Consider the following 115055-nt stretch of genomic DNA (forward strand, 5'->3'; position numbering starts at 1 on the left):
TCCCCATAACTGCGTCATGCGCGCGAGGTCGACGGGCACGAACGGTTCGGCACCGGCACGTTGGGTGACCTGCGGCTCGCCGGCCGACGCGGTCGAAACGCGATCGGTTGTTTCCGCCGGGGCGGGGTGCCACTCGACCTCAGTGCCAAACCAGCGGCTCAGGTGGTCGCGCAACGTGGCGAGCCGGGTCGGCTTGATCAGACTGTCGTCCATGCCGGCTTCGCGGCACAGACTCAGGTCGTCGGGCGCGGTATTGGCCGTGATGCCGAGTATCGGCAGACGCCGCGCGCCGCCGTGCAGTGCCTCCGCTTGGCGGATACGACGGGTCAGTTCATAGCCGGACAGGTTCGGCATATGGCAGTCCGTAATCAGGCAGCCATAGCTCGTGCGCTCTAGCGCGGTGAGCGCTTCGGCGCCGTCGTTGGTGACGTCGCACGCGAACCCCAGCAGGGCGAGCTGATGACGGATCAACTCCTGATTGACTGGATGATCTTCCGCGACAAGAATCAGCCGCCCGTTCGCGAGCGCGCGTTCGCGATCGGGCGGCGGCGCGATGCCATCGGTCGTGAACGGCACGCCTACCACGCTCGATGCCATCCGGGCGATCGACGGCAGCTCCGTCATCGCGGCCGCACAAGCGGCGCCGAGGCCGCGCCACGAAATCGGATTGATGCTGACGCGCACCTTGTCGTCGAGGATGCGGTAACCCGTTGGCTTCGGTTTTTCGGTCAGCGTGACGATGCACGCATTTGTGCCGATATGTGCCGGCAACGTGACGTCCTCGCCGACGAACAGCAGATCCGCGCAGCTCAGTACGTCGCTTTTGGCAAGCGTCGCCGCATCGCCCGAGAGGCTGTGCAGTTCGAGCCCCAGCGCCTCGCCGAAGTGTGCGAGAGCCCGGCCGATGCGTCGATCTCGCGTGATTACTACGCCGAGCTTGCCGTGCAGACCATTGATCGAATAACGCTGTTCGACGATCGGCATCGTCAGCCGCACGATCATGCTCGTGCCGCGGCCGGGTTCGCTGTGCAGCGTGAGCGTGCCGTTCATCAGGTCGATCAGCTTGCGACAGATCGTCAGCCCGAGGCCTGTGCCGCCGAAGCGCCGCGTGGTGGACGACTCGGCCTGCACGAACGGCTCGAACAGCCCCGCCTGCAGATCCGGCGCGATGCCGATGCCGGTGTCCCGAACGGTCAGCTCCAGCGTCTGCGAACCCGCGCGGTCTTCGACGACCGCTACGCTGACACCCACCTCGCCCTTCGGCGTGAACTTGATTGCATTGCCGAGCAGGTTGAACAGGATCTGGCGCAGACGCACGCTGTCGCCACGGAGCGTCGCAGCGGCGTCGCTCGCGATGTCGACACGCACTTTCAGCCCCTTTTCGTGGGCGCGCCCGGCGAGCAGGCCGACCGCGTTATCGACGAGCTCACGTAGATCGATCGGCTCGGCTTCGAGCGTGAGCCGACCCGCCTCGATCTTCGAATAGTCGAGCAAATCATCGAGAATCTGCAGCAGCGCGCCCGCCGACTCGTGGATCATGCCGAGCATTTCGCTCTGATCGGTACTGAGCGGCGTGCGCTCGAGCACTTCGACGAGACCGAGCACGCCGTTCATCGGGGTGCGGATTTCGTGGCTCATCATCGCGAAGAAGTTGTCCTTCGCGCGCGAGGCCGCCTCGGCCACATCGCGCGCTCGGGCGAGTTCCTCAGAACGCGCGCGCTCGACGCTCGCGTCGACCCAATAGCCGCTCCAAACGACGCCGCCATCGGCTTCGCGCTGCGGCACCAGTTCGGCCCGCATCCACTTCAGTTGACCGGCGCTTTCGACACGGAACTCAATATGCACCGCAGAGGTACAGATCGCGGAACGCTCGAGCTCGGCAAGAACGATTGGCCGATCCAGCTCCGATATGCGCTGAAAGTCGACTCGCGCCCCGCCCTGCGAATCGCTGTCGCCGAGCAGATGTCGCGCGTCGCCGCCGATGTACGGGAAGGAATACGCGCCTTCCGGCGAGCGCCGCATCTGGAACACGACGGCCGGCAACGAGCGCGTGACGTCGAACAGACGCCGTTCGGTTTCGCGCGCGCGCATCTCGGCGCGCCGGATGTCGGTGATGTCGACCATCGTGCCGAGTACGTATGCCGGCTGCCCATCGCCGCCTTCGCAGACGCTCGTCCAAAAAATGCCATGCCGCGACTCGCCAGCACCGTCCTCGAACTGCAGTTCGACTTTGGCGATGCCGCCGCCGCGCAGGAGCTCGTGTGTCATGTCGTCGAGCACACGGCTATTGGCCTCGCCCCATGTGCCGACCTCGGCCGTTGTGCGCCCGAGCACGTCCTTGCGCTGCAGCCCGCACGCCTTCTCGTATGCCTCGTTGATCGCGATGTACCGTCCGTCCAAGCCTTTCGCGATGAGCGGATACGGCACCGTCTTCATCATCGTTTCCTGGAAGTTCAATTGCAGCGCGAGTTCGCGCTCGGTCTGCTTGCGCAGCCGGACTTCGCGTTGCAGCAGCACGTACGCGCGCAGCGTCACCAGCAGCACCACGCCGATGCCGATCAGCACCGGCAGCAGCCGCACCGCAGTCACGCTCCACATCGCGTTGTCCGGCGCGGCGGGGCTCACCCACTTGCGCCGGATGCGTTGCTTTTCGGCTGCCGGCATCGCCTGCAACGCGCGATCGATCAGCTTGACGAGCGGACTTAAATCCTCGCGCACAGCAAAATACAACGAGTCGGATTCACCGAGCGAGTCGAGCACCCTGAGCGCGCCGGCGTAGCGCTGCCGGAGTTGCACGTTGATCGCGGCAGCGTTGCCGACCAGCACGTCGACCTCGCCACTCGCGACCATGCGCATCGCCTCGCCCAGGCTCGCCGCGACGACGATGTGATCGACCGGCACCGCCTCCAACGCGAGGGGCACCGAACCGGCTACGTGCGGCGACATCACGACGCGGCACGACGCGATGTCGTCGAACCAGCATGGAGGCGGCACGCCGGTGCGTCCGACGATCACCAGCGGATCGCTCTCGTACACGCGGCTACGGTCGGCGCCCACGAGAAGCGCACCGCGACTCGATGTGGAGGACAGCATCGCGATGTCGCCGCGCTGGAATGCGTCGATGGTGGCTGCCCAGTCGGCCGTGCGTGCGCGGTTGAACACGACACCGAGCGTGCTGCTCAGGTATGCGAGGTAATCGGCGGTCAGACCGACGGGGCGACCCGCGGCGTCAACATAGCTGAACGGAGCCCAATCGTCGTCGAAGCCGATCTGCAACGGCGACAGCGAACGCAGCCAGTTCTTCTCTTCCGGCGTTAGCGCGAAGCGTGGGGCACCCGTCGCGGGCGCCGCGTTGAAGTTGCCGGACAGCCAGAGCGCGCGTATCGCAGCGGCTTCGGCGGGATTCATCGACACCAGCGCGCGGTTCAGTTGATCGCGCAAGGCAAGCTGCCGGGGCGATACCGCAAAGCGCAGGTCGAGCGCTTTGCCGCCTTGCTCGAACGCTACGCGCAGATTGCGATACGCGTCGGTCGCCAGTTCGTATTGAACGACCGGTGTGAAGCCGAAATAGACGTCGGCATCGCCATGCAATAGCGCGTTCAGCGCTTCGTGCGTGCTCGCGAACGAGACGATCTTCGCGCGCGGAAAACCGGCGCGCAACAAACGCTCACGCGCAAAACCGCGCTCGATCGCGATACGCGCGCCGGCGAGATCAGTGGGCTTCACATACCGGGCGTCGTCACGACGCACGACAGCCGACGCGAACGAGTGGAAGTAGGGAGCCGTAAAGCCGAGGCAGCGCTCGCGCTCCGGCGTGCGCGCTATGCTCGTCAGCAGGTCGACCTCGCCGGCGCAAGCCGCGGCGACCAGTTTGGCCATGTCGGGAAAGCTCTTCGTCTCGATGACGACGTTCGGCCCCAGGAGCGCGCGCAACAGGTCGCCGCTGACGCCGGCGAGCTGGCCACCCCGCGGGATGTCGAACGGCGGCCAGCCACCTTCGAGTATGCCCACGGTCAGTCTGGAAGGAAATGCATTGGGTGACGACGCGGAGACATCGGCTCGCACTGTGGAGATGACGGGTGACTCTGACGCAGCGCCGGCAGGCGCGGCCATGCAGACCGCATGCGTAGCCGCCAGCAGAGATAACACCAGCCAGCGCATCATTGAGTGCCGCGGCGAGCGCTGCCAAAGACACCGCAACAAACGCCGCAGCCCCAACGTCAGCGGCACCTCGCATTGAGAACTCGTATCGATCGGAAGTGATGAGTAGCGCCCCCCGCTCACGAAACGTCACCCTGTCCGTCCACCAATGACACCGCGGACGAATCAACTCGACCGTGCAGAAACGAAAACAGGACGCCAGCCGCAATTGCGCCGGCCAACGGCGCTGCCCAGAACAGCCACAGCTGGTCCAGCGCCCAGTTGCCGACGAACACTGCCTGCGCTGTCGAGCGGGCCGGATTGACCGCTCCATTGGTGACCGGAATCGACACCAGGTAGACGAGCATCAGACATGCGCCGGTGATGAACGGCGCAACCGTTGCCAACTCTTTTCGAACGACGACCAGCAGGCAGGTCCCGACAAACACGAACGACAGCACGACTTCCACGACGAGCGCCGAATGCAACGGATAGTCGGCGGGCGAATGAGCACCGAAGCCGTTCGCCGCGAATTCGCTCGCGGCGAGTTCGAAACCTGGCCGGCCACTAGCGAGGTAAGCGAGAAGCGCCGCGGCGACTATTGCGCCGCCGATTTGCGCGGAGATATAGGGCAACAGATCACGCACGGGAAAGCGCTGCGCGACGGTCAAGCCGATGGTGACAGCAGGATTGAAATGCGCGCCGGAGATCTTGCCGAACGCATAGCTGCCAGTAGCGAGCGCAAGCCCGAACGCCAACGACATCTGCAACGCGCTACTAGCCTGCAATGTGCCCGTGGTGTCCAACACCGTACTGCCGCAGCCGACGAACACGAGCCATGCCGTACCCACACCCTCGCTCCATAATCGCTTGCCTAGTGCCACCATCTCTGCCCCATCCGTCAAGTACGAGGTACAGACACCGAACGATCGCGCGAAGAGGTCTGCACCGGATTCCCCTGATCCATCTAATCGGATCACGAACTAACCACAGCGGCAGTTGCGGCCCAAGGCGCGCAACGACCGGCGGCGGCCAGGATTATTGGGTGCCCCCCGAGCCATGCCAATCAGATGAGTCTGATAAGGGCTACGTCAAAGCCGTCGAAAGCAAGAAAATATGACCATCGCGTCGCCTCATATCAGCCCAATCTGAGTGGCGTAGTTGATCAGGTCGGCTTCTGTTTCCAGTCCGAGCTTGCGCATCGCGCTGCGTTTTTGCGTGCTGATCGTTTTGTCACTCCGTCGCAGACGTGTGGCGATCTCGTGCACCGCGAGGCCTCGCACATAGAGTTGAAACACCTCCCACTCGCGTGCGCTCATCGCACCGCCGCGCCGGGGCGGCGCAGGCTCCGCGGCAGCGAGTGCGGCACGAACCTGTTCCGATAGATGGGTGCCCCCGGCGGCAACGGCTTCGATCGCGTCGATCAATGCGTCCACGGCGTCGCGCTTGTCGACGATTCCCGTCACACCGATATTGCGCAAGCCGGCCAACACATGCGCGCGCCCAATCATGGTCAGCACCACCACGTGGGGATGCGGCGTGCGCCGAAGCAGCCGACGCAATAGCGGCACCGCGCTGGTGTCCCCGTCGAGTCCCGGCATGCCGATGTCCGATACAACGACGTCGCATGCGCAAGCTTCGAGCAGCTTCGCGAGACCGCGGGTGTCGGCAGCTTCGCCGACAATCTCGATATTCGGCTTGTCGCGCAGCAGCGTTCGGACGCCCGCGCGAATGGAGTCGTGATCGTCCGCCACGACGACGTGAATCTTGTTTGTCATTCTGTTCAGTGACTTTTTTATGGTGTCGATCGGCATACCGCACGAAATATGTCTCCCCGGTTATGCCGATCTAGTCGCCGCGCCTATGCGCAGCAGGTTGCCGCCCGGTTAGCGGACCTGATCAAGTCGTTCTGGAACCACCCCGTGCTCGACTGCGAAGCGAAACAGTTCGGCGTCGCTATTCAGCGAGAGCTTGCGCATGGCCATGCACTTCTGCGCGCTGATTGTCTTCACACTACGTCCCAAGCGCGTGGCGATTTCCGTGACGCCGAGCCCTGACGCGTACTGCGTAAACACCTCGAGCTCGCGGCGAGAAAGGGTGGCGCGCACGAAGTCGAGACGTTGCGTCAACGTTACGTCGGCCAACATGGCGCGCACCGCCGGACCGACATAACATTCGCGCGCCAGCGCCATGACCAGCGCCACGTGGATCAGATCGATACGATCACGTTTGCTCAGCAGCCCGTCCACGCCAAGCGACATCACCTTGCGCAGCGTCGCCGCTTCCGTTTCCATTGTCAGGATGACGAGCGCCATGTTGGGATAGCGTTCCTTTAACTGCCTGACGACGTCGAACCGGTTTTCGTTGCTCCCTCCTGGCATGTAAAGATCCATCAGCACGAGATCGCAAGGACAGCGATCGACTTCAATCAACAGTTCGGCGACATCCGCCGCACGGCCGACCACCTTCAGGTTGGGATAGTTGCCAATCAGATTTTCTATAGCCAGCAGGACCAGCGGATGATCGTCCGCAATGATCGTTCGAACAGGCGTGCCTGATGCAGCCAAGAGGTTCATCTTCTGGCGCTCCTCGATACTTTCATTTCTCGACACCTTGTTATGCGTGACCGGCGCTCACGCAATGGTCGAGCATTTCTTTTGCGACAAACATCAGAGCGCTCTGAAATGGACCGAACGACCGCGTGCCCGATGCTTAGTTTTCCACTTCGAGGAGGAGCGAGCCGCACGCGCGTACACAGGAAAAGAGCGCGGGGTCGTCGCTCACGCCCAGTCGTGCCATCGCTTCACGCTTTTGCCGACTCACCGTGCGGCGATGGCAGCCGAGCGCCGCCGCGATCTGCACGATGGACTCGCCGCTCACGAGCCTGCGCACGATGTCGGTCTGCCGCTTCGACAGCATCAGGGCCGACACGAACCGACCGTTGTCCGGCTGCGAACGCTCGAGCGTTTCGACCACCGAGCGGCCCAGGTAGCGCGCGCCGCGCACACTGTCGCAGACGGCTTGCGGCAGTTCCTCGAGCGAATCGGCTTTGCCGACCACGCTGATTGCGGCATCGGCGGCGACGACGCGCAACATCGCGGCATTCGTCTGCCCGGTCACGACGACGACGCGCAATGACGGCCACTCGCCGCGAATGCGCTGGATCAGGCCGAGTCCGTCGCTAATCTCGCCGGCGGGCTCCGGCATGGACAGATCGACGACGAGCACGTCGCACGGTGTGTGTTGAAGCAACGCGATCAACGCAGTCGGCATCTGCGCCTGACCGACGACAGTCAGACCTTCGTGCGCCTCCAGCGTCGATTTCAGGCCAAGCAGGACGAACGGATGATCGTCCGCCAGAATGATTCGAAGATTTGTCACGATTAGTCTCGCTCGTTGTCGGAATGGTCGGAATGCGTGCGGGGGTGGCTGTGCGGGCGGCGGGCGTCGACCTTCGCCGCGTCAATCACGCGACGTGCCGGAAAAGCCATCTGATCACCCTCGCAAATTCACGACAATCGGAGCGTTCCTAATCCGGTTAAATGATCGGGATAATTTATAGTCCTACCGAGCAAAATGCGCACCGTTATTCGAATCGAATCAAATCCATTCGAAAACGCAAGGCGCGCGCTGTTCAAATCATGTCTCACGCCGCATCACAGGCACGCGTCGCGCGCATCGCACGCGTCGACGCGGCGCGCGGAAACACCGGCAACGCGAGCAACGCGCACGCGCTCGCCACGCTCCACACCAGCGGCCATCCTCCGATGGACAGCAGCGCGGGAATCGCGAGCGGCGTCACGAACAGCGTGAGGAACACGCAGGTGTTGCCCATCGCGAGCGCGGTGCCCGCGCGGCGGGTACCGGCAAGGGACGCGAGTTCGGTGAACGCGACGCCGTGCCACGCCGACGCGCTAACTCCGCCGAACACGATCATCAGCGCGAACAGCGCAACCGCCCCGGCGCGATGCATGCCGACGAGCCCGGTCGCGAGCGCGAGCAGCACGAACAGCACGGCGGTCAATAGACTGCAGGCCCGCATATACGCGCGACGGTTGCCGCGCCGGTCGGTCCACGCACCGCTCCAGACCCGCGCGACCGCGGCGCCGGTCTGCACCGCGGCCATCGTCACGCTGATCGCGAACACGCCGGCACGCCCGAAGTCGTGCAGAAACACCGTGCCGAACGTGATCACGGCAATCTGCGGCACGCACAGCGCGCCCGCGCCGAGCGCGACGCGCCAGATCGCAATGTCGCGCAATGGCGAACGCATCGGCAAAGGCGCGCCGTTCGAAGCGTCTACGCCCCGCCCACTGGCCGCCCCTGCACCGGCCGTCGCAGCCGCCTGCGCGGGCTCGTGCAGCCAGCGCCACGCGAACCACGCGGTGATCGCGCATGCCAATGCCAGCACCGCATAGGCGCTCGCAAAACCGAAGTGCGAGGCGAGCACCGGCAGCACCAATGCGCCAAGTCCACCGCCCGCCGGCACGGCGGTTTGCCGGATGCTCATCGCGAGGCCACGCTCGCCTTCGCGAAACCACGCCATCACCGCTCGGCCGCTCGATCCGTTGACGCTGCCGCCCAGCAATCCGACCAGCAGCAGCCCGAGCGCGAGCGGGACGATGCCGGGCACCTGAGCGTCGCCCGGCGACACGAACAGCGCGAGACCGGCGAGCGCGGCCGCGGTCGACAGCAAGCCGAGCAGCAGCACGCGACGATCGCCCCAGCGGTCGGTCAACAGTCCCCACGGCAACTCGCTGACCGCAATGCCGAGCCCGAGCATGCCCAGCACGAGGCCGAGCCCATGGTTGCCGAGGTGGTAGTCCGAGCGCAGGAACACCGCCGTCGTCGGAATTCCCGAGAATGCCGCCGAAAAGCTCGCGTTCGCGGCGAAGCCCACGCCCAGCACCTTCCAGCGATGCCGCGCGCCGCGCTGGCCGATGCCGCGCGACGCTGTCATAGATCCGTTTTCCATCCCACCCTCCGTGTGTATTCGGGGGTATGCTACGGCTGGGCATTCCATCGGAAAAGCCGGAAATTTAGATCGCCTCCATCGGAAAAACCGAATCATGAGCCAGCGTGGTTTCGACCTTGCACAGTTGCGGACCTTCGTCGCCGTCGCCGAATCGGGCGGGGTGTCGGCGGGCGCCGAGCGCGTGTTCCTGTCGCAGTCGTCGGTAAGCGAGCAGTTGAAGAAGCTCGAGGAGCGCGCCGGCCAGCCGCTCCTCGTGCGCGGCCGCCAGGGCGTGAGCCCGACGCCCGCGGGCGAGCGTCTGCTCGAGCACGCGCGCCGCATCATCGCGATGAGCGAAGCGGCCTTCGACGACCTGCAAGGCCGCTCGCTCGACGGCGAACTGCGCATCGCGATCACCGATTACTACCGTCCGCACGACATCGCGCGCATCCTCAAGACGTTTTCGGAACAGCATCCGCGGCTGAAGCTGCACGTGACGGTGCTGCCAAGCGCGGTGATCGACAGCGGCGCGGACGATCACGCGTCGTTCGACATCGGTTTGTCGGCGCGGCTCGTCCTAGGCCAGCCGCGCGCACGCGGCGCCGGCGCCGGTGCCGGTGCCGGTGGCGCGAGCATCGTCGTGCGGCGCGAAAAGCTGCTATGGGCCAGTTGCGCCGATGCCACCACCCGCCCCGCCGCGCCGTATCAACTAGTGCTGCTGCCGACGACCTGTCAGTTGCAGCGCTTCGTCGTCAAGCTGCTCGACGAACACAAGGTAGCGTACGTGGTGTCGCATTCGGCGTCGGGCGTCGCGGGGCTGCAACTCGCCTTGAAGGCGGGGCTCGGGATTTCCTGTCTGAACGAGTCGTCGCTCGGCGGCGGCGTGGTGGCGTGCGCGGCGAACATCGGCTTGCCGCCCCTGCCCGCCATCGAGTTTCATCTGCTGCCGGGGCGTATGGGCGAAAGCGAACTGGTCAGCAATGCACGTGATGCGCTCGTGCGGCTCTTCGCATGAAGCCCACCGGCATTCGCGCAAAACGTGAAACCACACGAATGAGACGCAGAGCCAGGCACAAATAAAATTCACAGCAAAATTTATGGATCGACATCAGCTAATCACATTCACCTGATGCATTGACATCGATAAACCGCAGCGCAACAAAATCCACCGCGCTGGGGCCGGCATCCGTGCCAGTCCGTGATTATCGAAGCGCCTGTTTACCTTTGTATTCTCTATTGACGGGTCCGATAAATTGTTGCAGGCTGCTAACGGATATCACGCGCTTTTCAGCGCCTCATGCGTCGCTCATTGGAGCCCGAAAGTCGCCGTCCCAGGCGCATCCAGCGCGGATCATTGTCGCAGATCAAAGTTTTTGCCGGACAATTGCATCATCATTGCGCTTCTGTAGTTCGCGTTGCCGAACAAGCCCGTTCCGAATAGCGGTTAATAGCAGTCAATTAAAAGCAGCTAGTCCCGAGATGCGTCGTTTCCGGATTCATGAGTCAATCCGCACACTCGCGCCGGGTATATAAATCGAGCGATAAGAACGTTCCACGACGAGGCCCGGTGTGTATCGCAAAACTATCGGCTCTGCGGTCCTGTCCGTGCTGTGCGCGCTTCATGCGCTATGGAGCGGCGCGGCGTTAGCGGCCACCGACACGTCCGTCGCGATGCCACCATCGATGGACCAGCGCGTACGAGCCTGCACGTCGTGTCACGGCGAGCAGGGCCAGGGACGCAAAAACGACTACTTCCCGCGCATCGCCGGCAAGCCGGCCGAGTACCTGTTCAATCAGCTGATCGCGTTTCGCGACGGCGGCCGCACCTATCCGCCGATGGGCTATCTGCTAGCGTTCCTGCCCGACGACTACCTGCGTCAGATCAGCGAGTACTTCGCGGCCCTGCAGCCGCCCTATCCCGAATCCGAGCGCGCCGCCCTGTCGCCGAAGCTGCTTGCCGCCGGTGAAAAGCTCGTGACGCATGGCGACCCGGCGCGCGGCATACCGGCGTGCATCGCCTGTCACGGCGCGCGCATGACCGGCACGCAGCCGGGCATTCCGGGCCTGCTCGGCTTGCACGCGAGCTATATCGCCGGACAGATGGGCACGTGGCGCTCGGGCACCCGCCACGCGCTCGCGCCGGACTGCATGCGCACGATCGCGCTCAAGCTGAACGACAACGACATCGCCGCGGTATCGAACTGGCTCGCGCGCCAGCCGCGTCCCGCCGATCCCCGGCCCGCACCGGCATCCGCCGAGCGGCTACCCCTCGCTTGCGGGAGCCAACCGCAATGAAGCCGACACTCCGCCCGTCCGGTTGGCTGCGCCCGGCAGGCATGGCTAGCGTCCTTGCGATCGGCAGCTTCGCGCTCGCGTTGCTGGTCCATGGACCGCTCACGACGACGGCGCATGCCGCGACCGCGGCGCCCCAAGTCGCGGAAGCAACTACCACGGCTGGAACCAGTCCCGACACTCGCCCCGAGATCGTCAGACGCGGCGAATATCTTGCGCGCGCGGGCGACTGCATTGCGTGCCACACCGCGCCGCGCGGCCGGCTGTTCGCCGGCGGCCTCGCGATGGAAACGCCGTTCGGCACGCTGTACTCGCCGAACATCACGCCGGACCCGCAGTACGGCATCGGCACGTGGAGCGAGGAAGCGTTCTTCAAGATGATGCGCACCGGCCGCAAGCCGGACGGCGCGCCGATCTATCCGGCAATGCCGGTCGCCCAGTACACGAAAGTCACGCGCGAGGACTCGGACGCGATCTTCGCGTTCCTGAAGACCGTCGAGCCGGTGCGTCAGCCGAATCACCCGCACACGCTGCGCTTCCCGTTCAATCAGCGCGATCTGCTGTACGGCTGGCGTACGCTGTATTTCCACGAGGGCGAATTCAAGCCCGACCCGACCAAATCGGTCGAATGGAATCGCGGCGCGTATCTGGTCGAGGGGCTCGGGCACTGCACGATGTGTCACACGCGCATCAATATGCTGGGCGGTTCGTCGCCGCGCGAGCAGTTCGCGGGCGGGCTGATTCCGGTGCAGAACTGGTATGCGCCGTCGCTCACTTCGGACAAGGACGGCGGCCTCGGCGACTGGAGCATCCAGGACATCGTCGATCTGCTGCAGGCGGGGATCTCCAATCGTGGCGCCGTCTACGGCCCGATGGCCGAGGTCACTTATCACAGCCTGCAGCATCTGAGCGAGGAAGACATCCGCGCAATGGCCGTCTATCTGAAGTCGCTGCCCGACCAGGGCGGCCGCAAGACCGGCCCGAGCGCGAACCCGAACCCGAAGGTGTTCGCGCTCGGCAAGCAGATCTATGCGGACAAGTGCGCGATCTGCCACGGCGACAACGGCGAAGGACAGCTGCCGCACTACCCGCCTCTGGCGGGCAACCAGTCGATCGAAATGGACTCGGCCGTCAATCCGATCCGCATCGTGCTGAACGGCGGCTTCCCGCCGGGCACCAAACGAAATCCGCAGCCGTTCGGCATGCCGCCGTTCGGCCAGGAGCTCAACGACGCCGAAGCGGCCGCCGTCGTCACCTTCATCCGCACCGCGTGGGGCAATCACGGGCTGCCGGTGACGGCCCGCGAGGTCAACGAGCTGCGCAAGGCACCGCTGCATTGAGTTGCCGTCCCGAAAGGGCCACACCGAAGCGCCGCATAGGAGAACCATCGACATGAAAGCGAACGACCCGCCCAGCGCCGCTCCGCCGACCGACGACGAAGTCGAGCACGTCGTCGCGTCCGGTCCGCGCGGCGCGATCGCGCTGGCCGGCGTCGCCGCGGTCATCGTGATGCTGATTTGGTTCGCCTTCTACTTTTTCGCGTTTCTGCCGCGCGGCATCATCCACTGACCATGTCGACCGACTCCTCACATCAACCCGGAAGCGGCCACGCGGTCGCACTGCGCGCCGAGCGGCGCTGGGCGATCTTCGCGGTCGCGCTGATCGTGCTGATGCTCGCCGTGATCGTGTTCGTGGGCGTGCATTGGTCGATGATGCCGCCGTCGCGCGTCGAGACGATCGATCCGTCGCGCCTGCAGCTATCCGGCGAATTCGCCGAAGACAACCTAGGCAGCGCGGTGCAGCCGGACGGCTCGGTGATCGTGCGCTTCGTCGCGCAGCAGTACTCGTTCACGCCGCAATGTCTGCTGGTGCCCGCCGATACGCCGATCACGATCCGCACCACCAGCGCCGACGTCGTGCACGGCCTGCTCGTCACCGACACCAACATCAACACGATGATCGTGCCCGGCTACGTCGCGACGCTGAACACGCAGTTCGACCATCCCGCCGATCACGCGATGCCGTGCCACGAATTCTGCGGTTTCGGCCATCAGGCCATGTGGGCGCACGTGAAGGTGATCGACAAAGCCGCCTTCTTCGAGCAGGCACGACAATCACGGAGACTGAGCTGTGTTCCACGCTAAGCGACTCGTACTCGCGCATTTCTGGCTCGCCTTCATCACGTTCGCGATCGCGCTATGCCTCGGCGCATGGCAGATGCTGGTGCGCAGTCCCCTGTTGCCGTGGATCGGCGATCCTGAGCTGTACTACCGTTCGGTCACCGCGCACGGCACCGTGATGGCCTACGTGATGCCGACGCTGGTCGCGATGGCCTTCGGCTACGCGATCGTCGAACTCTCGCTCGGGCAGCGCCTCGTCGGCCTCAAATGGGCGTGGGCCGCGCTCATCATGCTGCTGGTCGGCGCGGTGATGGCGATGGTGCCGGTCGCGCTCGGCCGCGCCTCGGTGCTCTACACGTTCTATCCGCCGATGATCGGCAGCCCGTTCTACTACCTCGGCGTCGTGCTGGTAGTGGTCGGCTCGTGGATCTGGGTCGCGCTGATGCATGTGAACCTGCGCATCTGGAAGCGTGCGAACCCGGGCAAACCCGTGCCGCTCGCGATGTTCGCGAACGTCGCGGGCGCGTACCTGTGGGCCTGGACCGCGGTCGGCGCGGCGCTCGAAATCCTGTTCCAGATCCTGCCGGTCGCGCTAGGCTTCGCCCATACGATCGACGCCGGCCTCGCCCGCGTGCTGTTCTCGTGGACGCTGCACGCGATCGTCTACTTCTGGCTGTTTCCGGCTTACATCGCGTTCTACACGCTGGTGCCACGCTCGATCGGCGGACGGCTCTACAGCGACTCGATGGCGCGGGTGTCGTTCATCCTGTTCCTCGTGTTCGCAATGCCGATCGGCATCCATCACCTGTTCGTCGATCCGCAAGTCGGCGCTGGCTTCAAGTTCGTGCACGCGGTGTTCACCGGCATGGTGTCGGTGCCGACGCTGCTGACCGTGTTCACGATCTGCGCGTCGGTGGAAATCGCCGGTCGGCTGCGCGGCGGCAAGGGCGCGCTCGGCTGGCTGACCGCGTTGCCGTGGAGCAACCCGATCATGCTGGCAGTCGCGTTCTCGTTCGTGATGCTTGGCTTCGGCGGCGCGGGCGGCCTCATCAACATGAGCTATCAGTTGAACTCGACCGTGCACAACACGCAGTGGGTGACCGGCCACTTCCACCTGATTTTCGGCGGCGCGATCGTCATCATGTACTTCGTGATCGCATACGAACTGTGGCCGCATCTGACCGGCCGCGCGATCGTGTCGGTGAAACTGATGCGTACGCAATTGTGGCTGTGGTTCATCGGCATGATGGTGGTCACGATACCGTGGCATTGGGTCGGCCTGCTCGGCGCGCCGCGCCGCATGGCCTATTACGACTACGCGATGCCCGGCGTGCAGGGACAGGGCGTGTGGGTCGTCATGTCGGCGGTGGGCGGCCTGATCCTGCTGGTGTCCGGCCTGCAGTTCGTTTATATCCTCGCGAAATCGCAGTTCGGCCCCGAGGAAGAACCGCCGGCGTTCCGTTTCGCGGTCGCGGCGCACCCGGTCGAGCGCGTGCCGGTCGCGCTCAACGGCTTCGGCCTGTGGGTCGCGCTGATGATCGGGCTCACGGTCGTCAACTACAGCTTCCCGATCGTCCAGTTGCTCAAACTGCCGCAGACTTCGGTGCCGGCAGTCGTCGTCGGAGCGCCGCGATGAACGAAGAACGCCTGTTCACCCTGCGCAATCCGTGGTTCGTGTGGAGCGTCGGCGGCACGGTTGCGATCGCGATCGTCGCGATTCTGATCGGCTTCGTGTGGCTGCCGTCGGCGAGCACCGCATTCGGCGACCTCAGCCTGTGGGCGCGGATTTGCGGCGCCGCCGGCGTGCCGTCGAGCTGGTACAGCGGCAATGAGAAGAGCCAGGTGCCGAGCGACGTCGTCGTATTGCCGCCTTCGGGCGCGAATCACCCGTTGGCGGATTCGATCGGTCGCGGCGCGACGCTTGCGAATCAGCACTGCTCGATGTGCCACGGCGTGCTCGCTACCGTGCAGGTCACCGCGCCGCCGCTAGCCGGACAGTACGCCGACGCGATCTACAAGGAACTGCGCGATTTTCAGAGCGGCCAGCGGCCAAGCGCGGTCATGCAGGCGATCATCGCCGGACGCAGCGACCAGGATCTGCACGATCTGGCCGCCTACTACGCGTCGCTCCCGCTCGCTCCGGCGGCCGAGAAAACCCGGGCCGGCGAAGGCCCCGATCCGATTGCTGTCAGGCTCGTGATGCAGGGCGATCCGCAGCGCAATATCGCGCCGTGCGCGGCGTGCCATGGCCAGCTCGATCGCAAGGGCGCGGCACCGTGGCTCGGCGGACTGTCGGCGGCTTATCTGACCGCGCAGTTGCAGGCGTTCGCTTCGGGCGCTCGGGCCAACGACATCAACGAGCAGATGCGCAACGTCGCGCGGCAGATGACGCCCGAGGAAATGGACGCCGTGGCGAGGTATTACGCGGCCATGCAGTAGTGGGAAGGTGGGAAGTCGCGCGGTGACGCAGCGCAGTGGCTCGTCACGCCGTGAGCCATTCGCTATCGCAACCGGGCTCGTGATGCAGGGCCATCCGCAACGCAATCTCGGACCGTGCGCCGCGCGTCACGGCCAACTCGATCTCAAGATCCCGGCGCCGTGGCTCGGCGACAATCAACGGCTTATCTGACCGCGCAGATGCAGGCGTTCGCTTCGGGCGCGGCGCAACAACATCAACTAGCAGATGTGCAACCTCGCACCGCCGATGGCGCTTGAGGAAGTCGACGCCGTGGTGAGGTATTACGAAGCCATCCAATAGAGAGAGACTGGATAAGTTGCGCGGTGATCCCGCGCAACGGTTCGCATCACGCCGCGACGAACTCGCTATCCAGGCTGCGCTCGCGGACAACTCCGGCCCGCTTCGCGCCCGGCGCAGCAACACCGCCGCGCGACTCGCTGCCGGTCTGGAACACCGCCACCGCCGCCGACAGGCGCCGTGCCTGATCTTCCAGCGAACTCGCCGCCGCGGCCGCCTGCTCGACGAGCGCCGCGTTCTGCTGCGTGACCTCGTCCATCTGACCGACCGCGCGATTGACCTGATCGATGCCGGTGCTCTGTTCGAGCGCCGCCGCCGCGATCTCGTTCATGATCGAACTGACGCGCGCGATCGCGCCGACGATGTCGTTCATCGTCGTACCCGAGCGTTCGACGAGCTGCGAGCCCTGCTCCACGCGCGCGGTAGACGCATCGATCAAGCCCTTGATCTCCTTGGCCGCCGCCGCGCTGCGCTGGGCGAGCGAGCGCACTTCGCTCGCGACGACCGCGAAGCCGCGTCCCTGCTCGCCGGCGCGCGCCGCCTCGACCGCGGCGTTCAGCGCGAGGATGTTGGTCTGAAACGCGATCCCCTCGATCACACCGACGATATCGGCAATCTGTCGCGAATCGTCGACGATGCCGTGCATCGTGCCGACCACCTTGTCGGTCAACTCGCCACCCTGCGCGGCCAGCGTCGAGGCGCCCTGCGCGAGCGTGCTCGCCTGCTTCGCGTTGTCGGCCGTCTGTTTGACCGTCGAGGTCAGCTCTTCGATGCTCGCGGCCGTTTCCTCGAGCGCCGCGGCCTGCTCCTCGGTACGTTGCGACAGATCGGCGTTGCCCGCTGCGATCTCGCTGACGCCGGTATCGATCGATTCGGTGCCTTGACGAACCGCGTTGACGGTCGCGATCAGCGACTCCTGCATCTTGCGCAGCGCAGCCGCGAGACGACCCATTTCGTTGTCGCCGAGCACTTCGACGCGGCCGCTCAGGTCGCCATTGGCGATGCGCTGGAACTGCGCGATCGTCGCATCGACCGGCGTGACGATCGCGCGCACGAGCACGAAGCGGGCGAGCAAGCCGCCGACCAGCGACAGCGCAATGCCGATCGCCACCGCGGTGCTGATCGCGTAGAACAGGTCCTGAGCATCCTTATAGCGCTGGGCGCCATGATCGAGCTGCAACTGCTCGAGCGCGAGCATTGCCTTCTCGTACGCGCTGTACAGCGATGGCAGCTTATGCGCCTGCAATTGCTGGAAGGCGTTGGTGTCGCTCGACCTCAGCGCGGCGAGCGTCGGATCGACGCCATCGCGCAGAAACGCGTCGCGTTTTTGCTGCATGTCGGCGATCAGACGCTGCTCATCGGCATCCGTGCCCGCATGGCTCAAATAGTGGGCAAGCCGCTCGTCGGAGGCTTTGCGGTACTGATCGAAGCGCTTGAGCACCGCGCTCGCGCCGTCCTGATCGTTCAGCGCGACGAGCGACGCGTAGGTCGCAAGCGCCAGACGCAGCCGCAGCAACTGGCCGGAGCTGCCTTCGAGGTCGGCGACGGCGGGCGTGTCGACCGTGTACATCTGCTGCAGCGACGCGTTCGACGAGCGCAGCGACAACAATCCCGCGGCCGCGCCGAGCAGCAGCACGATGCCGAAGAACACGATCATCAGGGTGAGGCTGGTGCGAATCGACAGCTTTTTCAACATCGGACTGGTCTCCTTGGGCTGCCCGGCCGATGGTTCCGTATCGTTGACGATAGCTGCATGGCCACGCAGGCTGCGCCCACGCCGTTCGGCCCGGTCCGCAACTTGTCTGAAAATTAAGCAAACAGCACATTGAGGACAACGGCGCATCGGTGGAAAACTTTATGGTTGATCGCTCGCCCCGCTTGCGTTACATCAATGGAGTCTCGAAGCCCGTTTGCTGCAGCCCTTCTGTCGAAGCCCCTTCCTGCCCGGAGCGCGCCCATGTCGGAAATCGGTTCGGCCGTACTCGTGTTCGCGCTGCTGCTGATCGCCACCGGCCTCGGCGTCGGGGTGCGGCCGCTGCTGCCGGAGGAGCACAAGGCGCACGAGACCGTACAGCTGGTGCAGCTCGTGATCGGCATGCTGGTGACGTTCGCCGCGCTGGTGCTGGGTTTGATGACGGCATCGGCGAAATCGAGCTTCGACACCGCGTCGAACGATCTGCGCACCTATGCGGCCGAACTGATCGAATTCGACACGACGCTGCGCGAGCTCGGCAGCGCGGCCGACGGGTCGCGACGCCTGTTGCGCCAGTACACAGCGGCGGCGATCGCGTCGACGTGGCCGCGCGAGCCCGCGCCGAGCGGCGACTACCCGCGCGATCTCGGTTCGCCCGACAGTTCGCAGCAACTCGAAAACGTGCGTCTGGGCGACATGCTGACCACGGTGGGGCGGCAATTGCGACAACTGCGCACGCAGGATGCGTTGCAGCAACGCGCGCTCGATGACGCGCTGATTCAGTACCGCCGCGTCATCGACGCGCGCTGGAAGATCATCGAGGAAGCGCACAGCTCGATTTCGCAGCCGTTCTTCAAGACGCTGACGTTCTGGCTAGGCGTGATCTTTCTGAGCTTCGGGTTGATCGCGCCGCGCAATGCGTTGGCGCTGGTGACGATCACGCTGGGAGCGGTGTCGATTGCTTCGGCGGTTTATGTGATCGTCGATCTGGATACGCCGTTCACCGGGCCGATCGTGATTTCGAGTCTGCCGTTGCGGGATGCACTGGAGCATTTGAGCCGGTGATTTTCGGCGGAAAGGCTCCGTGCGCGCGTGTGACGTAAAAAATGCCGCCAAACAGAAAGGCCCGCTTTCCTCACAGAAAGCGGGCCTTTCTCGTTGTATCGATCAGCGGGACGCTGGTCGGGTCGGCATGGAGCCGGAACGGTCAGAACGGAATATCGTCGTCCATCTCGTCGAAGCCGCCACCAGCCGGCGCGCTCGGACGGCTCGCGCCGCCACCGCCGCTGCCGCCGCGCGAGCCGCCGCCCGACGACATGCCGCGGCCACCACCGCCGCCGCTACGCTCCGACGGCTCGCCACGGCTATAACCGCCTTCGTCGCCGCCACCCATCGATGCGCCGCCACGGCCGCCGAGCATCTGCATTTGTTCCGCGACGATTTCGGTCGAGTAACGATCGGTACCGTCCTGGGCTTGCCACTTACGCGTGCGGATGCGCCCTTCGAGGTACACCGACGAGCCCTTCTTCAGATATTCCGCCACGATTTCCGCGAGGCGGCCGAAGAACGCGACGCGGTGCCACTCGGTGGCTTCCTTCATCTCGCCCGACGCCTTGTCCTTGTAGCGGTCCGTCGTCGCAAGGCGGATGTTCGCCACTGCGTCGCCGCTCGGAAGATAGCGAACTTCCGGATCGGCGCCGAGGTTGCCGACCAGAATGACCTTGTTCACGGATGCCATGAATTTCTCCTGTTGATTCCTGTTGCAGGCGGCGCGGCACTACGCGGTTCGCGTCTCATGGCCGGCAGGCCCGAGACCAGAAGAGCGCCTCTGCCCGCCGCCGGGTGAGTTCTGGATGATTCGGGAAGTGCCCCGAGTACGCTGCGTTATGCCTTGCGCGGCGGCTGTTTCATCTTTGCGGCGATTATAAGCCAGCAAAATACCAGCCCGGAGCAGGCGAAGAAAACCGCGCTCTGGCCGTTCATCTTCAGCAGCCAGCCGCCGACCATCCCGCCCAGCGCAAGACCGATCGACTGCGTGGTGTTGTACACGCCGGCCGCGGCTCCCTTGCGGGTACCGGGCGCGAGCTTCGACACCAGCGAAGGCTGCGAGGCTTCGAGAATATTGAAGCCGAGGAAGTACACGAACAGGATCGCCGCCACACTTAGAATCGTATGCGGAGCAACGCCCAATAACAACTGGCCGATCAGGATAAGGGCGATCGCCGACAACAGCACGATCTTCATCTTGCCGCGCTTCTCGGCGGCGATGATCGCCGGCACCATCATCACGAACGACAGCCCCATCACCGGCAGATACACCTTCCAGTGCGACGCGACCGGCAGCCCGCCTGCTTCGAGAATGCGCGGGACGACGAGGAACAGCGCGGTTTGCGTCGCGTGCAGCACGAGCACGCCGAAATTCAAGCGCAGCAGCTCGACGTTGTGGAGCACTTCGGCGAACGGCGCGCGCACGTGCACCGGCTTCGGCGCATCGGGCACGACCCACAGCACCACCCCAATCGCGAGGATCGCGAACACGCCGACCAGCGTGAAGAGTCCGCTCATGCCGAGCCAATGGAACACGATCGGCGCGCCGACGATCGCGACCGCGAACGACACACCGATGCTGCCGCCGACCATCGCCATCGCCTTCGTGCGATGTTCCTCCGCGGTCAGATCGGCGATGAAAGCGATCACCGCCGACGACACCGCGCCCATCCCCTGAATCACCCGGCCGACGATGATCCACGTCATGTCGTGCGCGGCCGCCGCGACGAAGCTGCCGATCGCGAAGATCAGCAGGCCCGTCGCGATCACCGGCTTGCGGCCGATCTTGTCGGAGATCCAGCCGTAGAAGATGTAGAGCATCGACTGCGTGACGCCGTACGCGCCGAGCGCGATGCCGACGAGCAGCACGTTCTCGCCACCCGGGATGGTCTTCGCGTAGATCGAGAACACCGGCATGATCATGAAGAGACCCAGCATGCGCAGCGCGAAGATGGCGGCAAGCGACACGGTCGCGCGCAATTCGGGCGCGCTCATGCGTGTGGAGATGGCGGACGGATTGGACATCGAAGCGTTGTTTGAATGAACCGGGCGGGCGAGCCCGTGGCGACAGCCTTGAGCGCCAGCACAGTGGAGCAGGACGAACAGGCGGGCGGCTAGCTCCGGCATATCGGCAGGTCCGCGCCGAGGAGACGTCGCAAAGCGACGCGCAAAGCCCGTGCCCTACCGTCCCCGCCGATGCTCGCGGCATCTTGTACTCGCGGAAAACGGCCCCAGCTACGCCTCTTTCCCGCTGTCAGCACGCCGTAACGGCGGTCTGGGTCGGGTAGCCCGACCTTCTTGCGAAGATCGGGCCCCCCGAGAACCGTACGTGCGAGTTTCCACGCATACGGCTCAAATCTACAAACTAAGTTCTGTCTACGACAGAACCGGCTTAGCTACTACGATTTTACCAGCGTGCACCTGCTGGTGGCAGTGCGGGTGAAGCAGTACCCGGTTGGACAACGCGTCCGACCCGCCATGCATCCGATACTCCAGATGATGGTCATGCCAGCCGGTGTCCTCCGTCAGGGCACAGCCACAGTGCGCACACAGCCCGCTCTGCGACATATATAGCGTCGCCCATTGCTTCCGGTAACGCACCGATTCCCACATGCGTTCCTGACGCAACTGCTCGCCATACTGCTCCCACGTCGGATCAAAGGGATGGTAGTCCCCTTTCACCTTCTTGTGCCGTTTGATGGCCGTACCGTTGATCTGGTACAACTCAAACAGTCCCTTGCTACCGTCTTTCCAAACCACGGGAGCGGCAAAGACCCACTGTCGTTCACCAACGGAGTGGAAGTACTTCTGTCCCACCCATCTGGCGTTCTTCTGCGGGTGTCGCCTCCTCGACCACCACCAGAGTCTCCGGAAAACCAGATACTCCATGCGGTTGTACGCCTCCTTGGCCACGACGGGACTGTGATACTGCGCCCAGCCCCGTAGCATCGGGTTCAGCAGCCGGATCAGATCCTCCTGCCTCACCGTCTTGTTGCCGCTGATCGTTTCCGACACCTTGCGATAGAACGCTTGCGCGTTTTTCTTGCTCGGCTTGATGAGCAGTTTTCCCGAGTACTTCCGGAAATTCCACCCAAGGAAATCGAAGCCGTCATCAATGTGGGTGATCCGCGTTTTCTCCTCCGACAGTCGCAGTCCCCGGACAGCAAGGAATGCTTCCACCCAAGGCTTGACCTCGCTCTCCAGCATCTCTTTCGAGTCGCCGGTGATAACAAAATCATCCGCGTATCGCACCACATTCACTTTCAGCTTCTTGGCTTTCGCGATCCCGAACTTCGCACCGAGGTGCGCAGCTAGTTCACGTTCCAACCCATTCAGCGTTACATTGGCCAGCGTCGGGGAAATGATGCCCCCCTGCGGCGTACCGGCCTCCGTCGCCTGCAACTGACCTTTATAAATCAGGCCAGCCTTCAACCACTTAAGCAGAATGCCTCTGTCCATTGGGACATTGGCAGCCAGCCAGTCGTGATTGATCCAGTCAAAGCAGCCTTTGATGTCCGCTTCCAGCACCCACCGGGCAGAGCCCTTCTGGGACATGGCGACGAAGATCTGCGACATGGCGTCGGCCGTCGAACGATTAAGTCTGAACCCGTAAGAGTTCGGATCGCTCGTCGATTCCGATACCGGCTCCAGCGCCAGCAGATACAGGGCCTGCATCGCCCTGTCCCGCATGGTCGGAATGCCCAGAGGGCGCTCCTTCCCATTGGCCTTGGGGATAAAGACCCTCCGTAATGGCAGAGGCTTGTATCCGCGCCGCTTCAACCGGCCGATGGCTTCCCATCGGCTCTCAGGCGAATCCCATAGCTCGCGATCGACTCCAGCCGTTCGCGCACCCTGGTTCTGCGTAACACGTCGTACCGCGTACAGCTTTGCGGACAACGTGCGGGTCAGCATCCGTTGCAGGGCTCTCACCCTGCGCCAGTCACCTTCCCGCGTCGCCTTCGCAATTCGAATCTGCATCCCTCTCACGGTCCGTTCGACCCGACGCCAATCTACGGCGTACCAGTTGTCCGGCGCGTGGGAAAGCGCAGATCCATCCTTTCGGACGGATACTCTCATGCTGCTCTCCTACCTTGGGTTGATCATTCCCATAGCAGAAGGCGCATCTTCCCCAGCGGGGCAGATACACCCCGCTGGGGAACAACAGTTGAACAAATGTGGGCGCATGCGCCCACATCTCATCCATCGACTACACACGGGCGCGAACGCCCGTGTCTACCAAAGTCCTAAGGTCTGTCAGCCATCTTGCGACGGTAGACCAGACGGAAGTCTGCCCGCTTTCGCGTGGGATGATGTCTCAATCCCTATCCGGACCATTACAGCCCGGCGTTCGCTTTTTCCGTCCTCCCATACCCGCACAGTCAACAGCGTTCCTTGCGGTCCGCCTGCCTGCAGTGCTCCGCAGGCAACCATACGGGCTTACCACGTTCCCGGCATGTCACACGACTGACTTAGGTTCTGCCTCTTCCCCGGCGGTCTAACGACGACGTGAACCGAACTTCCAACGGTTCAACCGACCGCACACCGTTTGGTTGATGCCTATCAGCAGCTTTGGCACCTCTATAATCACGAGGTTTATCAGCAGTTCACTTACATTAACCGTATCAGCCAGCCTAGCTCCTTGACCCCCTTGCTGCTAGGAGTCTCCGAGTGACTTCCTCGCGGTAGTCACCCGCCCGAAACATCCGGGGGCTACATTGTCAGAGAAGCTTCACACCCCACCGTTAGCCAGTGACGCATGTCCTCCTAGGCTACTGCTGGTCGTACAGCAGGTTCTCTCCCTCGCAGATACATCCCGCGGGGCGAACAATGACACACCGGGCTTGCGCTCGACATACCCTGAAAATTACATACTCCAATCCGCTTTGTTAGCGGAATTGAAGCCGCTAACTGGCGGAGCCTGACGGTAATCAGGCCAATGCAATTACTCACAAGAGTCCGAGGACTCCAGAGCGTCTAAGGCTACGAGTCCAGGCCATACAGCACCCGGTTTCGTTTGCTACACAAGGGGTGGCCCAAGGTGCCACCAATGGGACGGCTTGCGCCGTCCAGTCGATGCGACGCGTGTCGCACAAAAGTCGTTATAGTAGCAGGTTTGGCCTCTTTCCCTTTCCGCAGTTCATGGAATAAATCCGTGGAACAAATCCGTATTCGTGGGGCTCGCACCCACAACCTGAAGAACGTCAATCTCGACCTACCGCGTCACAAGCTCGTCGTTATCACGGGGCTTTCGGGCTCCGGCAAATCGTCGCTGGCGTTCGATACGCTGTACGCGGAAGGGCAGCGGCGCTACGTCGAAAGTCTGTCCGCCTATGCACGGCAGTTCCTGCAACTGATGGAAAAGCCCGACGTCGACCTGATCGAAGGGTTGTCGCCGGCTATCTCGATCGAGCAGAAGGCGACCTCACACAATCCGCGTTCGACGGTCGGCACCGTCACCGAAATCCACGATTATCTGCGTCTGCTGTTCGCGCGCGTCGGCACGCCCTACTGCCCCGATCACGAAATTCCGCTCGAAGCGCAAAGCGTGTCCCAGATGGTCGACGCGGCGCTCGCACTGCCTGAAGAAACGCGCGTGATGATCCTCGCGCCCGTCGTCAGCGATCGCAAGGGCGAGCACACCGATCTGTTCGAGGACATGCAGGCGCAAGGCTTCGTGCGCTTTCGCGTGCGCTCGGGCGGCGGCACCGCCAACGAAGGCAGCGCGAAAATCTACGAAGTCGACTCGCTGCCGAAGCTGAAGAAAAACGACAAGCACACGATCGACGTCGTGATCGACCGTTTGCGCGTGCGTCCCGACATGAAGCAGCGTCTCGCCGAATCGTTCGAAACGGCGCTGCGTCTCGCCGATGGCCGCGCGATCGCGCTCGAAATGGATAGCGACAAGGAGCACCTGTTCAGCTCGAAGTTCGCCTGCCCGATCTGCTCGTATTCGCTGCAGGAACTCGAGCCGCGGCTGTTCTCGTTCAACAACCCGATGGGTGCGTGCCCCGAGTGCGACGGCCTCGGCCAGATCACGTTCTTCGATCCGAAGCGGGTGGTCGCGCATCCGTCGCTGTCGCTCGCGGCGGGGGCCGTCAAAGGTTGGGACCGGCGCAACCAGTTCTACTTCCAGATGCTGCAGAGCCTCGCGGCGTTCTACGACTTCGACATCGACACCGCATTCGAGGACCTGCCGGAAAAAGTCCGAAAGATCTTGTTGTACGGTTCGGGCAAGCAGGAGATTCCGTTCTCGTACATCAACGAGCGCGGCCGCACGTCGGTGCGCGAGCACGTGTTCGAAGGGATCATCCCAAATCTGGAGCGGCGCTACCGCGAAACCGATTCGTCCGCGGTACGCGAAGAACTCGCCAAGTATCAGAACAACCAGCCGTGCCCGGCGTGCGCGGGCACCCGGCTGCGTCGCGAGGCGCGGTTCGTGCGCATCGGCGCCGACAGCGACGCGCGCGGCATCTTCGAGATCAGCGGCTGGCCGTTGCGCGATGCGCTCGGCTACTTCCAGACGCTGCGCCTCGAAGGCTCGAAGCGCGAGATTGCCGACAAGGTCGTGAAGGAAATCGTCGCGCGACTGATGTTCCTGAACAACGTCGGGCTCGATTACCTGTCGCTCGAGCGCAGCGCGGAAACGCTGTCGGGCGGTGAAGCGCAGCGCATTCGCCTCGCCTCGCAGATCGGCTCGGGGCTGACCGGCGTGATGTACGTGCTCGATGAACCGTCGATCGGCCTGCATCAGCGCGACAACGACCGGCTGATCTCGACGCTCAAGCATCTGCGCGACCTCGGCAACTCGGTGATCGTCGTCGAGCACGACGAGGACATGATCCGCATGGCCGACTACGTGGTCGACATGGGCCCGGGCGCCGGCGAACATGGCGGCATGGTGATCGCAGAGGGCACGCCCAAAGAGATACAGAAGAACGCGGCGTCGCTGACGGGCCAGTACATGTCGGGCGCGCGCACGATCGAATACCCGGACGAGCGCAAGGAACCGGACGAGCGGCACCTGCGCATCGTCGAGGCGTACGGCAACAATCTGCACAACGTGACGCTCGATCTGCCGGTCGGTTTGCTGACCTGCGTGACCGGCGTGTCCGGCTCGGGCAAGTCGACGCTGATCAACGACACGCTGTATCAGGCGGTCGCGCATCATCTGTACGGCTCGGCCACGGAGCCGGCGCCGTACGAGTCGATCGAGGGCCTCGAGCACTTCGACAAGGTGATCAACGTCGACCAGTCGCCGATCGGCCGCACGCCGCGCTCGAATCCGGCAACCTACACCGGCCTGTTCACGCCGATCCGCGAGCTGTTCGCGGGCGTGCCGGCCGCCAAGGAGCGCGGCTACGACCCGGGCCGCTTCTCGTTCAACGTCAAGGGCGGGCGCTGCGAATCGTGCCAGGGCGACGGCGTGCTGAAGGTCGAAATGCACTTCCTGCCCGACGTGTACGTGCCGTGCGACGTCTGCCACGGCAAGCGTTACAACCGCGAAACGCTCGACATCCAGTACAAAGGCAGCAACATCAGCGAAGTGCTCGACATGACGGTCGAACACGCGTACGAGTTCTTCAAGGCCGTGCCGGTCGTCGCGCGCAAGCTGAAAACCCTGCTGGACGTCGGTCTCGGCTATATTCGCCTTGGGCAGTCGGCCACCACACTGTCGGGCGGCGAGGCACAGCGGGTGAAACTGTCGCTGGAACTGAGCAAACGCGATACCGGTCGCACGCTATACATCCTTGACGAACCGACCACCGGCCTGCACTTTCACGATATCGCGCTGTTGCTGGAAGTCATACACCGGTTACGTGACCAGGGTAATACCGTCGTGATCATCGAACATAATCTCGATGTAATCAAAACCGCGGACTGGGTCATCGATCTTGGCCCCGAAGGCGGCGCCGGCGGCGGGCAGATCATCGCCCAAGGCACGCCCGAGCAAGTTGCGAAGTCGAAGGCCAGTTTTACCGGAAAATATCTGGCGCCGCTGCTCAAGCGCGCCGCCAGTACAAAATAACGCTGCACTATCGAGGTTGGAGACGGGATAAGCCATGACCAAGCGTAATCAGGCGCGCGAAGAAGATCGGGTGCAGGACCTGCGCCCGCGCCCGGTCAGGCTGACCAGCGACATGAGTTTGCCGAAGCTGTCGGCGGTCGAGATCGGCAGCTACGTCGTGATGCTGTTCGGCATGTGGGCGGTCATCGAACTGAAGCTGCTCGGCGCGCTGCTCGCCGGGCTGCTGGTGTTTCAGCTCGTGCAAATGATCGCGCCGCGCATCGAACGTCACATGTCGAGCAGGCGGGCGCGCTGGCTCGCGGTGGTGCTCCTGTCGACGGTGATCGTCGGCGCGCTGACGGGGCTCACGCTCGGCATCATCTCGCATTTCGAGAACGACGTGCCCAGCGTGCAGGCGCTGCTCGATCAGGCCATGCAACTGATCGACCAGGCGCGCGGCAGGATTCCGCAGTTCGTCGCGAACTATCTGCCGGTCGACACCGAGCAGATGAAGACGAAGGCCGCGGAACTGATGCACACGCACGCGAACATGCTGCAGCAAAGCGGCACGACCGCGGCGCGCGCGTTCACGCACGTGCTGATCGGCATGATCATCGGCGCGATCATCGCAGTCGGCGCCCAGAAGCATATGCAGCGGCTGCCGCTGTCCACCGCGTTCGTCACGCGCGTCACGCGTTTTGCCGACGCGTTTCGCCGCATCGTGTTCGCGCAGGTGAAGATTTCCGCACTCAACGCGGTATTCACGGCGATCTTCCTGCTCGTGATCCTGCCGACCTTCCACGACCGGCTGCCGCTGTCGAAAACGCTGGTGCTCGTCACGTTCATCGTGGGTCTGCTGCCGGTGATCGGCAATCTGATCTCGAACACCATCATCGTCGCGGTCGCGCTGTCGGTGAGTTTTCCGGCGGCGATCATGTCGCTCGTGTTCCTGATCCTGATTCACAAGCTCGAGTACTTTCTGAACGCGCGGATCGTCGGCGGTCAAATCGAGGCGCGCGCGTGGGAACTGCTGATCGCGATGCTGGTGATGGAAGCAGCGTTCGGTATCGCCGGGGTCATCGCCGCGCCGATTTTTTATGCGTACATCAAGCGGGAGCTGATTTATTTGCGGTTGGTGTGAGCGGGACTAGGGTGAGCTTCAAAGTCAGCACTCACTAACGCTCCTCAGCACGCACCGCCCAGCAGTCCAGTCAGGCGACGAAAGCGAAGCGGCATCGTCGCCTGCTGCTGACAGAAAACTTGCAGCCGACGGCACTACCCCCTAAGATGCGAACAATTCCTATTTACAATCAGTCCGCATCGTGACGTTTCACCTGGTTTCCCGCCCGCGATTCCCCCTGGCTCTCGCATGAGACGCCAGCTCGTCCGCCTGCACCGCTGGTTCGGCGTCGCGACCGCACTGTTTCTGTTTGTCGCGGGACTTACGGGCGCGATCATCGCGTGGGACCACGAGCTCGATGCCGCGCTGAACCCGTCGTTCTACCTGGCTCGCACGGCCGGGCCGACGCTGTCCGGGCTCGAACTGGCGAATCGCGTCGAAGCCGCCGATCCGCGTCTTCGGGTGACCTATCTGCCGCTCGAGGTCGAACCGGGTCACGCGCTGCAAATGATGGTGCTGCCGCGCACCGACCCGGCGACGAAGCAGCCCTACCCGCTCGACTTCAACCAGATCGCCGTCGATCCCGTCACCGGCGAGATCCAGGGACGCCGTGAATGGGGCGCCATGTCGCTCGCGCGGCTCAACCTGATTCCGTTCATCTACAAGCTGCACTACACGCTGCAGTTGCCGTTCATCGGCGGCATTGACATCGGCACGTGGCTGATGGGGATCGTCGGCATCGTGTGGCTGTTCGATAGCGTGATTGCGCTGTGCCTGTCGTTTCCGAGCCTGAAGGCCTGGCGCAAGTCGTTCGCGTTCCGCCTGAAACGCGGCGGCTATGCGTTGACGTTCGATCTGCACCGCTCCGGCGGCGTATGGATCTGGGGCCTGCTGGCGATCGTCGCGCTGACGTCGATTTCGATGAATCTGTCGTCGCAGGTGGTGCGGCCGATCGTGTCACGACTGTCGACAGTGACGCCCGATCCGTTCAGCGACCCCGAAATCCTGCGCACGCCGCAACCGGGCGATCAGGTGCTGAGCCGCGAGCGCATCGTCGAGCTCGCCGAGCAAGCCGGCAAGGAGATGCATGTCGCCGCGCCACCGGGCGGGCTCTACTACGCCGAATTCATGCATACGTACGGCGTCGGCTTCTACACGGCCGGCAACGACCACGGCGACACCGGCCTCGGCAACCCATGGATGTATTGGGACGCCGCCACCGGCAAGCGGCTCGCCACGCGGATTCCCGGCCACGGCACGGCCGGCGACATCTTCCTGCAGATGCAGTATCCGCTGCACTCGGGGCGCATTCTCGGACTCGGCGGGCGGATTCTGATCAGCGCGGTGGGGTTAGCGGTGGCCGTGCTGAGCGTCACGGGCCTTCTGATCTGGCTGAAGAAACTGAGCGCGCGCCGCCGTTCCGCGCAAAACGCGAATCCCGGGAAAAGCACGGGCAGCGCGGCAGCGCGTTCGTAATACAAGCGGGGAAAGCGCCACGCCGGCCTCGGCCGGCGCGGTGTTACCGGCGCAATTTTTAGCGGAACACCACCGTCTTGCTGCCGTTCAGCACGACACGGTGCTCGACGTGCCACTTCACCGCGCGCGCGAGCGTCACGCACTCGACGTCGCGGCCGATCGCCGTCAGTTGCTCCGGCGTCATGCTGTGGTCGACGCGCTCGACTTCCTGCTCGATGATCGGACCTTCGTCGAGATCGGTCGTCACATAGTGAGCCGTCGCGCCGATCAGCTTCACGCCGCGGTCGAACGCCTGGTAGTACGGCTTCGCACCCTTGAAGCTTGGCAGGAACGAGTGGTGGATGTTGATCGCGCGGCCGGCGAGCGCCTCGCACAGGTTCGGCGACAGGATCTGCATGTAGCGCGCGAGCACCACGAGGTCGGCCTGATGCTCGTTGATCACTTCGAGCACGCGCGCTTCCTGCGCGGTTTTCGCTTCGGGCGTGCCGCCGAGCAGTGGGAAGTGATGGAACGGGATGTCGTAGCTCGCGGCGAGCTGGTAGAACTCCTTGTGGTTCGAGATGATCGCCGGGATCTCGATGTTGAGTTGACCGGTGCGGTAGCGGAACAGCAGATCGTTCAGGCAGTGGCCGATCTTCGACACCATGATCACGACGCGCGGCTTCACGTTCGCGTCGTGCAACTCCCAGCTCATGCCGAACTGCTCGGCGAGGGCCACGAACGACGCGCGCAGCGCGTCCAGTCCCGGATCGCCGCCCACCTGCTGAAAATGCACGCGCATGAAGAACTCGCCGGTGCGGCTGTCGCCGAACTGCGCGGAGTCGAGAATATTGCTGCCCCGCTCGAACAGAAAGCCCGACACGGCGTGAACGATGCCGGGCCGGTCGGCGCACGACAGTTTGAGGATAAAGCTGTGATCGGTCGACATGACCTCGGTGACTCCCTTCTTCAATGCGTGGTTTGTTTCAGTGGGTACTGGCTGCGCGGGCGGGCCTGACCGATGAGCGTCAGTTAGCCCAGCGACGGCGGCGCGAACAGCGCGTCGATGCCCTCGCACGCGTCCTCGTCGATCCAGCGGCGGCGCAGCAGGCAATCGAGCGTCGCGAGGCTGGCATCGACGGTCAGCGCGCCTTCCTCGATCCAGCGCGCGACTTCGTCAATGCGCGCGAGCCGGTGTTCGCCCACTTCGCCGTCCTGGTTGCGCGGCGCGAAGTCGGCTGGCAGCGCGAGGTCGTAGATGAAAATCTGCTCGGCCTGCGTGCCTTCCGGCAGCGATTGCAGCACATGCGCGGTGCGGCCCGCGACCGCGCTCGCCGCGATCTCCGCTGGAATGCCCGCTTCTTCCCAGCACTCCTTGACGATCGTTTCGGCGATGCCGAAGCCCCAGCCGATCCCGCCCGCGACGACGTTGTCGAGCATGCCGGGATCGGTGGCCTTCGTGTCGCTGCGGCGCGCGATCCACAATTGCGGCGCGCCACGGGGCGCTCCGCCAGAGGGCGCACCGCCAAAGGGCGCTCCGCCAAAGGACGCCCCGCCATCCGCATATTCTACGACGCCGTTCAGATGCACCGCGTACGTCATCGTGCCGAAGAAGCGCGACGCCGCGCGCTCGATATACGCGAGCGGCGGCGCGTCGAACGCGTTGCGGATCGCGTAGGTTTCGTTGCGCCAGCCGGGGATACGGCCATCGGCGGCGAGCGCGCCGATCACGGAAGCGAGCGCCGCGCTGCGCAAATCGACGGTATCGAAGGTCGCGCAGAGCGTCACGCCGTTGTTCGTAATCTCGAACACGTCGGGCCAGCGCGCGAGCAGCGGCACGTCGCGCTCGCGAATCCAGCCGACCTGTTCGGCGCCGATCAGAAACGGCCGATGCGCGTTCGCGTCGAAGCGGCGCGCGGCGATGATGCAAGGCAAAGTCATCGAAAACTCCAAACTGTCCGCCGTCGTGGCGAACCTGGCAAAGCGGAAACAGGGGGTCGCGTGACGCGCGTCAGTCGCGCAGCGCGACGCGAATCCCGATCGCGATGAACGTCGCACCAGCCACGCGATCGAGCCACAGGCCGACACGCGGCCGCCGTCTGAGCCAGCTGCCGATGATCCCCGCGCACACGCCGAACAGCGAAAACACCACGACGGTCTGCAGCATGAACAGCGCGCCGAGCTCCAGCATCTGCACGGTCACGCTCTGCGCCCCGCCGGGTTGCACGAACTGCGGCAGAAACACGACGAAGAACAGCGTGACCTTCGGATTCATCAGATTGCCGAGCACGCTCTGGCGAAACACTGCCGAAAGCGGCTGCGGCGCACGCTCGTGGGCGGTCGCGAGTCCCTGGCTGCGCAACGCCTTGATGCCGATCCACACCAGATACGCGGCGCCGGCGAGCTTGATCGCTTCGAACGCGAGCGGCGACGAACGCAGCAGCGCGGCAACGCCGAGCGCCGCGAGCGTCGTATGAAAGGTGATGCCGGCGGCAAAGCCGAGCGCGGCGACGAGGCCGGCCGCGCGGCCCTGGGAGATGCCGCGCGCGAGCACCTGCAGATTGTCGGGGCCGGGCGCCACGGTGATCGCAATCGAAGTGGCGAGAAACAGCAGGAAATTGGGCATCGTGGTGGCCTTCTGGTTGGGCGGCTGATGAGCCCTGGCGGTGAGCCATGTCGTGGAACCCGGTTGGCCTGGTGCGGCCAACGGAGCTTGTGCGGCTCGTACGGCTTTAACAGCTGGTAGGGCGAAAAACCCGACCGCGCGCTGTAACGGCCTCCCGGCTCAGTGACCGCCGAAACTCGTCACTGTATAGAGGGCAAGACCGCCCTCGCACAGCAGCTTCGAACCGCCCAGGTCCGGCAGGTCGACGATCGCCGCGCCTTCCACGACGACCGCGCCGAGCCGCTCGAGCAGCAGCTTGCCGGCCATCATCGTGCCGCCGGTCGCGATCAGGTCGTCGATGATCACGACGCGGTCGCCCGGCTCGCACGCATCCTCGTGAATCTCCACGGTCGCGGTGCCGTATTCCAGTTCATACGATTGCGAGATCCGCTTGTACGGCAGCTTGCCCGCCTTGCGAATCGGGATGAAGCCAAGGCTCAGTTCGTGCGCGACGATCGGCCCGATGATGAAGCCGCGCGCATCGAGCCCGGCGATGTAATCGAGCTTCGCATCGATATAGCGCTGCACGAACAGGTCGATCAGCACGCGCAGCGACTTCGGCTCGCGCAGCAGCGGCGTGATGTCGCGGAACTGCACGCCCGGCTGCGGCCAGTCGGGCACCGTGCGAATGTGACTTCTGAGGTAGTCGGCCGCATCGAGCGGCGCGCTCGCGAGCGCGTTGGACATGATGTCTCCGGATGGACCTCGGCAGGTCCGGTGAAAAGCTTGAATCAGGGTCGCCCGCCAGAACGGTCCGGGTTCACGGGTTCAGGCCGCGGCGGCGCGGCGATGCTGCGACAGCCGCTCCTCGGCTTGCGCCAGTTGCTCGGGCAGACCGCGCAGCACCACGATGTCGCTCGCGCGCAGTTTCGTCGACGGGTCCGGTTCGACGCCGCGGATGCCGTGCCGGCGGATCGCGGTCACTTCGACACCGAGTTCGTACAGGCCCACCTCGGCGAGCGTACGGCCCACCGCGTCGGAGCTCTCGTCGACCGGCACCGATTGTAGCCGCACCTGCTCGTGACCGTCGTCGTCGTCGATGTCGTCGGCACCGTGGAAATAGCCGCGCAACAGCGAGTAGCGTTCGTCGCGCATCTCCTCGACGCGTCGCACCACGCGGCGCATCGGCACGCCCATCACGACGAGCGTATGCGACGCGAGCATCAGGCTGCCCTCGACGATCTCCGGAATCACCTCGGTCGCGCCGGCGGCGAGCAGTTTCTCCAGATCGGCGTCGTCGACGGTACGCACGATGACCGGCAGCGTCGGCTCCATCTCGTGAATGTTGTGCAGCACGCGCAGTGCCGACGGCGTGTTCGCGTAGGTGATCGCGATCGCGGCCGCGCGATGCAGGCCCGCGGCCAGCAGCGACTCGCGCCGCCCCGCGTCGCCGAACACGACCGATTCACCAGCCGCCGCTGCCGCCGCGACGCGGTCGGGATCGAGGTCGAGCGCGACATACGAGAGCCCTTCATGCTCGAGCATGCGCGCGAGGTTCTGCCCGGCGCGCCCATAGCCGCAGATAATCACGTGGCCGCTCTGCTTCAGGCTCTGGGTCGCGATGCGCGTCATCTGCAACGACTGCATCATCCATTCGGTCGACGACAGCCGCAGCACGACGCGGTCCGCGTTCTGGATCATGAACGGCGCGGCGAGCATCGACAGCAGCATCGCGGCAAGAATCGTCTGCAACAGGGTCGCGTCGACCAGATGCCGGTCGAGGATCAGGTTCAACAGCACGAATCCGAACTCACCCGCCTGCGCGAGACCGATGCCGGTGCGCATCGCCACGCCCGGGGTCGCGCCGAAAAGCCGCGCGAGGCCGGTAATCATGACCATCTTCAGCAACACGGGGCCGACGAAAAACGCCAGCACGACGAGCGGATGCTCCCAGATCACGCGCGGATTGAGCAGCATGCCGGTGGTCACGAAGAAGAGCCCGAGCAGCACGTCGCGAAACGGCTTGATGTCCTCTTCCACCTGATGCCGGTACGGCGTCTCGGCGATCAGCATGCCGGCGATGAACGCGCCGAGCGCGAGCGACAGCCCGAATTTGTCGGTGATGAACGCGGCGCCGAGCGTCACCAGCAGCAGATTGAGGATGAACAGTTCCTGCGAGCGGCGCCGCGCGACCACGTTGAACCAGCGCGTCATGAAGCGCTGGCCGACGATCAGCAGCAGCGCGAGGGCCACGACGATCTTGATCGCCGCGATGCCGAGCGCGCTGGCCAGATTCTCCGAGCGCCCGCCGAGCGCCGAAATGATGATCAACAGCGGCACCACCGCGAGATCCTGGAACAGCAGCACGCCGAAAATATTGCGGCCGTGCTCGGTTTCGATCTCGAGCCGCTCCGCGAGCATCTTGCTGACGATCGCCGTCGACGACATCGCCAGCGCGCCGCCCAGCGCGACGCACGCCTGCCACGTGATATGTACCCAGCGCTCCAGCACGAAGCCGAGCGACACCGCCACCGCGACCGTGCCGATCACCTGCAGCAAGCCGAGTCCGAACACGAGCCGGCGCATCGTGCGCAACTTGGCCAGCGAAAACTCCAGCCCGATCGAGAACATCAGGAACACGACGCCGAATTCCGCGAGGTTCTGCGCGCCCGCCGAATCGGGAATCAACCCGAACGCATGCGGCCCGACGACGATGCCGACCGTCAGATAGCCGAGCATCGGCGGCAGATTCAGGAAGCGAAAGATCACCACGCCCGCCACCGATGCCAGCAACAGAAACAGCGTCATTTCGAGCGGGGAAATCATCGGCAAAAACGCATGGGTGAAGCGTCCTCGTTCGTCAGCGGAACCGCGCACGAGAGACACCGTGCGACATGATGGATAGGGCCGGCAAAAAGCTGCTAACGAACGCCAAAGCAGCTGCAAATGAGACTATCGGCAGGCCGACGAAGACAGCGGCCCGGCACAGTAGGCCCGGCGCGGCGAACAGGCGCCTTTGCTATACTCCGCGCATGATAGCGAAAATCAATGGCGACAGGGCACTCACGCTTGCTCGCGACGTACTCGACATCGAAGCGGACGCCGTGCGCGCGCTTCGCGACCAGCTCGACGGCAGTTTTGTCGGCGCGGTCGATTTCATCCTGGGCTGCCGTGGACGCGTGGTCGTCTCCGGCATCGGCAAATCAGGCCACATAGCCCGCAAGCTGGCGGCCACGCTGGCAAGCACCGGCACACCCGCGTTCTTCGTGCATCCGGCGGAAGCGAGCCACGGCGACCTCGGCATGGTCACCGCCGACGACGTGTTCCTCGCGCTCTCCAATTCTGGCGAAACCGAAGAGCTGATGGCAATCCTGCCGCTCATCAAGCGGATCGGCGCGAAGCTGATCGCGATGACGGGCCGCCCGGGCTCCAGCCTCGCGCAACTCGCGGACGTGCATCTGAATTCCGGCGTCGCGAAGGAAGCCTGTCCGATGAATCTCGCACCCACCGCCAGCACCACCGCCGCGCTCGCGCTCGGCGACGCGCTGGCAGTCGCGGTGCTCGACGCGCGCGGCTTCGGCCGTGACGACTTCGCGCGCTCGCATCCGGGCGGCGCGCTCGGCCGACGCCTGCTTACCTATGTGCGCGACGTCATGCGCACCGGCGACCAGTTGCCGCAGGTCACACCCGAGGCGACCGTCAGCGATGCCCTCTTCCAGCTGACCGCGAAACGCATGGGCATGACCTCGGTTGTTGACCAGGAAGGCCGTGTGACGGGCATCTTCACGGATGGCGACCTGCGCCGCGTGCTCGAACGCGACGGCGATTTTCGCCAGTTGCCGATCGGTTCGGTGATGACCGCGGGCCCGCGCACGATCGGGCCGGATCAACTCGCGGTCGAAGCCGTGGAACTGATGGAGCGCTATCGCATCAATCAGATGCTGGTCGTCGACGAATCGGGCAAGCTAATCGGCGCGCTCAACATGCACGACCTGTTTTCGAAGAAGGTGATCTGATGGCAGTTGCTCCCCCTACCGCTACCGAACGCGCAAGCCGTGTGAAGCTGATGATTTTCGACGTCGACGGCGTACTGACCGACGGCGGCCTGCTGTTCACGGCGGAAGGCGACACGATGAAAGGCTTCAACTCGATGGACGGCCACGGCATGAAGCTGCTGCGCCAGGCCGGCATCGAAACGGCCATCATCACCGGGCGCCAGTCCGGCATCGTGGCGGCGCGGGTGAAAGAATTGAACATCACGCACGTCTACCAGGGGGTGCAGGACAAGCCGCAGGCGTTCGCCGACCTGCTGCGGCAAACCGGCCTCACCGCCGAGGAATGCGGTTACATGGGCGACGACTGGGTCGATCTCGCGGTAATGCTGCGCGTCGGCTTCGCGGCTGCGCCGGCCAATTCGCATCCCGAAGTGATCGCGCGTGCGCATTGGGTCAGCGAGGCGCGCGGCGGCCACGGCGCGGCACGCGAAGTGGTCGACACGCTGCTGCGCGCGCAGCAGAAATATGAAGCACTGCTTGCGGCGGCGTGCAGCGGCGAGCAACGGGGCCTCGTGGGATGAACCAGTTTCGCCTGACTTCGCTGATCCCGCTCATCGCGATGGCGGCGCTCGCCGGCATCACGTGGTGGCTGCTGCAAGCCACGTTGCCGCGCAAGACCGACAACGTGGCGCGCCCGAAAGAGCACACGCCGGACTACTTCGCGGACAACTTCTCGGTGTCCGAGCTCGACCAGTCGGGCGCGACGCAGTACCGGCTGACCGCGCAGTCGCTGATCCATTACGAGGACGACGAAATGAGCGACCTCGTCAAGCCGGCGATGCGCGCGTTCCAGCCCGGCAAGCCGATCGTGACCGCGACCGGCGATACCGGCACGGTCAACGCGGATGCGTCGATCGTCAATCTGTACCAGAACGCCCGCATCCTGCGCGCGCCCGGCGGCGGCGATCCGCAGATGCAGGCCGACTCCGAGCATTTCAGGGTCCTCGTCAACGACGATGTGATCGAGACTGAAAAGCCAGTTAAACTTCAGCGCGGCATGTCGGTGATGACTGCCAGTGGCATGAAATACAACAATGTCACCCGGTTTATGCAATTGTTCGGCAATGTAAGAGGCGCAATCGCCGCGTCCGATTCCGGCCACTAAGCCAACGCATACCGGGTAATCCATTCCAGGCGTGACTGCATGAACGAATCGCTCCCCCGTTTTGATACCGGCCGTTCCCGCGCGCTTTGCGCGTGCCGCGCCGCACTTGCTGCGCTCGTCGTCGCGCTGCCGCTCGTCGGCTTCGCGCCGCTCGCGCACGCGGACCGCGCCGACAAGGACAAGCCGCTGAACATCGAAGCTGACAACATGACTTACGACGACCTGCGGCAGGTCAGCATCTTTACCGGCCACGTGGTGGCGACCAAAGGAACGATCCTGATCAAGGCCGATCGCGTCGAAGTGTCGCAAGACCCGCAGGGCTACCAGTTCGCGACCGGCACCTCGAGCGGCAACAATCTGTCGTATTTCCGCCAGAAGCGCGAAGGGCTCGACGAATACATCGAGGGTACGGCCATCCGCATCGACTACGACGGCAAGCAGGACCTGACCACGCTGACCACCAACGCGACGGTGCGCCGCCTGCAGAGCATGACGACGCTGCTCGACCAGGTGCACGGCAGCGTGATCACCTACGACGGCCAGAACGACTTTTACACCGCCAAGGCGGGCAAGGACGTCGCCGGTCCGGGCAACCCGACCGGCCGCGTGCGCGCGATGCTGTCGCCGCGCAACGCCGGCGCCGCGCCGCTGACCGGCGCGTCGGCCACGCTCACGCCGTCCAATTCGATCCAGGGAGCGCCGAACCAGTGAGCACCGTCAGCAGCACAATCACGCCGCTCCCCCATCGCAAGCCGGCCGGCACCAGCAGTTCGCTGGTCGTGCGCAATCTGAAAAAGCGCTATGGCTCGCGCACGGTCGTCAAGGACGTGTCGCTCGACGTGAAGAGCGGCGAAGTGGTCGGCCTGCTCGGCCCGAACGGTGCCGGCAAGACCACGTCGTTCTACATGATCGTCGGACTCGTGCCGCTCGACGCCGGCGAAATCGATCTGGACGGCAAGTCGATCAGCCTGCTGCCCATTCACAAGCGCGCGTCGCTCGGCCTGTCGTATCTGCCACAGGAAGCGTCGGTGTTCCGCAAGTTGACCGTCGAGCAGAATATCCGCGCGGTGCTGGAATTGCAGCACGACGAAAATGGCAAGCGTCTCGGCAAAGACGCGATCACGTCGCGCACCGAAGCGCTGCTCGACGAGCTTCAGATCGCGCATCTGCGCGAAAATCCGGCGCTGTCGCTGTCCGGCGGCGAGCGTCGTCGGGTTGAAATTGCGCGCGCGCTGGCAACCAATCCGAGCTTCATTCTGCTCGACGAACCGTTCGCCGGCGTCGACCCGATCGCCGTGCTGGAAATCCAGAAAATCGTCAAGTTCTTGAAGCAGCGCAATATCGGCGTCCTGATTACCGACCACAACGTGCGCGAAACGCTCGGCATCTGCGATCACGCGTACATCATCAGCGACGGCAGCGTGCTAGCCGCCGGCGCGCCCAGCGACATCATCGAAAACGAAAGCGTGCGGCGCGTCTATCTGGGCGAGCACTTCCGCATGTAAGCACACACGGCGTTCCCGGTCTCGCGGCTCGCGGGACCGGGAACGCCGTTTTTGCGGCACCCGCACATCCGTTTTCCGGCGGCGCAGGCTGGCGCCGCGCGGCGCGCCATTTCGGCGTACCCAAAAATTGCGTGTGCCGCAAGGTATCGCGGTCGTGGCAAACTCTCTACAATGAATCTCAACTTGCCATGAAAGCCAGCCTCCAACTCCGCCTATCGCAGCATCTTGCGCTGACGCCGCAACTGCAACAGTCCATCCGGCTGCTGCAGTTGTCGACGCTCGAATTGCAGCAGGAAGTCGCCATGGCGATCTCGCAGAATCCGCTCCTCGAAAACGAAGACGAGTGGATCGCGAGCCCGTTGCGGGTTGCGGCCGACGGTTCCGTGATTGCCCAGACGCCTGGCTCCTCGGCGCCAGCCGACCCGATGGCCGGCAACGGTTCGGCCTCCTCCGAGGGCAACGGCGAGCGCGCCGAAAGCGGCGAGCCGCAGGGTGTCGACGAATACAACGGTCTCTCGGGCGACGGCGGCGGCGATTCGTCGCAATGGAACCTCGACGACTACGGCCGCTCCGGCACCGCGTCGGATGACGACGACCTGCCCCCGCTGCAAATCCACGAATCGAGCACTTCGCTGCGCGACCACCTGATGGCGCAACTGCGCGTCACCCAGGCGAGCCCGCGAGACCGCGCGCTCATCACGTTCCTGATCGAATCGCTCGACGACGACGGCTATCTCGCCGCCACGCTCGAAGAAGTGCTGGCCGACCTGCCCGAAGAACTCGAGGTCGATGTCGACGAACTGAACGCCGCGCTTGCGCTGCTGCATAGCTTCGACCCGCCCGGCGTCGGCGCGCGCTCGGCATCCGAATGTCTGAAGCTGCAGTTGCTGCGGCTCGATCCATCGCCCACGCGCGCGCTCGCGCTAGACATTGTCGGCCATTACCTGGAACTGCTCGCCGCGCGCGATTTCACGCGGCTGCGCAAGCACCTAAAGGCCAGCGACGACGAGCTGCGTGACGCGCACATGCTCATCCGCTCGCTTGAACCATTTCCTGGCGCCGCCTACGGCAAGGCCGAAGCGGACTACGTGGTGCCCGACATCATGGTGCGGAAAACGGCACAGGGTTGGCAGGCGGAGCTGAATCCCGAGGTGGTGCCGAAGCTGCGCATCAACCATCTGTACGCGAATATTCTGCGCAACAACCGGGGCGATCCGGGCAGCGGATCGTTGCGCCAGCAACTCCAGGAAGCACGCTGGCTGATCAAAAACATCCAGCAGCGTTTCGAGACGATCCTGCGAGTTGCGCAGGCGATTGTCGAGCGTCAAAAGAGCTTTTTTGTGCACGGCGAAATCGCCATGCGCCCCTTGGTTTTGCGGGAAATAGCTGATACGCTGGGCCTACACGAGTCGACTGTCTCGCGTGTGACAACCGGTAAATACATGCTGACCCCTTTCGGAACGCTGGAATTCAAGTACTTTTTCGGCTCACACGTTTCGACGGACACCGGCGGCGCGGCCTCCTCCACGGCCATTCGCGCGCTGATCAAACAACTGATAGGAGCGGAAAACCCGAAATCGCCACTTTCAGACAGTCGCATAGCCGAACTGCTGGCGGAACAGGGCTTCGTGGTCGCACGTCGTACCGTTGCGAAATACCGTGAGGCGCTCAAAATCCCGGCAGTCAACCTGCGCAAGTCTCTGTAGCCCGCCGCGTTTTGCAGCGGGCATTTACCGGCCGCTCCGCACCTGGCGGACAGGCCGGCCGCTGCGACCTGCCAGATGTCCGTCACCGGGGGGCGACACAGGCAAGCCGTCAGATCGACCGGACCTTTGTCATTGTGCGGACCAAGCGGCCATTAGCTTGGAGAAGCACTATGAATCTCAAGATCAGTGGACACCACCTCGAAGTAACGCCTGCGTTGCGCGAATACGTGATCACCAAACTGGACAGGGTGCTAAGACATTTCGATCAGGTCATCGACGGCAGTGTGGTCCTCTCGGTCGACAACCATAAGGAAAAGGAGAAGCGCCAAAAGGTGGAAATCAACCTCCACCTGAAGGGCAAGGATATTTTCGTCGAGAGTTGTGACAGTGATTTGTACGCTGCAATCGATCTGATGATCGACAAGCTCGACAGACAGGTGATACGCCACAAGGATCGCCTGCAAGGCCATCAGCACGAAGCGATCAAGTATCAGCCGGCGCCGCAACTGGACGTGCCGCCGCAATAGGAGAAACTAGAGGGAATTGCTGATTTCTCTGGGACTCGTCAAGCCGCCCACAACCGGGCGGTTTTTCGTTTCAGCGCCCGGCTTGCGCACTGCGCCGGCGCCCCGTCGCCGCAGCCAGGCTCAACCATTCCCGCAGACGTTTGCGCAGCGCGACATATTCCGCACCGCAAGCGGTGAAAAACCTGATATGCATAGATGGCGCGCCGCACCATCGGCTGTCACCCTGTTCTATAATGTTCCGGTTACCATCGGGGTCAAGCCAGTTCTGATGAAGTACGGCCGGTCGAAATCTCACGCTTTCGCGATCGACTCCACCGTCCGTCTTCGCCAGCATCGAACGAATGGAACGTCACTCAACCGCCCCGTTGGGGAGAACTCAGGCCACGTTTTCGCCTGTCAACATGAATCGTTTAGCCAAATTTCTTCCCCTCGAGAACGTCGTCATCGGACTATCGGTCACCAGCAAGAAACGCGTGTTCGAGCAAGCGGGCCTGATCTTCGAGAACCAGAACGGCATCGCCCGCAGTACCGTCACAGACAATCTTTTTGCGCGAGAACGACTCGGCTCGACAGGGCTCGGCGAAGGCGTCGCGATTCCGCACGGGCGGATCAAGGGCCTCAAGCAACCGCTCGCCGCATTCGTCAGACTCGCGGAACCCATCCCCTTCGAAGCGCCGGACGGCCAGCCGGTCTCGCTGCTGATCTTCCTGCTCGTCCCCGAGCAGGCCACTCAACAGCACCTCGAAATTCTTTCCGAGATCGCGCAATTGCTGTCCGATCGCGACGCCCGCGAGCGGCTGCACACCGAAGAAGACCGCGAATCGTTGCATCGCCTGCTTACTCAGTGGCAACCTTGATGCAACGGCGGCGGTAGTAGATACGCGCGCACACACGCAGGTAAGGCCCGGCAAGCGGCTAACACTGGAGTCACTGACTCATGGATACGTCCAGCATCAACGCCCAGAGCATTTTCGACGACAACGCCGCCATGCTGAAACTCAGCTGGCTCACGGGGCATGAAGGCTGGGAGCGCGGCTTCTCTTCGGAATCGGTCGCCAATGCCACCTCGAGCGCCGACCTCGTCGGCCACCTGAACCTGATCCACCCGAACCGGATCCAGGTGCTCGGCGATGCGGAAATCGACTACTACAAACGTCAGACCGATGAAGACCGCTCGCGCCACATGGCCGAGCTGATTGCGCTCGAGCCACCGTTTCTCGTCGTCGCGGGCGGCGTCGCTGCGCCGCCTGAGCTTGTGCTGCGCTGCACGCGCTCGTCGACGCCGCTGTTCACGACTCCGACCTCGGCGGCCGCGGTGATCGACAGTCTGCGACTTTACATGTCGCGCATTCTCGCGCCGCGCGCGACGCTGCACGGCGTGTTTCTCGACATCCTCGGCATGGGTGTGCTGCTGACCGGCGACTCGGGTCTCGGCAAGAGCGAGCTCGGGCTCGAACTGATCAGCCGCGGCCACGGTCTCGTCGCCGACGACGCAGTCGACTTCGTGCGCCTCGGCCCGGACTTCGTCGAAGGACGCTGCCCGCCGCTGCTGCAGAACCTGCTGGAAGTGCGCGGCCTCGGACTGCTCGACATCAAGACGATCTTCGGCGAAACGGCGGTGCGCCGGAAAATGAAACTGAAGCTGATCGTGCAACTGGTGCGCCGCCCCGATGGCGAATTCCAGCGACTGCCGCTGGAAAGCCAGACCGTCGACGTGCTCGGCCTGCCGATCAGCAAGGTGACGATCCAGGTGGCCGCAGGCCGCAACCTCGCGGTTCTGGTTGAAGCGGCCGTGCGCAATACGATCCTGCAGTTGCGCGGTATCGACACGCTGCGCGATTTCATGGATCGGCAACGACTCGCCATGCAGGATCCCGATAGCCAGTTTCCCGGCAAGCTGATCTGAAGCCGATCACAGCGCCATGAAGCGCCCGGCGGAAGGCAGGACGCGGGCACGCGCATGGAGGCCAGATGCTATGATGAAATCTACGCTTTCGACGACTCCATGCGCATAATCCTGATCACCGGTATCTCCGGCTCCGGCAAATCGGTTGCCCTGAACGCGCTCGAAGACGCGGGTTATTACTGCGTCGACAATCTGCCGCCGCGTTTTCTGCAGCAACTCGCCACCTACCTCGCCGCTGACGGCCAGGACCGTCTCGCGGTCGCGATCGACGCGCGCTCCGGTTCGTCGCTCGACGAAATGCCCGCAATGATCCGCGACCTCAAGCGCTCGCATGACGTGCGCGTGCTGTTTCTGAGCGCGAGCACGCAGTCGCTGATTCAACGCTTTTCCGAAACGCGTCGCCGCCATCCGTTGTCCGGCTCGCCCGCGCACGACGCGGACGTCGGCCTGCTCACGTCGCTCGCCGAAGCGATCGAACGCGAGCGTGAACTGGTCGCGGGACTTGCCGAATTCGGCCATCAGATCGACACGAGCAATCTGCGCGCGAACGTGCTGCGCGCATGGGTCAAGCGCTTCATCGAACAGGAGGACGCAGGGCTCGTACTGATGTTCGAGTCGTTTGGCTTCAAGCGCGGCGTACCGCTCGACGCGGATTTCGTATTCGACGTACGCACGCTGCCGAACCCATACTACGATCATGAATTGAGGCCGCTCACCGGCCTCGACAAACCTGTAATGGACTTTCTCGATGCGCAGCCGGTCGTCCACGAGATGATCGACGACATCGAGAAGTATCTGTCCAAGTGGCTGCCGCATTTCCGCGACGACAATCGCAGTTATCTGACCGTCGCAATCGGTTGCACGGGCGGCCAGCACCGCTCGGTATTCATCGCGGAGACGCTCGCCGCGCGTCTCGCAACATCGGCGAATGTGATCGTGCGGCACCGCGATGCGCCGGTCGACGTCGGCGAATCATCGAAGCTGGTGGCTTAACCGGCCGCATCGCGCGGCCTTAACCCGAAGCGTTGCGCCATGTCCTCTACGCCTACTGTGTACGCCGATTTGCCGCTGTTTCCGCTGCATACGGTGCTATTTCCCGATGGCTTGCTGCCGCTAAAGATCTTCGAAGCGCGCTACCTCGACATGGCGCGTGACTGCCTGCGCGAAAAAACACCGTTCGGCGTGTGTATGCTGAAAAGCGGCGCCGAAGTCGCGCGTGAGGAAGAACCTTCGGTGCCCGAAACGATCGGCTGTCTCGCCGAAATCGACGAATGCGACGTCGAGGCTTTCGGCATGTTGCTAATTCGCGCACGCGGCACGAAGCGCTTTCGCCTGTTGTCGCATCGCGTCGAAGCGAGCGGTCTGCTGGTCGGCATGGCCGAGCCGCTCGCCGACGACCTGCCGCTCGAAGGCAATGAGCTATTGGCCAAATTCGGCGCGTGCGCGGAAGTGCTCGAGCGGATTATCGCGACGATCCGCGAACGCGATCCGGACAGCCTGCCGTTCGCGGAACCGTTCCGGCTGGACGATCCGTCGTGGGTGTCCAACCGTCTCGCGGAGGTTCTGCCAATCGCGTTGCGCGCGCGGCAAAAGCTGATGGAACTGACCGACGCCGGCGCGCGCATCGACGTCGTGCATCACTACATGCAGCAGCATCAATTGCTGTGAAATCCTGAAGTCGTCCTTCCGCTAGATCAACGAACCATGCAGACTGGCGAGCAGCTTGCGCACCGGCGCCGGCACGCCGAACGAATCCAGATCGCTGAGCGCAACCCAGGCGGTGTCCGCATCGTTGAGCGCGGCGAGAGCGCCGACACCGCGATCGAGCTCGGCAAGCCGCGGTTCGATGTCGAGCTTGAAATGCGTGAACACGTGCGAGAACGACGCAAGCGCCGACACTTCGCCATCGCTGCCGAACACGCGCGCCAGCTCGGCGAGCGTCGCTTCGTCGGCGGCTTCGGGCAGACTCCATAGACCGCCCCAGATGCCCGACGGCGGCCGTCGCTCGAGCATCACCGCATTGCCGTCGCGCAGCACCAGCATCCATGTGCGTCGCGTCGGCACCGCTTTTTTCGGGCGCGCGGTCGGCAATTCCCGCTGACGTCCGCTGACGTTGGCGACGCAGTCCGGCGCGAACGGACAGCGCGTACAGTCGGGTTTGCCGCGCGCACACAAGGTCGCGCCGAGATCCATCAAGCCCTGCGTGTAGGCGCTGACCTCCGCGTTCGACGCATTCGACGGCAATAGTGATTCCGCGAGCGTCCACATCGCGTTCTCGACTTTCTTCTCGCCCGGGAAACCTTCGACGCCGAACACCCGCGCGAGCACCCGCTTCACGTTGCCATCGAGAATCGTCGCGCGCGCGCCGAACGCGAACGACGCGATCGCCGCGGCCGTCGAGCGGCCAATGCCGGGCAACTCGGCGAGCTCGTCGACCGACGCGGGAAACGCGCCGCCATGCTGCTCGACGACGACCTGCGCGCAGCGATGCAGATTGCGCGCGCGCGTGTAGTAACCGAGGCCGGCCCACAGTGCCATCACGTCATCGGACGGCGCCGCGGCGAGCGCGGCGACATCCTGGAATCGCGCGAGAAATTTCGCGTAGTACGGTATTACCGTCGAGACCTGGGTCTGCTGCAGCATGATTTCGGACAGCCAGATCCGATACGGGTCACGCGTGTTCTGCCACGGGAGATCGTGGCGGCCATGCTGGCGCTGCCAGGCGATCAGACGCGCGGAAAAATCAGGCATCGGCGTGAAAGCGGACGTGGCGCCGGACGCGCTGGAGCGCGCGGCGGTCGTTGGAGTCAGGCGGGAAGGCATCGAGAATTTAACGCTGGCAAGTGGGACAGAAGTACGTGGAGCGTTGTCCCTGCACGATCTGTTTGATTGGCGTTCCACACACACGGCATGGCAGGCCCGCGCGATCATAGACGAAGTAGTCGAGCTGGAAATAGCCGCTTTCGCCGTTGCTGCCGACGAAATCGCGCAGCGTGCTGCCGCCCTTGTCGATCGCGGCGGCGAGTGTCACGCGCACGGCATCGGCCAGCAGTTCATAACGCACGAGCGACACGCGGCCCGCCGCGGTGGTCGGCCGGATGCCCGCGCGAAAGAGACTTTCCGACGCGTAGATATTGCCCACGCCCACCACGATGTCGCCCGCCAGCAGAGCCTGCTTCACCGACACCTTGCGCCCGCGCGTCAACCGATGCATCAGCGCGCCTGAAAACGCCGGCGAGAAAGGCTCGACGCCAAGGCTCGCGAGCAGCGGATGCTCGAGGATGTCGCCTTCCTCGCGCGGATGCCACAGCACCGCGCCGAAGCGGCGCGGATCACGATAGCGCAAGATGAAGTCGTCGAAGATCCAGTCCACATGATCGTGCTTCGCCGCGGCCGGCGGATGCGGCACATGACGCAGAACGCGCAACGTGCCCGTCATGCCGAGGTGCACGATGAACCACCCTGCGTCGATTTCGAACAGCAGATACTTGCCGCGTCGCTCGACTTTGCGCACCACATGGCCACGCAAGGTTTTCGCAAGGTCGGCCGGAATCGGCCAGCGCAGCGCAGCCGTCCGCACATCCACGCGCTCAACCTTGCGCCCGGACACATACGGTTCGATCCCTCGTCGGGTAACCTCGACTTCTGGCAACTCTGGCATGGCTGATTGGTCTGCTACTTGCGTGAGTGGTTGTGCGCGTATTGTAGCGAGCGCGTTACAATCGACTGAAACATTGAACGGATTTCCATGAACGTGTCCTTCGTGAAGCTGCTTTCAAAGCGCCGCGCGCGTGTGTCCAACGTGCCGCTCGCCGTGTCCGCGCGCCGGATCCTTGGTGCAGGTGCGCTCGCATTGTGGGCGCTGGCCGCCGTGCCCGCGCATGCGCAGGACCAGTCGCCAGATTCCGACGACACGTCGGTCACGATGCCGGACCCGCTGGGTCCGTCAACCCCGGAAGACGAAAAGTCGCTGCCCGGGGTGCCGCTGTCAAGCCAGATCGTCTTCCAGGTGCTGGCCGCCGAGATCGCGCTACAGCGCGATCAGCCGGCGCCGGCCTATCAGACCTACCTCGCGCTCGCGCGCGACACGCACGACCCGCGCATGGCGCAACGCGCCACCGAAATCGCGCTGGCCGCGCAGAGCCCGTCGGACGCGCTCGCCGCCGCGCAACTGTGGCAACAGTACGCGCCCGGTTCGGAACGCGCCGCGCAACTCGACGCGTCGCTGCTCGTGCTGTCCGGCAGGCCCGACGATGCGTCGCCGATCCTGTCGCAGGAACTCGCGAAGGTACCTGAGGAAAATCGCGGCAGCGCGATCCTCGCGCTGCAATTGCTGTTGTCGCGCGGCCCGAACCGCGTCGGTGGCCTGCACGTGTTGCAGGACCTGCTGAAGAACGATATGAAGCGGCCGGAAGCGCAACTGGCCGTCGCGCGCCAGCAGCTGCTGGCCGACGACGCGCCGGGTGCGCGAAAGTCGCTCGAGCAGGCGCTCACGATCAAGCCCGACTATCTGCCCGCAGCGTTGGTGCTGTCGCAAATGGGCCCGGAGGAGCGCAAGGAAGGCATCGCGTCGCTCGAAAAGTACGTGCAGCAGAATCCGAAATCGCATGACGCGCGGCTCGCGCTCGCGCAGATGTATCTCGCGAGCGACCGTCTCGACGACGCGCAGAAGCAGTTCGAGATCATGCGCAAGGCAAACGCCAACGACCTGACGCCGTTGATGGCGCTCGCACTGATCAAGATCCAGCAGAAGAATCTCCCCGACGCGCAGGCCTATTTGATCCAATACGCGCAGCAGGCCGAGAAGACGCCGGGCGCCGATGCGGGCCAGGCCTACATCTATCTCGCGCAGCTAGCGCTCGAACAGAAGAATGAGGCGGCCGCGAGCGACTGGCTGAACAAGATCTCGCCGGCGAGTCAGCAATATCTGGCCGCGCAGATCACGCGCGCCCAACTGCTCGCGAAGCAGGGCAAGACCGAAGAGGCGCGCCAGTTGCTCGCCAACTTGCAGACCTCGGATCCGCGTGACGTGGCGCTGATCGCACGCACCGATGCAGCGATCCTGTTCGACGCGAAGCGCTACCCGGAGGCCGAAGCGCGTCTGCAGCAAGCCACGGCGAACTTTCCCGACGACCCCGACCTCACCTACGACTACGCGATGGCCGCCGAAAAAACCGGCCATTACGACGTCATGGAAGCGCAGTTGCGCAAGCTGATCCAGACGCAGCCGGACAATCCGCAGGCATATAACGCGCTCGGCTATTCGCTCGCCGATCGCAACCAGCGCCTGCCGGAGGCAGACATGCTGGTCGAGAAGGCCTCGGCGCTTGCCCCGAACGATGCGTTCATCATGGACAGCGTCGGCTGGGTCAAGTACCGGATGGGTAACACGGCTGATGCGATCAAGCTGCTGCGCAAGGCATACAGCCTCCAGCCGAACGCAGAGATCGGCGCGCACCTCGGCGAAGTGCTGTGGAAAGCCGGCGAACAGGAACAGGCGCGCGCCGCGTTCCGCGAGGCGCGCAAGCTCGAACCCAACAACGAGACTCTCGTCAAAACGTTGCAACGTCTTCAGGTAAACGATCTTTGATGCGTCTTTCCCGTTTGATTTCTTTTTCCGTGGCGCCGCGCGGCATCGCGCTTGGTTGCGCGGCGGCAGCGGTTGTCGCATTGGCCGGCTGCGCGTCCGTAAAGCCGCAGGGGCCGTCCACATCGAACGCCGCGACCGAAGTCACCGCGCAGACGAGCCGCTCGTATCAGGGCCGCTTCGCGGTTCAGTACAACGATCAGAACGGCCAGCAGCGCAACGCCTACGGCAATTTCTCGTGGCAGGAAACCGGCGACACCGTCACGCTGCAATTGCGCAATCCGCTCGGCCAGACGCTGGCCATCGTGACCTCGTCGCCGGCTTCGGCGACGCTCGAGTTGCCGAACCGCCAGCCGCTCACCGCCGATAACGTGTCGACGCTGATGCAGAACGCGCTCGGCTTCGCGCTGCCGGTCGAAGGATTACGCTACTGGCTGCAGCCGTCGCCGGCGCCGACCTCGCGCGCGCAGACCGAGAAGGATCCGGATCAACCGTCGCGCCTGAAGCAGATCACCCAGGATGGCTGGACGATCGACTATGTCGCCTATGCCGATGCACCAGCCACCGGCGTGAAGCGCGTCAATCTGAGTCGCTCGGAGCCGCCGCTCGACATCAAGCTCGTGCTGGATCAGTGAGTCGTCGTTGCTGGGGCTTTTGTCCCGGCATCCGCTCACGTAACCTTGCTACCCGTTTGGCGCCACCGTGGCGCATGTAGCCTTCACTCATGATCGAAACAACCGATTCGCTGCGCGACTGTCTCGCGCCAGCGAAACTCAATCTCTTCCTGCACATCACCGGCCGTCGGCCGGATGGTTATCACACGCTGCAAACGGTCTTCCAGTTGCTCGACTGGGGTGACACGCTGCACTTCACACGACGCGATGACGGTCTCATCACGCGCCGCACCGAAATCGCCGACGTGCCGCCCGAGCATGACCTGACGGTACGGGCCGCGACGTTGCTGAAGTCGCATACGGGCTCTCACGAAGGTGTCGATATCGAAATCGACAAGCGCCTGCCGATGGGCGCGGGCCTCGGTGGCGGCAGTTCCGACGCGGCGACGACGCTGCTCGCGCTCAATCGTCTGTGGAAGCTCGATCTGCGGCGTCAGGAGTTGCAGGATCTTGCGTTGAAGCTCGGCGCGGACGTGCCCTTCTTTGTATTTGGAAAAAATGCGTTCGCAGAGGGTGTCGGAGAATCATTAGACGTTGTACAATTGCCGCCGCGTCACTTTCTGGTAGTGACGCCGAGGGTGCAGGTTCCAACTGCAGCGATTTTTTCCGAAAAAGCGTTGACAAGAGATACAAAGCCTCTCATAATTACGGACTTTCCTGCAGAACACAGCTGCAACACCGATTGGCCAGAAAGCTTCGGTCGGAATGACATGCAGCAGGTTGTAGTAGGAAAGTACGCGGAAGTAGCGCAAGTGTTGCGGTGGTTTGAGAACATCGCGCCAGCGCGGATGTCCGGGTCGGGTGCCAGTGTTTTTGCAGCGTTCCGTAGCAAAGCTGAAGCAGAAGCGGCGCAAGCCAAGCTGCCCGGCGAATGGAACAGTGCAGTAGCCGCGGGCTTGGATCAGCATCCACTCTTTGCTTTCGCGTCATAAGTTTTGCATCGTCGAACGAAACTCCACGTTCGGCGGAGCTCAAAGTCAGTGTAGGGGAGTCGCCAAGCTGGTTAAGGCACCGGATTTTGATTCCGGCATGCAAAGGTTCGAATCCTTTCTCCCCTGCCAAAAAATTCTCGTAGTTCGCTGTAGTTCGCCGCAGTAATTCACATTCTCCCGCCCCCCAGCCTGAAGTAGGTGCATGATGAGCAGCCATGACGGCCTGATGGTTTTTACTGGCAACGCAAATCCCGCGCTTGCACAGGAAGTCGTCAAAAACCTCGGTATCCCCCTCGGCAAAGCAATGGTTAGCCGTTTCTCGGACGGTGAAATCCAGGTCGAGATTCAGGAAAACGTGCGCGGCAAGGATGTCTTCGTCCTGCAATCCACGTGCGCGCCGACTAACGATAATCTGATGGAACTGATGATCATGGTCGATGCGCTCAAGCGCGCATCCGCTGGCCGGATCACCGCAGCCATCCCCTACTTCGGTTATGCCCGCCAGGATCGTCGTCCGCGTTCGGCGCGTGTCGCCATCTCGGCGAAGGTCGTGGCGAACATGCTGGAAATCGCCGGCGTCGAGCGGATCATCACGATGGATCTGCACGCCGACCAGATTCAAGGCTTCTTCGACATCCCGGTCGACAACATCTACGCAACGCCCGTGCTGCTTGGCGATCTGCGCAAGCAGAACTACGACAACCTGATGGTTGTTTCGCCGGACGTCGGCGGTGTGGTTCGCGCCCGTGCATTGGCGAAGCAACTCAATTGCGATCTCGCGATCATTGACAAGCGTCGTCCGAAGGCGAATGTCGCCGAAGTGATGAACATCATCGGTGAAGTCGAAGGCCGCACCTGCGTGATCATGGACGACATGGTCGACACCGCAGGCACGCTGTGTAAGGCCGCGCAGGTTCTGAAGGAACGCGGCGCGAAGCAGGTATTCGCTTACGCCACCCACCCGGTTCTGTCGGGCGGCGCGGGCGAGCGTATCGCCGCCTCCGCACTCGACGAACTCGTAGTCACGGACACGATCCCGCTCGGCGAAGAAGCCCGTTCGTGCGCGAAGATCCGTTCGCTGACGAGCGCCGGTTTGTTGGCCGAAACGTTCTCCCGCATCCGCCGCGGCGATTCGGTGATGTCGCTGTTCGCTGAAAGTTAAGCATTTGCGAAGACGCCGCGTACCGCTTCATGCGACACGCGGCGTTTTTGCACAATCGGCATGAACGGACGAAGGTTCTTGCCGCTGTCCCGGGCCTCAGCCATTACGGCTTCGAGGCCCTGTTTTTACTGCCTGGTCGCGGGCAGTGCATTGGAGATTCAACATGAAAGTAGTCGCTTTCGAGCGTTCCCAGCAAGGTACGGGTGCGAGCCGCCGCCTGCGTAACTCGGGCAAGACCCCGGGTATCGTTTATGGCGCTGGTGCTGACACGCAACTGATCGAACTCGATCACAACGCCCTGTGGCACGCGCTGAAGAAAGAAGTTTTCCACTCGTCGATCCTCGATCTGGAAGTGGCAGGCAAGTCGCAACAGGTTCTGCTGCGCGACGTGCAATACCACCCGTTCCGTCAGCTCGTGCTGCACGTGGACTTCCAGCGCGTCGACGCGTCGAAGAAGCTGCACACCAAGGTGCCGCTGCACTTCCTGAACCAGGAAACCAACCCGGCAGTGAAGCTGTCGAGCGCGGTGATCTCGCACGTCATCAACGAAATCGAAATCGAGTGCCTGCCGTCGGCACTGCCGGAATTCATCGAAGTCGACCTCGCGAAGATCGAAGCCGGTCAATCGGTTCACGCGAAGGACATCCCGCTGCCGGCAGGTGTGGCGCTCGTCGCCCACGTCGACGCGGAAAACCCGGTGGTCGCTGCTGCAACGATCCCGGCTGGCGCCATCGCTGAAGACGCTGCTGCTGCTGAAGGCGGCGAAACGCCGGCTGCTTAAGAGCCTTTCGGTTCGAAGCAAGCAATCCTCTCGATCCGTTTCCGATGAAACGGTCGATGTGACCCGCCGAGGTTCGCCCTGGCGGGTTTTTTTTCGGCCTTTTTAGTCCGGAGCGTTTCACTTCCGGACCTGGTGGACTCACGCAATCATGATCAAGCTGATCGTCGGGCTCGGCAATCCGGGCGCCGAATACACCGCGACGCGTCACAATGCCGGCTTCTGGCTGGTCGATCAACTCGCGCGCGAGGCTGGCACAACGCTGCACGACGAACGGCGCTTTCACGGCTTTTACGCGAAGGCGCGGTTGCATGGCGAGGAAGTGCATCTGCTCGAGCCGCAGACCTACATGAACCGTTCTGGTCAATCGGTCGTCGCGCTTGCGCAATTCTTCAAGATTCTTCCCGACGAGATACTCGTCGCGCACGACGAGCTCGACATGCCGCCCGGCAGCGTCAAGCTGAAGCTCGGCGGCGGCAGCGGCGGGCATAATGGCCTGAAGGACATCAGCGCGCATCTGTCGTCGCAGCAATACTGGCGGCTGCGGATTGGCATCGGCCATCCGCGCGACCTGATTCCCGACACCGCGCGCGCTGGCGCGAAGCCGGACGTCGCGAACTATGTGCTGAAGCCGCCGCGGCGAGAAGAGCAAGAGGTCATCGACGCGTCGATCGAGCGCGCGCTCGCGGTGATGCCGCAGATCATCAAAGGCGAGCTCGAACGCGCAATGATGCAACTGCATCGCAACAACAGCTGACGCGCGCCACATCCATCGAAACCCGCAACCGCGAGGAGAATCGCTTGAGCCGCTACTGGAGCGACATCGTTCACCGTCTGACGCCGTACGTGCCGGGCGAGCAGCCCGCGCTCGCGCATCCGGTGAAGCTGAACACCAATGAGAATCCGTATCCGCCGTCGCCGCGCGTGCTCGACGCGATCCGCCGCGAGCTTGGCGATACGGCCGACACACTGCGCCGCTATCCCGATCCGAGCGCACGCAAGCTGCGCGAAACGGTCGCCGCGTATCACGGTATCCGCGCCGACCAGGTATTCGCGGGCAACGGCTCGGACGAAGTGCTCGCGCTGACATTTCAGGCCTTGCTGAAGCACGACAAGCCGCTGCTGTTTCCCGATATCACGTACAGCTTCTATCCAACCTACGCGAAGCTGTTCGAAGTCGACTACCGCACCGTCCCGCTCGATGGGAACTTCGCGATCAACGTCGACGACTACGCGGTGCCCAATGGCGCCATCCTGTTTCCGAATCCGAACGCGCCGACCGGCCGGCCGCTGCCGCTGGCGGAAATCGAACGCCTCGTCGCGAGTCATCCTGATTCGGTCGTGGTGATCGACGAAGCCTATGTCGACTTCGGCGCCGAGTCGGCGATTGCGCTGATCGACCGCTATCCGAATCTGCTCGTCGTGCAGACCGTGTCGAAGTCACGTTCGCTCGCCGGCATGCGCGTCGGCTTTGCGTTCGGCGATGCGGCGCTGATCGATGCGCTCAATCGCGTGAAGGACAGCTTCAATTCGTACCCGCTCGATCGCCTCGCGCAAGCCGCCGCCACCGCCGCGTACGAAGACGACGCGTGGTTTCGCGAATGCTGCGCGAAGGTGATCGCGAGCCGTGAACGGCTCGCGGCGGAATTGACCGCGCTCGGCTTCGAGGTGGTGCCGTCGGCCGCGAATCTGCTGTTTGCGCGGCATCAAGGGTACGACGCAGCGACGCTCGCGTCGCGGCTGCGGGAAAAGGAAATTTTCGTGCGGCACTTCAACGCACCGCGGATTGACCAGCATCTGCGGATCTCGGTCGGCACCGATGCCGAATGCGATATCCTGCTCGACGCGTTGCGGGGTATATTCAGCGCTTACATCGGATAACCGAAACGCGGCCGCAAAAAAACGGCGAAGACCCGCAGGCCTTCGCCGTTTTCTTTTGCGCGTCACCCGCGCACGTCAGGTGCCCTTGGCGGCCTGCAACGCGTGATATTTCGCCATCAAACCTTCGGGCGTTTCCAGGTGATTAGGGTCACGCGGGATGCACTCGACCGGGCACACCTGGATGCACTGTGGCTCGTCGAAATGACCGACGCACTCGGTGCACTTCTTCGGATCGATCACATAGATTTCCGGACCCATCGAAATCGCGTCGTTCGGGCACTCGGGCTCGCAGACGTCGCAATTGATGCACTCGTCGGTAATCATCAGGGCCATGCTGCCACCAACTTTGCTAGATAAAACAACACATTATAGCTTTTTCGCCTCCGCACGGTCGTGCAATCCCGCGCCAGCATCATGGGCGACTGTGCTGCCTGGCTAGGTCGATTTGGTTGCCAACTGGTTCGCGTATGCGCTGTACAACGCCAACTGGATGCTGAACATGCCATTCGATATGCGGGAATTGCCGGGCTGTTTCGGCAACAAGGCCAGCAGCCACTTCATCACATAGAGCATGATCAGCGCGCCGGTCAGATCGCCCACGAACATCGTGAAGAAGCTCTCGAACCAGTTCTTCGTCGTACCGGTCAGCGCGAACCACAGGTGATGAAACAGCGGATTTGCCACCGAATAGGCGACAGCCAGAACGAGAAGCCGCTTCGGCGTCAGGTTCGTCAGCGATGCGCGCAGATCGTAATACTCGAGCGCAAATCGGTACACCAGATACGGCGCCAAAGATCCAAGCAACGCGCCTGCTGTTGCACGCACCGGGTCATGCGGAAACCAGTAGAGAAAGTCGGTAATCAGTCCGGCAAGCAGCAGGCCAATCGCACCATCGAATCCAAGCAGCAGTGTGCTGAGAAGCCGAACACCAGACGGCAGGTAAACCCAGTTGACTCCTCGCACGAAAGACGTGTGCGCGAACAGTTCCTGATTGATCCACAGCGACACCAGGAACGCGATCACAGTCCCAACGATCGACCAAAAATGCAAACGTAAGCTAGACATTGCGGTGAGCCATCCTCGGTTGCTTTTGCCGAAGGCATCATAGCGTGCATATATGGCATTTCGCGAGGACAGGCAGCAGGCTTTAGGTCAGCGTCATCGCGACGCTCACGGAAAAATTTCGCGGAGCCCTTAAGTTCGGAGCGATGCGACCGAAAACCCATGTATAGCTTTATGCCGGGCTCGACAAGAGTGTAGAGTCACGTCCATATCGATATGTTTTTTATAGCAATGAACCTGAGAGAGCAGACTGGAACGGAAAGCGCTAGCCGGTCGAACCGGTGGGCATCTGCACGCCGCCCCGTGGGCCGCGCGCCTGCTCCATGGCTCGCGCGCTATTCGGTCTTTCAGGACGCGTTGCTCGGCAGCGAAACAACGTTGGGGGCGCTTCCTCACTTCGTCAGGCGCGCCGCATTGGAAAGACTGGGGGACTCCAATTATTCGCGTGTGCCCACTTCCGTACTCGATGAAATCCGGGCTTCTTACCTGGAGCTTCGCAGCACACGCGTAGCCGAAGAAGTACGTCGATACTTGGCCGGCACCGAGGACAGTCTGCTGGCGTCACGCGAATCGTCGGACGCCCTTGAAATCCTCGCGGCGGGAATGCCGCGGATGCTGGTTCCGCCGGTCGCGCGCCCTCCGTGTCTGCTGAGTTCCGGCGAAGGAATATTCCTCGGGAGCTGGGCGCAGTTTGTCGCGTACTGGTGCCGGAAAGACCCGACGATTCCGCTACTCGCTGTCGATTGGCCGATCCTCTATGAGCACGTAGCACCGTACGGCCTTCGCCCCCTGGTCGACGACCATAGGGCCATACGCACTCCGTAGAGAGGCGATATGAGCGTGTCGCCATCGCGCCCCTGAAGTGCCGTCAGCGCCCGCCCAAGCTAGACATGGAGATAAAATAAAGAGGCCCGGTTGCCGCTGGGCAGTATCAAAGGTTCGCTTTTCGCGCTCGGGTGAGCGGCGTTTTCGTTGGAGCGATGGTCATGACCCGCCCTGCTGATATCTATCTTCGATTTCTTCAATTGACCGAGGCACTGCGAGGTCTTCCCTCACTTCCCGCGCTCGATCCGCTCGAAGAAAAGATCCTGGAGTTCGTAGCTCGCATGAGGCAAAAAAACGAACGCCTGTCGGTTCGAGACATGATGGCCCAAAGCGCGCTCGGGTCTCCGGCCACCTTGCATGCCCGCATCACGTCAATGCGCGAAAAAGGCTGGCTCCTACTCAACGACACCGAAGATGCTCGCCGCAAACAGGTCGAGCTAACGCCCGCCGCCCTCCGACACTTCGACAAACTTGCCGAGGCATTCGCCAAGGCCGCGAAGGGTAGCTGACATTACACTGCGTCGGTTAAATGATCCGTCAAAACCGGCCATTCGCGCGACTCTGGCTCACGCCCCCTGGGCACCGCCCTGCGGATCCAGCGACGCGACTTTCTCCTTCAGCCATTTTTCGACCGACGGAAATACGAACTTGCTGACGTCGCCGCCCAGTTGCGCGATCTCCCGCACGATCGTGCCCGAGATGAACTGATACTGATCGGACGGCGTCATGAACATCGTCTCGACGTCGGGCAGCAGATAGCGGTTCATGCCCGCCATCTGGAACTCGTACTCGAAGTCCGATACCGCGCGCAGACCCCTGACGATCACCCGTGCGTTGTTGCTCCGCACGAAGTCCTTCAGCAGCCCTTTGAAGCTCATCACCTGGACGTTCGGGTAGTGGCCGAGCACCTCGTGCGCGATCGCGAGGCGCTCCTGGAGAGTGAAAAACGGCTTCTTGGCACGGCTGTCGGCCACACCCACCACCAGCGTGTCGAAAATGCTCGACGCGCGCCGAACGAGGTCCTCGTGACCGCGCGTCAGCGGGTCGAACGTGCCCGGGTACACGGCGACTACCATGAGACTTCTCCTCTTTTCAGACAAAAGGGCACGTCCAAGCGACGCATTTGGCACCGGCGCGGATGACGATAAACCGCCCGGCCCTTTTTTGGAACGCGCATTATTCCTTATTTTCGCGCTGCAGCAAATGAAAGTGCACTGCGCCCGCCTTGCCCTGCCGCACGACCTCCCAGCCCGCGAGCGACTGATGAGCGGTCGGTTCGAGCGCTTCGCCGGCCTCGACATAAAGATAGCCGTCGGCGCGCACGAGCGGCACGGCCACCGCGAGCGCCTTGCCGAGCAGGTCGGCATCGAACGGTGGATCGAGGAACACGACGTCGAACGAGCCTGGCGCGAGGCTCGCCGCAAGACGCAGGCCGTCCGCCTCGGCGATTTCGATCACGTGTGCATCGAGCCGCTGCTGGTTCGCGCGCAATTGGCCGGCGGCGCGCGCATGACGCTCCACCATCAGCACGCGCGCCGCGCCGCGTGACGCGGCCTCGAAGCCGAGCGCGCCGCTGCCGGCGAACAGATCGAGACAGTGCTGGCCGTCCAGGCGCTGGCCGAGCCAGTTGAACAGCGTTTCGCGGACGCGGTCGGGCGTCGGGCGCAAGCCGTCCAGATCGAGCACGGGCAGCGGCGTGCGTTTCCAGTCGCCGCCGATGATGCGAATGGCATGCGGCTTGCCGCCTTTGGACGAAGCGCCAGCGGCGCGTGAAGGTGCTAAACGAGGCATGCAGTATCGTGCAGTTTCAGCTAGGTGGTGAATATGCCCGCGACGCCGATGCGCGCGGGCCGGAGCGCCCACGTTACCACAGGGGCGGCGCGCGTCCAGCCTGGCCGACCGGCCAATACGACGCGCCGCGGCACGCCTGATAAAATGTGCGGCTGCCAGCGCCCGCCCTTTCGCATCCCGGCGCTGCCCACCGCTTCGCCGGTCCCGTGCCGGCTGCGCGCATCGTCGCGCTCTCCCATACGTCAGATCATGTTCAGCTTTTTCAAACGATTCAAGGGTTCGAAAGAGTCCGATACCGCCGCAGACGAAACGCTGGCGGCGCAAGACGACGCGACGCACGCGGCCGAGGTTGCGCCCGTCGAACCCGTCACGCCTACCGCGCCCCCCGCTCCGCCTGTGGTCACGACCATCATCGAGCCGGAGCCCGAACCGCAAGACGCCGACCTCGACAGCGTCGAAATCGTCCCGCCGCCCGTGCAGGACGCCGGCGCGAAGCGCTCGTGGCTCACGCGCCTGAAGAGCGGCCTCGCGAAAACCAGTTCGAACCTGACCGGCATCTTCGTCGGCACGAAGATCGACGAGGACTTGTACGAGGAACTCGAAACCGCGCTGCTGATGTCGGACGCCGGCGTCGAGGCGACCGAATTCCTGCTCGAATCGCTGCGCGAGAAAGTGCGCACCGAACGCCTGACGGACCCGCAGCAGGTCAAAACCGCATTGCGCGCGCTGCTCGTCGAGTTGCTGAAGCCGCTCGAAAAATCGCTAATGCTCGGCCGCGCGCAGCCACTCGTGATGATGATCGCCGGCGTCAACGGCGCGGGTAAAACCACCAGCATCGGCAAGCTCGCGAAGCATCTGCAGAGCTTTCACCAGTCGGTGTTGCTCGCCGCCGGCGACACCTTCCGCGCCGCCGCGCGCGAGCAGCTCGCCGTCTGGGGCCAGCGCAACAACGTGACCGTGGTCGCGCAGGAAAGCGGCGATCCGGCCGCTGTGATTTTCGATGCGGTCGGCGCCGCGCGCGCGCGCAAGATCGACGTGATGATGGCCGACACGGCCGGCCGCCTGCCCACGCAGCTGCATCTGATGGAAGAGCTGCGCAAGGTGAAGCGCGTGATCGGCAAGGCGCAGGACGGCGCGCCGCACGAAGTGCTGCTCGTGATCGACGCCAACACCGGACAGAACGCGCTCACGCAGGTCAAGGCGTTCGACGACGCGCTCGGCCTCACCGGCCTGATCGTCACCAAGCTCGACGGCACGGCGAAGGGTGGTATCCTCGCGGCGATCGCGCGGCAGCGGCCGATTCCGGTGTACTTCATCGGCGTCGGCGAAAAGGTCGAGGATCTGCAGCCGTTCAGCGCGGAGGAGTTTTCGGACGCGCTGCTGGGCGGCTGATCGCGCGAACGTGTGAGCGCTGCGGCGCTCGCCGCTTGCGGCGAACAAAAGGAAAAGGGCACTCCACAGAGTGCCCTTTTTTCGTTTCGAGCGGCCGTCGCCGTGTCACGCGATCCCGCGCTCACTCCGCATCCGGCTGCACGCCCGGCGCGGCGCGCGCGAACGCATCGAGTTGCATCGCGTGGTCGTAGATGCGCTGGATCGTCGGAAACTTTGCGGTGTCGACCTTGAAGCGCTGTGCGTTGAAAACCTGCGGAATCAGGCACGCGTCGGCAAGTGTCGGTGTGTCGCCGAAACACAGTTTGCCGGTGCGCGCCTCGCCGGCGAGATGCGCCTCCAGCGTCGCGAAGCCTGCATCGATCCAGTGCCGGTACCACGCGTCCTTCGCGTCGTCGTCGACTCGCAGCGTGTGCTTCAGATAGCGCAGCACGCGCAGATTGTTCAGCGGATGAATCTCGCACGCGACCTGCAGCGCCACCGAGCGCACATAGGCGCGATCGAGCGGCGCCTTCGGCAGCAGCGGCGGCTCCGGATGCGTCTCCTCGAGATACTCGATGATCGCGAGCGACTGCGGCAGCAAATGACTGCCGTCGGCGAGCGTCGGCACGATGCAGTCCGGGTTGATCTTGCGATACTCGGGCTTCAGCTGCTCGCCGCCTTCGCGCACGAGGTGCACGGGCACATAGTCGTACGACAGGTTCTTCACGTTCAGCGCAATGCGCACACGATACGACGCCGAGCTACGGAAATAGCTGTAGAGCTTCATGTTGTCTGCCTCCTCCACCTGCTCGCAAGCCGTCTCAGACGACGCGCACGCTGAACTCGCCGAGTCCGTCCACGCCGCCCTTCATCAGGTCACCCTTCACGACCGCGCCGACGCCTTCCGGCGTGCCCGTGAAAATCAGGTCGCCGGGCCGCAGTTCGAACAGCGTCGACAGATATGCGATCGTCTCGGCCACCGACCAGATCAGTTGCGACACGTCCGCGCGCTGCTTGTCCTCGCCGTTCACCGAAAGCCAGATCGCGCCCTTGCCGATGTGACCAACTGCTGAAGCCGGATGGATCGGGCCCAACGGCGCCGAGTGATCGAAGCCCTTGGCGGTATCCCAGGGACGGCCCAGTTTCTTCGCTTCGCCTTGCAGGTCGCGACGCGTCATGTCGAGACCGAGCGCATAGCCGTAGACGTGGTCGAGCGCGCGCTCGACGGGGATGTCTTTGCCGCCCTCGCCGATCGCCGCGACCATTTCCATTTCGAAATGGACGTTCTTCGTCTGCGACGGATACGGGAATTCGCCGGTCGTGCCCGGCGCGACGTAGACGACCGCATCGGCCGGCTTCGAGAAGAAGAACGGCGGTTCGCGGTCCGGGTCGTGGCCCATTTCACGCGCATGCGCTTCGTAGTTGCGCCCCACGCAATAGATGCGGCGCACCGCGAACTGCTCGCTCGACCCGACGACCGGCACCGCGACCTGCGGTGCGGGTGCAAACACGTAACTCATCCCGTTCTCCGTTTTTCGATGGGCGCCGCCGAGGCGGCGAGAAACATCGAGTGTAACGCGCGGCACGGCGCGGGTGCGTGTCAGACGGGCGGTCGCGCGTCATCGCGTGCCCGCTGCGCCGCTGTTCGCCCGCTCGCCATAGATGCGATACTCACACCGAATAGCTTCCCGAATGCCGTAGCCGACGCCCAAGCGCGGCACGCCACCCGCCCTCTGCGCACGATGACCGACTCGACCACTACGACTTCTCCCTTCCCCTGCGCCCGCTTCATCAAGGAAATCGGCCGCGGCCCGAACGGCGCCCGCGCGCTGACCGCCGACGACACCCGCGCGCTCTACACCGCGATGCTCGACGGCCGCGTCGCCGAGCTCGAGCTCGGCGCGGTGCTGCTCGCGTATCGCGTGAAAGGCGAAACCGCCGACGAACTCGCCGCGATGCTGGCCGCAGCGCATACGTCGTTCGAGCCGGTGCGGCTGCCGCACGGCGCGTTTCGGCCCGTGTCGATTCCGTCGTACAACGGCGCGCGCAAGCAGCCGAACCTCGTGCCGCTGCTTGCGCTGCTGCTCGCGCGCGAAGGCGTGCCGGTGCTCGTCCACGGCGTCACCGAAGATCCGGGTCGCGTGACGAGCGCGGAAATCTTCACGCATCTGCGCATCGCCCATGCGCAGTCGCACGCGCAGATCGAAGCGGGTCTCGCCGAGCGTCGCGTCGCGTTCGCGTCGATCGACGTACTCGCGCCCAAGCTCGCGCGCCTGCTCGCGCTGCGCCGGCGCATGGGCGTGCGCAACTCGACGCATACGCTGGTGAAGCTGCTGCAGCCATTCGCGCCCGCGGGGCTGCGGCTCGTGAATTACACGCATCCGCCGTATCGCGACAGCCTTACGCAGCTGTTCATCACGCATCCCGATGCGGCCGTCGGCGGTGCGCTGCTCGCGCGCGGCACCGAAGGCGAGGCGGTGGCGGATACGCGCCGCCAGGTGCAGGTCGACTGGCTGCATGACGGCATCTGCGAGACGCGGCTGCCGCACGAGCGCTCGTCGCCCGATGCGCCCGAAGTCGAGCTGCCCGAAGCGCGCGACGCCGCGACCACGGCCGCCTGGATCGACGCCGTGCTGCGCGGCGAAGCACCGGCGCCTGGCGCGATCGAACGGCAGGTCGAGCTGATCGTCGATATCGCGAAGACGGCGGCCTGACGGTCGCGGGTTGACAGGCCAGCACACGCCGTCATACATTTGGCCCCATGCGTTCCCTTCCGAACACCCTCCGAATTATCTCCGGCCGCCTAGCGCGGCCCATATCGCTACGCCTGGCGTAAGTCACGCGTAGCGCCGCGCGCTGGCAGCTCCGGTTGCCGTCGGCGGTCCTCCCGGTAGTTCCCGCAGTTTCGCTTCACCCCGTCGTAGTTCTCCACAATCTTGTCGTCGTTTGTATTCGTCCGTTTACCGCGCGGACGAAGCGAGAGGATCAAATGCACGTTGCCTCGGGCATCCGCATCGTGCATGCGTGACAGTCGGCCAACCGCTCGACGTCCCAACCTCCGCCGACGACACCACGAATGAGGCACTTCACCATGTTGCGCAATCCCGCTGAAAAGTACCGCCCTTTTCCCGCCGTGCGCCTGACCGGTCGCAAGTGGCCGAGTCGCACGATCGACGCCGCGCCCGTCTGGATGAGCACCGACCTGCGCGACGGCAACCAGGCGCTGATCGAACCGATGAACGCCGCGCAGAAGCTCGAGTACTTCGAGATGCTGGTCGCGATCGGTTTCAAGGAAATCGAAGTGGGTTTTCCGTCGGCGTCGCAGACCGATTTCGACTTCGTGCGCAAGCTGATCGACGAGCGGCGCATTCCCGACGACGTCACGATCGAGGTCTTCGTGCCGTCGCGCGCGGAGCTGATCGCACGCACGTTCGATGCGCTCGACGGCGCTCCGCGCGCGATCGTGCATCTGTATAACGCGATCTGCCCGTCGTTCCGGCGCATCGTGTTTCAGCAATCGAAGGACGAGATCAAGGCGCTCGCAGTCGAAGGCACGCGCGTCATCAAGGAACATGCGCAGGCGCGGCCGGGCACACACTGGATCTTCCAGTACTCGCCCGAGACCTTCAACACGACCGAGCTGCCGTTCGCACGCGAGGTGTGCGACGCGGTCGCGCAAATGTGGCGGCCGACGCGCCATCACAAGATGATCGTCAACCTGCCGGCGAGCGTCGAAGCGGCCACGCCGAACGTATTCGCCGACCAGATCGAATGGATGCACCGCAACCTCGGCTACCGCGACAGCATTGTGCTGTCGGTGCATCCGCACAACGATCGCGGCACCGCGGTGGCCGCGGCGCAGCTCGCGCTGCTGGCGGGCGCGGATCGCATCGAAGGCTGTCTGTTCGGCAATGGCGAACGCACCGGCAACGTCGATCTCGTCACGCTCGCGATGAATCTCGACACGATGGGTATCGACAGCGGTCTGGATTTCTCGGATCTCGCGACGATCCGGCGTGTGGCGGAGCACTGCACGGGGCTTCCCGTGGCCGCGCGGCATCCATATGCGGGAGAAGTGGCGATGCGCGGCACACGCGAGCCGCGCGACGCAGATGCCGAGCGCGATGAATACGGCGCAAACAGCCGCGATAAAGCTGAGGATTGCGTAATCGCGTAAATCCGACTTGAGCTTGCGGCGGAGGAGTGCGCACCCAGCATTCCGCCGCCAGGATGGGCGCGCTCACGAGGCGCGCCCGCGCGATGAGAATCTCACTCCAGCGCGCAACGCGTCGCCTGCCATGCGATCAGCCGCCACTGGCCGTCTTCGTGCGTGTGGATCGCGGTATAAGCAATCGGGAACAGCAGCGCGCCGTTGTTCGCTTCCATCTCGATCAGCGCGCGTCCCGTGACCACGTAGGTTTCGCGCCCGGCCGGCAAAACTTCCTGCGACTGCACTTCGATTTGCCGATAACGACGGCGCCCCGCGGTGATCCCGTCGATGAACTGTCGCTTCGTCTCGCGTTTGCCGTTCGTATGAACGTAGCTCACGTTGTCCGCGAGCAGCGTGTCGAGCGACTGCCCGTCGCCGTCGACCATCGCGCGAAATCGCTCTCGCTCGAGCCCGCGAATCGCTTCGATCATCTTTGCCGCCATTGCAGAGCCCCTCGAACACCGCGAGCCACAAGGGGCCACGGTCAGAAGTGATATTGCAAATATAGCTGGCTGAAATTTATACCAGGATTCGGCTCTTTGATACCGCCATTGGAAACATGCTGGAAGCGGTAGCCGGCGGCATACTGCTGATGAGCGCCGAACTGCAGCCCAACGCCCGCCATCTCGGTGAACTGGAACGCGGTGCCCAACGTGAAGTCGGAAGAAATGCGCGGACTGGTCAGCAATCCGACACCGGCACCCACCTCGATGAATGGCCGCACTGAACCCGACGACTTGACGAAGCGGATCACCGGCATCACGCCGATCTCGCCGATGTTGTCGTGAACGTTTCCTTCATCGGTGTGCCACCACGCGACGTGCGCCTCGCCGATCAGCGCGAAATGCCAGTCGCCGATCTGCCACCAGGTGAGGTTCGGGTCCCAGACCGCGCCGAGATCGAGCCTCTTGACGAGACGATCACCGACGCCGGCGGCCACTTGCACGCCGAACCGGTCAGCCTGGGAGGCGCCCGCCGCACCCAGCAGCAGAACGGCCAACGCACTTTTTAGAGTAAGTCTACGGACCACAAGATTCTTCTTGTTCATTCGGCCCCCCATACTGATGACTATTAAGCGAGCGCCCCCTTTATTCTAAGCATGGATTCCGGGGCAAGTATGTTCCAGTTAATGCGCCCGAACGGCAATTATTCTCCCTGAAATCGGACGACGTCAGTCGATCATGAGTCTGTAGCCGCCTCGAACGGTAATTTGTACGGGCTCAACACACAGCGCAAATAGAGCGTATGATGGCTATCAGAAGTCAAGATTCAATAGGATTTTCGGGAACTTGGATACCCCTGCGACCTCTAAGTATTAGCACTCGGCAGATCTGAGTGCTAACATCCATCGCTGGAGTCGTTTACTGAGTACGCTATTGTCTGATTCCAAAGGAGCTTCACACGTGAGCCATGCAATGACCCTTCCGAGTACTTTGAGCCCGTCGTCGGCTAAGGCCGCTCCGGCAGGTGCACTGGCGCTCTCGCATTCCTCGCTGCTGTCCGGTCAACTGGGCAACATCGACGCCTACATTCAGGCGGTCAACCGGATTCCAATGCTGACGCCGGCGGAAGAACGCCAGTTCGCCACCGAATTGCGCGAACACGACAATCTGGAGGCCGCACGCCGCCTCGTGCTGTCGCACCTGCGACTCGTCGTGTCGATCGCGCGTAACTACCTGGGCTACGGGTTGCCGCACGCCGACCTGATCCAGGAAGGCAACATCGGCCTGATGAAAGCGGTCAAGCGCTTCGATCCCGAGCAAAACGTACGCCTCGTGTCGTACGCGATGCACTGGATCAAGGCAGAGATCCACGAATACATCCTGCGCAACTGGCGCATGGTGAAGGTCGCCACGACCAAGGCGCAGCGCAAGCTGTTCTTCAACCTGCGCAGCCACAAGCAGGGCCTCGGCGCGTTCACGCCGGACGAGATCGAAGGTCTCGCGAAGGAACTGAACGTGAAGCGCGAAGAGGTCGCGGAGATGGAAACGCGTCTGTCGGGCGGCGATATCGCGCTCGAAGGTCAGGTCGAAGACGGTGAAGAGTCGTACGCGCCGATCGCCTACCTGGCCGACTCGCATAGCGAGCCGACCGCCGTGCTGGCTTCGCGTCAGCGCGACCGGCTGCAAAGCGACGGCATCGCAAGCGCGCTCGACGCGCTCGATCCGCGCAGCCGCCGCATCATCGAAGCGCGCTGGCTGAAGGTGGCCGACGACGGCTCGGGCGGCTCCACGCTGCACGAGCTGGCCGACGAGTTCGGCGTGTCGGCCGAGCGTATCCGGCAGATCGAAGCCAGCGCGATGAAGAAGATGCGCGGCGCGCTGACCGAATACGCGTAAATGCGTCGAAGCCATGCGCGCGTCGAATGTGTCCTGCCCAAGAGATCGGTAAAAGCGACGCACGGTAGCCGGTCGCGTACTATTTAGCGGCCATCGCGCTTGAGCCCCGCCCTCGCAAGACGGCGGGGCTTTTTCATTCCTTTCGCCCATTCGTGCGCCCCCCGGCCGGCGCGCATTCGCGTCGGCCTATCCCCAAGCCGGCCTGTCGAGGCCGGTAAGCCTTTCTTGACGTATCGCAAGTCCGGTAGCAATACTGCACAGACGCGGCAAGTTTCGCGACCTGATGCCGCATGGCTAACTCTGAGCGCGCGAGGTTCCCCCTCCTACAATCGGCATGCATTCGCCAGACTGCCTGACGGCAAGGGCGGTCTGGATCCGGCCGGACTCTCCGGCGTGAAGTCGTCTTTCGACCGATCATGACCCTAGCCCTCAATCGCAGCAGCACTGTCCGGTCGCGCTTGCGCGGCGGGTTCACCAGGTGGGTGCGCGGTCCCACGCCGGCGCGCGATATTGCCATCATCCTCGCCATCAAGTTCGCTCTACTGCTGGCGATCAAGTTCACATTCTTCAGTCATCCGCAGGCGGAGCACATGATGCTGCCGCCTCGGCAGGTCGCGCAGGCGCTGCTGTCGGTGCCCGCCCCGCATCCGTCCGGAGGTGATCAACATGCCCGTTAGCGAAGTCGTAGAACTGTCGCGGCTCCAGTTCGCCATCACGGCGCTTTATCACTTTCTGTTCGTGCCGCTCACGCTCGGCCTCGCCTGGTTGCTCGTCATCATGGAGTCGGTCTACGTGATGACCGGCAAGCAGATCTACAAGGACATGACGCAGTTCTGGGGCAAGCTGTTCGGCATCAACTTTGCAATGGGCGTCGCGACCGGCCTCACGCTCGAGTTTCAGTTCGGCACCAACTGGGCCTATTACTCCCATTACGTCGGCGACATTTTCGGCGTGCCGCTCGCCGTCGAAGGACTGATGGCGTTCTTCCTCGAATCGACGTTCGTCGGTCTGTTCTTCTTCGGCTGGAACAGATTGTCGAAAGTGCAGCATCTGATCGTCACGTTCTGTGTCGCGCTCGGATCGAACCTGTCGGCGCTGTGGATTCTGGTTGCCAACGGCTGGATGAACAATCCGGTCGGCGCGAAGTTCAACTACCAGACGATGCGCATGGAGCTCGACAGCATCGGCGCGGTGATCTTCAACCCGGTCGCACAGGTGAAGTTCGTGCACACGGTGTCGGCCGGTTACGTGACCGCGGCGATGTTCGTCCTCGGGGTGTCGTCGTGGTATCTGTTGAAGCGCCGCGACACCGAATTCGCGCTGCGCTCGTTCGCGATCGCCGCCGGTTTCGGCCTCGCGTCGGCGCTGTGCGTGATCGTGCTCGGCGACGAATCCGGCTATCGCACCGGTGAAGTCCAGCAGGTCAAGCTCGCCGCGATCGAATCCGAATGGGAGACCGCGCCCGCGCCGGCGCCGTTCACGGTATTCGGTATTCCCAACCAAAAGGAGCAGCGCACCGACTACGCGATCCGCGTGCCGTACGCGCTCGGCATCATCGCGACGCGCTCGCTGAGCGAACCCGTGGTCGGCCTGCGCGACCTGATCGCCGAAAACGAGGGGCGCATCAAGAACGGCATGCTCGCCTTCTCGGCGCTGCAGAAGTTGAAAGGCGGCGACTCGAGCGACGAAGCGCACGCCGCGTTCGACAAGTACAAGGACGATCTCGGCTACGGCCTGCTGCTCAAGCGCTTCGCGCCGAACGTCACTGATGCGACGCCAGAGCAGATCGCGGCCGCGGCAAAGAGCACGATTCCGCCAGTGTTGCCGCTGTTCTTCTCGTTCCGCATGATGGTCGGCCTGGGCCTGCTGTTCCTCGCGACCTTCGTGCTCGCGTTCTGGTTCTGCGCGCAGCGCACGCTGCTGCTCGAAAAGCGTCGCTGGTTCCTGCGCTGGGCGGTCATCGCGATTCCGCTGCCGTGGCTTGCCGCCGAACTCGGCTGGATCGTCGCGGAAATGGGCCGCCAGCCGTGGAGCATCGCGGGCATTCTGCCGACCAACCTGGCCGCATCGACGCTGACGCCGCGCGATCTGTATCTGAGCATCGCCGGCTTCGTGCTGTTCTACACGGGGCTGTTCGTCATCGAGATCATGCTGATGTTCAAGTACGCGCGGCTCGGCCCTTCGTCGCTGCATACGGGCCGCTATCACCACGAGATCGAGCAGCAGGTGTCGCAGCCGCTGTCGAACACGGCCGCGTGACGCGCCGCCACACCGCCTCAGAGGAATAAGCCATATGGACTACGCAGCCCTCAAACTGATCTGGTGGGTATTGATCGGTGTACTGCTGATCGGCTTCGCGCTCACCGACGGCTTCGACATGGGCGCGGCGATCCTGCTGCCGTTCATCGCCAAAACGGACTCCGAGCGCCGCATCGTCGTGAACACGGTCGGCGCGACGTGGGAAGGCAACCAGGTCTGGTTCGTGACCGCAGGCGGCGCGATGTTCGCGGCGTGGCCGCTCGCCTATGCGGCATCGTTCTCGGGCTTCTACTTCGCGATGCTGCTGGTGCTGTTCGCGCTGTTCTTCCGCCCGGTCGGCTTCGACTATCGCGGCAAGCGCGAGGATCCGCGCTGGCGCAACGCGTGGGACTGGGGCCTCTTCATCGGCGGCTTCGTGCCGGCGCTGGTGTTCGGCATCGCGTTCGGCAATCTGCTGCAAGGCGTGCCGTTCTCGTTCGACACCGATCTGCGCGTCACCTATCACGGCAGCTTCTTCGGCCTGCTCAATCCGTTCGCGCTGCTGACGGGTCTCGTCAGCGTGTCGATGCTGGCCGCGCACGGCGCGGCGTTCGTCAAGTGGAAGACCGATGGCGAGGTTCACGAGCGCGCGTCGAAGGCGCTGCGGCTCGCGGCGCTGTGCACGCTGGTGCTGTTTCTCGTCGCGGGCGCGCTCGTCGCGACGATGATCGGCGGCTATCAGATCGTCGACATGCCGCCGCTCGACGCGGTCTCCAATCCGTTGATGAAGACCGTGATCGGCGCGCCGGGTTTGTGGCTGAACAACTACGCGCTCTATCCGTGGACGGCGATCGCGCCGCTCGCGGGTCTCGTCGGCGGGGTGCTCGCGGTGCTGCTCGCGCGCTCGCGCTTCGAGGCGACGGCGTTTCTGTCGACGTCGCTGATGGTCGTTGGCGTGATCCTGACCGCGGGCTTCGCGATGTTCCCATTCATCATGCCTTCATCACTCGACGGCCGCAGCAGCCTGACCATGTGGGATTCGACGTCGAGCCAGATGACGCTCGAGATCATGCTGTTCGCGGTGATCCTGTTCCTGCCGATCATCCTGCTCTATACCGGCTGGGTGTATCGCGTGATGCGCGGCAAGGTGACCGCCGCGGCGATCAAGGAAAACCACCATTCGATGTATTGAGCGGCACCATGCTCCAACAGGAAAACAGGAGTTCGTGATGTGGTATTTCAGCTGGATTCTCGGCGTTGGCGTCGCACTGGCGTTCGGTGTCGTCAATGTGATGTGGCTCGAATCGCGCGAGTTGGCGCGCTCGGCAAAACAGGTGACTCGCTAGGCGGCACGCTTTGGTCGTAAACGCGAAAGCGGCACCTTGGGAAAAGGTGCCGCTTTCTTATCTCAACAATCGCCGACAGCCATCAACCGATCAAGCCGGCACCGGCGCCGCGCCCGCCCCACCGCCTTGCGACGACAGGCGCTCGGCCAGCTTCTGCGCATAGCGCTGCGCGGCCTCGCCGACGACGATATGGAACGTGTCGGTCGACACCCATGCCGTATCGAGCGTCGCGAGACGCTGACGATCGACCGCCGACGGATCGCGCACGACCACGCGCAGACGCGTCGCCGCCACCGCATCGAGCGATACCACGTTGCCCGCGCCGCCCAACACGGCGAGCCAGCGCAGCGGATCGGGGTCGAGCGGACCGCCTTGCGCGCCATCGGTGTGCCCAACGTTTCGCGCGACCGGCGCGGCAGCAGCCGGCGCCGCTACAGCAGCAGCCGCCTTCACTGCGTCGCCCTGCCCCTGCGCGATCGCCGTACGCATCTCATCGGCGATGATGTCCGCTTCCGGTCCGATGATCACCTGCACGTTATTCGCGCCGCGCTTGAGCACGCCACGCGCGCCGATCGACTTCAGTTCGCTGTCGGAGACCTTGTCCGCATCGACGACCGACAGACGCAGACGCGTAGTGCATGCATCCACGACCGACAGGTTCGCCGCCCCGCCGAGCGCCGCGATATAACGCTGCGCGCGCGGCACGGCCGCACCGGCCGCCGGCGCGACGAAACCACCCGCCGCGAACGACTCGACCTGCTCTTCAGCAGCGGCGGGCTCACGACCCGGCGTCGCCATGTTGAACTTGCGGATGAAGAAGCGGAACAGACCGTAGTACACGACCGAGTACACGAGGCCGAGCGGAATCGCCCACCAGCCCTTCGTCGACAGACCGAAGTTCAGCACGTAGTCGATGAAGCCCGCCGAGAACGTGAAGCCGAGGTGAATGCCGAGCGCCGAGCAGATCGCGAGCGACAGCCCCGTCAGCAGCGCGTGGATCGCATACAGCACCGGCGCGAGGAACATGAAGCTGAACTCGATCGGCTCGGTCACACCGGTCAGGAACGACGTGAGCGCCATCGAAAACAGAAGGCCGCCGGCCACTGCGCGACGCTCCTTCGGCACCTCGTGGAACATCGCCAGACACGCGGCCGGCAGGCCGAACATCATCACCGGGAAGAAGCCGGTCATGAAGGTGCCCGCGGTCGGGTCGCCGGCGAAGAAGCGGTGCAGGTCGCCCGTGACCGCCGCGCCACCGGCCGGCGTGAAGCTGCCGAACACGAACCACGTCAGCGAGTTCAGGATGTGATGCAGGCCCGTGACGAGCAGCAAGCGGTTCAGCACACCGAACACGAAGGCGCCGAGCGCGCCGGCCGTCGTGAGCCAGTGGCCGGCCAGGTCGATCGCGCTCTGCACCGGTGCCCACACGTGGCCGAATATGATCCCTAGCACCACGCAGACCACCCCTGTCACGATCGGCACGAAGCGTTTGCCGCCGAAGAACGCCAGGTAGTCGGGCAGCTTGATGTCCTTGTAGCGGTTGTACAGCAGCCCCGCGACGATCCCCGCGATGATCCCCGACAGCACGCCCATGTTGAGCTTGTCGTTGATGTCCTTCATCACCGCGATCTGCACCAGATAGCCGATCGCGCCAGCCAGACCCGCGACGCCGTTATTGTCTTTCGCGAAGCCGACCGCCACGCCGATCGCGAACAACAGCGGCAGGTTGTCGAAGATCGCGCCGCCCGCATCGGCGATCATCTTGATGTTGAACACGTCGGGCTGGCCGAGCCGCAGCAGCAGGCCGGCGACCGGTAGCACCGCGATCGGCAGCATCAGCGCGCGTCCCAGGCGCTGTATCTTCAGAAACGGATTTGCATCCATCGGTATCTCCAGTTTTGTCTCGGGGGTACGTTCTTCGGTGAGTAGTGCAGCGATGCGGAGAAGCGCGCCGCGCGTGAAGGCAGCCGTACTGCCGGACGCACGGCGTGCGGGTTCTCCAATTGATTAATCCGTCAATCGAGCGGCCACGTCGCGCGGCTTGCGGCTCGAACCGCCTGCGCCGAGTCGAGCGCGAGCGCATCGCGGGCACGCTGACGGCACAACTGATAGTCGAGCGTACGCACGCGTGCCTTGATGCCGGGCACCGAGACCGGGTCGACCGATAGCTCGGTCACACCCAGGCCCACCAGCAGCGGCATCGCGAGCGGGTCGCCGGCGAGCGCGCCGCACACGCCGACCCATTTGCCGTGCTTCGCTGCACCTTCGACGGTCGCCGCGATCAGCCGCAGCACCGCCGGATGCAGGCCGTCCGCCTGCGCCGCGAGATCGGGCTGGCAGCGGTCCATCGCGAGCGTGTATTGGGTCAGGTCGTTGGTGCCGATCGACAGGAAATCGGCGTGCTGTGCGAGCTGATCGGCGAGCAATGCAGCCGACGGCACTTCGATCATCACACCCACTTCGACCGGCTCGGTGCTGCCCGCTTCGCGTGCGAGTTCGTCGATACGCTTGCGGATGCGGATCAGTTCGCCCGCGTCGGTGATCATCGGCAGCAGGATGCGCACGGCGCCGATCGGACGCACCGCGAGCAGGCCACGCAGCTGGTCGTCGAGCAGATCGGGGCGCACCTGCGCGAGGCGCACGCCGCGCAGGCCGAGCGCGGGGTTCGGCTCGGGCGGCAGCGTCAGATAGTCGACTTCCTTGTCCGCGCCGACATCGAGCGTGCGGATGATCGCGGTGCGGCCGCGCAGCGCATCGACGATCGCCTGATAGCTGTGGCGATGCTCGTCCGCGCTCGGCGCGGCCGGGCGGTGGATGAACAGCAGCTCGGTGCGCAGCAGGCCGACCGAGTCGGCGCCGTTGTCGACCGCGGCGTTCGCGTCGTCGAGTGTGGCGATGTTGGCGGCCACTTCGATCGCGCGGCCGTCGGAGGTCGCCGCTGCCTGTTGCGACGTGCGGCGATTCGCTTCGCGCACGTCGGCGAGGCGGCTGCGTTCGCACCGGGCGCGTTCGACGTCGAGTTCGGTCGGCGCGAATTCGAGCCGGCCGGTGCTCGCGTTCACCACCACCTGCGTGCCATCGGGAATCGCATGCAACGCGTCGCCGACCGCGACCAGCGCCGGGATGCCCGCCTGACGCGCGAGAATCGCCGCGTGCGAGGTCGCGCCGCCGCGCGCCATCACGAGCGCGGTCACACGCGTGCGATCGAGCGACGACAGATCCGACGGCGTGAATTCGTCGGCCGCGAGCACTGCCTCGTCCGGCAGCGTGCGGGCCGCGCTGCTCGTGTAGCCGAGCGCGCGCTGCACGCGCTTTTCAATGTCGCGCAGATCGGCGGCCCGCTCGGCGAGCAGTGCGTCTTCGACATTACTCAGGATGTCTATTTGCGCGCGGATCGCCTCGCGCCACGCAAAACCCGCGCTCTTGCCGAGGCTGATCAGATCGCGCGCGGCGTCGAGCAGCGTCGGATCTTCGAGCAGCACGCGATGCACCGCGAAAATCCCCGCCTCGCCGACCGAGCCGCGTTGCGACGCATCGCGCACGATCGTGTCGAGATCGGCGTCGACGGTCGCGATCGCCTTGTCGAGCAGACGGCTCTCCGCCGCCGACGTGCCGCTCGCCTGCTCCGGCGGATCGACGTCCGCGTCGTCCCAGCGCACCAGCTTGCCGACCGCGACGCCCGGCGCCGCGCATACGCCAGCGAGCGTATTCGGCGCGAGCGGCTCGCCCGCGGCGGGCGTGGCAACCACGCTCGCCGGTGCTGTCGCCGGCCGCGCGGGTTTCTGTTCCACGTCACCGTGCGCTTCGCGCGTCAGTTCATCGGCGATCGCATCGACCGCCGCCTGCGCCTGCGGACCGACGCCGAGCAACTCGACGCTCGCGCCTTCGCCGGCACCGAGTCCGAGCAGACCCACGACGCTTTCGATCGGCGCCTTGCGTCCGTCGTAGCGCACTTCGACGCGCGCGTCGAAGCCGCGCGCCGCTTCCCGCGCTCGCGCCGCGGGCCGCGCATGCAGACCGCCCGCGTGCGTCAGCGTGATCTGCCGGCGCGCTTCGTCCATCACCTGCGCGGCGCACGCCTCGCGCACCGCGTCATGGCTGACGCCTTCGCGCGCGCGCAGCACCAGCAGCGGCGTTTCGCCTGCCTTGACGTGACCGTCCGGCGCCCGCTCGATGATTTCGAACGCTTCCGAATTCGCAACCGCGATCACCGACACGAGGCTCGGCGCATTCAGCGCGACCTGATCCTGATCGAACTCGATCAGCACGTCACCGGCGCGAACCTGCGCGCCCTGCCCCACCATCGGCGCAAAGCCCTTGCCGTTCAACCCGACCGTGTCGATACCGATATGCAGCAGAATCTGCGCGCCTTCGGCGCTCTCGAGCGTCACCGCGTGGCCGGTGCGCGCGAGATGCGTGACGACGCCGTCGCACGGCGCGACGAGCCGCCCCTCGAGCGGATCGACGCCGATGCCGTCGCCGAACATGCCGCCCGCAAACACCGGGTCCGGCACCTTCGCAAGCGGCACGACCGGGCCGGTCAGCGGTGCAAGCAAAACAATGTGATCTTCGGAATGGCTCATCAGGTTGGACTTCTCGACACGTCGCATCGTCGTTCTCGTCAGTGAGTTTCGGTGACTTTGTTCAGATGGCGTGGCGCGTCCGGATTGCGCCCGCGCGCGGCGGCAAGATCCGCGGCCATCACGTAAAAGGACAGGATGGCGGCGATCGGATCGAGCGCCGCGTGTGCGGTAGCGACGAGCGGCAGCGAAGCGTCCGCGACGTCGTCGGGTGCCGCGAGCAGCACGCGCGCGCCGCGCGCGCGCATGTCGTGCGCGAGTTGCAGCAGACCCGCCTGCTCTGGCCCGCGCGGTGCGAACACGAGCAGCGGATAGTCGCGATCGATCAGTTCCATCGGACCATGACGCACTTCCGCGCTCGAAAACGCTTCGGCCTGGATGCCGGAAGTTTCCTTCAGCTTCAGCGCGGCCTCCTGCGCGATCGCGAGGCCAAGGCCGCGGCCGATCACGATCATCCGCTCGATGCCGCGCAACTCGTTGACGGCCATCGACCAGTCGAGCCGGCCCGCGCGTTCCAGCGCGTCGGGCAGCGTATTTAGTCCAGCGAGCAACTCGGCGTCGTTCTGCCAATGTGCGACCAGCTGCGCGGAGATCGACAGCATCGCGATGTAGCTCTTGGTCGCCGCGACGCTCAGTTCGGGACCGGCGACGAGCGGCAGATGCCACTCGCAGGCGTCGGCCAGCGGTGAGCTCGGTGCGTTGACGGCGGCGACCGTCAGCGCGCCGGCTGCACGCAACGCGTTCATCGTGCCGACGAGGTCGGGGCTCTTGCCCGATTGCGAAAACGCGAGCGCAAGCTGATCGCGCACCTGCAGCGGCGCCTGCTGCAGCGTCGCGACCGACATCGGCAGCGACGCGACCGGCACGCCCAGGCGGCTCATCGTCAGCGATGCAAAGTAACTGGCGGCGTGGTCGGAGCTGCCGCGCGCGACGGTCAGCGCGACGTGGCGCGGCTGTTGCGCGAGCTTCGCGGCGAGCGCCGCGACGCGCGAGGTGTCCTTGAGCTGCTCGGCGACCGTTGCGGCGGACGCGAGCGCTTCTTTAAGCATATTCGACAATGGCTTCTCCTTCGACGTAGGTTGCGCTAAGCGCCAGCTCGCGGTCGAAGACGACCACGTCGGCCCACGCACCCCGCGCGATGCGGCCGCGGTCTTCGATACCGAGATAGTCGGCGGCGTAGCGCGACAAACGGTGGGATACATCGGCGATCGGCAGGCCGATCGAGACAAGATTGCGCAGCGCCTGATCCATCGTCAGCGTGCTGCCCGCGAGCGTGCCGTCGGCCAAACGTACGCCGCCGAGACACTTGGTCACGTGCTGGCTGCCGAGGCGATACTCGCCGTCGGGCATGCCGGTGGCCGACGTGCTGTCCGTCACCACATACAGGCGCGGTATTGCACGCAGCGCGGTGCGGATCGCACCCGGATGCACGTGCAGCAGGTCGGGAATGATTTCGGCGTACTCGGCGTGCGCGAGCGCTGCGCCGACGAGGCCAGGGTTGCGGTGATGCAGCGGCGACATCGCGTTGAACAGATGCGTGAAGCCGCACGCGCCGTGCTTGAGCGCGGCGACCGCGTCGTCGTAGGTGCCGAGCGAATGGCCGAGCTGCACGCGCACGCCGCGCGCCGCCATCTCGGAGATGATCTCCATGTGGCCGGCGATCTCGGGCGCCAGCGTGACGACGCGGATCGGCGCGATCGACAGATACTTGAGCACCTCGTCCAACACCGCCGATACCGCCGCGTCGGGCTGCGCGCCGAGCTTGCCGGGGTTGATATACGGTCCTTCCAGATGTACGCCGAGCACGCGCGCGCAGCCCGGCGTGCGCACCCGCGTGACGGTGCCGAGCCCGGCGACGACGTTCATCAGTTCGTCGCGGGGCGCGGTCATCGTCGTGGCGAGCAGGCTCGTGGTGCCGTAGCGCGCATGCGTGCGCGTGATCGTTTCGATCGCGTCGCCGGCTTCCATCACGTCGGCGCCGCCGCCGCCATGCACGTGCAGATCGATGAAGCCGGGCAGGATGTACGGCGCGTCGTTCGTCGACGGATCGACCCGCTCGCCTGACAGCGCCGTGATGCGGCCGTTTTCGTATTCGAGCGTGCCGTGGATCCACCCTTCGGTGGTGAGTATGTTTCCGGTCAGCATAAGTCTCTCTGGTGCGTGATGCGTATGCGGCAAAAATGCGTTCGCCGGACCTGCGGCCTATGCGGCCCTCGCAATTCAGGTGCGCAATTCAGCGACGAAGTCGTAGTAGTCGTCGCGGCAATAGGTGTCGGTCAGCTCGATCGCGCGCTGATCCGCGCTGTAGCCGATACGGGTAATGACCAGCAGTGCGGTGCGCGGTTCGATGTCCATCAGCGCGGCGATTTCGCTCGACGCGTTGACCGCGCGGAAGTGCTGCAGCGCGCGCACCACAGCCGCGCCGCGTTGCTCGAGATAGCTGTACAGCGAGTCGCCGATCACGAGCGGATCGGGCACGATCGCGACCGGCAGCGCCGAATGCTCGACCGCCATCACGATGCCGTCCGCACGCCGCAGCCGCCGCAGGCTCGCGACAGCCGCTCCCGGCGACAGGCCGAGGTGCAGCAGCTCGTCGCGATTGGCAGCGCGCACGTCGCGTTCGAGCCAGACCGAATCCGGGCGAAAACCGCGCTGCTGCATCTTCTTCGTGAAGCCGGTGAGACGCGACAGCGGGTCTTCGACGCGCGGCGTGATGAAGCTGCCGGCGCCGCGCGAGCGCCGGATCAGCCCCTGCTCGACCAGCAGTTCGATCGCCTTGCGCGCGGTGATGCGCGATACGCCGATCGCGTCGGACAGTGTGCGCTCGGAAGGCAGAGCCTCGCCGGCCGACCAGACGCCGCAATGGATCGCCGTCGCCAGGTTGCGCGCGAGCTGCAGGTAGAGCGGCGTGACGTTGCGCACGTCAGGCATCAATGCGGACCAGCGAGTTTCCATGGGGCTCCAAGGACGCCGCGAGCAGCACGGCCTCGAAAAATGAGAGCCCATTATATAACCAACATAATACCAGTCAACGGACTGGTACCATGCCGGTCGATACCACCGGAAAGCCTTATCAGATAAGGCTCAGAGGCAGTTTTGCGGGCTGATGAGAAAGGGATTCGCAGACCAGGACTTTCCCGAATCGGACCAACCGGCGATACCAGCGAGCGGCGAACGGCCTTTAGTGGTATCAAAACACTCTCAATGATCAATACCTGTTTAATACCACTTGGCGCGTGGCTGCGATGGACTGGCTTTGTAAATAAGGGTCGTGCCGATATAGTGCGCTGTACCGACCACAAAAAGTTTCGGGGGAGCCGTCCTTGACTGATTCCGAGGCGCTGCGGCGCGCTCAGGCCGTCCGCCATTTCAATCGCTTCTATACCCAGTGCATCGGCGCCCTGCACGAGCATCTGGCGCGAAGCGAGTTCTCGCTGACGGAAGTGCGCGTGCTGCACGAGCTATCGCGTGCCCGTGCGCAGACCGCATCGGTGCTCGGGCGCGCGCTCGGACTCGATAGTGGCTATCTGAGCCGCTTGCTGACCAGTTTCGAGCGACGCAACCTGATCTCGCGCCGCCCGTCCGACACCGACGCGCGCCAGTCGCTGATCGCGCTCACCGAGCACGGCCACGCAACCTACGCGCCGCTCGACGCTGCCGCCATCCACGAAGCACTCGGCCTGCTCGACAAACTCAGCGCGCTATCGCAGGAGCAGTTGATCGCCGCGATGAAGCTGATTGAGCGGCTGCTCGGCGACCAGCCGAAGCATGAGCTCGTGGTGCTGCGTCAGCCGCGCGCCGGCGAATGCGGCTGGCTCGTGCATCGGCAGGCGCAGTGGTTCGCCGCGCAGTACGGTTGGGATCACACGTTCGAGGGCTTGCTCGCGCGCGTCGTCGCCGAGTACGCGCAGCGCAACGACCCACTGCGCGAGAAGTGCTGGATCGCTGAACAGGAAGGTCTGGTGGTCGGCTCGGTTTGCCTCGTCGGGGTCTCGACGACGGTCGCTGGCATACGCCTGCTGTGGGTCGAACCGGACGTGCGGCGACTCGGCATCGGCACGCAGCTGATCAGCGAATGCGTGCGCTTCGCGCGGCGCGCGGGCTACACGAAGCTGACGCTGACCACCGCGAACGGATTGGCGGAGCCGCGGCGGCTTTGCGAGCGCGCTGGGTTCAAGCTGGCCGACAGCGCGACGCAGCGCCGCTTCGGCCACGATCTGATGATCGAAAGATGGGAGTTGGAGCTATAAAAAAAGCACGCGCCTGTGCGGCGCGTGCTTTTCTCGATGCTATGCGACTGCGCGTGTGATCGCGCCGAACGCGTCGCTTAGAACGACGGCACCATCGAACCCTTGAACTGCGTCTTGATGAACTGGCGCACGTCTTCCGACTGATACGCGGCGACCAGCTTCTTCACCCACGGCTGCTCCTTGTCCTTCGTGCGCACGGCGATCAGGTTCGCGTACGGGCTGTGGATGTCTTCGAGCGCGATCGCGTCCTTGGTCGGCTGCAGGCCGGCGGCCAGCGCGAAGTTCGTGTTGATGACGGCGGCATCGACGTCGGCGAGCGAACGCGGCAGTTGCGCGGCGTCGAGCTCGACGAACTTGATCTTCTTCGGATTGTCGACGACGTCGAGCGGCGTCGCGTTGTTGCCGCCCGTGGCCGCGCCGTCCTTCAGCTTGATCAGGCCTTGCGCCTGCAGCAACAGCAACGCGCGATTTTCGTTCGACGGATCGTTCGGCACCGCGACCTTCGCGCCTTGCGGCAGGTCCTTCAGCGACTTCAGCTTCTTCGAGTACGCGCCGAGCGGCGAGATGTACGTGAGGCCCGCGTTGACGAGCTTGTAGCCGCGTTGCTTGATCTGGCTATCGAGGTACGGCTGGTGCTGGAAACTGTTGGCGTCGAGGTCGCCCGCGTCGAGCGCGGCGTTCGGCTGGATGTAGTCGTTGAACTCGACGACCTTTACGTTCAGGCCTTCGCGCTTCGCAACCTTGGTGACGACTTCCCAGATCTGCGCGTCCGGACCGCCGATCGTGCCGACCTTGATGACCTTGTCGTCGGCGTGCGCGCCGAAGCTGGTGAGGATCGCCGCGCCGGCGACGACTGCGGTGAGGGCTTTGAGGATATTTCTGCGCTGCATGTGTTTCTCGCTGTTGCGGTTCGACTTTTTGAGTCGATGGCTCCGATGGATGCCGGAGTCGGATGAAAATGGGCGGCGCTCCGGTTCGTGCCGGTGCGCCGTCGGCCAAGCCCAAAATTGTTTCATACGAGCGGCAAGTTGGAAAATACCCTTAGCGCATATGGATATGCATAGCGCGAGCGCGCAGGCTAGCGCGACGCAAAACCGCAGCTAACCGATAATCTGGAGCCGTGGCCTCGCACGGCCCACTCAACCGCCACTGAGAACGACCATGTATCTAATCAACCTGATCTACACCGCCCCGCTCGATCGTATCGACGACGCGCTCGACGCACATCGCGCGTTTCTCGCAACGCAGTTCGACGCGGGCATCTTCGTCGCGGCCGGCCCGAAAGTGCCGCGCGACGGCGGCATCATCATCGCGGTGGGTATAGAGCGCGACAGGCTGGATCGCATTCTCGCGAGCGATCCGTTCGCCGAGCAACAGCTCGCGCGCTACGAGGTGACGGAGTTCAAGGCAACGCGTGTCGCGCCGGGGCTGAATTTGCCGACGCCGGTTTGAGCGCGAGTTGCGAAGAGGAGATCGATGCGGGGACACGTGAGCGGCGTCGCGATAAAAAAGCCGCATGCGATGCGCGTCAATCGAGCAGAAGCTTGAAGTCGTGCACCCACGGCGTCGCGCCTTGACCATCGCGCGCGAACAGACGCAGCTTGCCGTCCGTGTCGAACACATAGCTCGCGGCCGTGTGGTCCATCGTGTAGCTGTCGGGCGTCTTGCCCGGCACCTTCGCGTAGTAGACGCGGAAGTCTTTCGCGAGCTTCGCCAGTTGCTCTTCGCTGGCAGGACGCAAGCCCACGAAGCTCGGATTGAACGCCGGCACGTATTGCGCGAGCAACTGCGGCGTGTCGCGCTCGGGGTCGAGCGTGACGAACAGCACCTGCACCCTCTTGGCGGCTTCCGGACCGAGTTGCTGCAACGCCTGTGACAGCTCGGCCATCGTCGTCGGGCAGACGTCCGGGCAATGCGTATAGCCGAAGAACAGCACGACGACCTTGCCTTTGTAGTCGGCAAGCGTGCGAATCTTGCCGGACGTGTCGGGCAATGAGAAATCGCTGGCGAATTGTGTGTTGCCGGTGATGTCCAGATTCGTAAAAGCCGGCGGCTGCTTGCCGCAACCGGTCATCAGCAGTGTGCTGCCCAACGCCGCGCCGAGCGCGCAAGCGATCACAGCGGCGCGCGCGACGCGCGCAAAGCGGTTGTTGAGCATGGTGTTACGCGCCGATTACGACGCGCGCATAGTGGTCGATCAGCAGCGCGGCGAACAGCAGCGACAGATAGACGATCGAATAACGGAAGGTTTTGCGCGCGAGCTCGTCTGAATACTCCCGGTAGATCTTCCACGCATACGCGAGAAACACGGCGCCCAGCAGCACCGCCGCCGCGAGATACACGACGCCGCTCATGCCGGAGATGAACGGCATCAGCGTGACCGCGAACAGAATGACCGTGTAGAGCAGGATATGCAGTCGCGTGTACTTTTCGCCGTGCGTGTTCGGCAGCATCGGCAGGCCGGCGTTTTCGTAGTCTTTGCGGCGATACAGCGCGAGCGCCCAGAAATGCGGCGGCGTCCATACGAAGATGATCAGCACGAGGATCCATGCGTCGCCGGGCACGTGGCCCGTGACCGCTGCCCAGCCGAGCGCCGGCGGCATCGCGCCCGACGCGCCGCCGATCACGATGTTCTGCGGCGTGGCCGGCTTCAGCAGCAGCGTATAGATGACCGCATAGCCGACGAACGTGGCGAGCGTCAGCCACATGGTCAGCGGATTGGCGAACGTGTACAGCGTCCACATGCCGAGGCCGCCGAGCACGGCCGAGAACAGCAGGATTTGCGGGGTAGTGATTTCGCCGCGCGCCGACGGACGCCACGACGTGCGGCGCATTTTCGCGTCGATCTGCTGCTCGACGAGGCAATTGATCGCGAACGCGGCGCCGGCCAGCAGCCAGATGCCGACGGTGCCGCCGATCAGGACGGTCCACGGCACCATAACCGGCGTCGACAGGAACATGCCGATGACCGCGCAGAATACCGCGAGCTGCGTAACACGCGGCTTGGTCAGTGCGAGATATTGGGAGACCCGGCTGCCGGGCGATTGGGAGAGTGTTGTGCTGTCCATGTGAGTCACGCTGGCGCGGCTTCGCGCGCAGGGATCGCAGCGCGGCCGGGACGGCTATAAGCGATCCGAAAGTTTAACATAACGAGCAATAGCAGCAGGATCGCGGCCCCGCCGTTATGGGCGACCGCGATCGGCAACGGCCATTGCAGCACGATGTTCGACAAGCCGGTGATGAACTGGATCAGCACCACCAGCAGCACGCCGTTGGCGGGTCGCCGCAGCGACTCGAAACGGCGCATCTTCACCGCGAACCACACCAGATACGCGATCACGGCGAACGCAAACGTGCGATGCGTCCAGTGAATCGCGACCAGCGCATCCTGGGTGATCACGTCGCCGTCGCCGGTCATGCCGAGCGCGCGCCACAGATGAAAGCCGTGCGCGAAGTCCATCGGCGGAATCCATTGGCCGTTGCAGGTCGGGAAGTCGGTGCACGCGAGCACCGCGTAGTTCGTGCTGACCCAGCCGCCCAGCGCAATCTGCAGTACCAGCAGACCAAGACCCGCGAGCGCCGCCGCGCGCCAGCGCGCGGCCTCCGGCTCGTAGGCGGGCAGCGGCGTCAAGCGCGCCGCGAGCCAGCCGAGCGTGCCGAGCAGCGCGAGGCCGAGCAGCAGATGCGTGGTCACGATGATCGGCTGCAGCTTCATCGTCACGGTCCACGCGCCGAAGGCGCCCTGCACGACGATCAGGAGCAGCAGCGAAGTCGGCCACCACGGTGACACATGCAGCGGACGACGCTTGATGCGCGCCGTCCACGCGATGACCGTTTGCGCGATGATCAGCACGCCGATCGCCATCGCGAAGTAGCGGTGGATCATTTCGATCCACGCCTTCGTCATGCTGACGGGGCCGCTCGGCATCGCCTGGTAGGCGGCGGAAATCGCCGCGTGCGCGATGAACGGCGACGACGTGCCGTAGCAGCCGGGCCAGTCCGGGCAGCCGAGGCCCGAATCCGTGAGGCGCGTGAAGCCGCCGAACATCACGAGGTCGAGCGTCAGGAAGGTGGTGAGCCAGACCAGCTTGCGGAATTTGTTGTCGTCGGCCTTGACCCATACGTAGGACAGCGGCAGCAACGCGATACACAAGCCGATCAGGCCCAGTTGCAATACGAACATCTCATTTACCCAGGTTGCGGCTTCAGCCGATGGTCGACCACTTGAGCAGCTTGGTCAGGTCGCCCTTGATCTTGCTCGGGTTCGCGTCTTTCGGAAAACGCATCATCAGATTGCCGTTCGGATCGACCAGGTAAATGTGGTCGGTGATCTGCGTGCCGGTGTCGGCGGGCAGCCACGCGGCAACCTGCGCCGGATCGGCGATCAGCATGTCGGTGTTGGGGTAGGCGGTTTGTATCACATCGGCGACCTTGTCCGCATCGGTGCGCAGCCACACCTCCACGACGCGCTCGCGTTCCGGGCCCTGCGCTGCGCGGATTTGTCGCATGAAGTACAGCTTTGTCACGCAAGCTTTGTCGCACGCGCTGTTGTCGACCGAGATCATCAGCCAGCGGCCGTGCAGCGACGCGAGCTTCAGCGGCTTACCGTCCTCGCCGGTCACCACGAGCGAGTCGGGGATCGGCCGTTGCGGGTCGATCAGCGTGCCGTAGTTCGTGCTACCGCCGGTCGGCTTGATGACGTAGTACATGAAGTACGAGATCGCGATCGGCGCCGCGCAGATCACCGCGAGGAGCAGCAGCACCCAGCGGCCGCGCCGCCACGAACCCGGGCCGTTCGGTTGGCCGGGCATCGGCCTGGCCGCGGCGGGTTTGCCGGTGGGTTTGTCAGCGGGTTTGCCAACTTCCGGCGAACGGGGAGTATGAGTCGACACTACAGAACCTCTTTCAATGTTTGAACGGCGGCGAGCCGTGCCTTGCGTTCTTCACGCGCCCGGCGCGTGTTCTTTTTTGCCCGCGCGGCGCGCCGCATACAGACCGAACGCGAGCGCAGCGGCGGCCATGCCCCACCACTGCAGCATGTAGCCGTAGTTGCGTTCGACGCCGGTGGTCGGCGCGGGCCAGTCGCGCACCAGGCCGTCGTGAGTGTCGCCGATCTGCTGGATCACGAACGATTGCAGCGGCAATCCGGTTTCCGCGGCGTACGCGGCGACATCGAGATTCTGCCGGATCAGGTGATGCGCGGCCGATCCGCCCTCGCCGAGCTCGAACGCGCGTGACGCGTCGGCTCGCGCAATCCCTTCGATCTCGACCTCGCCCGACGGCGTCGTATACGGCGCGATGGTCTCGCGATTGCTCAGGTTGCGCGGCAGCCAGCCGCGATTGACGAGTACATAGCCGCCGTCGGCGAGTTTAAAAGGCATCACGACGTAAAAGCCCGGCTGATCGTTATACGGACGGTTATCGAGGTACACGACCTTGTCCGCGACGAAACTGCCGCGCGCCTTCACGCGATGAAACTCGACGTCTTTCAGCGCGAGCGGCGTCGCGCTGACGGGCAGCGCGGGCGCGTTCTCGAACTGCGTGATGCGCGCCTCGAGCGCTTCCTTCTGATGCGCGCGATCGCGCTGCCAGAAACCGAGCCGCACCGTCACGACGACGACCAGCAGGATCAGCAGCACGGGAATCAGGCGAAACTTCATTGCAGGTACTCCGTCATCGCGTGCAGGGCCGCCGGGAACCTGCGGCAGACGCCCGCGCGCGGTGCGATAATGAGTGTCTTGCCACTGCGCTTTCCGGTTTCAGTTGGTTCCATGCACATTATCGTTCCCATCGCCTTTGCTCTGATCATCGCCAGCATGGTGTCGGCGCTGTATTTCATGATGCACGACAAAGGCAAGACCAAGCGGATGGTCTGGTCGCTCGCCACGCGGGTGGGCCTGTCGATCTCGCTGTTCCTGTTCATCCTGTTCGCACACTGGATGGGCTGGATTCAGTCGACCGGGATTCCGTACGGGCGCTGACGCTCGCGGATAAGTCGCCGGCGCAATGCGTCGGCGGCAAAAATTTTCCCGCCACCAAACAAAACGCCGCCCTGACAGGTCGAGGGCGGCGCCGCATTCATCCTTGCATACTGCTCGTGCGCGCCGCCTGACAGGTGTTGCGCACGTCCCGCGCCTGCGCCGACGTGCGGCGCGCGCGGGTCTGACTGCATTACAGCCAGTACACGACGACGTACAGACCGAGCCACACGACGTCGACGAAGTGCCAGTACCAAGCCGCGCCTTCGAACGCGAAGTGATGTTCCGGCGTGAAGTGGCCACGAATCAGGCGCACCAGCACGACGGCGAGCATCGTGCCGCCGAGGAACACGTGAAAGCCGTGGAAGCCGGTCAGCAGGAAGAACGTCGAACCGTAAATGCCCGAAGCCAGCGTCAGGTTCAGCTCGTGGTATGCATGGAAGTATTCGAAACCCTGCAGGAACAGGAAGCACACGCCCAGCACGAGGGTCGCCGCGAGCCACGCGATCGCCTTCTTACGATGGTTGTCGCGCAGCGCGTGGTGCGACACCGTCAGCGTCGCACCCGACGACAGCAGCAGCGCCGTGTTGATGGTCGGCACCGGCCACGGCTGCATCGACTTGTAGGTGCCCACGAGTTCGGCCGGGCCGTTGTTCGGCCACACCGCCGTGAAGTCCGGCCAGATCAGCTTGTAGTCGAGGCTGCCCAACTGATGCATCGCGATTTCGCGAGCATAGAACAGCGCGCCGAAGAATGCGCCGAAGAACATCACTTCGGAGAAGATGAACCAGCTCATGCTCCAGCGGTACGAGCGGTCGACGTTCTTGCCGTACATGCCGCCTTCCGACTCGGCGATCGCGTCGCCAAACCAGTGCCACAGCGTAAAGAGCAGCCACAACAGACCGATGAGCACGCCGAGCGGCGCCCACGTGTGGTCATTGATCCACGCCGCAAGCGATCCGAGCATGACCAGCAACCCGGTAGCGGCGCTGATCGGATGCCGCGACGGATGCGGTACGAAATAGTACGGGCTCTCGTTTTGACCGCTCATTCTTGATTCTCCACTTCAGTCCAGTTGTTCCGGAATCTCCGGCTGTATCTTCGGCGGCGCGTCGATACCGCACCGCTTCTCTCTAATTCGTGGGCTCTTCTGTGCTGCTGTGCCCTGCTACTGCCTCAACCGACCACGAGGCGCACGACCAGAATCAGTACCCCGATCAGAACGGCCGCACCGATCAGCGCCGCCACGATCACATGCAGCGGGTTCAGCTGCGTCGCGTCCGCCTCGAGATCGCGGCGCTTGCGCACGCCGAAAAACGACCAGAACACCGCGCGCATCGACTGACCGAAACTGCTCTTGCGCGGACTGCCGCCGTTATCGTTCATCTCGCTTCGTCTTCCTTCGTTCGTCCGCGGCTCGCGCCGTCCAAGCTGCTTCAGGCCGGCTTCGCGGGAGTGGCTGCGGCGTTGTTCACTGCATTCCCCTTCGGCGCCGCGTCATCCGCGCTTGCCGCCGCCGGCGTGTTCAACTCGAAAAACGTGTACGACAGCGTGATCGTCTTCACGTCCTTCGGCAACTTCGGGTCGACCACGAACACCACCGGCATCCGCTTCGTTTCGTTCGCGTTCAACGTCTGCTGCGTGAAACAGAAACACTCGATCTTCCTGAAGTACTCGGTCGCCTGCTTCGGCGCGTAGCTCGGAATCGCCTGCGCACGGATCGTGCGCGACTGCTCGTTGCTGACGTCGTACATGACGGTCGTCACTTCCCCCGGATGCACGTCCAGACTGCGCTGCTCCGGCTTGAAACCCAACAGGCCGCGTGCGTTCGCATCGAATTCGATCGAAATCGTGCGGCTCATGTCGACCTGCGTATTCTTCGCCTCGCGCGCCGAAACGTCGCGCTGCACGAGGTTGTTCACGCCCGTGATCTGGCAGATCGCGCGATACATCGGCACCAGCGCGAAACCGAAACCGAACATCATCAAAGCGACGACGAACAGCTTGATCAGCATCGAACGGTTGAAAGAGCGGTCGGCCTCGGCCGGCGGTTGCGTCGACATCTGAATCCTCAACAAACCTGCATACGGACTGCGACTGCGGTGTTAGCTGAACCAGCACTGCTTCAGAATGATGCTCGCGAAAAACACCGCGGCGATTGCGAACATCACCAACCCTATGCGCCTGTTGCCCGTGAGAATCTGCTCCGGCGTACGTCTTTCCTGTGGATTGCGCGTCATGCTCGACTTTCTGAATACGGTTCTTGACTGGTGAGACCGCCCGACTGCAGCCGCCTCGCGAAGCGCCCAGTCCCGGTAGCGGCATGTGTCGCGCCGCCGGAACCCGGCACTTCGCCGGATGACGCTTATTCGACGGTAGGCGGATGCTCGAACGTGTGGAACGGAGCCGGGCTCGGCACGGTCCACTCGAGGCCCGTTGCGCCGTCCCACGGCTTATCGCCCGCTTCGACGAGCTCACCGCCACCACGGTAAGCCGGCAGCGCCACCGCGAACAGGAAGTAGACCTGCGACAAACCGAAGCCGAATGCGCCGATCGAGATCACCTGGTTCCAGTCGGTGAACTGTGCCGGGTAGTCCGCATAGCGACGCGGCATGCCCGCGAGACCGACGAAGTGCATCGGCAGGAACGCGAGGTTGAAGAAGAACATCGACGCCCAGAAGTGGATCTTGCCGCGCGTTTCGTTGTACATCCAGCCGGTCCACTTCGGTGCCCAGTAGTACCACCCGGAGAACAGCGCGAACAGTGACCCCGCCACCAGCACGTAGTGGAAGTGCGCGACCACGAAATAAGTGCCGTGATACTGGATGTCGAGTGGTGCCATCGCGAGCATCAGACCCGACAGGCCACCGAACGTGAACACGATCAGGAAGCCCACCGCGAACAGCATTGGCGTTTCGAACGACAGCGCACCGCGCCACATCGTCGCGACCCAGTTGAACACCTTCACGCCGGTCGGCACCGCGATCAGCATCGTCGCGTACATGAAGAACAGCTGGCCCGTCACCGGCATGCCGGTCACGAACATGTGGTGCGCCCAGACCATGAACGACAGGATCGCGATCGACGCGGTTGCGTACACCATCGAGCTATAGCCGAACAGCGGCTTGCGCGAGAACGCCGGAATCACCTGCGAGACGATCCCGAACGCCGGCAAGATCATGATGTACACCTCGGGGTGGCCGAAGAACCAGAAGATGTGCTGGTACATGACCGGGTCGCCGCCGCCTGCCGCATTGAAGAACGACGTGCCGAAGTGACGGTCGAACAGCACCATCGTGATCGCGCCCGCGAGAACCGGCATCACCGCGATCAGCAGGTACGCGGTGATCAGCCACGTCCAGACGAACATCGGCATCTTCATCAGCGTGAGGCCGGGTGCGCGCATGTTCAGGATCGTCACGACGATGTTGATACCGCCCATGATCGACGACGCGCCCATCAGGTGGACCGCGAAAATCGCGAAATCCATGCCCGGGCCCATCTGCGTGGACAGCGGTGCGTACAGCGTCCAGCCCGCGGCGGTCGCGCCGCCCGGCGAGAAGAACGAGCCGACCAGCAGGACCGCCGCGACCGGCAGCAGCCAGAAGCTGAAGTTGTTCATCCGCGCGAAAGCCATGTCCGATGCGCCGATCTGCAGCGGCACCATCCAGTTCGCGAAGCCGACGAACGCCGGCATGATCGCGCCGAACACCATGATCAGCCCGTGCATGGTGGTCAACTGGTTGAAGAACTCAGGACGCATGATCTGCAGGCCCGGCTCGAACAGTTCGGCACGGATCATCAGCGCCATCACGCCCCCGGACAGGAACATGGTGAACGAGAAGATCAGGTACAGCGTACCGATGTCCTTGTGGTTGGTGGCGAACAGCCAACGGCGCCAGCCGTGCGGCGTTTCGTGGGCATGGTCGCCGTGCACGTGCTCGTGGCCCGCGACTACATCGTGTCCGATGCTAGACATGAATATCTCCTAAAGCGAATTCTGCGGTGCTGACCATGAACACGTCAGGCTGCCGGGCTGATCTGAACGCGCCGGGCTTCCTTCGCGTCGGTGCCGCCGGTGATCGTCTCCGGCTTCTTCAAAATAATATGGTCTTCGGCAATGCCGGCTGCTTTCAGTGCGTCGCGAACGGCCTCGGCACGACTCTTCGCGAGCTTCGCGTTGACGTCGGCGGAGCCGGTTGCGTCGGTGAAGCCCGACAGCGTGAATTTCGCGTCCGGATGCGCTTTCGCGTAGGCCGCGGCCGCGTCGACCGCCGCTTTCGCGTCGGCCGGCAGCGTGCTCTTGCCGGTCTCAAAGTAGACGCTCGCCGGCAGAGTGGCCTCGGCGCTATTGGCAGCCGTCGCGCCTGCGTCAGTGCCCGACGCTTCAGCCGGCGCCGAAGCCGCTTCCGCACCCGATGCCGCCGCCGCGCCGCTTGCCGCGGCACCCGCCTCGGCCAGATGGTTGCCGCCTTCGGGCAGCTTGCCGTTGCGCGCGTCGGTGACCTGCTTCGGCTGCAGGATGTCGCCCGTGTGGTTGCCCCAGGAGTTACGTTCGTACGTGATCACCGAAGCGATTTCGACGTCGTTCAGCGTCGGCGCCCACGAAGGCATCGCGTTCTTGCCCTTCAGCACGAGGCTCACGTGCTGACCGATCGGACCGTTGGCGATCTTGCTGCCGTCGAGCGCCGGGAATGCGCCCGCGCCCTTGCCGGTCGGCTGGTGGCAGACTGCGCAGTTCGCCGCGTAGACCTTGCCGCCGCGCTCCATCAGCTCGGCCATCGCGTAGGTCTTGTTCGGATCGTCCTGGCCGGCGGCCATTTTCTTCTTCTCAGTGTCGACCCACTTGGCGTAGTCGTCGTCAGACAGAACTTCGACGACGACCGGCATGAACGCGTGTTCCTTGCCGCACAGCTCAGTACAAAAGCCGCGGAACGTGCCGGTGCGGTCAGCCTTGAACCACGTGTCGCGCACGAAGCCGGGGATCGCGTCCTGCTTCACGCCGAAGGCCGGCACGTACCAGGAGTGGACCACGTCGTTGGCGGTGGTGATGATGCGGATTTTCTTGTTGACCGGCACCACGAGCGGGTTGTCGACCTCCTGCAGATACAGCGTGGAGATCGGCTCGCGGCCTTCGGTTTGCGCGCGCGGCGTGGCGAGCGTGGACAGGAAACCGATGCCCTCGCCCGGACCCTTCACGTAGTCGTAGCCCCACTTCCACTGGTAGCCGGTGACTTTGATCGTGAGGTCGGCGTTCGAGGTGTCCTTCATCGCGACGACGGCCTTGGTGGCGGGCAGCGCCATCAACACGACGATGATGAACGGCACGATCGTCCAGATGATTTCGACGGTGGTACTTTCGTGGAAATTGGCTGCCTGGTGGCCCTTCGATTTGCGGTGCGCGAAGATCGAATAGAACATCACACCGAATACACCGACGAAAATCACGGTGCAAAGGAGCAGCATGAACATGTGGAGGTCGAACAGCTCCTGAGCGATTCGCGATGCAGGCGGCTGGAGATTGATCGCGTTGACGGCAGGGCCGCCCGGAGCATCGCCCACTGCCAGGGCGGCACCGGCGAAAAGCAGTCCGCTCGTCGCCAGCACGCTCATGAGCGCTCGCTTGATTGTTTTCATAGCTTCCTTACCCAAATTTTCCATTCAAACCCCTCGACCCCGCTGGCAGCGTGTCGCGCCCCCTTGAACGCCGCGCGTCCGGCACCATCTAACAACGTGCCAGCCACATACGCAGTTCGCCTGCGAACTGCGCGCGCCGATTTTGCGCGAGATGTTGCCCGATCATGATCGTCTGCCCGCGCGAGACCAGCTTGATCAGATCGCGCGGCGTTGCGCCCGGCTCTATCCGCACCCAGCGCGGATTGAATTCGAACTGCGTAATCTGCTCGGCGCTGACCTGCTCGATCACGAGCCGGTTCGGAAACAACCGGATGCGCTCGTAATCGACAGCATGACGCGCATATATTGCAAACGCGATACCTACCGCCAGCAACTCGATTCCGGTGAACGGCAACACCAGCCAGGCACCGACCAGAACCAGCATGAATGCAATTGCCAACGAGAACAACGCAAGCGACACGTACAGACAGACGAACTGCCGCGGCGATATCGAACAGTTGCGCTTCATGGTCCAGTCCCTGAGGACCGGCTCTGAATCCGCCAGCAGATGATCTGATGCGCCCATCGCTGCCTCCTGCGAATCGTCGCGTCCGGCCTGCCTCCTTTTACTTCCGGATGCATTTCGCGGCCGCCGCTCGTGTCACTGTTTACAGCATCACTCGCGACGGCGACAACCCCTACTGCATCACTTCATTTTGCAGCCCTGCGCCTCGGGCTTGCCACCCCAAATGTGGGAACGTCGGGCGACAAACTGACGCATTATAGGCGCGATCCATAGCATCGACAAGCAAGCCCCGATCGGCCCGCAAGCCCGGCGCGACAAGCCTTCGCGCCATTTTGCCCGGCATTTTGCGGCTCTTTCGAAGGGCAAATCCCAGGCATAACGGATGTCCTCTTTACCGCTTTTGCAACACGTCAATCGCACCGTCGGCAAGCAGTTGATGACCGCGCCGCAATCTGCTACCCACGCTTGCCCGGACCTCGTCCGATGTCCTCGAGCCGCACGATGCCATGTCCTTCGGCCGTGGTGCGCGGCACGGCTTTCCATGCGTGTCCGTAGATCACCTCGAAGGTCAGCGCGATCGTGCCGTCGGCGCGCCGGCGCGCTTCGAGCGCGGCGAGCAGGGCTTTGTGCAACCGACGCGCAAGCGCGCCGTCATGCGCATCGCGCTCGAACGGGTATGCGCCCCAGCGGCGCACGTCCGCGAGCAGCGACTCGGGCGACTTGTAGGTGATCGTCAGCGTCTCCTGGTCCATCACCGGGATCTCGAAGCCGGCCTCGACGAGCATGTCGCCGAGATCATGCATGTCGACGAAGTCGATCACATGCTTGCGCGACGCGACGCCGTGCGCGGCCTCGATCTCGGCGTAGGCGCCGCGCAATTCCTTTAGCGTGTCGGGGCCGAGCGTGCTGAACATCAGCAGGCCGTTGACCTTCAACACCCGCTGCCATTCGGGAAAGACCAGATCGGGCCGCGAGTGCCAGTGCAGCGCAAGGTTGGACCAGATGAATTCGAATGCGCCGGCCGCGAACGGCAGCGCGGAGAAATCGGCTTGCGCGAAGCGCGGGCCACGCGCGCCGAGCGCCTTGCCGAGCGAGGCGGGAAGAAAGCGCCGCCAACTCGTGTCGCCGGCATCGTGACGCAGCGCGCGGCGCAGCATGCCGTGCGACAGGTCGGCGCCGAACACCGGCGCCTCGGGAAAGCGCGCGCGCAATGCGGGGATGTCTTCGCCCGCGCCGCAACCGGCATCGAGCACGCTCGAGGGCGCCACCTTGATGTAATCGAGACGCTCGCGCATGCGCTGCGCGATCTCGCGCGGCAGGAATGCAACCTCGTCGAAAGAAGCGGCGCGACGGTCGAAAATACGCCTGAGGCGCCGTGAATCGTAGGCCGGACGGCCAGATTGAGCGGATGTTGGGGACATGTGTGTCGTGCTGGCGTGAGCTCGAAGTATACTCGTTCGTTCCCCACCATTCAGCGTGAACGGCATTCAGCGGCACTCACTCGTGCGATTCCAGTCTTTTTCTTCGTCGTGTCGAAATCAGGTCGCGCGTTTTGCGCGCGGTCTGCATTCGGCATGGCCGCGCGCTTTGAACGTCGCGCTGCCGAACCTGTGCGCGTTATGCGGCAATATGTCGCATAAGACGTTGTGCGACGGGTGCGACGCGGCCTACTGGAACGAGAACCGCCTGCGCTGCACCGTTTGCGCGGTGCCGTTGCCGGCGTCACGCTGGGCCGCTCAGGCGCGGTATCGCTGCGCGGATTGCGCGGCCGAGCCGCCGCCGTTCGACGCCAGCTTCGCGCTCGCCGACTATCGCGCGCCGCTGGATACCCTGGCGGTCGGCCTGAAATTCCGCGCCCGGCTGATGCTTGCGCGCGATTTCGCGCAACGTCTCGAGCGGCTTGCTCAGGACAACTGGCATGACGCGGCCGAGCGGCCCGATGTGATTGCACCAGTCCCGCTCGCCGGTCGCCGGCTGGCCGAGCGCGGCTATAACCAGGCCTGGCAGATCGCGCGGCCGCTCGCCCGGGCGCTCGGCGTGCGCAGCGATGCGACGCTGCTCGAACGAACGCAAAACACCGCGCCGCAATCGCGCCTCGATCTCGATGCGCGTCGGCACAACGTCGGCCGCGCGTTTCGGGTCGCGCGCCCGGTGCGCGGCCTGCACGTCGGCATCGTCGACGACGTGATGACGAGCGGCGCGACGCTCGAAGCGCTCGCGCACACGCTGAAGGACGCCGGCGCGCGGCGGGTCACGAACTTCGTCGCGCTGCGCACTCCGAAAAACTAGCTTTTACGTGGTCCCCTTATGTTCAACGTCGTTCTCGTAGAACCCGAAATTCCGCCCAACACCGGCAACGTGATTCGCCTGTGCGCGAATACCGGCGCCCGGCTGCATCTGATCGAGCCGCTCGGCTTCCCTCTCGACGACACCAAGATGCGGCGCGCCGGCCTCGACTATCACGAGTACGCGGAAATGAACGTGCACGCCGATTGGGACGCGTTCATCGTCAAAGAAACACCCGACCCGTCGCGCATGTTCGCGTTCACCACGCGCGGCTCGGGGCGCTTTCACGACCACGCGTTTCAACCGGGCGACTGGTTCGTGTTCGGCGCCGAAACGCGCGGCCTGCCCGACACGGTGCTCGAGCGCTTTGCGAACGAACAGCGCGTGCGTCTGCCGATGCGTCCTGGCAATCGCAGTCTGAATCTGTCGAATACGGTGGCGGTCGTGGTGTTCGAAGCGTGGCGTCAGGCCGGCTTCGAGGGCGGCGCCTGACGGCGTTCGAGCTCGACCGCGTAGCGCGCGAACATCGCGTCGTCGAAGCACGCGAACGTCACGTGCTTCACGTGGGGTGTGCGCGGCAATGTGTCGAGCACGGTTCCGACCGCGATGCTGACCGCATCGTCGGCGGGGAAACGGTAGATGCCGCAACTGATCGCGGGAAACGCGATGCTCGTGCACTGCTTCTCGCGCGCGACTTCGAGCGAGCGCTGATAGCACGATGCGAGCAGGTCGGCTTCGCCATGCGCGCCGCCGCGCCACACTGGACCGACCGCATGGATCACATGCTTCGCGGGCAGCCGATAGCCGGCGGTGATTTTGGCGTCGCCGGTCGCGCAGCCGCCGAGCGTTTCGCATTCGCGCAGCAACTCCTTGCCGGCCGCGCGATGAATCGCGCCATCCACGCCGCCGCCGCCGAGCAGCGAAGTATTCGCGGCATTGACGATCGCATCGACGGCGAGCGTCGTGATATCGACCACGCGCGCTTCGAGCGTGCACGTGCCGTGACTGAGATTGAAGGTGGGCATGGAAACCTCGCTGACCCGAGTCTCGATAACGAAGTGGACAGCCAGGTGAGGCAGCCGTTCAACGCGAATATGCGCTAAACGGCTGAAAGAAAAGACTTTATTCGGCCTTCGAATCGCGCCGCAGCAGCGCGCTGACCGCATCGCGCGGCGCCACGCCGTCGAACAGCACCGCGCAGACCGCTTGGGTGATCGGCATTTCGATTGCGTGGGCGCGCGCGATCGACAGGACCGCCTTCGCGCAGCGCACGCCTTCGGCCACATGACCGAGGCCGCCGAGGATGTCGTCGAGCGTGCGGCCGGTGGCGAGCTGCAGGCCCACGGTGCGGTTGCGCGATAGATCACCGGTCGCGGTCAGAATCAGATCGCCGAGCCCGGTCAGCCCGGTAAAGGTTTCCGCGCGCCCACCAAGCGTCACGCCAAGACGCGACATTTCGGCGAGTCCGCGGGTGATCAGCGCCGCGCGTGCATTGAGGCCGAGGCCGAGGCCATCGGCGATGCCCGTCGCGATGGCGAGCACGTTTTTCACCGCGCCCCCAACTTCAACGCCGACGACGTCGTCGCCGGTATAGATGCGCATCGCGCCGTGATGGAACGCCGCGACCGTGCGTTCGCGGCACGCCGCCGACGAACTCGCAATCGTCAACGCAACCGGCAGTCCCTGCCCGACTTCGCGCGCGAAGCTCGGCCCGGACAATACGCCGTTGCTCGCATGCTCGGGCAATTCCGCCGCGACCGCCTGATGCGGCAACAACTGCGAATCCGCCTCGAAACCCTTGCACAGCCACACGATATGCGCGGGCACCTTGCCGGCATCGCGCATCGCGCGCAACAGACCGCGCAGGCCAGCCACGGGAGTTGCGACCACGCACAGCGCAGCGTCGGCGAGCGCGTGATCGAGCGCCGCACCGAGATCCGCTTCGTAGCGAAGCGCGGGCGGCAACGCGACGCCCGCCAGATAGCGGGCGTTTTCGTGCGAAGTGGAAAGCTCGGTGATGAGCGCGGACTCGCGCGCCCACAACACCGTGTCGTGCCTTAAGGCCAGATGGCCGGCGAGGGCGGTGCCCCAGGCGCCAGCGCCGAGAACGGCGACCTTCATAGCCGGCACTGCCTGCGGCGCCTTAATGCGTGACGCCGCTTTGCGCCGCGCCGTCGCCCTGCTGGGCCGCGCTCATTTGCGCGAGACGCTGCTCGTACAGCGCCTGGAAGTTGATCTCGGCGAGGTGGATCGGCGGGAAACCGGCGCGGGTGATCGCGTCGGCGATGTTGGAACGCAGGTACGGGAACAGGATGGTCGGGCAGGCGATGCCAACGAGCGGATCGATCTGTTCGGCAGGAATGTTGCGAATGTCAAAAATGCCGGCCTGCTTCGCTTCGATCAGGAACGCGACCTTGTCCGACACCTTGGCCGTAACCGTGCCCGTCACGAGGATTTCGAACACGGATTCTGCGAGGCGCTCGGCCTTCACGTCGACTTCGACTTCGACCGACGGCATTTCCTGCTCGAGGAAGATTGCCGGCGAATTCGGCTGCTCGAGCGACATGTCCTTCAGATAGATGCGCTGGATGTTGAAGAACGGCTGGTTATTCTCGTCGGACATGATGGTGATTCCTGATAGGTATGCGTGGCGGCGGCCGATGCACGCATGGGCCGCCAGATTATTGCGCCGGCTCGCCGGCTCCACGAGGAGCGCGCACGCGCCGGCTTACGAGTGGTCCGCCCGCTCGCGCGGCGCGAAACGCGCGAACTCAGGCTGCTTCGAGCAGCGGCGTCAGACCGCCCGCGCGATCGAGCGCGGAAAGGTCATCATAGCCGCCGACATGCGTCTCGCCGATGAACACCTGCGGCACCGTGCGACGACCGGTCCGGGTCATCATCTCCTCACGACGGGCCGGGTCTTTATCGATCAGTACTTTCTCAACGTGCTCGACGCCGCGCGACTTTAAAAGACGCTCGGCCATCTGGCAATACGGGCACACCTGGGTGCTGTACATGATCACTTTGTTCACTTGGCTGCTCCTTGTTTCACAACCGGCATACCGGCTTTCTGCCAGGCGTCGACGCCGCCCTCGAGAACATGGACTTCCGCGTATCCCGCTTCCTGCACGATACGCGCAGCCTTGTTCGACTGCTGGCCGGTCTGGCATACCAGCAGCACCGGGTTGCTCTTGTTCTTCGCGAGTTGCGCAACTTTCGCCTGCAACTCCGCGAATTCGAAATGCCGTGCCGAGGGCAGGTGCCCCTTGGCGTAATCGGCGGACGACCGCAGATCGATGACCGCCGCGTTGCGCCGGTTGATCAGTTGGGTGGCTTCAGCGGCCGACAGGCCGCCACGTCCACGCCGACTGATGGTCGGCCACAGCAGCAACCCACCGGAGATAAGGACGATTGCGATCAGGACAAGGTTTGTGTATTCGGTGAAAAACTTCACGGAAGATCCGCCGGAAAGAGAGAAATCGAAAAGGTCAACCCGAGCATTATAAAATAACCGTTTGACGCGATGGCGATGCGCCGCCGAAGGCGCCGCACAGCGCGAGACCGCTTCCTCACTACCGACCGGCAACTCACATGTACAAACTCGTTCTCATCCGCCACGGCGAATCGACGTGGAACAAGGAAAACCGCTTTACCGGCTGGGTCGACGTCGACCTCACCGAGCAGGGCAACCTCGAGGCGCAGCAGGCGGGCGTGCTGCTCAAGGAATCGGGGTACACGTTCGACATCGCCTACACGTCGGTGCTCAAGCGCGCGATCCGCACCCTGTGGCACGTGCAGGACAAGATGGACCTGATGTACCTGCCCGTCGTGCATTCGTGGCGCCTGAACGAACGCCACTACGGCGCGCTGTCGGGTCTGAACAAGGCCGAAACGGCCGCCAAGTTCGGCGACGAACAAGTGCTGGTCTGGCGTCGCAGCTACGACACGCCGCCGCCCGCGCTCGAGCCGACCGACGAGCGCGCGCCGTACACCGATCCGCGCTACTCCAAGGTGCCGCGCGAGCAACTGCCGCTGACCGAGTGCCTGAAAGACACGGTCGCGCGCGTGCTGCCGCTGTGGAACGAGTCGATTGCGCCGGCCATCAAGTCGGGCCGCAGCATCCTGATCGCCGCGCACGGCAACTCGATCCGCGCGCTGGTCAAGTATCTCGACAACATCTCGGATAACGACATCGTCGGCCTGAACATCCCGAACGGTGTGCCGCTCGTCTATGAACTCGACGAGGATCTGAAGCCGATCAAGCACTACTATCTCGGCGACCAGGACGCGATCGCGAAGGCGCAAGCCGCGGTCGCAAGCCAGGGCAAGGCGGGCTGATCGAGCGTTTGCCGCCGCGACCCCACGCCACGGGAAGGCGCGGGGCCGCACGGAGACAACCGGCCCGGCAGGAAATACTGTATTGCGCCGCGCGGCGTATCGTACGGCCTGCCATTCGCGGACCGGCTCGCAAGAACCAGGACCTTCCCGTACTGTCGAAGCACGATTGCCTGCACCGCGCCCTGACCAGGCGGGTGTGCAGTTATACTTGTCCGTCCAATCTTAATCGACGCTGCCACGCGCTTCCGACCGCAACAGACTCTATGCGAAAGAACCTGAAAAATATCGGCCTGATTGCCGCGGGCCTTGCTACCGGTGTCCTTGCCACCCTGCAATTCTCCGCCTCGGCCCAGCAACCCGCTAGCGCCGCGGTCGCCCCGCTGCCGCTAGACCAGCTCAGGCTCTTCGCCGAAGTGTTCGGGCAGATCAAGCACGAATACGTCGAACCGGTCGACGACAAGAAGCTCCTCACCGCCGCGATCAAGGGCATGGTGTCGAGCCTCGACCCGCACTCGTCGTACCTCGACAAGACCGATTACGAAGAGCTGCAGGAGCAGACCAAGGGCCGCTTCGCGGGCCTCGGCATCGAAATTTCGTCGGAAGACGGCCTGATCAAGGTGATTTCGCCTATCGAAGACACGCCCGCGTTCCGCGCCGGCATCCGTCCGGGCGACCTGATCACGCGCATCAACGACAAGCCCGTACGCGGCATGACGCTCGACCAGGCGGTCAAGCAGATGCGCGGCGAGCCGGGCACCAAGGTCACGCTGACCATCTTCCGCAAGACCGACGACCGCACGTTCCCGCTGACCGTCACGCGCGCGCTCATCAAGGTGCAGTCGGTGAAGGGCAAGATCGTTGCGCCGGGCTTCGCGTACGTGCGCATCACGAGCTTCCAAGAACGCACCACGCCCGATCTCGCGGCCAAGCTGCAGGATCTGGCGCGCCAGGAGCCGAACCTGAAGGGCCTCATCCTCGACCTGCGCAACAACGGCGGCGGTCTGCTGCAAAGCGCGGTCGGCGTCGCGGGCGCATTCCTGCCGCCGAATTCGGTGGTGGTGTCGACCAACGGCCAGATTCCGGATTCGAAGCAGATCTATCGTGACACCTACGATAACTACCGTCTGCAATCGTTCGACAGCGATCCGCTGAAAGACGTCCCGGCCATCTTCAAGACCGTGCCGATGATCGTGCTGACCAACGCGTACTCGGCGTCGGCATCGGAAATCGTCGCGGGCGCGCTGCAGGATCAGCACCGCGCGCTGATTCTCGGCAAGACCACGTTCGGTAAGGGTTCAGTGCAGACCGTACGCCCGATGACGGCGGACACCGCGCTGCGCCTGACCACCGCGTATTACTACACGCCGAGCGGCCGTTCGATCCAGAACAAGGGCATCCGCCCCGACCTTCCGGTCGATCAATACGCGGACGGTGATCCGGACGACGCGCTCGTCACCCGCGAAGTCGACTACTCGAATCACCTTGCGAACACGCAGGATCCGAACGAGAAGAAGGAAGCCGAGCAACGCGAGTCGGAGCGCATGGAGCAGCTTCGTCAGCTCGAAGAGCAGAACGACAAGAAGACGCCGGAACAGCGTCAGAAGGAACGCGAACGCAAGCCGGTCGAGTTCGGTTCGAACGACGACTTCATGCTGCAACAGGCGGTCGGCAAGCTCGAAGGCAAGCCGGTTCAGGAATCGAAGTCGCTGATGGAACGCCGTCTCGCGCAGAACAAGCCGGGCACGTCGGCCTCCGCGCCGGTCGCGGTGAAGCCGACGCAACCGGTGCCGGGCGCATCGGGACCGGCTCCGGCTTCGACACCGGCTCCTGCTGGCAAGTAAGCCGGCAAATAAGCTGGCCAATAAGCAGCCAGCCCGCGCGTGTCTTCGCAGCACGATAGTCTGCGAAGACACGCCGCAGCAGTTTCAGCACAAGCCGCCGCTCAACCGGCGGCGTCTCACGGCAAGCCGCAGCAGCCACCCTTCCCGCGCGATTAAAATAACAGCCACGAATGCGCGCCGCGGCCCCTCGGCCAGCCTCTCGTTGCGCGACACCGCGACATTGCGACACACCCCACGCGCCCGCCATGAATGACGATCAACTCCTTCGCTACTCCCGCCATATCCTCGTCGACGAAATCGGCATCGAGGCGCAGCAGCGTTTTATCGATGCCCACGCGATCATCGTCGGCGCGGGCGGACTCGGTTCGCCGGCCGCAATGTATCTCGCGGCGGCGGGCGTCGGCCGTCTGACGCTCGTCGATGCCGATACCGTCGACCTGACCAATCTGCAGCGCCAGATCCTGCACGTCAGCGCGTCGGTTGGGCGCAGCAAGGTCGAGTCCGGGCGCGACACGCTCGCGCAGATCAATCCCGAGGTCGTCATCAACGCGGTGGCCGAGCGCGTCGACGATGCATGGCTCGATCGCGAGGTGCCGCACGCGAGCGTCGTGCTCGATTGCACCGACAACTTCGCGACGCGTCACGCGATCAACCGCGCGTGCGTCCAGCATCGCGTGCCGCTCGTGTCGGGCGCGGCGCTGCGCTTCGACGGCCAGATCAGCACTTTCGATTTCCGCGACGAAGCGTCGCCATGCTACGCATGCGTGTTTCCCGAAGACCAGCCGTTCGAGGAAGTCGCCTGCTCGACGATGGGCGTGTTCGCGCCGACGGTCGGCATCATCGGTTCGATGCAGGCGGCCGAAGCGCTGAAGGTGATCGGCGCAATCGGCACGCCGCTCGTGGGCCGCCTGACGATGCTCGATTCTCTGCGGATGGAATGGAACACGATGCGCATCGGACGTCAGCCGGATTGCCCGGTGTGCGGCCACGTGCACGGCTCTTGAGGGGGTTCCCCGCTGCCCGCTCGATTGACGCCGCAATAGAAAAACGCCGCATATGCGGCGTTTTTCGTTCAACGGGCGCGAGCGAGCGCGTCGGATTCACACCAGCGCGACCCGCTTGAGCGCCGCCTGCACCTCTTCCGGCTCGAACGAAGCCAGCACGTCGGCCACGGGCTTTTCGAGCGTCTTCAGATGCGAGCGCAGCACCTCCTGCTTGACCTCGAGCAGTTGGCTCGGATGCATCGAAAACTCGGTCAGACCCATGCCGAGCAACAGACGCGTCAACGCCGGATCGCCCGCCATCTCACCGCACACCGACACCGGTACGCCCGCACGCTTCGCTTCGCGCAGCGTGAACGCGATCAGATGCAGCACGGCCGGATGCAGCGGGTCGTACAGATGCGCGACCGCGTTGTCCGCGCGATCGATCGCGAGCGTGTACTGGATCAGATCGTTGGTGCCGATCGACAGGAAATCGAGCCGCTTCAGAAACAGCGGCAACGCGATCGCGGCGGCCGGAATCTCGATCATCGCGCCGACCTGCACGTTCGGATCGTAAGCAATGCCCGCGTCGTCGAGTTGGCGCTTGGCTTCGCGGATCAGATCGAGCGTCTGGTCGATTTCCTGCGCGTGCGCGAGCATCGGGATCAGGATCTTCACCTTGCCGAACGCCGACGCGCGCAGGATCGCGCGCAGCTGCGTGAGGAACATCTGCGGCTCGGACAGGCTCCAGCGAATTGCGCGCAAACCGAGCGCCGGATTCACGGCGGTCTCGTAGCCGTCGCCGCCGGCCATCGAATCGAGCGGTTTGTCGGCGCCGACGTCGATCGTGCGGATCGTGACCGGCAAGCCGTTCATCAGCTCGACCGCGCGACGATACGCGCTGAACTGCTCCTCCTCTTCGGCCATCCGGTCCTTGTGATTCATGAACAGGAACTCGGTGCGAAACAGACCCACGCCGGTCGCGCCCGATTCGATTGCCGCGCGCGCATCGTCCGGCAGCTCGATGTTCGCGCACAGTTCGATGCGCGTGCCGCACAGCGTTTGCGTCGGCGAGAACTTGAGCCGTTGCAGCTTGCGCTGCTCGAGCTCCTTCTCGCTTTGCCGATACGAGTATTCCTCGAGCACGATCGGCGCGGGGTCGACGATCACTATGCCGTGGTCGCCGTCGACAATGATCAGATCGTCCTGGCGGATCAGCGCGCTCGCATGCTGCACGCCGACCGCGGCCGGAATGCCGAGGCTGCGCGCGACGATCGCGGTATGCGACGTGCGTCCGCCGAGATCGGTGACGAAGCCCTGGAAGGTCTGCGTCTTGAACTGCATCATGTCGGCCGGCGCGATGTCGTGCGCGACGACGATCATTTCATCGCACGCGCCATGCACGTTGTCGACGATGCCCGGTGCACCCGCGAGCGCCTTCAGCACGCGCTCGACGACCTGTTCGATGTCGGCTTTGCGTTCGCGCAGGTATTCGTCTTCGATATCGTCGAAATGGCGCGAGAGTCTTTCGAGCTGTTCGGTCAACGCCCACTCGACGTTGTAGCGGCGCGTGCGGATCAGGTCGATGGTTTCCTGAACGAGCATCACGTCGTTCAGAATCATCGTGTGAACGTCGATGAACGCGCCCACTTCACTGGGGGCATCCGCGGCGAGATCGGCGCGCAGCACGTTGAGTTCTTCATGTACGCGTTGCTGGGCCGCGCGAAAGCGCCCGACCTCCCCTTCGATCTGGGCGGGTTCGATCAGATAGTGGTCTACGTCGAGTGCTGCCGGGGCGATCAGATAGGCCCGCCCGATGGCGATACCGCGTGACACGGGAATTCCATGCAGCGTGAATGACACGCGCACCTCCTCTAGTTGTGTAATGCCGCGGCAAACCGCTGCAATGCTCTCAGACTGTACCTGGCATTATAAATTCCGCGCCTTTTTGAAGTACGTCGGCGGTGTGTGCAGCGCAGCACGAATTATCGCAATCAGGTGCCTCATATCCGACCAAACTTCGCTCTATACGCGTCGCGCAAAAATATATGGTTTAAACATTGAAAACGCGTGTCGCCATGCGCGCATGCCGCCCCATGTCGCCTCACGCATTCTTCCCTGCGGCTTTCGCGCCGCTTCTACAACCCTTAATGTCGATTAACAGCGGGCCTCTTCCGATATTCAAATGTCGGCGGCGAAAAAAAAACCGCGGACTGAGCCGCGGCATTTTTGGGTTTGGCGAACGCAAAGCGCGCGGCGTTATTGACCTTCGCCAAATTTATCGGCGATCAGTTTCAACAGCGCGTCCATCGCTTCCTGTTCGTCGGTACCTTCCGTTTCGATCAGCACGGTACTGCCAATACCCGCGGCTAGCATCATCACGCCCATGATGCTCTTCGCGTTGATACGGCGGCCATTGCGGCTCATCCAGATTTCCGCCTGGTAGTTGCCCGCGAGTTGCGTCAACTTGGCCGACGCGCGCGCGTGCAGCCCCAGCTTGTTCACAATTGTCGTTTCTTGTTGCAGCATGTGATGGTCCGAAGCGCGGGTGAATGAAATGGTGAAAAGTGAAACTGCAAAGCGGCTGCAATGCGCCAGGCGCCGTTGCGATACCGCTTGAATCCGTCGAAGCCTGCCTACGAACCAGCCCGAGTTACAGGCCGGGCGCGTCCGGCTTCTGCGTCAGATCGGCATCCGCCGGCAACGCGGGAACACAGTCAGCGGGCGCCGCGTCGGGCGGCAGCGCCGGCAGGCAATCGACCGGGCAGGCTGCCGCCGCGACCGGTTCCGGCGTCGCCGGTCCGATCGCGTGCACGCCCTTGGTCGCGCCGGCGAGCGCCTTGTCGACGAGCGTGTCGAGCGGCGTCGCGCGATAGCAGACCGCACGCACCAGCATCGGCAGATTGACGCCGCACAGCACGCGCACATTCGGCTCAGTGGCAAGCCGGCCCGCGATGTTGGCCGGTGTCGCGCCGAACATGTCGGTCAGCACGAGCGCGCCATTCTCTTCCTTCAACCGCGCGACTTCCGAATTCGCGAACGCGACGACCTGCGCGGGATCGCAATCCGGCGACACATCGATCACGCCGATACGCGCCGGCAAACCGCCATAAATGTGGGAAATGCAATCGCGCAACGCGGTGGCGAATGGAGCGTGCGCAATGATCAGAATGCCTGCCATGTCAGCCTTACTGCAATAGAACGGCCCCAAAACCGTGGACCGGGACTCGAGCCCGGTTCGCCATCGCCCCGGACCGGCCGTGCGTCGCGGGGGCGGGAATGCATCGTCGGGCGAGCGGGCATTGTAGCAGCCTCATTTTCGCGCTAATCCCGACGGCGCGCCTGGTGCGGATTTACTACCCAGATTGGGGGTGCGGCCGGGCAATCAAGGCCGCTAGAGTCGGCGCGTCAGCCGACCGCGCGCTCCAACGCGTCGACGAACATCGCGGCGACGTCGAAGCCGGTCTGATCCATGATCTCGCGGAAACACGTCGGGCTCGTGACGTTGACTTCGGTGAGCCAGTCGCCGATCGCATCGAGTCCGACCAACAGCAAGCCGCGCGCCGCCAGCACCGGTGCGAGCGTATCGGCAATCTTGCGATCCTGCTCGCTGAGCGGCCGCGCGACACCCAGTCCACCGGCCGCCAGGTTGCCGCGCACCTCATTTCCCTGAGGAATGCGCGCGAGCGAGTACGGCACCGCTTCGCCGCCGATCAGCAGGATGCGCTTATCACCCTCCTTGATCTCGGGGATGAATTTCTGCGCCATCACCGAGCGTGCGCCGTCGTGGCTCAGCATTTCGACGATCGAGCCGAGGTTCATACCGTCCGCCTTCACGCGGAACACGCCCATGCCGCCCATGCCGTCGAGCGGCTTCAGGATCACGTCGCCGTGCTGTTCGTGGAACGCGCGCAGACGCGCCGGGTCGCGCGTGACCAGCGTCGGCGCGACGAACTGCGCGAACTCGCCGATCGCGAGCTTCTCCGAATGATCGCGAATGGCCTGCGGCTTGTTGAAGACGCGCGCGCCGCCACGCTCGGCCAGCTCGAGCAGCCACGTCGACGTCACGTATTCCATGTCGAACGGCGGGTCTTTGCGCATCACGACCGCGCCGAAGCTTGCAAGCGCTCGCGGCGCGGCGGCATCGGCGGCGAACCAGACGTCACGATGCAGATCGGCGGTATCGCCGGTGATCGCAATGCGCTGCACGTTCGCCTCGACATCGCCGCCCGTCCACGCCAGATGCTTCGGCTCGCAGGTGTACACCGTGTGACCGCGGCGCGCCGCTTCGGCCATCATCGCGTAGGTCGAATCTTTGTAAATCTTGAATTGGCTGAGCGGATCGGCGATGAAAAGAATGTCCATGAAAGTCCCGGTGCGCCCTGACGGGCGTGACATTGTTCGTCAATATAGTCTTTGAAGACGGCGATGGCGGCACGCATGCCGCCATCCTGCCGCGCGAGGTGGTTTAGACCTGGATCGCTTCGGGATCGGTCTTTTCGAGTTCGACCGATGCGGCCAGCAACCCGAGCCGCGCCACGACGCCATACATATAGAAGCGGTTCGGCGGCGCTGCGCCGGGCTTCGCGTGCGCATCGGGCAGCGCCGTGTGCTCGAAGCCGAGCGGCACGAAGTGCATGCCCGGCGCGTTCAGGTTCTGGTCGCGCTCGCGGCTGCCGTGCACGCGATAGAAGCCGCCCACCACATAGCGGTCGATCATGTAGACGACCGGCTCGGCGACTTCCTCGCCGATGCGCTCGAACGTATACACGCCTTCCTGCACGATCACGTCGTGCACTTCGAGGCCGTCTTTGGTCGCGGCCATGCGCGTGCGCTCGCGCTTCGTCAGCGCGGCGACTTCCGACGCGTCGTGCACGGTCATCACGCCCATGCCGTAAGTGCCCGCATCGGACTTGATCACGACATACGGTTTTTCGGAGATGCCGTACTCACGATACTTGCGCGCGATCTTCTTCAGCACGCCGTCAATCGCATCGGCCAGCGCTTCCTCGCCGGTGCGCTGCTGGAAGTCGACGCCCTCGACGTGCGCGAAGTATGGATTGATCATCCACGGATCGATCTCGACCATCTTCGCGAACTTCTTCGCGACGTCGTCATAACACGAGAAATGCGTCGACTTGCGGCGTACTGCCCAGCCCGCGTGAAGCGGCGGCAGCAGGTACTGCTCGTGCAGATTTTCGAGCACGGGCGGAATGCCGCCGGACAGGTCGTTGTTCAGCAGAATCGAGCACGGGTCGAAGTTCTTCAGCCCCAGGCGCCGCTGCGAGCGCTCGAGCGGTTCGAGCACGAGCTTCTGGCCGTCGGACAGCGCGATCGTGACCGGGCCGTTGATGGTTTCGTCGAGCGTGCCGAAGCGTACGTTCAGGCCCGCCTGGCGCATGATCGACGCGAGCCGGGCGACGTTTTCGAGGTAGAACGCGTTGCGCGTGTGGCGCTCCGGAATCACGAGCAGATTCTTCGCGTCCGGGCAGATCTTTTCGATCGACGCCATCGCGGCCTGCACCGCGAGCGGCAGCACTTCCTGCGGCAGATTGTTGAAGGCGCCGGGAAACAGGTTGGTGTCGACCGGCGCGAGCTTGAAGCCCGCGTTACGCAGATCGACGGAACAATAGAACGGCGGCGTGTGCTCCTGCCATTCAAGCCGGAACCAGCGTTCGATAGCGGGCGTGGCGTCGAGGATCTTCCGCTCGAGGTCGAGCAGCGGGCCGTTTAACGCCGTAACTAGGTGCGGAACCATTGATCACTCGCAGACTGGAGAAAAAAGATTGTAGAGCAAATGCTTTGTCCATTTGGGGACGGTTTCTCCATTCGCAAGCAGACTCGAATGCATTCTCCCTATCTCGATGATAGGCGCGGAAAATTACCGTTCGCAACCCGATCAGCAAGAAAAAAGCCCGCCATGAAGGCGGGCGAACTCTTTGCTGCGCTTAACTTTTTCCTGACTGAGGAGCCCGGGAGCGCGGGCCCGCGGCGGAACAGGTTCTTCGTTATTCGACTTTCTCGCCGTGCAGGCTCACGTCGAGGCCTTCGCGCTCCTGCTCTTCGGTCACGCGGATGCCGATCACCATGTCGATGATCTTCAGCAGCACGAAGCTCACCACGCCGCTGTAGATCAGGGTCGTCAGCACGCCCTTCGCCTGCAGGATCACGTTGCCGTCGAAGCCGCCGATATCCTTGACCGCGAACACGCCGGTCAGCAGGGCACCGATGATCCCGCCGATGCAGTGCACGCCGAACGCGTCGAGCGAATCGTCGTAACCGAGCTTGTGCTTGAGCCACGTGGCCGACCAGAAGCAGACCACACCGGCGACGATGCCGATCACCAGCGCGCCGACCGTGCCGACGAAGCCCGACGCCGGCGTCACCGCCACCAGACCCGCGACCGCGCCCGACACGATACCGAGCACCGACGGCTTACCCTTGGCCGCCCATTCGGCGAACATCCATGCGAGCGCCGCCGCGGCGGTCGCCACCTGCGTGGCGAACATCGCGAAGCCGGCACGGCCGTCGGCCGCTACCGCCGAACCCGCGTTGAAGCCGAACCAGCCGACCCACAGCATCGCGCCACCGATCAGCGTCAGCGTCAGGTTGTGCGGCGCCATCGCCTCCTTGCCGTAGCCGACGCGCTTGCCGAGCACCAGACAGCAGACCAGCCCCGCGATACCCGCGTTGATGTGCACCACCGTGCCGCCCGCGAAGTCGAGGATGCCCGCGGTAGCCAGCCAGCCGCTCGGTTCCCACACCATGTGCGCGATCGGCGAGTAGACGAGGATCGACCACAGCGTCATGAACACCAGCATCGCCGAGAACTTCATGCGGTCCGCGAACGCACCGGTGATCAGCGCCGGCGTGATGATCGCGAAGGTCATCTGATAGACGAAGTAGACCGTCTCGGGGATCGTCGGCGCGAGGTGGCTGACGGTCAGCGTCGTGGCCTTATCGCCCTTGATGTAGTTCATGCCCGTCATGAACACCCGCGAGAAGCCGCCGATGAACGAGTTGCCCGGCGTGAACGCGAGGCTGTAGCCCACCACGGTCCAGGCGATCGTCACCAGACAGGTGATCGCGAAGCTTTGCATCAGCGTCGCGAGCACGTTCTTCTTGCGGACCATGCCGCCGTAGAACAGCGCGAGGCCCGGAATCGTCATGAACAGCACCAGCGCGGTGGAGGTCAGCATCCACGCGGTGTCGCCGGAGTTGATCTTCGATGAATCGACCGAGAACGGGGCGGTCGGCGCTGCCGGCGCGGCGGCAGCGGCGGCCGACGCGTCGGTGGCGGCCGGCGCGCTTGCGGCTGGCGCGGCGGACGCATCGGCGGCGGGAGCCGAGGCAGCCGGGGCAGCGGCCGCTGCGGAGGCGTCCGGTGCCGGCGCGCTCGCGGTCGTGTCGGGGGCGGAGGCGGCCGCGGGAGCGGACGCGTCGTCCGCCAGGGCAGTGCCGACGCCGGCCGCGAGCAGCGAGCCGGCAATCAGCAGGGACATCATGAGTTTGCGCATCTTGGTTTTCCTCTTGTCGCGATCCGTGTCGCTTTGCTCTGGTCTTTTACAGTGCGTCCGCGCCGGTCTCGCCGGTGCGGATCCGAATCACCTGCTCGATCGGCGTGACGAAGATCTTGCCGTCGCCGATCTTGCCGGTTCGCGCGGCGCGCTCGAGCGCCTCGATCGCCTGGTCCACGATGTCGTCCGATACCGCTGCTTCGATCTTCACCTTCGGCAGAAAATCGACCACGTATTCAGCACCCCGATACAGTTCGGTGTGGCCCTTCTGCCTCCCGAAGCCTTTGACTTCGGTCACCGTGATGCCCGATACGCCGATCGCCGACAGGGCTTCGCGCGCTTCATCCAGCTTGAACGGCTTGATGATTGCGGTAATGAGTTTCATAAAATCCTCGCTAGTTGTTGCTGAACCGTTGCTGCCCCGTTGCGTATCCGTGACCGCGGTCTCCTGCGCTTCCGGTAAAAGTGCCCTGGCAGTGCGCGCGCGGCAGTAACAGCAACTCCTATGCCATGTTGTGTCAGACCGCGCGTCGCGCGGGTGGCGCAGCGCGCCCAGACGGCCTTGTCCGAACGGCCAGCGGCGCGGCCGGCGGTGGCGCGGCGGGGGGATCGTTGCTAGAGTGTCCGAACGTTCTGAACGCGAGGCGCGCACCAAACGCGCTCACGCGGCGGCGGCAGCGAAGGAGCCGCGCGCACCAGGATCGCCCATTCGCCGCAACGGAGGACGGGCGCAATGAAACATGCACAATTTTTGTGCACCAAGGGGAACACGATGAAACAACCGAACGACGTTTTTAACGACTTCCAGGCTCGCGTCAGCGATCTGTTCAAGAATTCGCCGGCCAAGGATGTCGAACGCAACGTCAAGGCAATGCTGTCGCAGGGCTTCTCGAAGCTCGATCTGGTCACGCGCGAGGAATTCGATACGCAGACCCAAGTGCTCGTGCGTACGCGCGCGCGCCTCGAAGAACTCGAGCGCCGCGTCGCCGAGCTCGAACAGAAGCTGCCGCTCACGCAGACGCCGTAAGCGCTGCTAGCAGCCTTCGCGCTGCGCAGTGCCGCACATCACCGGCAAGCGGGCCGTGACGTCATCAGCGTTTTAGGGGATTTGCGCGCGAAGTGAGCGCGCTGTCCGACGGGAGGGAATATGTCGCTTGCCGTGGTGCGCAGCCGCGCGCCGGCCGCTGGCCGTGCGCCCGAAGTGACCGTCGAGGTTCACCTCGCCAATGGACTGCCGTCCTTTTCGATCGTCGGCCTGCCCGACCTGGAAGTGCGCGAGAGCCGTGAGCGCGTTCGAGCGGCGCTGCAGAACTGCGGTTTCGACTTCCCGGTCCGCCGCATCACCGTCAATCTCGCGCCCGCCGACCTGCCGAAAGAATCCGGTCGTTTCGATCTGCCTATCGCACTCGGCATCCTCGCCGCGAGTGGGCAAATTCCAGCCGAATCGCTACTCCACCGCGAGTTTGCCGGCGAGTTGTCGCTGACCGGCGCGCTGCGGCCGATGCGCGGCGCGTTCGCGATGGCATGCGGTACCGCGCGCGGCGCTCTGGCGAGCGCAGACGCCGCCGGCGCAGAAGCCGACGCATCATCTGAAACGCGTTCCGCGTTGCCTGCCTTCCTCGATCAAATAACCGCGCAGCCGTTCCACACCCCACAGCTTTACCTGCCGGCCGCCAGCGCGGCCGAAGCGGCGCTGGTGCCGGGGGTCGACGTGTACGGCGCCGCCGATCTGCCGTCGCTATGCGCGCACCTCGCAGGCGCGCCGGACGCGCGTCTTAGCCCGGTCGCCGCACCCGAGCTCCACGAGCACGCCGCCGCTCCAGCGCCGGACATGGCCGATGTGATCGGCCAGCGCGCTGCTCGGCGCGCACTCGAAGTCGCGGCGGCCGGCGGCCATCACGTGCTGTTGATCGGGCCGCCCGGCGCCGGCAAGTCGATGCTCGCGGCGCGCCTGCCCGGCCTGATGCCGCCCATGACCGACGATGAAGCGCTCGCTTCCGCCGCGCTGCTGTCGGCGAGCCGCATCGGCTTCAAGCCATCGCAGTGGCGGCAGCGGCCGTTTCGCGCGCCGCACCATTCGTCGAGCGCGGCGGCGCTGGTCGGCGGACGCAACCCGCCGCAGCCTGGCGAGATCACGCTCGCACATCTGGGCGTGCTGTTTCTCGACGAGCTTGAAGTTTCGCTTTAGACCAAAAGTTACTCATCACGAATTTTATTCAAAATCAGAAGGTTAGAGAGATTTCAAGCAACTCATGGGTGAGCAACACTGAATTTCCGTGCTGAGTCTGTCCCCTTCTCGTCTCTCGTGGACTGCATGGCCGGCCCCCGTGGCGCGCTGAAATTCGGGTAGCCGAATATTGCGGTTGATGTCGGCATTCTCTGCTGCATCGCAAAAGTGGGGCGCGCCAACCGTCCGTCGCGCGGCGGACGCATTTCGACCGATACTGTTTGAAAAGTCGCTGACCGTCTGTGACGCGCGGTTAGGGCTCGCGAGCGGTTTGTACGCCGATCTGAAAGGTCGGTTTTCCTGCGAGCCAATTGAAAAAGCTGCGCGGTGACTTTTTCAAACAATATCGACCCTCGGCGGCCGGTCAGGCTCGCGCGACGTCGATAGCTGCCTCAGGAGTGTTTTGGACAGTGGGACAGTGAAAGTTCACCGCGCAGCGCGGAACCCCACTGGTTATGGCCGTGATATGGAAACGGCATGGCCGTCAAAGTCCCGGCGGCCGCGGGAGCCATGATGGCCGACCCATCTCAACAACAGCGCGTTCCAGAGGATTAAGCGAGACCGGACTTTACCCCCGGCCCGGGCCCCCCCTGACGCATGCAATCCCTCATTCAAACCGTATCGCGCGGTTCTGTTCCAGCCACTGCAGCCAAAGGGGTGACGCGACGCAATTGCGTCCAGTTCTGCGCGGCCGTCAGCTGGCAGCACGCCGGCAAGCCGCATCGCGGTGAGCAGCAGCCAGACCCGGTGGTCTCTCGCCTGCGGACGCCAGTCGACACCCTCGACCGGGTATTCCTGATAAAGCGAGGGTGATTCACTGAGAATACGCGAGACGATCGCTGCGACCGTCCCTTCTTGGGCTTCGCCTAGCAGTTCTCGCATTGCCAGAGCCAGTTCCCGGTTGATGTACCAGAATGCCCCCCCGGCAGTTCGAGAATCCCGGTAGCCGCTTCATCGGCGCTGAAAAGCGATATAAGCCTGAGCGCGTTGGTCCACTACGCCTTACATGAACAGTAGGCACACCACTCATTACATAACCACGCAATGACATCTCAGGCGCCTAGCGCTCTCAAGCAGCTTTGGCCATCAAGTAGGTTTTAATTTATAAACAAAGGCAAGCCGGCTGCGCCGGCGCGCCAGTCTCAAGTGTGTGCAACTTTGGAACCGCCGTTAGGCGGCTGTCCACACCCTTGTGGTGTGGGCAGCGAAGTTGTGCTCACGGGGATTACCGGGCGCCTATCTGGTCCGTCTTTTCGTCAGTTTTTCGCGCGGTCGCTTTCACTACCGCGAGTCGGGATGCCGGGTTCGAGTTCTTCCACCGACTTCGCGGCGCAAGACCGATCGCCCGCGCAATTCTCGACGCTCAATGATGTCGAGACGACGTTGCTTAAGAACGAAACGGTTGCGGCTAATGTCCCGCCCAAGGAGACTCCCGAAAGCAACGCGTGATAGACCGTCCGCACTGTGCCCGCTGGCACTGCGGATCGACACTACACAAATTTGGGAAAGCCTTATTCCACCGTCCGTGGGTTCGAAGTGGTTGAAATCCCAATGGACCCGCGGCCAACGATGACGTCGCAAGCGCTATTAACAGCGGACACTTCGGAAGCTGACGGAGGTCGAGGCCCGTCGGGTCGTAGTCGAGATGAAGGTCTGCCTCTGCATCATGGTCTACCGCGCCCTATCGCTTAATTGCGGCGTCGGTCTTTGTCGTCCCCTTTCTGGTCCGCCCTTTCTCAGCGACTTCGGCCTGCGTCTGCGTCACGCGACTTACCTCCGCTGGACTCCGCTTTCGCGGCCCTCTCTGTACGGGTTCTGGCATTTCGGTGGGTACCGCAAGCAGTTCCACTTCTTCTACGCCTAGGGCCGCGGCCACAAGGATGAGCGTATCCAATCCCAAGTTCAAAGTCCCGCGCTCAAGCTGGCTTATATGAGTCCGATGTAGGCCAGCACGATCCGCCAGAGCTTCCTGGGACATGCCTAGCTTGCCGCGAAAGACCTTTATGTTCGTTGAGATACGCGCACGAAGTTCGTCGCGACGCTCGTTGATGTTCTCTGCCATATAAGGCAGGAGCATCAGGCAGTGAAGAGTAAATATCTACAGCAAATAATTCTACATAGTTTACTATTCAAAACCTTTCCTCTACACTCAACAGGGTATCGAGTTGTACGACCGTTGAATCGATTTGCTGCTTGTGAGCTCGGCAAGCTCGATGTCAAACCGCAGTTCGTCGCGTTCAGCTTACGAGTGCCCGCGTGAAGAGACGTCAACTTTCTCTTGAGCGTCGAATCCTCGAACCGTAGCGTCGGCGCTCCAGCGTTCGCTACATCTAACAAGGTCAAGCAGTACAAGCAGCGCTTTTGCGTACAACGCCTGAACACATCCGCAGCGCGTTGACTGGCACCCAAGGCGACCGGCGCTGCTGACGCGCGAAGTTGAAGGCCAACATAGGAGCCGTCAATTGAGTCCCGAACTGGATGCCACGCTGCGTGCCGACTACCCGCTAACCTTTGCGGTCGAGCCGATTGTCGATCCCGACGATCTCGATATACCCGCTGTACAGTCGGCATTCGCGCACTGGGGTTTCGAGTGCGGCGATGGTTGGTGTGACCTTATCGGCGCCCCATGCTTGAACTTGCAGGACGCGACGAAGAACGGCGCACCGCAAGCTATCGCGAGGCAGGTGAAGGAGAAATTGGGCCGCCTTCGCTTTTACACGAACGGACAAAATGCGGAGCAAATGGCATGATCGAACTAGCCGAAACGATGAGCGCTCGCCTTTGTGAAGTGTGCGGGAATCGAGATCGACATGTTCTATAAGGCTGGATCATGACGCGTTGTCCCAAGCACGAACAAAACTGAGGCGCTGCGAGAAGCCGATATTCCGAAACTAGGCGACAGAGGTGGGCGCACATGACCCAAGTTGACCTCAAGCAGATCGACGCGTTGGCCGCCGAGGCGTCCAGACTCTACGCGGCCTTGACGGATACCGGCCGCCGGGCGATGGAAGCGTTGCGCACGATCGACCCTATCGTGGTAGAGGAACTCGTCGCGACGTTCGAGTCGGACGACGCAGCGGCTGGCTGGCTCATCAGCCGGACCATCGGGTTCGGTGGGAGCAGTGCGCTGGACTTGTTCGCGCAGGGCGAGCGGGAGCAGGTTATGCATGTCCTGCATCACCTACGCTATGGGCTATGTGCATGAGCGGGTGCCAATCGAGCCCCAAAAGGTCACTTGCCCGACGGACATGAGGGAGCCATTCGCCATGATGGACACAAGTCTTCCGCTTTGCCGAGTCGCGCCAAGCAGGCGACCGTTCCGTGTCGGTGGCCCGGTTGGAGCGCGCCGGGTGCCCAAGCAGTTGCGGCCCTTAGCCTCATGGTAGCCGTCGTAATGCAGTGATGCTCGCTTGACGTCAGGAGTGTGCTGAAAGCCATGATCATAATCGACCACGTCTACGTTATGGCTAACGAGTCCATGCCGGGCATCTACAAGATCGGATGCAGTAACAACCCTGCCAGACGGGCTTTTGAGCTAAGCAGCCCCGCGGGTGTGCCAACACCGTTCTATGTTGTTGGCACCTTCTATCATCCCTCGGCCCAGGCCTACGAGCGTGATGTGCATAAGGAACTTTATGTACATCGCGTCTCACAGCACCGAGAGTTCTTCTGCGGACTAGGCCTTGATCAAATGCTAGCAAGGATCATGAAGGTCGGAAATCTTCACTACAAGAACTACGAGTTCTGTCTCGACCGCATCGATGCTATATGGACAGACCCGGTAGGTGGTCCGCGCATCCGTCAACATTTGAAGCAACTCGGGATCAGCAATCCGGAGACACACAACGACGCCCATTTCGATGCTCTTGTACGGGTTCTCAATCACATCATTTGTGGAGATGACACGTTCAAAGAATGTATAGAGCAGGAAGTTGTAATCCGCTAGCGGAATTTGAGACCATCGCCATGCAGCGCGCGAACGAGTCTACCTTGCGCCCAGCGAAGTCCCCTGTGATGCGCGGTGCAGAACATACGCGCAACTCAGGTAATCGAAGTTTAGAACGGTCGGCCCCGGGGAGCTCCTACTGGCAAAGGAGTTTTCGATGAAGGTTCGTGACCTGCTAGAGCGTCTATCTACCGTAGACCCCGAGAGCGTCGTTCTATTTCTCGAGGCTTGGTCATGGGTCGACGAAGCAGATGAAATCGCGACGGTCACCGTTCCGAAGGAGCTTTGGACGTTCGAGGAAAGCAGCGAATCGGGGAATGCCTACTCGATCTTCTACCCGGGCAATGACCGCAATATTGGGGAGCGCTCAAGGCACAATGTCCGTCAGCGCGAGGTGCGTGTTGTCATCTTGTCGAACGGTAAAACCAACCTGGAGCGCGGCAGCGAGCCGTTGGATAGTGATAGTGACGTCAAGCAACAGCCATAGGAAGCGAGATGGAAGCCGAAGACAAGCTCGCCGCGCTGACGATGCCATACGCGCGAGCGCTCGCCGTGAGGCATCCGCTTGAAGCTGGGGTGGACACATGAGGAGAATCGAATACGACGCAGGCGAAGACATCCTGCACATCAGGTTTTCGAACGCGCCAATTGTCCGGGATGTCTCTCAGGGTTGGAACGTCAACCTGGGATTTTCTGAGACGGCCCTCGCGGAAATCACTATCCTCGAGGCGAAGGCCAATGGCTACTGGCCCACCGAAGACGTGAAGCGCCGCATGATTCAGGAAGGTCTGGACGACGTGACGGCAGGACGGCTGGTGCCGATGTCAGAGGCCCGTGCATGGGCTGATAGCGTCGGCACGGACAACGAAAATGCGATACCGGACTGTTCTGCTGAAGCCTCCGGCGCGCAACCCGGGAAGAAGCTCATGAGCACAAAGGCAACTCTCGCATTTCACCCCGCCGAAAGCCATGAACCGGCCTGGCACCTGTACGAAGAGGCCGGCGAGTCGGGCGTGGTGTACCTGGAGCTCGAGGACATCGGCGTTGAGTTGTTCACACGAGATCCGCGCTCGCGTGAAGGCGGTGGCGTGAACCTGGTGTTGCGCTTGCCACTCCAGACGGCGACTCAGCTCGGGCTGCCGTCGATCGTGCCGCCAGACCGGTGGGAGAGCGCGTGCAACCCGGACAAACTCGGAAACGTCCGTCGCCGCCTCACCGCCCTCCGTCGGCTGCGCGGTTCCGTCAGCCGCTACGACGATCCGACGGAGCCAGTCCCAGGGTCGGAGGAGCCATGATCGGGCACACGTTGGTCGGCAGATACACCATGCGTTGGCTGATGCTCACGCCTCCACGCACGGCTGGCGAAAATCGGAAGAACTGCGAAAGCTTTGGTGGCAAGCCGGGAAAGATCGGAAAGGCAATTTTCACCATGTCGATCGTGATGAATGTATTGGACCTATTGCATACCAGGCCTCGCGGGGTGACTCGCCGGCCTGTGTCGACGAAGCGGAATGACTGTCATGCGTCTGATGGGCGCCTAGCGGTAGTCGGAGGAGAAGCGCATGCTCGAATACCGTGAGAAGGTTGTCCTGGAGGTGGCTGCCTGCACCTGCAACCGGTGCGGGCGCCGGATGAGCCCGGAGGACGGCGACGTTGAATGGCAGGAACGGGTGTCACTCGCGTGGCGCGGCGGGTTCCATTCGGTATTTGGTGACTGTACCGACCTGTGCATCGACCTGTGTCAGCACTGCGTCAAAGCCACTCTCGGCGAGTGGATCCGC

At 63.7% G+C, this 115055-nt stretch carries 109 protein-coding genes, 1 tRNA gene and 2 pseudogenes (2 of these 112 only partly in view); 55 read left to right on the top strand and 57 right to left on the bottom strand.

Annotation, left to right across the window (positions count from 1 at the left end):
• The 6 genes from VSR82_RS13295 to VSR82_RS13320 all read right to left on the bottom strand — a co-directional run.
• Positions 1–4164 carry the 5' portion of an ATP-binding protein gene (locus tag VSR82_RS13295; RefSeq protein ID WP_498857737.1) on the bottom strand. Its footprint begins 300 nt before the window's first position, so the window shows 4164 of its 4464 coding nt (coding positions 1–4164); the start codon lies at positions 4162–4164; its stop codon lies beyond the left edge, outside the window.
• A 116-nt stretch (positions 4165–4280) separates the two neighbouring features.
• Positions 4281–5027, bottom strand: a complete 747-nt coding sequence (aqpZ, locus tag VSR82_RS13300) for an aquaporin Z (RefSeq protein ID WP_429460955.1) — start codon at positions 5025–5027, stop codon at positions 4281–4283.
• Positions 5028–5273: 246 nt separating this feature from the next.
• Positions 5274–5918, bottom strand: coding sequence for a response regulator (locus VSR82_RS13305; RefSeq protein ID WP_429460957.1), 645 nt, complete (start codon positions 5916–5918; stop codon positions 5274–5276).
• Between the two features lie 108 nt (positions 5919–6026).
• Positions 6027–6716 carry a response regulator gene (locus VSR82_RS13310; protein ID WP_429460959.1) on the bottom strand — a complete coding sequence of 230 codons (690 nt, stop codon included), beginning with the start codon at positions 6714–6716 and terminating at the stop codon, positions 6027–6029.
• A gap of 136 nt (positions 6717–6852) precedes the next feature.
• A complete protein-coding gene (locus tag VSR82_RS13315; RefSeq protein ID WP_410848167.1) occupies positions 6853–7521 on the bottom strand; it encodes a response regulator in 669 nt (222 codons plus the stop codon).
• Positions 7522–7786: 265 nt separating this feature from the next.
• A complete protein-coding gene (locus tag VSR82_RS13320; RefSeq protein WP_429460961.1) occupies positions 7787–9115 on the bottom strand; it encodes an MFS transporter in 1329 nt (442 codons plus the stop codon).
• Positions 9116–9209: 94 nt separating this feature from the next.
• On the opposite strand from VSR82_RS13320, the gene VSR82_RS13325 reads away from it, so the two are divergent.
• From VSR82_RS13325 to VSR82_RS13355, 7 genes are all read left to right on the top strand, one after another.
• Positions 9210–10109: a LysR family transcriptional regulator gene (locus VSR82_RS13325; protein ID WP_429460963.1), complete on the top strand. Its 900-nt coding sequence runs from the start codon at positions 9210–9212 to the stop codon at positions 10107–10109.
• Between the two features lie 554 nt (positions 10110–10663).
• The gene (locus VSR82_RS13330; RefSeq protein ID WP_368584451.1) at positions 10664–11389 is read left to right on the top strand and encodes a c-type cytochrome; all 726 of its coding nucleotides are present in this window, start codon (positions 10664–10666) and stop codon (positions 11387–11389) included.
• Positions 11386–12726, top strand: a complete 1341-nt coding sequence (locus VSR82_RS13335; protein ID WP_429460966.1) for a c-type cytochrome — start codon at positions 11386–11388, stop codon at positions 12724–12726. The genes VSR82_RS13330 and VSR82_RS13335 overlap by 4 nt, the downstream gene beginning before the upstream one ends.
• A gap of 52 nt (positions 12727–12778) precedes the next feature.
• Positions 12779–12955: a hypothetical protein gene (locus tag VSR82_RS13340; RefSeq protein ID WP_368584449.1), complete on the top strand. Its 177-nt coding sequence runs from the start codon at positions 12779–12781 to the stop codon at positions 12953–12955.
• Positions 12956–12957: 2 nt separating this feature from the next.
• A complete protein-coding gene (locus VSR82_RS13345; RefSeq protein WP_429460968.1) occupies positions 12958–13530 on the top strand; it encodes a cupredoxin domain-containing protein in 573 nt (190 codons plus the stop codon).
• Complete coding sequence (locus VSR82_RS13350) at positions 13517–15142, top strand: b(o/a)3-type cytochrome-c oxidase subunit 1 (protein WP_429460970.1); 1626 nt, start codon at positions 13517–13519, stop codon at positions 15140–15142. The genes VSR82_RS13345 and VSR82_RS13350 overlap by 14 nt, the downstream gene beginning before the upstream one ends.
• Positions 15139–15945: a c-type cytochrome gene (locus VSR82_RS13355; protein WP_429460972.1), complete on the top strand. Its 807-nt coding sequence runs from the start codon at positions 15139–15141 to the stop codon at positions 15943–15945. Before VSR82_RS13350 ends, VSR82_RS13355 begins: the two co-directional genes overlap by 4 nt.
• 365 nt (positions 15946–16310) lie before the next feature.
• Here VSR82_RS13355 and VSR82_RS13360 read toward each other — a convergent pair whose 3' ends face one another.
• A complete protein-coding gene (locus VSR82_RS13360; protein WP_410848173.1) occupies positions 16311–17957 on the bottom strand; it encodes a methyl-accepting chemotaxis protein in 1647 nt (548 codons plus the stop codon).
• 261 nt (positions 17958–18218) lie between these two features.
• On the opposite strand from VSR82_RS13360, the gene VSR82_RS13365 reads away from it, so the two are divergent.
• Complete coding sequence (locus VSR82_RS13365) at positions 18219–19019, top strand: bestrophin-like domain (protein ID WP_368584442.1); 801 nt, start codon at positions 18219–18221, stop codon at positions 19017–19019.
• Between the two features lie 142 nt (positions 19020–19161).
• Here VSR82_RS13365 and VSR82_RS13370 read toward each other — a convergent pair whose 3' ends face one another.
• The 3 genes from VSR82_RS13370 to ltrA all read right to left on the bottom strand — a co-directional run bounded on the left by VSR82_RS13370 (position 19162) and on the right by ltrA (position 23078).
• Positions 19162–19692 carry a single-stranded DNA-binding protein gene (locus VSR82_RS13370; protein WP_152851823.1) on the bottom strand — a complete coding sequence of 177 codons (531 nt, stop codon included), beginning with the start codon at positions 19690–19692 and terminating at the stop codon, positions 19162–19164.
• A 146-nt stretch (positions 19693–19838) separates the two neighbouring features.
• Complete coding sequence (locus VSR82_RS13375; RefSeq protein WP_368584440.1) at positions 19839–21026, bottom strand: MFS transporter; 1188 nt, start codon at positions 21024–21026, stop codon at positions 19839–19841.
• Positions 21027–21377: 351 nt separating this feature from the next.
• Positions 21378–23078 carry a group II intron reverse transcriptase/maturase gene (gene ltrA / locus VSR82_RS13380; protein ID WP_498857738.1) on the bottom strand — a complete coding sequence of 567 codons (1701 nt, stop codon included), beginning with the start codon at positions 23076–23078 and terminating at the stop codon, positions 21378–21380.
• Positions 23079–24153: 1075 nt separating this feature from the next.
• Here ltrA and uvrA point away from each other — a divergent pair.
• The 3 genes from uvrA (at position 24154) to VSR82_RS13395 (ending at position 29602) form a co-directional block, all read left to right on the top strand.
• Positions 24154–27027 (top strand): excinuclease ABC subunit UvrA, encoded by a 2874-nt coding sequence (gene uvrA, locus VSR82_RS13385; protein WP_429460990.1) that lies wholly within the window; start codon positions 24154–24156, stop codon positions 27025–27027.
• A 34-nt stretch (positions 27028–27061) separates the two neighbouring features.
• A complete protein-coding gene (locus tag VSR82_RS13390) occupies positions 27062–28147 on the top strand; it encodes an AI-2E family transporter (RefSeq protein WP_368584438.1) in 1086 nt (361 codons plus the stop codon).
• Positions 28148–28375: 228 nt separating this feature from the next.
• Complete coding sequence (locus VSR82_RS13395; protein ID WP_429460992.1) at positions 28376–29602, top strand: PepSY-associated TM helix domain-containing protein; 1227 nt, start codon at positions 28376–28378, stop codon at positions 29600–29602.
• 58 nt (positions 29603–29660) lie between these two features.
• Here the strand turns inward: VSR82_RS13395 and purU are convergent, their stop codons facing one another.
• From purU to VSR82_RS13420, 5 genes are all read right to left on the bottom strand, one after another.
• Entirely contained in the window at positions 29661–30530 is an 870-nt protein-coding gene (gene purU / locus VSR82_RS13400) for a formyltetrahydrofolate deformylase (protein WP_368584436.1), read from the bottom strand.
• A gap of 83 nt (positions 30531–30613) precedes the next feature.
• On the bottom strand, positions 30614–31522 hold the full coding sequence (locus VSR82_RS13405) for an NUDIX hydrolase (protein WP_429460994.1): 909 nt from the start codon (positions 31520–31522) through the stop codon (positions 30614–30616).
• A gap of 70 nt (positions 31523–31592) precedes the next feature.
• Complete coding sequence (locus VSR82_RS13410) at positions 31593–32207, bottom strand: LysE family translocator (RefSeq protein WP_176109611.1); 615 nt, start codon at positions 32205–32207, stop codon at positions 31593–31595.
• 159 nt (positions 32208–32366) lie between these two features.
• Positions 32367–32933 (bottom strand): adenine phosphoribosyltransferase, encoded by a 567-nt coding sequence (locus VSR82_RS13415; protein WP_368584432.1) that lies wholly within the window; start codon positions 32931–32933, stop codon positions 32367–32369.
• An 81-nt stretch (positions 32934–33014) separates the two neighbouring features.
• Positions 33015–35012 carry a monovalent cation:proton antiporter family protein gene (locus VSR82_RS13420; protein ID WP_410848267.1) on the bottom strand — a complete coding sequence of 666 codons (1998 nt, stop codon included), beginning with the start codon at positions 35010–35012 and terminating at the stop codon, positions 33015–33017.
• A 206-nt stretch (positions 35013–35218) separates the two neighbouring features.
• Between VSR82_RS13420 and kdsD the strand changes: the two genes are divergently transcribed.
• From kdsD to VSR82_RS13475, 11 genes are all read left to right on the top strand, one after another.
• Positions 35219–36202 carry an arabinose 5-phosphate isomerase KdsD gene (kdsD, locus tag VSR82_RS13425; protein WP_368584431.1) on the top strand — a complete coding sequence of 328 codons (984 nt, stop codon included), beginning with the start codon at positions 35219–35221 and terminating at the stop codon, positions 36200–36202.
• Complete coding sequence (locus VSR82_RS13430) at positions 36202–36762, top strand: KdsC family phosphatase (RefSeq protein ID WP_429460997.1); 561 nt, start codon at positions 36202–36204, stop codon at positions 36760–36762. The genes kdsD and VSR82_RS13430 overlap by 1 nt, the downstream gene beginning before the upstream one ends.
• On the top strand, positions 36759–37346 hold the full coding sequence (gene lptC / locus VSR82_RS13435) for an LPS export ABC transporter periplasmic protein LptC (protein ID WP_429460999.1): 588 nt from the start codon (positions 36759–36761) through the stop codon (positions 37344–37346). Before VSR82_RS13430 ends, lptC begins: the two co-directional genes overlap by 4 nt.
• A gap of 39 nt (positions 37347–37385) precedes the next feature.
• Positions 37386–38057, top strand: a complete 672-nt coding sequence (gene lptA, locus VSR82_RS13440) for a lipopolysaccharide transport periplasmic protein LptA (protein ID WP_410848179.1) — start codon at positions 37386–37388, stop codon at positions 38055–38057.
• A gap of 17 nt (positions 38058–38074) precedes the next feature.
• The gene (lptB, locus tag VSR82_RS13445) at positions 38075–38851 is read left to right on the top strand and encodes an LPS export ABC transporter ATP-binding protein (RefSeq protein ID WP_176110652.1); all 777 of its coding nucleotides are present in this window, start codon (positions 38075–38077) and stop codon (positions 38849–38851) included.
• A gap of 188 nt (positions 38852–39039) precedes the next feature.
• Complete coding sequence (locus tag VSR82_RS13450; protein ID WP_368584512.1) at positions 39040–40557, top strand: RNA polymerase factor sigma-54; 1518 nt, start codon at positions 39040–39042, stop codon at positions 40555–40557.
• A 170-nt stretch (positions 40558–40727) separates the two neighbouring features.
• Complete coding sequence (gene hpf, locus VSR82_RS13455) at positions 40728–41084, top strand: ribosome hibernation-promoting factor, HPF/YfiA family (protein WP_008921708.1); 357 nt, start codon at positions 40728–40730, stop codon at positions 41082–41084.
• A gap of 341 nt (positions 41085–41425) precedes the next feature.
• Positions 41426–41941 carry a PTS sugar transporter subunit IIA gene (locus VSR82_RS13460; protein ID WP_013088326.1) on the top strand — a complete coding sequence of 172 codons (516 nt, stop codon included), beginning with the start codon at positions 41426–41428 and terminating at the stop codon, positions 41939–41941.
• 80 nt (positions 41942–42021) lie between these two features.
• Positions 42022–42990, top strand: coding sequence for an HPr(Ser) kinase/phosphatase (gene hprK, locus VSR82_RS13465; protein WP_008921706.1), 969 nt, complete (start codon positions 42022–42024; stop codon positions 42988–42990).
• A 99-nt stretch (positions 42991–43089) separates the two neighbouring features.
• Entirely contained in the window at positions 43090–43983 is an 894-nt protein-coding gene (gene rapZ / locus VSR82_RS13470; protein ID WP_041734268.1) for an RNase adapter RapZ, read from the top strand.
• A 39-nt stretch (positions 43984–44022) separates the two neighbouring features.
• Positions 44023–44658, top strand: coding sequence for an LON peptidase substrate-binding domain-containing protein (locus VSR82_RS13475; protein ID WP_013088324.1), 636 nt, complete (start codon positions 44023–44025; stop codon positions 44656–44658).
• 21 nt (positions 44659–44679) lie between these two features.
• Here VSR82_RS13475 and mutY read toward each other — a convergent pair whose 3' ends face one another.
• Together mutY and mutM are read right to left on the bottom strand one after the other, a co-directional pair.
• On the bottom strand, positions 44680–45813 hold the full coding sequence (gene mutY / locus VSR82_RS13480; RefSeq protein ID WP_429461002.1) for an A/G-specific adenine glycosylase: 1134 nt from the start codon (positions 45811–45813) through the stop codon (positions 44680–44682).
• 7 nt (positions 45814–45820) lie between these two features.
• Complete coding sequence (mutM, locus tag VSR82_RS13485) at positions 45821–46651, bottom strand: bifunctional DNA-formamidopyrimidine glycosylase/DNA-(apurinic or apyrimidinic site) lyase (protein ID WP_429461004.1); 831 nt, start codon at positions 46649–46651, stop codon at positions 45821–45823.
• Positions 46652–46738: 87 nt separating this feature from the next.
• Here mutM and VSR82_RS13490 point away from each other — a divergent pair, with 87 nt between their 5' ends.
• The 8 genes from VSR82_RS13490 (at position 46739) to hisC (ending at position 54004) form a co-directional block, all read left to right on the top strand.
• Positions 46739–48580, top strand: coding sequence for a tetratricopeptide repeat protein (locus VSR82_RS13490; protein ID WP_429461006.1), 1842 nt, complete (start codon positions 46739–46741; stop codon positions 48578–48580).
• On the top strand, positions 48580–49212 hold the full coding sequence (gene lolB, locus VSR82_RS13495; protein WP_429461008.1) for a lipoprotein insertase outer membrane protein LolB: 633 nt from the start codon (positions 48580–48582) through the stop codon (positions 49210–49212). The genes VSR82_RS13490 and lolB overlap by 1 nt, the downstream gene beginning before the upstream one ends.
• 89 nt (positions 49213–49301) lie before the next feature.
• Positions 49302–50183: a 4-(cytidine 5'-diphospho)-2-C-methyl-D-erythritol kinase gene (gene ispE / locus VSR82_RS13500; RefSeq protein WP_429461010.1), complete on the top strand. Its 882-nt coding sequence runs from the start codon at positions 49302–49304 to the stop codon at positions 50181–50183.
• 52 nt (positions 50184–50235) lie between these two features.
• A tRNA-Gln gene (locus tag VSR82_RS13505) sits at positions 50236–50312 on the top strand.
• A gap of 76 nt (positions 50313–50388) precedes the next feature.
• Positions 50389–51345, top strand: a complete 957-nt coding sequence (locus tag VSR82_RS13510; RefSeq protein WP_008921698.1) for a ribose-phosphate pyrophosphokinase — start codon at positions 50389–50391, stop codon at positions 51343–51345.
• A gap of 163 nt (positions 51346–51508) precedes the next feature.
• Positions 51509–52126 carry a 50S ribosomal protein L25/general stress protein Ctc gene (locus tag VSR82_RS13515; RefSeq protein ID WP_013088318.1) on the top strand — a complete coding sequence of 206 codons (618 nt, stop codon included), beginning with the start codon at positions 51509–51511 and terminating at the stop codon, positions 52124–52126.
• A gap of 148 nt (positions 52127–52274) precedes the next feature.
• Positions 52275–52880: an aminoacyl-tRNA hydrolase gene (gene pth, locus VSR82_RS13520; protein ID WP_429461011.1), complete on the top strand. Its 606-nt coding sequence runs from the start codon at positions 52275–52277 to the stop codon at positions 52878–52880.
• A 44-nt stretch (positions 52881–52924) separates the two neighbouring features.
• Positions 52925–54004 (top strand): histidinol-phosphate transaminase, encoded by a 1080-nt coding sequence (gene hisC / locus VSR82_RS13525; RefSeq protein WP_429461013.1) that lies wholly within the window; start codon positions 52925–52927, stop codon positions 54002–54004.
• A gap of 75 nt (positions 54005–54079) precedes the next feature.
• Here hisC and VSR82_RS13530 read toward each other — a convergent pair whose 3' ends face one another.
• Entirely contained in the window at positions 54080–54337 is a 258-nt protein-coding gene (locus VSR82_RS13530) for a YfhL family 4Fe-4S dicluster ferredoxin (protein ID WP_090802933.1), read from the bottom strand.
• A 102-nt stretch (positions 54338–54439) separates the two neighbouring features.
• Entirely contained in the window at positions 54440–55069 is a 630-nt protein-coding gene (locus VSR82_RS13535; protein WP_368584419.1) for a hypothetical protein, read from the bottom strand.
• 983 nt (positions 55070–56052) lie between these two features.
• Here VSR82_RS13535 and VSR82_RS13540 point away from each other — a divergent pair.
• Positions 56053–56400, top strand: a complete 348-nt coding sequence (locus tag VSR82_RS13540) for a winged helix-turn-helix domain-containing protein (RefSeq protein ID WP_368584418.1) — start codon at positions 56053–56055, stop codon at positions 56398–56400.
• Between the two features lie 57 nt (positions 56401–56457).
• Here the strand turns inward: VSR82_RS13540 and coaD are convergent, their stop codons facing one another.
• Positions 56458–56967 (bottom strand): pantetheine-phosphate adenylyltransferase, encoded by a 510-nt coding sequence (gene coaD, locus VSR82_RS13545; protein WP_368584417.1) that lies wholly within the window; start codon positions 56965–56967, stop codon positions 56458–56460.
• Positions 56968–57067: 100 nt separating this feature from the next.
• Positions 57068–57682, bottom strand: coding sequence for a 16S rRNA (guanine(966)-N(2))-methyltransferase RsmD (gene rsmD / locus VSR82_RS13550; protein ID WP_368584416.1), 615 nt, complete (start codon positions 57680–57682; stop codon positions 57068–57070).
• Positions 57683–57931: 249 nt separating this feature from the next.
• On the opposite strand from rsmD, the gene ftsY reads away from it, so the two are divergent.
• A complete protein-coding gene (gene ftsY, locus VSR82_RS13555) occupies positions 57932–59074 on the top strand; it encodes a signal recognition particle-docking protein FtsY (protein ID WP_429461018.1) in 1143 nt (380 codons plus the stop codon).
• 121 nt (positions 59075–59195) lie between these two features.
• On the opposite strand, the gene maiA is transcribed toward ftsY, so the two are convergent.
• Positions 59196–59840, bottom strand: coding sequence for a maleylacetoacetate isomerase (gene maiA, locus VSR82_RS13560; protein WP_410848187.1), 645 nt, complete (start codon positions 59838–59840; stop codon positions 59196–59198).
• Positions 59841–59874: 34 nt separating this feature from the next.
• Complete coding sequence (locus VSR82_RS13565; RefSeq protein ID WP_368584412.1) at positions 59875–60573, bottom strand: fumarylacetoacetate hydrolase family protein; 699 nt, start codon at positions 60571–60573, stop codon at positions 59875–59877.
• 222 nt (positions 60574–60795) lie between these two features.
• Here VSR82_RS13565 and ybiB point away from each other — a divergent pair, with 222 nt between their 5' ends.
• Positions 60796–61767 (top strand): DNA-binding protein YbiB, encoded by a 972-nt coding sequence (gene ybiB, locus VSR82_RS13570; protein WP_429461021.1) that lies wholly within the window; start codon positions 60796–60798, stop codon positions 61765–61767.
• 377 nt (positions 61768–62144) lie between these two features.
• A pseudogene (locus VSR82_RS13575) lies at positions 62145–63131 on the top strand (2-isopropylmalate synthase); the annotation flags it as partial.
• Between the two features lie 191 nt (positions 63132–63322).
• On the opposite strand, the gene VSR82_RS13580 reads toward VSR82_RS13575, so the two are convergent.
• The gene (locus VSR82_RS13580; protein ID WP_013088304.1) at positions 63323–63706 is read right to left on the bottom strand and encodes a nuclear transport factor 2 family protein; all 384 of its coding nucleotides are present in this window, start codon (positions 63704–63706) and stop codon (positions 63323–63325) included.
• A 41-nt stretch (positions 63707–63747) separates the two neighbouring features.
• Positions 63748–64311, bottom strand: a complete 564-nt coding sequence (locus VSR82_RS13585; RefSeq protein ID WP_498857739.1) for an acyloxyacyl hydrolase — start codon at positions 64309–64311, stop codon at positions 63748–63750.
• A 355-nt stretch (positions 64312–64666) separates the two neighbouring features.
• Here VSR82_RS13585 and rpoH point away from each other — a divergent pair, with 355 nt between their 5' ends.
• The 5 genes from rpoH (at position 64667) to cydX (ending at position 69186) form a co-directional block, all read left to right on the top strand.
• Entirely contained in the window at positions 64667–65602 is a 936-nt protein-coding gene (rpoH, locus tag VSR82_RS13590; RefSeq protein WP_368584409.1) for an RNA polymerase sigma factor RpoH, read from the top strand.
• 416 nt (positions 65603–66018) lie between these two features.
• Positions 66019–66279, top strand: a complete 261-nt coding sequence (cydP, locus tag VSR82_RS13595) for a cytochrome oxidase putative small subunit CydP (protein ID WP_429461027.1) — start codon at positions 66019–66021, stop codon at positions 66277–66279.
• Positions 66269–67861 carry a cytochrome ubiquinol oxidase subunit I gene (locus tag VSR82_RS13600; protein ID WP_429461029.1) on the top strand — a complete coding sequence of 531 codons (1593 nt, stop codon included), beginning with the start codon at positions 66269–66271 and terminating at the stop codon, positions 67859–67861. The genes cydP and VSR82_RS13600 overlap by 11 nt, the downstream gene beginning before the upstream one ends.
• 34 nt (positions 67862–67895) lie before the next feature.
• Entirely contained in the window at positions 67896–69032 is a 1137-nt protein-coding gene (gene cydB / locus VSR82_RS13605) for a cytochrome d ubiquinol oxidase subunit II (RefSeq protein ID WP_368584406.1), read from the top strand.
• Between the two features lie 37 nt (positions 69033–69069).
• Entirely contained in the window at positions 69070–69186 is a 117-nt protein-coding gene (gene cydX / locus VSR82_RS13610; protein ID WP_368584405.1) for a cytochrome bd-I oxidase subunit CydX, read from the top strand.
• A 90-nt stretch (positions 69187–69276) separates the two neighbouring features.
• Here cydX and nagE read toward each other — a convergent pair whose 3' ends face one another.
• The 5 genes from nagE to VSR82_RS13635 form a co-directional block, all read right to left on the bottom strand.
• Complete coding sequence (gene nagE / locus VSR82_RS13615) at positions 69277–71070, bottom strand: N-acetylglucosamine-specific PTS transporter subunit IIBC (protein WP_429461031.1); 1794 nt, start codon at positions 71068–71070, stop codon at positions 69277–69279.
• A 131-nt stretch (positions 71071–71201) separates the two neighbouring features.
• Positions 71202–73769 carry a phosphoenolpyruvate--protein phosphotransferase gene (ptsP, locus tag VSR82_RS13620; protein WP_429461944.1) on the bottom strand — a complete coding sequence of 856 codons (2568 nt, stop codon included), beginning with the start codon at positions 73767–73769 and terminating at the stop codon, positions 71202–71204.
• A gap of 38 nt (positions 73770–73807) precedes the next feature.
• Complete coding sequence (locus VSR82_RS13625) at positions 73808–74824, bottom strand: SIS domain-containing protein (protein WP_410848191.1); 1017 nt, start codon at positions 74822–74824, stop codon at positions 73808–73810.
• Positions 74808–75911, bottom strand: coding sequence for an N-acetylglucosamine-6-phosphate deacetylase (gene nagA, locus VSR82_RS13630; RefSeq protein ID WP_410848192.1), 1104 nt, complete (start codon positions 75909–75911; stop codon positions 74808–74810). Before nagA ends, VSR82_RS13625 begins: the two co-directional genes overlap by 17 nt.
• A gap of 75 nt (positions 75912–75986) precedes the next feature.
• Positions 75987–76721 (bottom strand): GntR family transcriptional regulator, encoded by a 735-nt coding sequence (locus VSR82_RS13635; RefSeq protein WP_013088293.1) that lies wholly within the window; start codon positions 76719–76721, stop codon positions 75987–75989.
• A 368-nt stretch (positions 76722–77089) separates the two neighbouring features.
• Between VSR82_RS13635 and VSR82_RS13640 the strand changes: the two genes are divergently transcribed.
• On the top strand, positions 77090–78016 hold the full coding sequence (locus VSR82_RS13640; RefSeq protein ID WP_429461034.1) for a bifunctional helix-turn-helix transcriptional regulator/GNAT family N-acetyltransferase: 927 nt from the start codon (positions 77090–77092) through the stop codon (positions 78014–78016).
• Between the two features lie 77 nt (positions 78017–78093).
• Here the strand turns inward: VSR82_RS13640 and VSR82_RS13645 are convergent, their stop codons facing one another.
• Entirely contained in the window at positions 78094–78906 is an 813-nt protein-coding gene (locus VSR82_RS13645) for a MetQ/NlpA family ABC transporter substrate-binding protein (RefSeq protein ID WP_429461036.1), read from the bottom strand.
• Between the two features lie 271 nt (positions 78907–79177).
• On the opposite strand from VSR82_RS13645, the gene VSR82_RS13650 reads away from it, so the two are divergent.
• Complete coding sequence (locus tag VSR82_RS13650) at positions 79178–79468, top strand: YciI family protein (protein WP_368587228.1); 291 nt, start codon at positions 79178–79180, stop codon at positions 79466–79468.
• A 76-nt stretch (positions 79469–79544) separates the two neighbouring features.
• On the opposite strand, the gene VSR82_RS13655 is transcribed toward VSR82_RS13650, so the two are convergent.
• The 5 genes from VSR82_RS13655 to VSR82_RS13675 are packed head-to-tail and all read right to left on the bottom strand — an operon-like array spanning position 79545 to position 83676.
• Positions 79545–80174 carry an SCO family protein gene (locus VSR82_RS13655; protein WP_410848195.1) on the bottom strand — a complete coding sequence of 210 codons (630 nt, stop codon included), beginning with the start codon at positions 80172–80174 and terminating at the stop codon, positions 79545–79547.
• Positions 80175–80178: 4 nt separating this feature from the next.
• Positions 80179–81084, bottom strand: a complete 906-nt coding sequence (gene cyoE, locus VSR82_RS13660; RefSeq protein WP_429461039.1) for a heme o synthase — start codon at positions 81082–81084, stop codon at positions 80179–80181.
• 5 nt (positions 81085–81089) lie between these two features.
• On the bottom strand, positions 81090–82199 hold the full coding sequence (locus VSR82_RS13665; RefSeq protein WP_368587226.1) for a COX15/CtaA family protein: 1110 nt from the start codon (positions 82197–82199) through the stop codon (positions 81090–81092).
• Positions 82200–82221: 22 nt separating this feature from the next.
• Positions 82222–82908, bottom strand: coding sequence for an SCO family protein (locus tag VSR82_RS13670; protein ID WP_368587225.1), 687 nt, complete (start codon positions 82906–82908; stop codon positions 82222–82224).
• A gap of 51 nt (positions 82909–82959) precedes the next feature.
• Positions 82960–83676 (bottom strand): SURF1 family protein, encoded by a 717-nt coding sequence (locus VSR82_RS13675; protein WP_429461043.1) that lies wholly within the window; start codon positions 83674–83676, stop codon positions 82960–82962.
• Positions 83677–83787: 111 nt separating this feature from the next.
• Here VSR82_RS13675 and VSR82_RS13680 point away from each other — a divergent pair, with 111 nt between their 5' ends.
• Positions 83788–83997, top strand: a complete 210-nt coding sequence (locus VSR82_RS13680; protein ID WP_008921867.1) for a twin transmembrane helix small protein — start codon at positions 83788–83790, stop codon at positions 83995–83997.
• Between the two features lie 190 nt (positions 83998–84187).
• On the opposite strand, the gene VSR82_RS13685 is transcribed toward VSR82_RS13680, so the two are convergent.
• From VSR82_RS13685 to VSR82_RS13720, 8 genes are all read right to left on the bottom strand, one after another.
• On the bottom strand, positions 84188–85045 hold the full coding sequence (locus tag VSR82_RS13685) for a cytochrome c oxidase subunit 3 (RefSeq protein ID WP_429461046.1): 858 nt from the start codon (positions 85043–85045) through the stop codon (positions 84188–84190).
• 125 nt (positions 85046–85170) lie between these two features.
• On the bottom strand, positions 85171–85380 hold the full coding sequence (locus tag VSR82_RS13690) for a DUF2970 domain-containing protein (protein ID WP_018419310.1): 210 nt from the start codon (positions 85378–85380) through the stop codon (positions 85171–85173).
• A 50-nt stretch (positions 85381–85430) separates the two neighbouring features.
• Positions 85431–86057: a cytochrome c oxidase assembly protein gene (locus tag VSR82_RS13695; protein WP_410848199.1), complete on the bottom strand. Its 627-nt coding sequence runs from the start codon at positions 86055–86057 to the stop codon at positions 85431–85433.
• Between the two features lie 42 nt (positions 86058–86099).
• Positions 86100–86234 carry a cytochrome oxidase small assembly protein gene (locus VSR82_RS13700; RefSeq protein WP_368587222.1) on the bottom strand — a complete coding sequence of 45 codons (135 nt, stop codon included), beginning with the start codon at positions 86232–86234 and terminating at the stop codon, positions 86100–86102.
• A gap of 125 nt (positions 86235–86359) precedes the next feature.
• Positions 86360–87973 carry a cytochrome c oxidase subunit I gene (gene ctaD / locus VSR82_RS13705; protein WP_368587221.1) on the bottom strand — a complete coding sequence of 538 codons (1614 nt, stop codon included), beginning with the start codon at positions 87971–87973 and terminating at the stop codon, positions 86360–86362.
• 44 nt (positions 87974–88017) lie between these two features.
• Positions 88018–89655, bottom strand: coding sequence for a cytochrome c oxidase subunit II (coxB, locus tag VSR82_RS13710; RefSeq protein WP_410848201.1), 1638 nt, complete (start codon positions 89653–89655; stop codon positions 88018–88020).
• A 64-nt stretch (positions 89656–89719) separates the two neighbouring features.
• The gene (locus tag VSR82_RS13715; protein WP_368587219.1) at positions 89720–90196 is read right to left on the bottom strand and encodes a DUF2244 domain-containing protein; all 477 of its coding nucleotides are present in this window, start codon (positions 90194–90196) and stop codon (positions 89720–89722) included.
• A 395-nt stretch (positions 90197–90591) separates the two neighbouring features.
• Positions 90592–91557: a methyltransferase domain-containing protein gene (locus VSR82_RS13720; RefSeq protein ID WP_429461049.1), complete on the bottom strand. Its 966-nt coding sequence runs from the start codon at positions 91555–91557 to the stop codon at positions 90592–90594.
• A gap of 82 nt (positions 91558–91639) precedes the next feature.
• Here VSR82_RS13720 and VSR82_RS13725 point away from each other — a divergent pair, with 82 nt between their 5' ends.
• Positions 91640–92425 carry a phosphoribosyltransferase family protein gene (locus tag VSR82_RS13725; RefSeq protein ID WP_498857740.1) on the top strand — a complete coding sequence of 262 codons (786 nt, stop codon included), beginning with the start codon at positions 91640–91642 and terminating at the stop codon, positions 92423–92425.
• A gap of 18 nt (positions 92426–92443) precedes the next feature.
• Positions 92444–92914: a tRNA (uridine(34)/cytosine(34)/5-carboxymethylaminomethyluridine(34)-2'-O)-methyltransferase TrmL gene (trmL, locus tag VSR82_RS13730; RefSeq protein WP_429461053.1), complete on the top strand. Its 471-nt coding sequence runs from the start codon at positions 92444–92446 to the stop codon at positions 92912–92914.
• Here the strand turns inward: trmL and VSR82_RS13735 are convergent.
• The 5 genes from VSR82_RS13735 to VSR82_RS13755 form a co-directional block, all read right to left on the bottom strand.
• The gene (locus VSR82_RS13735; protein WP_410848205.1) at positions 92887–93447 is read right to left on the bottom strand and encodes an O-acetyl-ADP-ribose deacetylase; all 561 of its coding nucleotides are present in this window, start codon (positions 93445–93447) and stop codon (positions 92887–92889) included. The two genes, trmL and VSR82_RS13735, sit on opposite strands and share 28 nt — an antisense overlap.
• A 97-nt stretch (positions 93448–93544) precedes the next feature.
• A complete protein-coding gene (locus tag VSR82_RS13740; RefSeq protein ID WP_498857741.1) occupies positions 93545–94543 on the bottom strand; it encodes an NAD(P)H-dependent glycerol-3-phosphate dehydrogenase in 999 nt (332 codons plus the stop codon).
• 22 nt (positions 94544–94565) lie between these two features.
• Positions 94566–95045 carry a protein-export chaperone SecB gene (secB, locus tag VSR82_RS13745; protein WP_176109659.1) on the bottom strand — a complete coding sequence of 160 codons (480 nt, stop codon included), beginning with the start codon at positions 95043–95045 and terminating at the stop codon, positions 94566–94568.
• A gap of 148 nt (positions 95046–95193) precedes the next feature.
• Positions 95194–95454 (bottom strand): glutaredoxin 3, encoded by a 261-nt coding sequence (gene grxC, locus VSR82_RS13750; RefSeq protein WP_013088272.1) that lies wholly within the window; start codon positions 95452–95454, stop codon positions 95194–95196.
• Positions 95451–95876 carry a rhodanese-like domain-containing protein gene (locus VSR82_RS13755; protein WP_368587213.1) on the bottom strand — a complete coding sequence of 142 codons (426 nt, stop codon included), beginning with the start codon at positions 95874–95876 and terminating at the stop codon, positions 95451–95453. The genes grxC and VSR82_RS13755 overlap by 4 nt, the downstream gene beginning before the upstream one ends.
• A gap of 137 nt (positions 95877–96013) precedes the next feature.
• Between VSR82_RS13755 and gpmA the strand changes: the two genes are divergently transcribed.
• From gpmA to VSR82_RS13770, 3 genes are all read left to right on the top strand, one after another.
• Positions 96014–96760 (top strand): 2,3-diphosphoglycerate-dependent phosphoglycerate mutase, encoded by a 747-nt coding sequence (gene gpmA, locus VSR82_RS13760; RefSeq protein WP_429461058.1) that lies wholly within the window; start codon positions 96014–96016, stop codon positions 96758–96760.
• A 263-nt stretch (positions 96761–97023) separates the two neighbouring features.
• Positions 97024–98601, top strand: a complete 1578-nt coding sequence (locus VSR82_RS13765) for a S41 family peptidase (protein WP_368587211.1) — start codon at positions 97024–97026, stop codon at positions 98599–98601.
• Positions 98602–98846: 245 nt separating this feature from the next.
• Positions 98847–99605 carry a HesA/MoeB/ThiF family protein gene (locus tag VSR82_RS13770; protein ID WP_368587210.1) on the top strand — a complete coding sequence of 253 codons (759 nt, stop codon included), beginning with the start codon at positions 98847–98849 and terminating at the stop codon, positions 99603–99605.
• A gap of 96 nt (positions 99606–99701) precedes the next feature.
• On the opposite strand, the gene ptsP (VSR82_RS13775) is transcribed toward VSR82_RS13770, so the two are convergent.
• The 7 genes from ptsP (VSR82_RS13775) to VSR82_RS13805 form a co-directional block, all read right to left on the bottom strand.
• Positions 99702–101447: a phosphoenolpyruvate--protein phosphotransferase gene (ptsP, locus tag VSR82_RS13775; protein WP_368587209.1), complete on the bottom strand. Its 1746-nt coding sequence runs from the start codon at positions 101445–101447 to the stop codon at positions 99702–99704.
• A 396-nt stretch (positions 101448–101843) separates the two neighbouring features.
• Entirely contained in the window at positions 101844–102113 is a 270-nt protein-coding gene (locus VSR82_RS13780; protein WP_013088266.1) for an HPr family phosphocarrier protein, read from the bottom strand.
• Between the two features lie 124 nt (positions 102114–102237).
• Positions 102238–102765: a PTS sugar transporter subunit IIA gene (locus VSR82_RS13785; protein WP_368587208.1), complete on the bottom strand. Its 528-nt coding sequence runs from the start codon at positions 102763–102765 to the stop codon at positions 102238–102240.
• A 227-nt stretch (positions 102766–102992) separates the two neighbouring features.
• The gene (gshB, locus tag VSR82_RS13790; protein WP_368587207.1) at positions 102993–103949 is read right to left on the bottom strand and encodes a glutathione synthase; all 957 of its coding nucleotides are present in this window, start codon (positions 103947–103949) and stop codon (positions 102993–102995) included.
• Between the two features lie 103 nt (positions 103950–104052).
• Positions 104053–105342: a glutamate--cysteine ligase gene (gshA, locus tag VSR82_RS13795; RefSeq protein ID WP_018434736.1), complete on the bottom strand. Its 1290-nt coding sequence runs from the start codon at positions 105340–105342 to the stop codon at positions 104053–104055.
• Positions 105343–105592: 250 nt separating this feature from the next.
• On the bottom strand, positions 105593–107101 hold the full coding sequence (locus tag VSR82_RS13800) for an ammonium transporter (protein ID WP_429461061.1): 1509 nt from the start codon (positions 107099–107101) through the stop codon (positions 105593–105595).
• Positions 107102–107147: 46 nt separating this feature from the next.
• On the bottom strand, positions 107148–107486 hold the full coding sequence (locus VSR82_RS13805; protein WP_006048089.1) for a P-II family nitrogen regulator: 339 nt from the start codon (positions 107484–107486) through the stop codon (positions 107148–107150).
• A gap of 387 nt (positions 107487–107873) precedes the next feature.
• Between VSR82_RS13805 and VSR82_RS13810 the strand changes: the two genes are divergently transcribed.
• Both VSR82_RS13810 and VSR82_RS13815 read left to right on the top strand, forming a co-directional pair.
• On the top strand, positions 107874–108128 hold the full coding sequence (locus VSR82_RS13810) for an accessory factor UbiK family protein (RefSeq protein WP_026228952.1): 255 nt from the start codon (positions 107874–107876) through the stop codon (positions 108126–108128).
• A 120-nt stretch (positions 108129–108248) separates the two neighbouring features.
• A pseudogene (locus VSR82_RS13815) lies at positions 108249–109274 on the top strand (YifB family Mg chelatase-like AAA ATPase); the annotation flags it as partial.
• 1735 nt (positions 109275–111009) lie between these two features.
• Here VSR82_RS13815 and VSR82_RS13820 read toward each other — a convergent pair.
• Positions 111010–111405 carry a helix-turn-helix domain-containing protein gene (locus VSR82_RS13820; protein ID WP_498857742.1) on the bottom strand — a complete coding sequence of 132 codons (396 nt, stop codon included), beginning with the start codon at positions 111403–111405 and terminating at the stop codon, positions 111010–111012.
• A 385-nt stretch (positions 111406–111790) separates the two neighbouring features.
• Between VSR82_RS13820 and VSR82_RS13825 the strand changes: the two genes are divergently transcribed.
• The 6 genes from VSR82_RS13825 to VSR82_RS13850 form a co-directional block, all read left to right on the top strand.
• The gene (locus tag VSR82_RS13825) at positions 111791–112078 is read left to right on the top strand and encodes a hypothetical protein (protein ID WP_498857743.1); all 288 of its coding nucleotides are present in this window, start codon (positions 111791–111793) and stop codon (positions 112076–112078) included.
• Between the two features lie 164 nt (positions 112079–112242).
• Positions 112243–112533, top strand: a complete 291-nt coding sequence (locus VSR82_RS13830; RefSeq protein ID WP_498857744.1) for an antitoxin Xre/MbcA/ParS toxin-binding domain-containing protein — start codon at positions 112243–112245, stop codon at positions 112531–112533.
• A gap of 231 nt (positions 112534–112764) precedes the next feature.
• Positions 112765–113274, top strand: coding sequence for a GIY-YIG nuclease family protein (locus tag VSR82_RS13835; RefSeq protein ID WP_498857745.1), 510 nt, complete (start codon positions 112765–112767; stop codon positions 113272–113274).
• 157 nt (positions 113275–113431) lie between these two features.
• Positions 113432–113761, top strand: a complete 330-nt coding sequence (locus tag VSR82_RS13840; RefSeq protein WP_498857746.1) for a hypothetical protein — start codon at positions 113432–113434, stop codon at positions 113759–113761.
• A gap of 97 nt (positions 113762–113858) precedes the next feature.
• Entirely contained in the window at positions 113859–114569 is a 711-nt protein-coding gene (locus VSR82_RS13845) for a DUF2283 domain-containing protein (RefSeq protein WP_498857747.1), read from the top strand.
• A 267-nt stretch (positions 114570–114836) separates the two neighbouring features.
• A protein-coding gene (locus VSR82_RS13850; protein ID WP_498857748.1) for an antitoxin Xre/MbcA/ParS toxin-binding domain-containing protein crosses the window boundary here: on the top strand, positions 114837–115055 show its beginning. The gene runs 471 nt beyond the window's last position; only the first 219 of its 690 coding nucleotides appear in the window; the start codon lies at positions 114837–114839; its stop codon lies off the right edge, out of view.

The sequence above is a fragment of the Burkholderia sp. JPY481 genome (assembly GCF_038900515.1).
GTDB classification, from domain to species: Bacteria; Pseudomonadota; Gammaproteobacteria; order Burkholderiales; family Burkholderiaceae; genus Paraburkholderia; species Paraburkholderia youngii.

Excerpts from the sequence above, each read along its gene's own strand:
- VSR82_RS13450 (WP_368584512.1), top strand. The coding sequence starts at position 39,040 with ATGAAAGCCAGCCTCCAACTCCGCCTATCGCAGCATCTTGCGCTGACG.
- ctaD (WP_368587221.1), bottom strand. The coding sequence starts at position 87,973 with ATGTCTAGCATCGGACACGATGTAGTCGCGGGCCACGAGCACGTGCAC.
- VSR82_RS13740 (WP_498857741.1), bottom strand. The coding sequence starts at position 94,543 with ATGAAGGTCGCCGTTCTCGGCGCTGGCGCCTGGGGCACCGCCCTCGCC.
- VSR82_RS13410 (WP_176109611.1), bottom strand. The coding sequence starts at position 32,207 with ATGCCCAATTTCCTGCTGTTTCTCGCCACTTCGATTGCGATCACCGTG.
- VSR82_RS13810 (WP_026228952.1), top strand. The coding sequence starts at position 107,874 with ATGAAACAACCGAACGACGTTTTTAACGACTTCCAGGCTCGCGTCAGC.
- VSR82_RS13635 (WP_013088293.1), bottom strand. The coding sequence starts at position 76,721 with ATGGAAACTCGCTGGTCCGCATTGATGCCTGACGTGCGCAACGTCACG.
- VSR82_RS13390 (WP_368584438.1), top strand. The coding sequence starts at position 27,062 with ATGACCAAGCGTAATCAGGCGCGCGAAGAAGATCGGGTGCAGGACCTG.
- VSR82_RS13395 (WP_429460992.1), top strand. The coding sequence starts at position 28,376 with ATGAGACGCCAGCTCGTCCGCCTGCACCGCTGGTTCGGCGTCGCGACC.
- VSR82_RS13580 (WP_013088304.1), bottom strand. The coding sequence starts at position 63,706 with ATGGCGGCAAAGATGATCGAAGCGATTCGCGGGCTCGAGCGAGAGCGA.
- VSR82_RS13360 (WP_410848173.1), bottom strand. The coding sequence starts at position 17,957 with ATGTTGAAAAAGCTGTCGATTCGCACCAGCCTCACCCTGATGATCGTG.
- secB (WP_176109659.1), bottom strand. The coding sequence starts at position 95,045 with ATGTCCGACGAGAATAACCAGCCGTTCTTCAACATCCAGCGCATCTAT.
- VSR82_RS13675 (WP_429461043.1), bottom strand. The coding sequence starts at position 83,676 with ATGAAGTTTCGCCTGATTCCCGTGCTGCTGATCCTGCTGGTCGTCGTC.
- VSR82_RS13310 (WP_429460959.1), bottom strand. The coding sequence starts at position 6,716 with ATGAACCTCTTGGCTGCATCAGGCACGCCTGTTCGAACGATCATTGCG.
- VSR82_RS13720 (WP_429461049.1), bottom strand. The coding sequence starts at position 91,557 with ATGTCCCCAACATCCGCTCAATCTGGCCGTCCGGCCTACGATTCACGG.
- VSR82_RS13475 (WP_013088324.1), top strand. The coding sequence starts at position 44,023 with ATGTCCTCTACGCCTACTGTGTACGCCGATTTGCCGCTGTTTCCGCTG.
- VSR82_RS13805 (WP_006048089.1), bottom strand. The coding sequence starts at position 107,486 with ATGAAACTCATTACCGCAATCATCAAGCCGTTCAAGCTGGATGAAGCG.
- gpmA (WP_429461058.1), top strand. The coding sequence starts at position 96,014 with ATGTACAAACTCGTTCTCATCCGCCACGGCGAATCGACGTGGAACAAG.
- VSR82_RS13780 (WP_013088266.1), bottom strand. The coding sequence starts at position 102,113 with ATGCTGCAACAAGAAACGACAATTGTGAACAAGCTGGGGCTGCACGCG.
- VSR82_RS13365 (WP_368584442.1), top strand. The coding sequence starts at position 18,219 with ATGTCGGAAATCGGTTCGGCCGTACTCGTGTTCGCGCTGCTGCTGATC.
- VSR82_RS13325 (WP_429460963.1), top strand. The coding sequence starts at position 9,210 with ATGAGCCAGCGTGGTTTCGACCTTGCACAGTTGCGGACCTTCGTCGCC.
- VSR82_RS13490 (WP_429461006.1), top strand. The coding sequence starts at position 46,739 with ATGAACGTGTCCTTCGTGAAGCTGCTTTCAAAGCGCCGCGCGCGTGTG.
- VSR82_RS13345 (WP_429460968.1), top strand. The coding sequence starts at position 12,958 with ATGTCGACCGACTCCTCACATCAACCCGGAAGCGGCCACGCGGTCGCA.
- VSR82_RS13785 (WP_368587208.1), bottom strand. The coding sequence starts at position 102,765 with ATGGCAGGCATTCTGATCATTGCGCACGCTCCATTCGCCACCGCGTTG.
- gshB (WP_368587207.1), bottom strand. The coding sequence starts at position 103,949 with ATGGACATTCTTTTCATCGCCGATCCGCTCAGCCAATTCAAGATTTAC.
- VSR82_RS13405 (WP_429460994.1), bottom strand. The coding sequence starts at position 31,522 with ATGACTTTGCCTTGCATCATCGCCGCGCGCCGCTTCGACGCGAACGCG.
- VSR82_RS13680 (WP_008921867.1), top strand. The coding sequence starts at position 83,788 with ATGCACATTATCGTTCCCATCGCCTTTGCTCTGATCATCGCCAGCATG.
- VSR82_RS13515 (WP_013088318.1), top strand. The coding sequence starts at position 51,509 with ATGAAAGTAGTCGCTTTCGAGCGTTCCCAGCAAGGTACGGGTGCGAGC.
- VSR82_RS13565 (WP_368584412.1), bottom strand. The coding sequence starts at position 60,573 with ATGAGTTACGTGTTTGCACCCGCACCGCAGGTCGCGGTGCCGGTCGTC.
- purU (WP_368584436.1), bottom strand. The coding sequence starts at position 30,530 with ATGTCGACCGATCACAGCTTTATCCTCAAACTGTCGTGCGCCGACCGG.
- VSR82_RS13800 (WP_429461061.1), bottom strand. The coding sequence starts at position 107,101 with ATGCGCAAACTCATGATGTCCCTGCTGATTGCCGGCTCGCTGCTCGCG.
- VSR82_RS13335 (WP_429460966.1), top strand. The coding sequence starts at position 11,386 with ATGAAGCCGACACTCCGCCCGTCCGGTTGGCTGCGCCCGGCAGGCATG.
- hprK (WP_008921706.1), top strand. The coding sequence starts at position 42,022 with ATGGATACGTCCAGCATCAACGCCCAGAGCATTTTCGACGACAACGCC.
- lptA (WP_410848179.1), top strand. The coding sequence starts at position 37,386 with ATGAACGAATCGCTCCCCCGTTTTGATACCGGCCGTTCCCGCGCGCTT.
- VSR82_RS13715 (WP_368587219.1), bottom strand. The coding sequence starts at position 90,196 with ATGGGCGCATCAGATCATCTGCTGGCGGATTCAGAGCCGGTCCTCAGG.
- VSR82_RS13765 (WP_368587211.1), top strand. The coding sequence starts at position 97,024 with ATGCGAAAGAACCTGAAAAATATCGGCCTGATTGCCGCGGGCCTTGCT.
- gshA (WP_018434736.1), bottom strand. The coding sequence starts at position 105,342 with ATGGTTCCGCACCTAGTTACGGCGTTAAACGGCCCGCTGCTCGACCTC.
- coaD (WP_368584417.1), bottom strand. The coding sequence starts at position 56,967 with ATGGTAGTCGCCGTGTACCCGGGCACGTTCGACCCGCTGACGCGCGGT.
- kdsD (WP_368584431.1), top strand. The coding sequence starts at position 35,219 with ATGATAGCGAAAATCAATGGCGACAGGGCACTCACGCTTGCTCGCGAC.
- ptsP (WP_429461944.1), bottom strand. The coding sequence starts at position 73,769 with ATGAGCCATTCCGAAGATCACATTGTTTTGCTTGCACCGCTGACCGGC.
- ispE (WP_429461010.1), top strand. The coding sequence starts at position 49,302 with ATGATCGAAACAACCGATTCGCTGCGCGACTGTCTCGCGCCAGCGAAA.
- VSR82_RS13530 (WP_090802933.1), bottom strand. The coding sequence starts at position 54,337 with ATGGCCCTGATGATTACCGACGAGTGCATCAATTGCGACGTCTGCGAG.
- hpf (WP_008921708.1), top strand. The coding sequence starts at position 40,728 with ATGAATCTCAAGATCAGTGGACACCACCTCGAAGTAACGCCTGCGTTG.
- VSR82_RS13655 (WP_410848195.1), bottom strand. The coding sequence starts at position 80,174 with ATGCTCAACAACCGCTTTGCGCGCGTCGCGCGCGCCGCTGTGATCGCT.
- VSR82_RS13695 (WP_410848199.1), bottom strand. The coding sequence starts at position 86,057 with ATGTCGACGCAACCGCCGGCCGAGGCCGACCGCTCTTTCAACCGTTCG.
- VSR82_RS13600 (WP_429461029.1), top strand. The coding sequence starts at position 66,269 with ATGCCCGTTAGCGAAGTCGTAGAACTGTCGCGGCTCCAGTTCGCCATC.
- mutM (WP_429461004.1), bottom strand. The coding sequence starts at position 46,651 with ATGCCAGAGTTGCCAGAAGTCGAGGTTACCCGACGAGGGATCGAACCG.
- VSR82_RS13320 (WP_429460961.1), bottom strand. The coding sequence starts at position 9,115 with ATGGAAAACGGATCTATGACAGCGTCGCGCGGCATCGGCCAGCGCGGC.
- ftsY (WP_429461018.1), top strand. The coding sequence starts at position 57,932 with ATGTTCAGCTTTTTCAAACGATTCAAGGGTTCGAAAGAGTCCGATACC.
- VSR82_RS13375 (WP_368584440.1), bottom strand. The coding sequence starts at position 21,026 with ATGTCCAATCCGTCCGCCATCTCCACACGCATGAGCGCGCCCGAATTG.
- VSR82_RS13355 (WP_429460972.1), top strand. The coding sequence starts at position 15,139 with ATGAACGAAGAACGCCTGTTCACCCTGCGCAATCCGTGGTTCGTGTGG.
- VSR82_RS13840 (WP_498857746.1), top strand. The coding sequence starts at position 113,432 with ATGAAGGTTCGTGACCTGCTAGAGCGTCTATCTACCGTAGACCCCGAG.
- lolB (WP_429461008.1), top strand. The coding sequence starts at position 48,580 with ATGCGTCTTTCCCGTTTGATTTCTTTTTCCGTGGCGCCGCGCGGCATC.
- VSR82_RS13650 (WP_368587228.1), top strand. The coding sequence starts at position 79,178 with ATGTATCTAATCAACCTGATCTACACCGCCCCGCTCGATCGTATCGAC.
- VSR82_RS13645 (WP_429461036.1), bottom strand. The coding sequence starts at position 78,906 with ATGCAGCGCAGAAATATCCTCAAAGCCCTCACCGCAGTCGTCGCCGGC.
- mutY (WP_429461002.1), bottom strand. The coding sequence starts at position 45,813 with ATGCCTTCCCGCCTGACTCCAACGACCGCCGCGCGCTCCAGCGCGTCC.
- VSR82_RS13370 (WP_152851823.1), bottom strand. The coding sequence starts at position 19,692 with ATGGCATCCGTGAACAAGGTCATTCTGGTCGGCAACCTCGGCGCCGAT.
- VSR82_RS13460 (WP_013088326.1), top strand. The coding sequence starts at position 41,426 with ATGGAACGTCACTCAACCGCCCCGTTGGGGAGAACTCAGGCCACGTTT.
- VSR82_RS13835 (WP_498857745.1), top strand. The coding sequence starts at position 112,765 with ATGATCATAATCGACCACGTCTACGTTATGGCTAACGAGTCCATGCCG.
- ybiB (WP_429461021.1), top strand. The coding sequence starts at position 60,796 with ATGACCGACTCGACCACTACGACTTCTCCCTTCCCCTGCGCCCGCTTC.
- lptC (WP_429460999.1), top strand. The coding sequence starts at position 36,759 with ATGAACCAGTTTCGCCTGACTTCGCTGATCCCGCTCATCGCGATGGCG.
- VSR82_RS13535 (WP_368584419.1), bottom strand. The coding sequence starts at position 55,069 with ATGTCTAGCTTACGTTTGCATTTTTGGTCGATCGTTGGGACTGTGATC.
- VSR82_RS13770 (WP_368587210.1), top strand. The coding sequence starts at position 98,847 with ATGAATGACGATCAACTCCTTCGCTACTCCCGCCATATCCTCGTCGAC.
- coxB (WP_410848201.1), bottom strand. The coding sequence starts at position 89,655 with ATGGAAAATTTGGGTAAGGAAGCTATGAAAACAATCAAGCGAGCGCTC.
- trmL (WP_429461053.1), top strand. The coding sequence starts at position 92,444 with ATGTTCAACGTCGTTCTCGTAGAACCCGAAATTCCGCCCAACACCGGC.
- pth (WP_429461011.1), top strand. The coding sequence starts at position 52,275 with ATGATCAAGCTGATCGTCGGGCTCGGCAATCCGGGCGCCGAATACACC.
- VSR82_RS13540 (WP_368584418.1), top strand. The coding sequence starts at position 56,053 with ATGACCCGCCCTGCTGATATCTATCTTCGATTTCTTCAATTGACCGAG.
- aqpZ (WP_429460955.1), bottom strand. The coding sequence starts at position 5,027 with ATGGTGGCACTAGGCAAGCGATTATGGAGCGAGGGTGTGGGTACGGCA.
- nagE (WP_429461031.1), bottom strand. The coding sequence starts at position 71,070 with ATGGATGCAAATCCGTTTCTGAAGATACAGCGCCTGGGACGCGCGCTG.
- ltrA (WP_498857738.1), bottom strand. The coding sequence starts at position 23,078 with ATGAGAGTATCCGTCCGAAAGGATGGATCTGCGCTTTCCCACGCGCCG.
- rapZ (WP_041734268.1), top strand. The coding sequence starts at position 43,090 with ATGCGCATAATCCTGATCACCGGTATCTCCGGCTCCGGCAAATCGGTT.
- rsmD (WP_368584416.1), bottom strand. The coding sequence starts at position 57,682 with ATGCCTCGTTTAGCACCTTCACGCGCCGCTGGCGCTTCGTCCAAAGGC.
- VSR82_RS13830 (WP_498857744.1), top strand. The coding sequence starts at position 112,243 with ATGACCCAAGTTGACCTCAAGCAGATCGACGCGTTGGCCGCCGAGGCG.
- VSR82_RS13430 (WP_429460997.1), top strand. The coding sequence starts at position 36,202 with ATGGCAGTTGCTCCCCCTACCGCTACCGAACGCGCAAGCCGTGTGAAG.
- VSR82_RS13510 (WP_008921698.1), top strand. The coding sequence starts at position 50,389 with ATGAGCAGCCATGACGGCCTGATGGTTTTTACTGGCAACGCAAATCCC.
- cydP (WP_429461027.1), top strand. The coding sequence starts at position 66,019 with ATGACCCTAGCCCTCAATCGCAGCAGCACTGTCCGGTCGCGCTTGCGC.
- VSR82_RS13845 (WP_498857747.1), top strand. The coding sequence starts at position 113,859 with ATGAGGAGAATCGAATACGACGCAGGCGAAGACATCCTGCACATCAGG.
- cyoE (WP_429461039.1), bottom strand. The coding sequence starts at position 81,084 with ATGGACAGCACAACACTCTCCCAATCGCCCGGCAGCCGGGTCTCCCAA.
- cydB (WP_368584406.1), top strand. The coding sequence starts at position 67,896 with ATGGACTACGCAGCCCTCAAACTGATCTGGTGGGTATTGATCGGTGTA.
- VSR82_RS13700 (WP_368587222.1), bottom strand. The coding sequence starts at position 86,234 with ATGACGCGCAATCCACAGGAAAGACGTACGCCGGAGCAGATTCTCACG.
- VSR82_RS13735 (WP_410848205.1), bottom strand. The coding sequence starts at position 93,447 with ATGCCCACCTTCAATCTCAGTCACGGCACGTGCACGCTCGAAGCGCGC.
- VSR82_RS13340 (WP_368584449.1), top strand. The coding sequence starts at position 12,779 with ATGAAAGCGAACGACCCGCCCAGCGCCGCTCCGCCGACCGACGACGAA.
- VSR82_RS13420 (WP_410848267.1), bottom strand. The coding sequence starts at position 35,012 with ATGATTTCCCCGCTCGAAATGACGCTGTTTCTGTTGCTGGCATCGGTG.
- VSR82_RS13665 (WP_368587226.1), bottom strand. The coding sequence starts at position 82,199 with ATGTTCGTATTGCAACTGGGCCTGATCGGCTTGTGTATCGCGTTGCTG.
- maiA (WP_410848187.1), bottom strand. The coding sequence starts at position 59,840 with ATGAAGCTCTACAGCTATTTCCGTAGCTCGGCGTCGTATCGTGTGCGC.
- VSR82_RS13820 (WP_498857742.1), bottom strand. The coding sequence starts at position 111,405 with ATGCTCCTGCCTTATATGGCAGAGAACATCAACGAGCGTCGCGACGAA.
- VSR82_RS13690 (WP_018419310.1), bottom strand. The coding sequence starts at position 85,380 with ATGAACGATAACGGCGGCAGTCCGCGCAAGAGCAGTTTCGGTCAGTCG.
- nagA (WP_410848192.1), bottom strand. The coding sequence starts at position 75,911 with ATGCTGACCGGAAACATACTCACCACCGAAGGGTGGATCCACGGCACG.
- VSR82_RS13305 (WP_429460957.1), bottom strand. The coding sequence starts at position 5,918 with ATGACAAACAAGATTCACGTCGTCGTGGCGGACGATCACGACTCCATT.
- cydX (WP_368584405.1), top strand. The coding sequence starts at position 69,070 with ATGTGGTATTTCAGCTGGATTCTCGGCGTTGGCGTCGCACTGGCGTTC.
- VSR82_RS13585 (WP_498857739.1), bottom strand. The coding sequence starts at position 64,311 with ATGAACAAGAAGAATCTTGTGGTCCGTAGACTTACTCTAAAAAGTGCG.
- VSR82_RS13685 (WP_429461046.1), bottom strand. The coding sequence starts at position 85,045 with ATGAGCGGTCAAAACGAGAGCCCGTACTATTTCGTACCGCATCCGTCG.
- VSR82_RS13415 (WP_368584432.1), bottom strand. The coding sequence starts at position 32,933 with ATGTCCAACGCGCTCGCGAGCGCGCCGCTCGATGCGGCCGACTACCTC.